This window comes from Chryseobacterium sp. R2A-55, from assembly GCF_021401085.1.
GTDB lineage: Bacteria > Bacteroidota > Bacteroidia > Flavobacteriales > Weeksellaceae > Kaistella.
The window spans coordinates 1-107708 of sequence record NZ_JACBFP010000010.1; the positions used below are offsets into that span (position 1 = coordinate 1).

At 39.5% G+C, this 107708-nt stretch carries 88 protein-coding genes, 1 other RNA gene and 1 pseudogene; 44 read left to right on the forward strand and 46 right to left on the reverse strand.

Annotated features, from left to right (window positions below):
• Window positions 1-145 precede the first annotated feature (145 nt).
• Complete coding sequence (locus L0951_RS10920) at window positions 146-709, forward strand: hypothetical protein (RefSeq protein WP_234111304.1); 564 nt, start codon at window positions 146-148, stop codon at window positions 707-709.
• A 339-nt stretch (window positions 710-1048) separates the two neighbouring features.
• On the forward strand, window positions 1049-1714 hold the full coding sequence (locus L0951_RS10925) for a hypothetical protein (protein ID WP_234111305.1): 666 nt from the start codon (window positions 1049-1051) through the stop codon (window positions 1712-1714).
• 454 nt (window positions 1715-2168) lie between these two features.
• Here L0951_RS10925 and L0951_RS10930 read toward each other — a convergent pair whose 3' ends face one another.
• The 3 genes from L0951_RS10930 to L0951_RS10940 form a co-directional block, all read right to left on the reverse strand.
• Entirely contained in the window at window positions 2169-4391 is a 2223-nt protein-coding gene (locus L0951_RS10930; RefSeq protein ID WP_234111306.1) for a M20/M25/M40 family metallo-hydrolase, read from the reverse strand.
• A gap of 86 nt (window positions 4392-4477) precedes the next feature.
• Window positions 4478-5179, reverse strand: coding sequence for a hypothetical protein (locus L0951_RS10935; protein ID WP_234111307.1), 702 nt, complete (start codon window positions 5177-5179; stop codon window positions 4478-4480).
• A 104-nt stretch (window positions 5180-5283) separates the two neighbouring features.
• Window positions 5284-7860 (reverse strand): BamA/TamA family outer membrane protein, encoded by a 2577-nt coding sequence (locus L0951_RS10940; protein ID WP_234111308.1) that lies wholly within the window; start codon window positions 7858-7860, stop codon window positions 5284-5286.
• Here L0951_RS10940 and L0951_RS10945 point away from each other — a divergent pair.
• Window positions 7846-8577, forward strand: coding sequence for an RNA methyltransferase (locus tag L0951_RS10945; protein WP_234111309.1), 732 nt, complete (start codon window positions 7846-7848; stop codon window positions 8575-8577). The genes L0951_RS10940 and L0951_RS10945 overlap by 15 nt on opposite strands.
• On the opposite strand, the gene L0951_RS10950 is transcribed toward L0951_RS10945, so the two are convergent.
• Window positions 8574-8810, reverse strand: a complete 237-nt coding sequence (locus tag L0951_RS10950) for a hypothetical protein (RefSeq protein ID WP_234111310.1) — start codon at window positions 8808-8810, stop codon at window positions 8574-8576. The genes L0951_RS10945 and L0951_RS10950 overlap by 4 nt on opposite strands.
• A 37-nt stretch (window positions 8811-8847) precedes the next feature.
• On the reverse strand, window positions 8848-11292 hold the full coding sequence (locus L0951_RS10955; RefSeq protein WP_234111311.1) for a DUF5686 family protein: 2445 nt from the start codon (window positions 11290-11292) through the stop codon (window positions 8848-8850).
• Window positions 11293-11407: 115 nt separating this feature from the next.
• On the opposite strand from L0951_RS10955, the gene L0951_RS10960 reads away from it, so the two are divergent.
• A complete protein-coding gene (locus L0951_RS10960) occupies window positions 11408-12115 on the forward strand; it encodes a hypothetical protein (protein WP_234111312.1) in 708 nt (235 codons plus the stop codon).
• A gap of 43 nt (window positions 12116-12158) precedes the next feature.
• On the opposite strand, the gene recG is transcribed toward L0951_RS10960, so the two are convergent.
• From recG to L0951_RS10990, 6 genes are all read right to left on the reverse strand, one after another.
• The gene (gene recG, locus L0951_RS10965; RefSeq protein ID WP_234111313.1) at window positions 12159-14249 is read right to left on the reverse strand and encodes an ATP-dependent DNA helicase RecG; all 2091 of its coding nucleotides are present in this window, start codon (window positions 14247-14249) and stop codon (window positions 12159-12161) included.
• A 101-nt stretch (window positions 14250-14350) separates the two neighbouring features.
• A complete protein-coding gene (locus L0951_RS10970; RefSeq protein ID WP_234111314.1) occupies window positions 14351-14881 on the reverse strand; it encodes a thioredoxin family protein in 531 nt (176 codons plus the stop codon).
• Window positions 14882-14952: 71 nt separating this feature from the next.
• Window positions 14953-16488: a peptide MFS transporter gene (locus tag L0951_RS10975; protein WP_234111315.1), complete on the reverse strand. Its 1536-nt coding sequence runs from the start codon at window positions 16486-16488 to the stop codon at window positions 14953-14955.
• Window positions 16489-16624: 136 nt separating this feature from the next.
• Window positions 16625-18121 carry a peptide MFS transporter gene (locus L0951_RS10980; protein ID WP_234111316.1) on the reverse strand — a complete coding sequence of 499 codons (1497 nt, stop codon included), beginning with the start codon at window positions 18119-18121 and terminating at the stop codon, window positions 16625-16627.
• A 118-nt stretch (window positions 18122-18239) separates the two neighbouring features.
• Window positions 18240-19919, reverse strand: a complete 1680-nt coding sequence (locus L0951_RS10985; RefSeq protein ID WP_234111317.1) for a peptide MFS transporter — start codon at window positions 19917-19919, stop codon at window positions 18240-18242.
• Between the two features lie 119 nt (window positions 19920-20038).
• On the reverse strand, window positions 20039-22165 hold the full coding sequence (locus L0951_RS10990) for a S9 family peptidase (protein WP_234111318.1): 2127 nt from the start codon (window positions 22163-22165) through the stop codon (window positions 20039-20041).
• A gap of 120 nt (window positions 22166-22285) precedes the next feature.
• On the opposite strand from L0951_RS10990, the gene L0951_RS10995 reads away from it, so the two are divergent.
• Both L0951_RS10995 and L0951_RS11000 read left to right on the forward strand, forming a co-directional pair.
• Entirely contained in the window at window positions 22286-22756 is a 471-nt protein-coding gene (locus tag L0951_RS10995; protein ID WP_234111319.1) for a hypothetical protein, read from the forward strand.
• A gap of 17 nt (window positions 22757-22773) precedes the next feature.
• Window positions 22774-22962 (forward strand): DUF6496 domain-containing protein, encoded by a 189-nt coding sequence (locus L0951_RS11000; RefSeq protein WP_234111320.1) that lies wholly within the window; start codon window positions 22774-22776, stop codon window positions 22960-22962.
• Window positions 22963-22977: 15 nt separating this feature from the next.
• Here the strand turns inward: L0951_RS11000 and L0951_RS11005 are convergent, their stop codons facing one another.
• The 3 genes from L0951_RS11005 to L0951_RS11015 all read right to left on the reverse strand — a co-directional run bounded on the left by L0951_RS11005 (window position 22978) and on the right by L0951_RS11015 (window position 26186).
• Window positions 22978-24321, reverse strand: a complete 1344-nt coding sequence (locus tag L0951_RS11005; protein WP_234111321.1) for an AAA family ATPase — start codon at window positions 24319-24321, stop codon at window positions 22978-22980.
• 125 nt (window positions 24322-24446) lie between these two features.
• Complete coding sequence (locus L0951_RS11010) at window positions 24447-24959, reverse strand: helix-turn-helix domain-containing protein (protein ID WP_234111322.1); 513 nt, start codon at window positions 24957-24959, stop codon at window positions 24447-24449.
• 135 nt (window positions 24960-25094) lie between these two features.
• Entirely contained in the window at window positions 25095-26186 is a 1092-nt protein-coding gene (locus L0951_RS11015; protein WP_234111323.1) for a TerC/Alx family metal homeostasis membrane protein, read from the reverse strand.
• Window positions 26187-26535: 349 nt separating this feature from the next.
• On the opposite strand from L0951_RS11015, the gene L0951_RS11020 reads away from it, so the two are divergent.
• Complete coding sequence (locus L0951_RS11020) at window positions 26536-27642, forward strand: M14 family zinc carboxypeptidase (RefSeq protein ID WP_234111388.1); 1107 nt, start codon at window positions 26536-26538, stop codon at window positions 27640-27642.
• 97 nt (window positions 27643-27739) lie between these two features.
• Here L0951_RS11020 and L0951_RS11025 read toward each other — a convergent pair whose 3' ends face one another.
• Window positions 27740-28246, reverse strand: a complete 507-nt coding sequence (locus tag L0951_RS11025) for a DUF4920 domain-containing protein (protein WP_234111324.1) — start codon at window positions 28244-28246, stop codon at window positions 27740-27742.
• 163 nt (window positions 28247-28409) lie between these two features.
• Between L0951_RS11025 and L0951_RS11030 the strand changes: the two genes are divergently transcribed.
• From L0951_RS11030 to L0951_RS11050, 5 genes are all read left to right on the forward strand, one after another.
• On the forward strand, window positions 28410-29819 hold the full coding sequence (locus L0951_RS11030) for an APC family permease (RefSeq protein WP_234111325.1): 1410 nt from the start codon (window positions 28410-28412) through the stop codon (window positions 29817-29819).
• 188 nt (window positions 29820-30007) lie between these two features.
• A complete protein-coding gene (locus L0951_RS11035) occupies window positions 30008-30241 on the forward strand; it encodes a putative signal transducing protein (RefSeq protein ID WP_234111326.1) in 234 nt (77 codons plus the stop codon).
• 109 nt (window positions 30242-30350) lie between these two features.
• The gene (locus L0951_RS11040; RefSeq protein ID WP_234111327.1) at window positions 30351-31187 is read left to right on the forward strand and encodes a 1,4-dihydroxy-2-naphthoyl-CoA synthase; all 837 of its coding nucleotides are present in this window, start codon (window positions 30351-30353) and stop codon (window positions 31185-31187) included.
• An 84-nt stretch (window positions 31188-31271) separates the two neighbouring features.
• Entirely contained in the window at window positions 31272-32198 is a 927-nt protein-coding gene (gene menA, locus L0951_RS11045) for a 1,4-dihydroxy-2-naphthoate octaprenyltransferase (RefSeq protein WP_234111328.1), read from the forward strand.
• A gap of 102 nt (window positions 32199-32300) precedes the next feature.
• Complete coding sequence (locus L0951_RS11050; RefSeq protein ID WP_234111329.1) at window positions 32301-32981, forward strand: metal-dependent hydrolase; 681 nt, start codon at window positions 32301-32303, stop codon at window positions 32979-32981.
• A gap of 60 nt (window positions 32982-33041) precedes the next feature.
• Here L0951_RS11050 and ffs read toward each other — a convergent pair.
• Window positions 33042-33139: signal recognition particle sRNA small type (ffs, locus tag L0951_RS11055), an RNA gene on the reverse strand.
• Between the two features lie 62 nt (window positions 33140-33201).
• On the opposite strand from ffs, the gene L0951_RS11060 reads away from it, so the two are divergent.
• From L0951_RS11060 to L0951_RS11095, 8 genes are all read left to right on the forward strand, one after another.
• Entirely contained in the window at window positions 33202-33783 is a 582-nt protein-coding gene (locus tag L0951_RS11060; RefSeq protein ID WP_234111330.1) for a DUF4199 family protein, read from the forward strand.
• A 71-nt stretch (window positions 33784-33854) separates the two neighbouring features.
• Window positions 33855-34811: a glycosyltransferase family 2 protein gene (locus L0951_RS11065; protein WP_234111331.1), complete on the forward strand. Its 957-nt coding sequence runs from the start codon at window positions 33855-33857 to the stop codon at window positions 34809-34811.
• Window positions 34812-34826: 15 nt separating this feature from the next.
• Entirely contained in the window at window positions 34827-35543 is a 717-nt protein-coding gene (locus tag L0951_RS11070; RefSeq protein WP_234111332.1) for a GIN domain-containing protein, read from the forward strand.
• Window positions 35544-35580: 37 nt separating this feature from the next.
• Window positions 35581-37299 (forward strand): phospho-sugar mutase, encoded by a 1719-nt coding sequence (locus L0951_RS11075; RefSeq protein WP_234111333.1) that lies wholly within the window; start codon window positions 35581-35583, stop codon window positions 37297-37299.
• An 88-nt stretch (window positions 37300-37387) separates the two neighbouring features.
• Window positions 37388-38641 (forward strand): pyridoxal phosphate-dependent aminotransferase, encoded by a 1254-nt coding sequence (locus L0951_RS11080; protein ID WP_234111334.1) that lies wholly within the window; start codon window positions 37388-37390, stop codon window positions 38639-38641.
• A 536-nt stretch (window positions 38642-39177) separates the two neighbouring features.
• Complete coding sequence (gene kdsB / locus L0951_RS11085; RefSeq protein WP_234111335.1) at window positions 39178-39915, forward strand: 3-deoxy-manno-octulosonate cytidylyltransferase; 738 nt, start codon at window positions 39178-39180, stop codon at window positions 39913-39915.
• A 76-nt stretch (window positions 39916-39991) separates the two neighbouring features.
• Complete coding sequence (locus tag L0951_RS11090; RefSeq protein WP_234111336.1) at window positions 39992-40654, forward strand: outer membrane lipoprotein-sorting protein; 663 nt, start codon at window positions 39992-39994, stop codon at window positions 40652-40654.
• A gap of 128 nt (window positions 40655-40782) precedes the next feature.
• Complete coding sequence (locus L0951_RS11095) at window positions 40783-41352, forward strand: glutathione peroxidase (protein WP_234111337.1); 570 nt, start codon at window positions 40783-40785, stop codon at window positions 41350-41352.
• Window positions 41353-41410: 58 nt separating this feature from the next.
• Here the strand turns inward: L0951_RS11095 and L0951_RS11100 are convergent, their stop codons facing one another.
• The 3 genes from L0951_RS11100 to L0951_RS11110 all read right to left on the reverse strand — a co-directional run bounded on the left by L0951_RS11100 (window position 41411) and on the right by L0951_RS11110 (window position 46089).
• On the reverse strand, window positions 41411-42865 hold the full coding sequence (locus L0951_RS11100; RefSeq protein ID WP_234111338.1) for an LptF/LptG family permease: 1455 nt from the start codon (window positions 42863-42865) through the stop codon (window positions 41411-41413).
• 68 nt (window positions 42866-42933) lie between these two features.
• Complete coding sequence (locus L0951_RS11105) at window positions 42934-43581, reverse strand: LolA family protein (RefSeq protein ID WP_234111339.1); 648 nt, start codon at window positions 43579-43581, stop codon at window positions 42934-42936.
• A 63-nt stretch (window positions 43582-43644) separates the two neighbouring features.
• The gene (locus L0951_RS11110; protein ID WP_234111340.1) at window positions 43645-46089 is read right to left on the reverse strand and encodes an FtsK/SpoIIIE family DNA translocase; all 2445 of its coding nucleotides are present in this window, start codon (window positions 46087-46089) and stop codon (window positions 43645-43647) included.
• 141 nt (window positions 46090-46230) lie between these two features.
• Here L0951_RS11110 and L0951_RS11115 point away from each other — a divergent pair, with 141 nt between their 5' ends.
• The 4 genes and pseudogenes from L0951_RS11115 to L0951_RS11130 all read left to right on the forward strand — a co-directional run bounded on the left by L0951_RS11115 (window position 46231) and on the right by L0951_RS11130 (window position 49824).
• Window positions 46231-48219 (forward strand): urocanate hydratase, encoded by a 1989-nt coding sequence (locus tag L0951_RS11115; protein ID WP_234111341.1) that lies wholly within the window; start codon window positions 46231-46233, stop codon window positions 48217-48219.
• Window positions 48220-48260: 41 nt separating this feature from the next.
• Window positions 48261-48588: pseudogene (locus L0951_RS11120) on the forward strand (DUF2200 domain-containing protein).
• Between the two features lie 166 nt (window positions 48589-48754).
• Window positions 48755-48907: a hypothetical protein gene (locus L0951_RS11125; protein WP_234111342.1), complete on the forward strand. Its 153-nt coding sequence runs from the start codon at window positions 48755-48757 to the stop codon at window positions 48905-48907.
• Window positions 48908-49098: 191 nt separating this feature from the next.
• On the forward strand, window positions 49099-49824 hold the full coding sequence (locus tag L0951_RS11130) for a nitroreductase family protein (RefSeq protein ID WP_234111343.1): 726 nt from the start codon (window positions 49099-49101) through the stop codon (window positions 49822-49824).
• Here the strand turns inward: L0951_RS11130 and L0951_RS11135 are convergent.
• Both L0951_RS11135 and pncA read right to left on the reverse strand, forming a co-directional pair.
• On the reverse strand, window positions 49821-51380 hold the full coding sequence (locus L0951_RS11135) for a S41 family peptidase (protein WP_234111344.1): 1560 nt from the start codon (window positions 51378-51380) through the stop codon (window positions 49821-49823). The genes L0951_RS11130 and L0951_RS11135 overlap by 4 nt on opposite strands.
• A 174-nt stretch (window positions 51381-51554) precedes the next feature.
• A complete protein-coding gene (gene pncA / locus L0951_RS11140) occupies window positions 51555-52160 on the reverse strand; it encodes a bifunctional nicotinamidase/pyrazinamidase (protein WP_234111345.1) in 606 nt (201 codons plus the stop codon).
• Window positions 52161-52285: 125 nt separating this feature from the next.
• Between pncA and L0951_RS11145 the strand changes: the two genes are divergently transcribed.
• Genes L0951_RS11145 through L0951_RS11155 form a run of 3 tightly spaced genes read left to right on the forward strand, consistent with a single transcriptional unit; the run spans window position 52286 to window position 53861 of the window.
• Window positions 52286-52822 (forward strand): YfiT family bacillithiol transferase, encoded by a 537-nt coding sequence (locus L0951_RS11145; RefSeq protein WP_234111346.1) that lies wholly within the window; start codon window positions 52286-52288, stop codon window positions 52820-52822.
• A gap of 58 nt (window positions 52823-52880) precedes the next feature.
• Window positions 52881-53255, forward strand: coding sequence for a bacillithiol system redox-active protein YtxJ (gene ytxJ / locus L0951_RS11150; RefSeq protein WP_234111347.1), 375 nt, complete (start codon window positions 52881-52883; stop codon window positions 53253-53255).
• Between the two features lie 6 nt (window positions 53256-53261).
• A complete protein-coding gene (locus L0951_RS11155) occupies window positions 53262-53861 on the forward strand; it encodes a Crp/Fnr family transcriptional regulator (RefSeq protein WP_234111348.1) in 600 nt (199 codons plus the stop codon).
• A gap of 49 nt (window positions 53862-53910) precedes the next feature.
• Here L0951_RS11155 and L0951_RS11160 read toward each other — a convergent pair whose 3' ends face one another.
• Window positions 53911-54777, reverse strand: a complete 867-nt coding sequence (locus tag L0951_RS11160; protein WP_039344711.1) for an RNA polymerase sigma factor RpoD/SigA — start codon at window positions 54775-54777, stop codon at window positions 53911-53913.
• Window positions 54778-55085: 308 nt separating this feature from the next.
• Window positions 55086-56540: a T9SS type A sorting domain-containing protein gene (locus L0951_RS11165; protein WP_234111349.1), complete on the reverse strand. Its 1455-nt coding sequence runs from the start codon at window positions 56538-56540 to the stop codon at window positions 55086-55088.
• 106 nt (window positions 56541-56646) lie between these two features.
• Here L0951_RS11165 and L0951_RS11170 point away from each other — a divergent pair, with 106 nt between their 5' ends.
• Both L0951_RS11170 and L0951_RS11175 read left to right on the forward strand, forming a co-directional pair.
• A complete protein-coding gene (locus L0951_RS11170) occupies window positions 56647-57510 on the forward strand; it encodes an aldo/keto reductase family oxidoreductase (protein WP_234111350.1) in 864 nt (287 codons plus the stop codon).
• A 139-nt stretch (window positions 57511-57649) separates the two neighbouring features.
• Complete coding sequence (locus L0951_RS11175) at window positions 57650-58009, forward strand: RNA recognition motif domain-containing protein (RefSeq protein ID WP_234111389.1); 360 nt, start codon at window positions 57650-57652, stop codon at window positions 58007-58009.
• Between the two features lie 122 nt (window positions 58010-58131).
• Here the strand turns inward: L0951_RS11175 and L0951_RS11180 are convergent, their stop codons facing one another.
• From L0951_RS11180 to L0951_RS11190, 3 genes are all read right to left on the reverse strand, one after another.
• Window positions 58132-59910 (reverse strand): DUF4153 domain-containing protein, encoded by a 1779-nt coding sequence (locus L0951_RS11180; protein WP_234111351.1) that lies wholly within the window; start codon window positions 59908-59910, stop codon window positions 58132-58134.
• Window positions 59911-60009: 99 nt separating this feature from the next.
• Window positions 60010-60483 (reverse strand): BlaI/MecI/CopY family transcriptional regulator, encoded by a 474-nt coding sequence (locus tag L0951_RS11185; protein WP_234111352.1) that lies wholly within the window; start codon window positions 60481-60483, stop codon window positions 60010-60012.
• A 30-nt stretch (window positions 60484-60513) separates the two neighbouring features.
• Window positions 60514-61116 (reverse strand): phosphatase PAP2 family protein, encoded by a 603-nt coding sequence (locus L0951_RS11190; RefSeq protein ID WP_234111353.1) that lies wholly within the window; start codon window positions 61114-61116, stop codon window positions 60514-60516.
• Between the two features lie 118 nt (window positions 61117-61234).
• Here L0951_RS11190 and pdhA point away from each other — a divergent pair, with 118 nt between their 5' ends.
• From pdhA to L0951_RS11240, 10 genes are all read left to right on the forward strand, one after another.
• The gene (gene pdhA, locus L0951_RS11195) at window positions 61235-62236 is read left to right on the forward strand and encodes a pyruvate dehydrogenase (acetyl-transferring) E1 component subunit alpha (RefSeq protein ID WP_234111354.1); all 1002 of its coding nucleotides are present in this window, start codon (window positions 61235-61237) and stop codon (window positions 62234-62236) included.
• A gap of 158 nt (window positions 62237-62394) precedes the next feature.
• On the forward strand, window positions 62395-64005 hold the full coding sequence (locus tag L0951_RS11200; protein WP_234111355.1) for a pyruvate dehydrogenase complex dihydrolipoamide acetyltransferase: 1611 nt from the start codon (window positions 62395-62397) through the stop codon (window positions 64003-64005).
• 127 nt (window positions 64006-64132) lie between these two features.
• Window positions 64133-64798: an ABC transporter ATP-binding protein gene (locus L0951_RS11205; RefSeq protein ID WP_234111390.1), complete on the forward strand. Its 666-nt coding sequence runs from the start codon at window positions 64133-64135 to the stop codon at window positions 64796-64798.
• Window positions 64799-64854: 56 nt separating this feature from the next.
• Window positions 64855-65532, forward strand: coding sequence for a RadC family protein (radC, locus tag L0951_RS11210; RefSeq protein WP_234111356.1), 678 nt, complete (start codon window positions 64855-64857; stop codon window positions 65530-65532).
• Window positions 65529-66404: a hypothetical protein gene (locus tag L0951_RS11215; RefSeq protein WP_234111357.1), complete on the forward strand. Its 876-nt coding sequence runs from the start codon at window positions 65529-65531 to the stop codon at window positions 66402-66404. Before radC ends, L0951_RS11215 begins: the two co-directional genes overlap by 4 nt.
• Window positions 66405-66443: 39 nt before the next feature.
• On the forward strand, window positions 66444-66953 hold the full coding sequence (locus L0951_RS11220) for a hypothetical protein (RefSeq protein ID WP_234111358.1): 510 nt from the start codon (window positions 66444-66446) through the stop codon (window positions 66951-66953).
• A 9-nt stretch (window positions 66954-66962) separates the two neighbouring features.
• On the forward strand, window positions 66963-67574 hold the full coding sequence (locus L0951_RS11225) for an inorganic pyrophosphatase (RefSeq protein ID WP_234111359.1): 612 nt from the start codon (window positions 66963-66965) through the stop codon (window positions 67572-67574).
• 143 nt (window positions 67575-67717) lie between these two features.
• The gene (locus tag L0951_RS11230; RefSeq protein ID WP_234111360.1) at window positions 67718-70459 is read left to right on the forward strand and encodes a sodium-translocating pyrophosphatase; all 2742 of its coding nucleotides are present in this window, start codon (window positions 67718-67720) and stop codon (window positions 70457-70459) included.
• Window positions 70460-70727: 268 nt separating this feature from the next.
• On the forward strand, window positions 70728-71114 hold the full coding sequence (locus L0951_RS11235) for a rhodanese-like domain-containing protein (protein ID WP_234111361.1): 387 nt from the start codon (window positions 70728-70730) through the stop codon (window positions 71112-71114).
• 215 nt (window positions 71115-71329) lie between these two features.
• Window positions 71330-71602: a DUF4242 domain-containing protein gene (locus tag L0951_RS11240; RefSeq protein WP_234111362.1), complete on the forward strand. Its 273-nt coding sequence runs from the start codon at window positions 71330-71332 to the stop codon at window positions 71600-71602.
• A 116-nt stretch (window positions 71603-71718) separates the two neighbouring features.
• Here the strand turns inward: L0951_RS11240 and ligA are convergent, their stop codons facing one another.
• The 9 genes from ligA to rsmG form a co-directional block, all read right to left on the reverse strand.
• Window positions 71719-73722, reverse strand: coding sequence for an NAD-dependent DNA ligase LigA (gene ligA, locus L0951_RS11245; RefSeq protein WP_234111363.1), 2004 nt, complete (start codon window positions 73720-73722; stop codon window positions 71719-71721).
• A 126-nt stretch (window positions 73723-73848) separates the two neighbouring features.
• Window positions 73849-75921 (reverse strand): thiamine pyrophosphate-dependent enzyme, encoded by a 2073-nt coding sequence (locus L0951_RS11250; protein WP_234111364.1) that lies wholly within the window; start codon window positions 75919-75921, stop codon window positions 73849-73851.
• 106 nt (window positions 75922-76027) lie between these two features.
• Window positions 76028-77209, reverse strand: coding sequence for an acyl-CoA dehydrogenase family protein (locus tag L0951_RS11255; RefSeq protein ID WP_234111365.1), 1182 nt, complete (start codon window positions 77207-77209; stop codon window positions 76028-76030).
• A 54-nt stretch (window positions 77210-77263) separates the two neighbouring features.
• Entirely contained in the window at window positions 77264-77989 is a 726-nt protein-coding gene (locus tag L0951_RS11260; RefSeq protein WP_234111366.1) for an NUDIX hydrolase, read from the reverse strand.
• Between the two features lie 150 nt (window positions 77990-78139).
• Window positions 78140-78649, reverse strand: coding sequence for a hypothetical protein (locus L0951_RS11265; RefSeq protein WP_234111367.1), 510 nt, complete (start codon window positions 78647-78649; stop codon window positions 78140-78142).
• A gap of 712 nt (window positions 78650-79361) precedes the next feature.
• Window positions 79362-84035, reverse strand: a complete 4674-nt coding sequence (gene dnaE / locus L0951_RS11270) for a DNA polymerase III subunit alpha (RefSeq protein WP_234111368.1) — start codon at window positions 84033-84035, stop codon at window positions 79362-79364.
• Window positions 84036-84188: 153 nt separating this feature from the next.
• Window positions 84189-86921, reverse strand: a complete 2733-nt coding sequence (locus tag L0951_RS11275) for a PD-(D/E)XK nuclease family protein (RefSeq protein WP_234111369.1) — start codon at window positions 86919-86921, stop codon at window positions 84189-84191.
• 99 nt (window positions 86922-87020) lie between these two features.
• Window positions 87021-87437 carry a hypothetical protein gene (locus L0951_RS11280; protein WP_234111370.1) on the reverse strand — a complete coding sequence of 139 codons (417 nt, stop codon included), beginning with the start codon at window positions 87435-87437 and terminating at the stop codon, window positions 87021-87023.
• A 50-nt stretch (window positions 87438-87487) separates the two neighbouring features.
• Window positions 87488-88123, reverse strand: a complete 636-nt coding sequence (gene rsmG / locus L0951_RS11285; protein ID WP_234111371.1) for a 16S rRNA (guanine(527)-N(7))-methyltransferase RsmG — start codon at window positions 88121-88123, stop codon at window positions 87488-87490.
• 98 nt (window positions 88124-88221) lie between these two features.
• On the opposite strand from rsmG, the gene L0951_RS11290 reads away from it, so the two are divergent.
• Entirely contained in the window at window positions 88222-89421 is a 1200-nt protein-coding gene (locus tag L0951_RS11290) for a pyridoxal phosphate-dependent aminotransferase (RefSeq protein WP_234111372.1), read from the forward strand.
• A gap of 35 nt (window positions 89422-89456) precedes the next feature.
• On the opposite strand, the gene L0951_RS11295 is transcribed toward L0951_RS11290, so the two are convergent.
• The 11 genes from L0951_RS11295 to L0951_RS11345 form a co-directional block, all read right to left on the reverse strand.
• Window positions 89457-92057 carry a DNA gyrase/topoisomerase IV subunit A gene (locus L0951_RS11295; RefSeq protein WP_234111373.1) on the reverse strand — a complete coding sequence of 867 codons (2601 nt, stop codon included), beginning with the start codon at window positions 92055-92057 and terminating at the stop codon, window positions 89457-89459.
• Window positions 92057-92539 carry a hypothetical protein gene (locus L0951_RS11300; protein ID WP_234111374.1) on the reverse strand — a complete coding sequence of 161 codons (483 nt, stop codon included), beginning with the start codon at window positions 92537-92539 and terminating at the stop codon, window positions 92057-92059. The genes L0951_RS11295 and L0951_RS11300 overlap by 1 nt, the downstream gene beginning before the upstream one ends.
• Window positions 92540-92553: 14 nt before the next feature.
• A complete protein-coding gene (locus L0951_RS11305; RefSeq protein ID WP_234111375.1) occupies window positions 92554-94431 on the reverse strand; it encodes a DNA topoisomerase IV subunit B in 1878 nt (625 codons plus the stop codon).
• Between the two features lie 159 nt (window positions 94432-94590).
• The gene (locus L0951_RS11310) at window positions 94591-95754 is read right to left on the reverse strand and encodes a M20 aminoacylase family protein (protein WP_234111376.1); all 1164 of its coding nucleotides are present in this window, start codon (window positions 95752-95754) and stop codon (window positions 94591-94593) included.
• Between the two features lie 102 nt (window positions 95755-95856).
• Window positions 95857-97317: an MFS transporter gene (locus L0951_RS11315; RefSeq protein ID WP_234111377.1), complete on the reverse strand. Its 1461-nt coding sequence runs from the start codon at window positions 97315-97317 to the stop codon at window positions 95857-95859.
• Between the two features lie 243 nt (window positions 97318-97560).
• On the reverse strand, window positions 97561-98217 hold the full coding sequence (locus L0951_RS11320) for a hypothetical protein (RefSeq protein WP_234111378.1): 657 nt from the start codon (window positions 98215-98217) through the stop codon (window positions 97561-97563).
• 581 nt (window positions 98218-98798) lie between these two features.
• Window positions 98799-98957, reverse strand: coding sequence for a hypothetical protein (locus tag L0951_RS11325; protein WP_234111379.1), 159 nt, complete (start codon window positions 98955-98957; stop codon window positions 98799-98801).
• 275 nt (window positions 98958-99232) lie between these two features.
• On the reverse strand, window positions 99233-99679 hold the full coding sequence (locus L0951_RS11330) for an NADPH-dependent FMN reductase (RefSeq protein WP_234111380.1): 447 nt from the start codon (window positions 99677-99679) through the stop codon (window positions 99233-99235).
• Between the two features lie 100 nt (window positions 99680-99779).
• Window positions 99780-100535 carry an SDR family NAD(P)-dependent oxidoreductase gene (locus L0951_RS11335; RefSeq protein WP_234111381.1) on the reverse strand — a complete coding sequence of 252 codons (756 nt, stop codon included), beginning with the start codon at window positions 100533-100535 and terminating at the stop codon, window positions 99780-99782.
• Window positions 100536-100736: 201 nt separating this feature from the next.
• Complete coding sequence (ychF, locus tag L0951_RS11340) at window positions 100737-101828, reverse strand: redox-regulated ATPase YchF (RefSeq protein ID WP_234111382.1); 1092 nt, start codon at window positions 101826-101828, stop codon at window positions 100737-100739.
• Window positions 101829-101978: 150 nt separating this feature from the next.
• On the reverse strand, window positions 101979-102530 hold the full coding sequence (locus L0951_RS11345; protein ID WP_234111383.1) for a ferritin: 552 nt from the start codon (window positions 102528-102530) through the stop codon (window positions 101979-101981).
• Between the two features lie 228 nt (window positions 102531-102758).
• Here L0951_RS11345 and L0951_RS11350 point away from each other — a divergent pair, with 228 nt between their 5' ends.
• From L0951_RS11350 to typA, 4 genes are all read left to right on the forward strand, one after another.
• On the forward strand, window positions 102759-103121 hold the full coding sequence (locus L0951_RS11350) for a BlaI/MecI/CopY family transcriptional regulator (protein WP_234111384.1): 363 nt from the start codon (window positions 102759-102761) through the stop codon (window positions 103119-103121).
• A 211-nt stretch (window positions 103122-103332) separates the two neighbouring features.
• Window positions 103333-105192 carry a M56 family metallopeptidase gene (locus L0951_RS11355; RefSeq protein ID WP_234111385.1) on the forward strand — a complete coding sequence of 620 codons (1860 nt, stop codon included), beginning with the start codon at window positions 103333-103335 and terminating at the stop codon, window positions 105190-105192.
• A gap of 112 nt (window positions 105193-105304) precedes the next feature.
• On the forward strand, window positions 105305-105541 hold the full coding sequence (locus tag L0951_RS11360; RefSeq protein ID WP_234111386.1) for a YdcH family protein: 237 nt from the start codon (window positions 105305-105307) through the stop codon (window positions 105539-105541).
• Between the two features lie 211 nt (window positions 105542-105752).
• Entirely contained in the window at window positions 105753-107561 is a 1809-nt protein-coding gene (typA, locus tag L0951_RS11365) for a translational GTPase TypA (RefSeq protein ID WP_234111387.1), read from the forward strand.
• The last annotated feature ends 147 nt before the right edge of the window (window positions 107562-107708 follow it).

A 107708-nucleotide genomic window follows, 5' to 3' on the forward strand; every position in this document is an offset into this window, starting at 1 on the left:
AAACGGAGTTGTTTTTAGCCGCTAACGAAGAAATTTTTACTATTTTGGATAATCAAATAGTTAAAAAATGAAAACATATAACTGTTTGATTATCAATATTTAAATTTAACGTTAGTCAGAATCTTACCCAAAAACACCGCCAACAATGGATTTAACAATAAAATTATTAACAAAATCAAAAGAAGATAAATCGTTTTTAAGTATTTGGACTTATAACGATGATGAAAAATTTTGGTTTGGAAAAATTTTAGATTTTAACGATGAATTAGTCATAATCCAACACTATACAAAATATGGAAAAAAGGACGGAATTATTGTGACAAAAATTTCAGAAATTATAAGTATTGATTTGGAAGATGATTATTCAAAAGCAATGAGTTATATAATTGAAAATTCAGAAGAATTAGCAAATGAAACCGAATTTAATTTCAACTATTTTGATAATGGAAATTGGAAAACCATCTTATTAAACCAACTAAATAATAGAAAAGATATTATTACAAGCATTGAGATAAATGACGACTATTTTTCTGGCTTCATAATAGAAGTAGATAGTGAGAGCTTCATAATAAAATGCATTGGTTCACTCGGAGAAGATGAAGGAAATGCACTCTATAAAATAGAAGATTTAACAGGTTTCAAAATTAATGATATTGATAACAGAAAAAGACTGATGTTATTTAATTGGAGAAAAAAAGACTGCAGATAATAACTAAGTTTTCGTCTTGTCCGCAGGACACGAAATGAAAGCCCGTTGAACGGAAGCTCCGGTGGCTTTTCTCCCATATTGGTTCTTCTAAGGAATGGTAAAAAGAATTCAAAAACAAAGCACTAAATTTGCATTGATTGACAGGGATATTGAAATCACAAAATTTTGATTATCAATAAGAAAATTTGACATTAGTCAGAATTCCCCTACTCGAAAACGGAGTTGATTTTAGCCGCTAACGAAGAAATTTTTACTATTTTGGATAATCAAATAGTCAAAAAATGAAAACATATTACTATTTGATTATCAATATTTAAATTTAACGTTAGTCAGAAGTTTATGAAAACAGCACCTCTAATAATTTTATTTTTATTTTTAGTCCCTTTTTTAGGGTTTTCACAGAATAAATCTGAAGATGATAGTTTAGTTATAAAGATGTGTAATGAATTTAAAAACACGGCTAAACTTTCAGATTCTGCACGGGTAGAAAATATGTACTCAAAATTTCTTTATCCATATCTCGAAAAAATTCAACCTGCAAAAATTGACTCAACTGGAAATGCAATTTACTTTAGACTGCAAAGAGAATGCGAAGATTTTAGAAAATTTTTATTAGATAGAAATAAATCTGAAAATTGGACAATTGTTGATGAAATGCCAAAAATTGAATTTACCAAAGATCAAAAAAATGATTTTAACAAACTTTCTCAATTTTATTATTTCGAAGGAGAAACAAATAAAATTACAAACGTTGAAATTAAAAATGGTTTTTGGATTGATGAATTTCATGACAAAACATATTCTAAGAATAGCTTTACCTGGGAAAACGATCATAAATTTGTCCTAGAATATATCGAAAGCAATAATCAAGGAAGAAGGGGTTTCAGTCGAAAAGGTGATAAATACTATTACTCTATAGTCAATAAAAAGGCTAATTACTATTTGATTGCTGCTCAAATTCCAAATCAAAAAGAAATTTTACTCTTCAAATTGTATAAAAAATAAAACACCTTCTGCTAATAACTAAGCTTTCGTTTTGTCTGCAAGACAAGAAATGAAAGCCTGTTGAACGGAAGCTCGGGTGGCTTTTCTCTAATATTGGTTCTTCTATGGAGATTTCGTTTTTAGAATTTTGAACTACAAAGCGGTTTTTCAGAAGGACTGCTTTTTTTTGTGGCGTTGGGATGTAATAACGAAAGACCGCACAGCGCACTGCAATACCTCTCGCCAAGGAACTTTTTGTTGATATATGGAAAAATCAGCCAAACCAATCCCGCAGATTTTTCCACATTCCAATAAAGTTTTCCGACACCAACAATAGAAATGTTAACTAGTAAACTCTACTTTTGACTGCTAATGTGAATGGGAAGATTACAATGCATTTCAGTCCTGTGATAAAGTGGAAATACAACACCAAAAAAAACTGCCGGAATTTCAGGCAGTTTTTTTAGTACCGGTCTCAGAATTTCACCATCACCGTCAGTTCCTTGCCATCCCGCAAAACCGTCACCGGAAGTTGGTCACCGGAATTGATTTTCGCCAGACATTCCATGTAGGAATAAACTTCCTTCACTTCGCAGGTGCCGATCTTGGTCAGAATGTCGCCCGCTTTTATTCCGGCGATGGATGCAGGGCGGTTGTCTGTAACACCGTCTATATGGAGTCCGTCTTTGGTATCCGCATAACTTGGCATCACGCCCAGACTGACTTTATATTTCGGAACAGCCTTGCTCTGAGACATTTTGGTTTTGGTAAATGGAAGGTCATCGGTTTCGGAAATGGCGTTTGCCAAATTGAAAACATAATTGGTAATCGTGGTCATCGCCTCGAAATTGATTTTTTCGGTGTCGTCGCTCGGTTTGTGGTAATCGCTGTGAGTTCCCGTAAACAGGAATAAAACCGGAATATCCTTCAGATAAAACGAAGTATGGTCACTTGGTCCGACTCCTGAACTGTCGATGGCTAAATTGAATCCCGCTGGTTGGTAGCGTTTTACCATTTCGCCAAAGACAGGCGAGGTTCCAATTCCACCGATGGTCAAATCTTTATCTTTGTTTAACCTGCCAATCATATCGAGGTTGATCATGGTTTTGAATTTTTGGTTTTTCGGAAGGTTTTCGGCCATGAACTTGGAACCCATCAAACCGTCTTCTTCACCGGCAAAAAGGGCAAAAATATAGTTGACTTTTTCCTTGGTTTTGTTTTGCGAAAACATTCTCGCCAGTTCCAGAACTGCGGAAACTCCTGATGCGTTGTCATCAGCTCCGTTGTGGATTTGTCCTGCAGAATTCATCAGTGTGGAATTATGGTGTTCATTCAAACCGAGGTGGTCGTAATGTGCTCCGATGATGATGGTTTTGTCTGCCTTATTGTCTAAAAATCCAATCACGTTTTTCCCTTTCACATTCACGGAAGAACTTTCTTCATATGGATTGAGCTTCACCGAATAGTCGAAATTCTGATAATAATCTTTGCCCGAAAGTGGTTTTAATTTTAGTTTTTTAAATTCTTTGGAAATAAAATCTGCTGCCTTCTCTGCACCCTGACTTCCGGTCAACCGTCCTTGAAGTTCATCAGAAGCGAGATAGGTCACGGTTTTTCTTAAATTCTTTTCAGAAACGATTTCATGGGCATCGCCATCGATCCAGTCAGCGATGAACACGTTGGTTTCATGGGGTTTTCCGCCATTTCTATTGCTGCTGAAAACCAATTTCTTCCCATCGGGAGAAAACATCGGAAATGCGTTGAACTCGCTTTCATAGGTAATTTGTCGAAGGTTTTTTCCATCCAAATCAATCGAGTAAATCTGGAAATCGTAACCTCTTGTAGAATGGTGGTTGGAAGAAAACAGGATCTTTTTGTCCGACGGATGGAAATAAGGAGACCAGTTTGCTTTTCCCAGATGCGTAACCTGCTTCAAATCCGTTCCGTCGATATTCATGGTATAAATCTCCATATTGGTTGGAGCGACGAGGTTTTCCGCCAAAAGTTCTTTGTATTCCTTAACGTCTTTTTCCGAAGTCGGACGGGAAGACCGGAACACCAATTTTTTGGAATCATGGGAGAAGAAAGCGCCTCCGTCATAACCCAATCCAAAAGTCAGCTGTTTAAGGTTCTTTCCATCGATATCCATTCGCCATAATTCCAAATCGCCGCTTCTGGTGGAGGTGAAAACAATGTATTTCCCGTCGGGTGAAACCACTGCTTCTGCATCGTAGCCGGGAGAATCGGTCAGTTTTTTTACCATCTTCCCATTCAGATCCGCCACGTAAATATCAAATTCCGCATAAATTGGCCAAAGGTATTTTCCATCTGCACGGGGAGCGGGTTTTGGCGGACATTCCTTATTTGCTTCATGAGTGGAAGCGTAGAGAATGTGCTTTCCATCGGGCATGAAAAAAGAACAGGTCGTTCTTCCATTTCCGGTGGAAATTAACTTCAGGTCTTTTGTCCCTGGGTTTTGATGGTTTAAATCCAATAAATAAATTTGGTCGCAATGTGCGCCGATTTCGGGATTGGTGACCTGCAAAGTCAGCTTTTTGCTATCGGGGGAAAAATAGGCTTCCGCATTATCACCACCGAAGGTGAGTTTTTTGATGTTTTTCAGGTTGCTTTCCTGAGAAAATACGAATGTTGAAAAACTTAGTAATGTAAGTTTTAAAAGGGATTTAGATAAAGCCATATGAATTATTTATTGAGAACGATTTCAAAGATACAAATAAAAAACCGCAGGAATACCACGGTTTATTCATCAAAATTTCTGGGGTTTCAGTTAATGATATTCGTTGATATTAAGCGGGTTTCCAGAAATCCTTTACCGTAAATTTCATGGCAGATTTCCCGAACTTTTCCCAATCCGCCTGCGTAGGAAATTTCCTGGGTTTTCGGAAGCAGATAAGGCATCGCAGGAACCGGCGTGAATTTTCCTTCATAGGGTGATGCAGCATATTGAGCCCCTTCCACAGAAATAGTCTTATTTTTCTCGAGTTTATAGAACAGATTCCCGACCGTCTCCGGTCCCATTTTCACTTCGCTGGAATAGCTGTATTCGAAATCTTTTCCTGGATGCAGCACATGTCCGCCAGTCTCTGTCACAGTCACATTTTCAAGCGTAGGATAACAGACCAAATGCCCTTTGGAATTCACCCGAACGTAATTATAAATAACCTGTCCGTTCATATTGGAATTGGGATAGGTTATTTTTGTCCTTTCTTTTGCAAATGTTAGTCCCTGCACGGTTACTGTGCCTACAATACTGACCGAATCAATTCTTCCTATGTAAGCGTAGGGATTGTTTGGAGCAGTAAAGTCTGAATTATAATACGTCTTGTACACCCAGTTGCTTCCCACTTTAAGGTTGAAAAACTGATCTTCTGAATTGTTGGATGGAGCAACTGGGTCTTCGGTTCTCTGACAGGAAATTGCGGTAACCAGCAATCCTGCAATAAACAAATGAATAATACTTTTCATGGAGCTATTTTTTAAAAGAACGACAAAAAATAGACAAATATTGTATGAATTTAATAAACGAAAAGGTATTATCCAGATGAAATGCGATATAGTTTTAGTAATTCTTAGAACGGATATCCAAAAGCAACATTTAAAACAGGTTTAAGCGGTTGCCAGTTTTGGATCACCCATCGGTCGCCAACAGGTTGATTTGGATCATAAACTCGGTAGGCGGCATCAATCCTCACCGTGACATAAGCAATATTGATTCTTAATCCTAATCCGGTTCCAACTCCCATTTGCGAAATAAATTGGTTAAACTTGAACTGATCGCCGAAATCATTTTCCTTCAGGCTCCAGATATTTCCGGCATCAATGAAGAACGCTCCTTCAAACATTGGTGTCATGGGAACCCGGTATTCAAAATTGGTCGTCAGTTTCAGGTTGTCCATCACGTAGGCTCGAACCCTTTCATCTAACTGCGAATCGGCAGGACCCAATCCCCCGAAAACCCGCCAAGCTCTGATGTCATTGGATCCGCCATTAAAATAAGAACGGACAAAAGGCATCGTGCTGGAATTTCCATATGGAATGCCAATCCCGATTAACTGCCTCAAAGCAATCGTGTGATTTCCAAAAACGGTGAAGTATTTCCGCACATCGAAATCAAATTTCACAAATTGGGAATAGGGGATGTCAAATATTTTTCTGGAATCGCCCGATACAAGACCTGAATTGTTGGACTTATTGTTAAATAAGGAAAAGATATTCCCGGCAAGTTCCACCTTTCCATTAAAATAAAATGGATTCGGCCGATCTTTTTTTCCGATTTCATTGTAAGTGAAATTATAAATCATCGACGAAATCACTACATCCTGCGTCTGACGGTCTTTATTGAGCAGCGACTGCCGGAAAGTATAAAAAGTTGAAAGTCCGCTTCCACTGAGTGAATTCTGAAAACCGGCGTCTTCCATAATCATGGCAGAAGCGGCGTCTGTGGTGATTTGCCCGGCTTGAAACTGATCCCAAAGATTTAAACCGCCACCAATCGGGTACAGTTGAAACATTTCCTTCCTGATCGCGGCGTCTCCCGGGAAGAAATCGTAATACCTGTCCTTGTTTTGGGTGAAACTGAGCTGGGTATTGAACAGTGATAAACGGTGAGAAACGACGTCATTTACATTGGCAAAATAATTCAGACCAGCGTTGAAACCAATTCTTCCCAAACCGATATTATCCTGAACGGAAGTCCCCAAAATAATGGATGAGGTAGGCGAATATTTTTTCGGAATGAGTTTCCAGGTTTTGAAAGGCAGGAGCAGTCGCGGAAAATTAAGTGCTGCCTGTGCAGAAATTTCATATGCCAAAACTCTTTTATCCAAATCTTTTGAACTGATCACGGAGCCAAAAGTCCCGGAAAGACTGGTGGAAAGGTTTTCTGCGCCACCAAATAAATTTCGGGTGGTTAAATCAACAGATGGTGAGATGCCCAGATTCAAAATCTGCGAATAACTTACGTCGGTGGCAATCTTGAAGTCATATTTAGGAAGTGGAGCAAGGTAGTATCGAACATCTAGAATACTGTCATTTCCTGCCCGCAAAGTCTCTTTGTAGCTCAAAATGCTGAAGTTGTTCAACGCTGAGAAATTTCTCTTGGTCAGGTCCAGGTTTTTTTGGTTGTAGATATCCCCGGTTTTTAGAATGATCGGTCTCCAAAGAGCCATTGTTTTGTATTCTTCATCGTGCTTGTAGATGTTTATTCCCCGCACCGAATCTCTTTTCGCAGTGAGTGTATCGGCAAGTTTTTCCACAAGGTGAACGTTGATCTCGCCAATGGTGGTCAGTTTGTAGGGCGAATCAACTGAATCTTTGTGGATATCCATAGTCAGTGGTACATTCTTCCTGCTCTGCAAAGTATCCGCGGTGAAATAGATTTCTTCCACAGAGTTATTGAAACGGTAATAGCCATGTTCTTTCATCAAGTCACCAATTCGCTTTACTTCTTTTTCCAGCAAAGTCTGATCCAGGATTTGCTTTCCTTTCACCAAACTTTTAGATAAATCCTGTTCGTAAATCGCTTTGATGGCGGGATCAGGAATATTGTAATAATAGTCACTGATGATCGTGGGATCTTTGTGGTTAATGAGGTAATTGACCTGCGCTTTTTTAGCCGCGGAATCCAAATGGTGGGTGAATTTTACATCGGCGTCCCAATATCCTTTATACACCAGGAATTTTCGAATAGAAGTGGCACTGATTTCTGTTTTTTGCTGGTCTAAAATGACGGGCGGTTTTCCCAAAGTCTGCATAAATCTTTCGAAAAAGAGACTTTTTCCTTTCCATTCAGGATGTTTAAACTTGATGAAAAGGGAATCCCGCAGGTTTTGGTCCCTCATTTCCGAAGGATAAGTCATGTATTCGCTGAGGATGGAGTCATATTTTGGATTGGTGGTATTATACATCCACAATCCGAACGGAAAAAGATAAAGCGCTTTCTTGTTTGGTTTCTGACTTACATGGTTTGGGATTTCGTCACTCAGGATTTTATGGTCCTCATATTTAAAATTATTTTTTGTAAGCAAATATTCCCCGCTGGGAACTTTTCGGGTACTGCTGCAGGCATACAGAAACAAGATCGTAATTGCGGGTAAGAAAAATAAATAATACTTTTGAAAATATTTTAAAAAATGCTTACAGCTCATAAAATAAAGGTTTTTCAATCCCTCGATAAAAAGAAGTTCAGACAAAAATACAATTTGTTTTTGGTTGAAGGCAATAAAACCATCAAAGAAATCCCGAGTTCACCATTTAAAATCAGGGAAATTTTTTCGATTGATCCAACTGAGATTTTCACCGGCGAATTTGACACTACAAAAATCACGCCTCAAGATTTGAAGAAAATCAGTTTTCTGCAACATCCCAAAGATTCAGTGGCGGTGTGCGAGATTCGCGAGGAGAAGTTTCTGGAAAATGTTTCGATCCAAATTGTTTTGGACGGAATCCAGGATCCGGGAAATCTGGGAACAATCATTCGGCTTGCAGATTGGTTCGGAATCCGGCAAATCATCTGCAGCCATGATACTGCCGATCTTTATAACCCAAAAGTGATCCAGGCATCGATGGGTTCATTTCTAAGGGTAAATGTGGTTTACACAGATGTAGAGGAATATTTAAAGAATTCGAATTCAGAAAATATCGGTACCGATATGGATGGGAAAAATCTCTATCACTTTCCATTTCCTGAAAAGTTCAACCTGATTTTAGGCAACGAAGGAAACGGAATGCGACCGGAAACCGAAAAACTTCTTACTGAAAAAATCACCATTCCGCGTTTCGGGAAATCCACCGAAAGCCTGAATGTTTCCATGGCGGCCGGAATTATCTTAGGTCAGATTTTCTCCGCCAGGAATCAATCTTAATTTAATCCGGAAAGCTTCTCCTGGTATTCCGCCGCGAATTTCTTACGGTCTTCCTCCAGTTTTTCCAGATTATCGGGCAGGATGTAATTGAACAGAATGTTTTCGTCATCATCCAAAAAGATGATCCGTTTTTCCTCACCATCGACCATTTGCGCAAAAATCTCCCACATGGAAGTATCTCTATCTTTTAAAAGCTCAAAAAACTGTGTAGCGTTTACCTGTATATTTTTCATTTTTGAAGAGGAACTATTTGTTTTGTAATTTTAATTTTTAAAATCCTAGAAAACTCAATTTTAACTGGATGGCAAAATTTTCACTGAACTTCGGAGTCGAGTAGTAGCCGATGCGGTAGAAAAACCCGAGATTAAATTGGGAACCCAGAAAATTATTCCATTCCATGCCCACTTCCTGATAGAGATGATTGAGTTTCTGGAATTCAAACTGGTGGAATCCCGGATTTTTCATATCCCCGATAATTCCTTTGTAAGCCAGGTCAAAACTGGAGGTGTTTTTTCCCACGGTCCTGAAATACCACGGAATTCTGTGGGTGAAATAGTACCCAAAAAATTTGTCGTCATAATATTTTCCGCCTTCCATCGTAGCAAAACCCAAATAGGAAGTGAAGTTGAAGTTCAAGTCTTTTTCCAGATTGCCCAATCCGCTGATCGCGAAATGGTGCCAAATGGGAGCTTCGCCCAACGTAATTCCGGCATAAGTTCGAACTCCGGTTACGCCGATTTTGGTCTTAAACTGATGTTGGGTCAGAAAATCCAGTCTGCTATATTTCAAATCGCCACCAAATGCCTTCAATCCCTGCTCAAAGTTCAGGAAATATTCGGGATAGTTTTGTTCATAAACATATTTTCCGTTCGGGGTCATAATGTTTTTAGATTTTGGCGAATACTTCAAGGTGAGTTGTCCCGCAAAATTGTCAAACGATTTTCCAAGATCCTTAAAACCATAATCAAAAAGCGCATCCTCTTTGTCGTATTTAAAGGAAGAAATCAGGGTCAATGGATTTCCTATATCTCTTTGGTAGGAAAGCTTGAAGCCTTGGTATCCATAGAATTTGTCATTATTTAGATCCACACCGGCGTTCATGGTAATCATCTTGAAGTTCCACAAAGTCTCGTTGAATCTTCCTGATGCCATCACATCGTGATAATGTTCAAACCTGAAAAATGAGTTTCTTTCCAAAGTGGTGCGCACATCAATTCCTGCGGTATATTTCCAGGCTTTGTCTTTTAATCCATAAGCAAAACGAAAGTCCGGCGAAATGTATTTGCTGAATTTGGCATTCAATTTCACAGCTAATCCCAGTCTGAATCCTTCATATCCGTTATAATTCAGGATTTCCAGTGCATCAAAATCAAACATGCCGAAACGGAAATAACCGCTCATCAAACCGGTAATGGTACTGAGTTTTTGGTCCAACTTATATTTTTTTCCCACGCTGTCTATTTTTACATAGGTTGATTGCTCTCTGGTGGTCAATGAATCTGTTCTGAATTTGTGGATCAAAGAACCGTCGAAGTTTTTCACCGACATGGAATAGCCTTCGAAATCACGTTTTTTTTCCTCAATCGGTGATTTGAAATCGAAATAGTCCGTGGTCATGAAAATGTAGTTTCCAAATCTTTCCCGGTTTTTATTTTCGATTTTTTCGCCTGTTTTCTCGTCTTTCTGATATTTTTCATCCAGATAGGTCATTCCCATGCGAACCTTGAAGTTTTCTTTGTCCAGAAACCATTTTCCGTTAAATAGCTTCCAATTGCTGGTGATGCTTCCTTCGTTTTTCTTATTGCTGCTGCTTTCAATTTTTCTTAAGGCGTAGTTTTCTGCATCCACATAGATGTATCCGTTGAATTTCCGCCTTTTGGGCATCACTTTATTATTAATCATCCGGAATCTGATCACATAGTTTTCGCGTCCGTCAATTTGGATGCTGTCCGTCAGATAATACCGGTAAAGCGAATGGTTTTCTTCCCTGATTTCGCGTGGGATTCTGTTTCGGTTGCTCCTTAAAGCAAGCATCTCATAAACCGGCTGCTGCAATCCCGAAACCCGGTTATCCAAAATATTCACCTTTTCACCAAATTTCTTAGCATACAAAAATTCCGAAGCTCTTTCCCAAAGGAAAAGTTTGCTTTTGGCTGCGATTTTCATCAAATTCACGTCTTCCAGGGAATCCTTTTTCTTTTTCTCGGACTGCTTTCTTTCCGGGAGCTTTTTCAGCGAATCCAGTTTCAGGTTCAAAGCCGATTCGTAAAGCTGGATGCTGTCTTGGTCAAAGTCAACCGAGATTTTCTCATACGATTTGAACGAGTAGGAATCCAGACTTTGGGGAGAATTTTCCTTATAGTTCTCATTGACTTTCCTGATGATTGCCAAAGCTTTGGGATCGCTTTTGTCATTAATGATGACTGCTTCAATCGATTTTGTTTTGGGATCTTCTTTGGTAAGGGAAATCGTCATGGAAGGTTCCACCGTGATTTCTTCCTCATAAAAACCAGTCGCCATTACCTCTACAATTTTACACTTGGTGCTAAATTCCAAAAATCCCTTTTGATCGGTTTTTCCAATGATTTTCCCTTTACATGAAACGGAAGCACCAGAAATCGGGGTATGGGTTTCGGATTGAATGACCGTGATTTTGGACTGCCCGAAGACCTGGATGAGCATTGAGAAGAAGAGTAGGACGTAGATTTTTTTCATATGGGCAAAAATATTCAAAAAAAAATTGATGGCATTAAGCAGATCTTAGTTTTGAGAATTTAACTAATTATGAAAATATCTTTGATAATCCGCAAATAAATAATAATTTGGCACTATGAAAAAAACGACTATTCTCATTACACTTTTGCTTAATACCTTGGTTATTTCGCAGACAAAAGCCGTAACAGAAAATGGAAAAGAAGTAGTGCTATTTGAAAACGGTACGTGGAAATTTGTTAATGAAAGTGATGTAAAATCATTAGAAACCATCATTACTAATGAAACAATATTCGAAAAGAGCAGGGATGCCACATTTTTGATTAAAAGTAAGAAAATAGATGCCGGTCTGTATTTTAATCCCATTAAATGGAAAATTGCAACCAATACAAATAAGGCACTTCCATATTCGGAATACATTTTCACACATCAGAATAATCTGAACAATGTGATGGCTTTGATGTCGACTGAAAACATTCCTATTTCTACCTTTAGAAATCTAAAGGAACTGATCCTTTCAAATATTCAAAAAAATGCAGATTATTTTAGGTTGAAAGACTCTGAATACCGCACCGTGAATGGATTGAAGGTACTTTACTTGCGGTATGCGCTGAATACTAAGGGAATCGATTTCGAGTATGCAGGATATTATTATATGAATGATGAAGGATATACCGGTGTTATCGGATTCACTTCTCAAAGAGATTTTGAAAAATATTTGCCGGAAATTTTAAAGCTAATTAATGGTATTTCGAAGGCGGAAAGACAAGAGGGTAACGAATCTTTACAATATACTTCTCCGCCTCCGCCAATGAGGGGAAAATAGAGACGAGCCAAACATTAATTAGTTGAAATTTTTCAGAAACTAATTATGAAATCCGGCCCCACTTATTTTTCCCTTTATATTGCTTCACGTAATAATTCCTCAATGAAAAATATTCCGGATTCTGAAGATGCGGATCATCTTGGATCAGTTCTTCTACGGTAATTTTTGCGAGTTTGATGAGGTTTCCATCTGCGACCAGATCCAGCTTCTTGAAATCCACAACGCCGCTTTGCTGGGTTCCCAAAATATCTCCCGGTCCGCGAAGCTGCATATCAACCTCGGAAATCTTGAAGCCATCGTTGGTTTCGGTCATGGTTTTGATTCTTGTTCGGCTTTCTTTTGATAGTTTATCGGAGGTAAGTAAAATACAATAACTCTGTTCCGCACCCCGACCAACTCTTCCGCGCAACTGGTGAAGCTGAGAAAGACCGAATCTTTCGGCACTTTCAATAATCATCACAGAAGCATTCGGAACATTTACGCCCACTTCAATTACAGTAGTTGCCACCATAATCTGTGCTTTTCCGGATGCGAAATATTTCATATTGGTTTCCTTCTCGTCGGGTCGCATTCTGCCGTGAAGCATGGTGACATTATATTCCGAAAAAAACTCCAAAATATGGTCGAAGTTTTCCATCAGATTCTTGTAGTCCAAAGTTTCAGATTCCTCGATCAATGGATAAACGAAATAGATCTGTCTTCCTTTTTCAATTTCCTCTTTCGCAAATCGGAAAACGGTCAATCGGTCTTTTTCCCTTCGATGTGCGGTGATGATCGGTTTTCTTCCAACCGGCATTTCATCAATTACAGAAACGTCCAGATCGGAGTAGAAACTCATTGCCAAAGTTCTGGGAATCGGAGTTGCCGTCATTACCAAAATATGCGGAGGAATCTTGTTCTTGGCCCAAAGTTTTGCCCGTTGTGCAACACCGAAACGATGTTGTTCGTCGATAATGGCTAAACCTAAATTTTTGAACTGAACCACGTCTTCCAAGACTGCGTGAGTTCCCACCAATATTGAAAGTTCGCCATTCAATAATTCTTTGTGGATGATTTTTCTTTCTGAAGTTTTGGTGGAACCGGTCAATAACCGAACCTTAATGTCCGTATTTTCCAACAGTTCGGAAATCCCGTTAAAATGTTGCTGTGCGAGAATTTCTGTCGGTGCCATCATGCAGCTTTGAAATTCGTTGTCCATCGCAATCAACATGGAAAGCAGTGCGACCATCGTTTTTCCGGAACCCACATCACCCTGCAAAAGCCGGTTCATCTGAACCGGTTTTTTCAGGTCTGTCCGGATTTCTTTCAAAACCCGTTTTTGTGCATTGGTCAATTCAAACGGCAAAAAATGATCGTAGAAATCGTTAAAATTTTTGCCAACCACCGGAAAGGGATTTCCTGCGACCGAAGTTTTCCGGTGCTGCTTTTTCAAACCGTATCCGAGTTGGAAAAAGAATGCTTCTTCAAACTTAATTCTTCGATTGGCATGTTCGAAATGTGCCAGATTTTTTGGAAAATGAATGTTATAAAATGCAGGAATTCTGCCCATTAACTTTAATTTCTGCATCAGTGAATCGGGGAGGTTTTCTTCGATTAATGATGGAAGATTTCTCAAAATTTCGGTGACAGTAGTTTGGAAAAATTTATTATTGATCCCGCGTTTTGAGAGTTTTTCACTTCCTGGATAAACAGGAAGAAGTGTTCCCGAAAGCGCCTTTTTTTCATCGATTTCCATTTCAGGATGCGGCATGGAAAAATTTCCGTTGAAGAGGTTTAGCTTTCCGAAAACAAAGATTTCCCTGTTTATTGGAATCTGGTCCTTCATCCAATTGGAGTAGCGGAACCACACCAATTCTATGGTCCCGGATTCATCCCGGAATTTTGCCACCAAGCGCTTTTTCCCTTTGCCATACACTAATTCCTGGATTTCTGTGATTTTTCCCTTCAACTGGATTTCTGCATCGGGTTCTTCTGTCAAATCGCCGATTTTATGGATTTTGCTCTTGTCGATATATCTTAACGGATAAAAGGTCAGAACATCTTCCACAGTGGAAATTCCCAGTACATTCTTGATGAATTTGGCTCTTTCAGGACCGATTCCTTTTAAAAATTCTATGGAAGTATCTAAAGTCAATTTGAAGTTTGAAATTTCGGGAAAATAAAAACGACTTCCAAAAAAAATAATGAAAGTCGATTTTGAAATCGAGGCAAGGTTTTTTACTTCGTACCTTGTCCCTATTTAATGTTAGATTTCATTTTTCTTAGCGAGTTTTCCCATTCTGCACGGGATTTGAATTTTTTATAGTCATTGGTGGCAATAATCCGAAGATAAGGATCAATTTCTTTCGCGGTTAAATTGCCATTGATAATGGTGATCGGCATGTTTTGTTCATCCAGAAAAACTACTGATGGCACTGCATTTACATTCATGAACTTGCTGAAATCGTGCATCGGGTTTTTTCTTTTTCCTGTCACGAAATCCGGATTGGAAAAAATTCGTCCATAAACCGTAAAAACCTGATTTCCTTCTGCGTTGAATTTTACAGGATAGTAATTTTCATTGAGATAAATGGCAATCTGGGGATGATTGTAGGTGTTTTTTTCCATAGTTTTGCACGGTTCGCACCAGTCCGCATAAAAGTAGATGAGGATTTTCTTCGGTTTGGTTTCCTGTGCCTTCAGTGCATCATCCACGGTCATCCATTTCACCTGCGAAAAGAAAAGCGAGGACATCAGTACCGGTATTATAAGAAAAATTTTATACATGTATTTTTAGGGCTAGATTCCGTTGCTTGTTCAATTAATTCTGATCCCAACTGACGCAGTTTTTTTTTTGTTTACCGCACTTCCTGCATCAGTTTTTTAACCATTGGTGAGACCATGATTAAAACAATTCCTGCAATTACGGCATACAGACCGAGTTGTTTGTAACCATCGGTATATGCGATTAATGCATCCATATTCGATGAGCCTTCCTTTGCGGTTGCCATGTTTGCCCCAATGATTCCTGCAACGTATTGTCCGTACGCAGAAGCCAAAAACCAAAGACCCATCATCATTCCCTGCAAATTTTTGGTGGAAAGTTTCGTCATAATCGAAAGTCCAATCGGGGAGAGGCACATTTCCCCAAGTGTGATAACGAAAAGGGCGATGGTGAAAATTCTCAATGAAGTTATCCCCTCTAAATTGGCGAAAAATCTGGTGCAATAAATTACATAAAATCCCAATCCTAAAAATAAGAATCCCAATCCAAATTTAATTATAGTATTGGGTTCCAATTTTTTATTACTCAACCAAATCCAAAGCAAGCCGATGGGAATAGCCAAAAGTAGGATGAAGAAAGCACCCCCTGAATTATTCACGCCATTTGGATTCAAACCAAACAGATCACGATTCAGGTTCTTTGCCGCAAAAATGCTTAATGAACCACCACTTTGTTCGTAAATGCCCCAGAAGATAATCGAGAATAGGATGAAAACCAATGCTGCCCAAAGTTTTTTGCGCTCCGCAGCGGTTACTTTCGACATTTCGTAGAAAAGATAAATGAGCGTCAATGGTCCAATCGTCCACATGAAATAATCGGTGTACTGCGTTTTTGAAACCATGACCATAATTATGGGAATAATGACCAAAGTTCCCACATAAACAGCGTATTCATGCCATTTGACGATTTTCTTTTCCGGATTGTCAGAAAGCGGATCGCCCGGTTGCAGACCAATTGGACCCAACTGTTTTTTGGTAAAGTGGAAATTAACCAATGAAATCACCATCACTACTGCGGCTAATCCAAACGCAACATTCCATCGGTGTTCCGGATCGATATAAGAATTGAACAAATCTCCCTGGCCAATGGCAACGCATAAATATCCGCCGAGAAGCGCACCTAAATTAATTCCCGCATAAAAAAGCGTAAAACCCGCATCCGTTCTGCCATCACCGGATTTGTACAGTTTTCCGACCATGGTGGAAATATTGGGTTTAAAGAATCCGGTTCCAATTATGGTAAACGCAATCCCTAAAAAGAAATTTCGGTAGGTAATTCCTGGAACGAAACTAAATGCGTTGGTTGCCAAAATCAAACTTCCAAGAATCATCATGAGGCCGCCCCAAAACAGTGATTTTCGGAATCCCAAAATTTTGTCTGCGAAAAGTCCACCTACAAAAGTGAATGCATAAACAAACGCTTGAGTTGCGCCGTACTGCAGATTGGCTTCCTGTGCGTCTAATTTCAATTGGGAAATCATAAAGACAACCAACATTCCACGCATTCCGTAGAAACAGAATCGTTCCCACATTTCTGAGAAAAAGAGTGACCAGATTTGTCTCGGGTATTTTCCCTTGAAATCCTGTATTTGTCCTAGGGTTAGGTTCATAATTTGAAGATAATTTTGTTTTAAGTTTCGGTAGCACTTCAAGCGTTGACAACGCTTTTTCGCTAAACCGCCCTACGAAAATAGAAAAAACCACCGAATATTCAGTGGTTTTTGTGATATTAATATCGTGATCCAATTAATGTATTCCTTTCATAAACTTATTAAGGAGTGGTGACAAGAGAAGAAGTGAAACCCCTGAAGCCAGCATCAACCACGTGATGAATGGATACAAATCGAAATTGTAAGTCTGTAGAATTTGCTCCAAAGTAGCTGCGAAATAGTTACCCAATGCAAAGGAAGCCATCCAAACACCCATCATAATCGAAGTGATTTTTCCCGGTGAAAGTTTGGTAACCATTGATAACCCGATTGGTGAAAGCATTAATTCACCCACCGTCAAAAGAACATAAACAACAACGAGCCATAAAGGAGAAACCAGATTTCCATCCTGAGCACTGTTGTTCGCTTGCGTCATGATGAAGAAAGCTAGTGCTCCGATGAACATTGCCAATGCAAATTTAACGGGCGTTCTTGGATTCATTTTGCGAGCGGATAATTTAACCCAAAGAATTGAGAACAGTGGTGCCAAAGTTACAATGGCAATTGGGTTAATATTTTGAAACCAAGTGGTAGGTATTTCAAATCCGCCAACAACGCGGTTCGTGTTTTCCTGCGCGAAAAGATTAAACGTACCTCCTGCTTGCTCAAATCCTGCCCAGAAAACAATGTTGAAAAATGCCAAGATCAGAATTACAAAAACTCTTGTCCATTCTGTAGATCCACTGGTTCCCTTAAATATCGATGAGCCTATAAACAAGGCACCGGCAATACCCAATACCCATACCATGACGGTGTGAACGGTATCTGAAGTATTATTCCAGATCAACATTACTATAAATACAAATGCTACATTTGCAATGACATAAAGCAGCACATCCCTCCAATCTTTTGATAACAGATGAGCAATGCCTTTTTCTTTATATCCTGGAGGTAAGCCTTTGTCTTCCAAAGTATTTCTTCTGGCATAGAACCAAAGTACCCCTATCAACATACCAATACCTGCTGCGAAATACCCATATGGCCAACCTACTTTCTCCCCCAAAGTTCCTGCTACAAAAGGGGAAAGGAAAGCCCCAATATTAATCCCCATATAGAAAATGGTGAAAGCACCGTCTTTTCTTGGATCATCGTTATCATATAGGTCGCCTACAATGGTTGAAATATTCGGTTTGAAGAATCCGTTACCAAGGATCAGAACCCCTAAACCAAGGTAAAAGAAATGTTTTCTTGCTTCAATATCTCCAAGTAAATCGGGTGCAGCACTAGCAGCAAGCATAAACTGCCCGATAGCCATGACCAATCCACCGATCAATATGGATTTTCTTTGGCCTAAAATTTTATCTGCAAACCATCCTCCCAAAATTGGGGTAAGATATACCAGAGCGGTAAAAACACCGTAAATTTTAAGCGATTCTGCTCTGTCGAGACCGAAACCGCCCGTTGCCAATTCAGCCGTTAAGAAAATTGTTAATAGGGCTCTCATCCCATAATAGGAGAAACGCTCCCACATCTCTGTGAAAAACAGCGAGTACAGTCCTTTTGGGTGCCCAGTTGTTGGTTTTACCGTATCCATATTTTTTTGTTATTTTTTGTTAAGACTAGCAAATATAGTTTTTTTATGAGTTATTTCCTTAATTCCATAAAAAAAATCGCGGAGCGGATCCGCGATTTCCTTGTTATTAATAGAGAAATTAACTAACCCCTTTTTCTTTTAAAATTCTGTTGAGGTATTTTAAAATAGACAAGCCAAGAAGTGTTGCCAATAACAACAGTCCGAAATTCACCCAGAAAAAATTGGCCTTATCTTCGTAACCGTACCACAAACTGGCCAGAATTCCCGAAAGTTTGTTTCCAATAGAAGTGGAAAGAAAGAATCCACCCATCATCAATGCCGTGATTCTTGGCGGAGAAAGTTTTGAAACCAGTGAAAGTCCCATCGGCGAGAGGCATAATTCACCAACCGTCACTACGCCGTAAGTTCCAATCAGCCACCATGGCGAGACTTTCTCCAGGTTGCCACCACCGGCATAAACGGCACCAATCATTACCAAACAGGAAAGCGCGGAAATAAATAATCCGAGAACGATCTTGGAAGCAGTGGTCGGTTCTTTTCCTCTTCGCCGCAACATCAGGAAAAATCCCACGATCAGCGGAGTGAGCACGATGACCCAAAACGGATTGATGGATTGGAAGAGTTCGGTGTTGTATAAATAAACTGGTGCACCTTGATTTGCTTCCAGTTCTGCTTTTGCTGCAGGGGAGAGGTTTCTGAAATAAATATCTTTCCCCGTTTCTTTTAAAGCATTTCCAGATTCGTCTTTCTGTGCTCGGAACTGCTCGTCGTAAACAGGGACTTCTTTATCTTTGAAATCCTTGGTTTCTACAAGATAAAGGGTTTCCAAAGGTTTTTCAATTGAAGGTGCAGCGGTTCGGACCGTGTAATACTTTGCCCAGTTGGTCAAAGCTGTTCCATTTTGTTTAAAAACGGCCCAGAACATCATACTTACTGCAAAGATCGCCAACAATGCTCCGATGGGTTTCTTGTCTTCCGAATTGGCCCTTAAATAAAGGTTTACATAAAAGAAAATCACAGGAATACACGCGAAAATAAAAGCGTCTGTACTTTCACTGCCGAAAATATCGTGTCCGAAAATGGCACCAGGCAAGAACCATCCGATTCCACCGGCGATAAGTGCAGGAACGAAAACTTTAATTAAAATGGAAGAAATCTTGGTGTCGCCTTCTTGAACAGGTTTCAAAACGTTTGCTTCCCGAATATGTTTCATGCCGAGTGAGAAAATCACCAAGCCAATCAACATTCCGACTCCTGCGGTCATAAATGCAGGTCCCCATCCGTACTTGTTTCGCATATATGCAGCCACGAAATTACAAACCAATGCACCGATGTTGATTCCCATATAAAAAATGTTGTAACCCGCATCTTTATTGGCTTTATAAGGTTCTTCGGAATAAAGGTTCCCTAAAAGTGTGGAGATACTCGGCTTGAAAAATCCGTTCCCGATAATTACCAATCCCAAAGATGCGTAAAACATAGGCAATTGCTGGAAAAGTCCTACGCCAATATAACCAAGTGCCATCAGGAAACCACCGATATAGATAGCTTTCACATATCCTAAAACGCGGTCTGCAAGGAATCCACCCAAAAATGGTGTTAAGTAAGTAAGCGCAATATAGGTTCCGAAAATATCATAGGCGGTCTTGTCCAGAAAAGCCAATCCGCCGGTATCTTTCGGGTCGATCATGTAGAGCACAAAGATTCCCAATATCAAATAATAGCCGAAACGTTCCCACATTTCGGTAAAGAATAAATAAGGCAGTCCTTTCGGATGTTTCGCTGTTGTTTTTTCCATAAGTCATAATTGAATTTCCCAAAAATAGGACTTTTATTTTAAACAAAAATCCACTCAAAGTCTTGAGCGGATTTTTCCCAGTTTCTTATTTTGTCCGGTAAAATTTCGGGATTGGAATGCTATAGGTTTTGCAAAATAAAATCCGTCATCAGTTGATACAGTTGCGGACGGGTATTTCCTCCATAGATTCCGTGATTTTTGTCTGGATAAGCCATGAATTCGAATTGCTTTTTGTTTTGGATCAATGCTTCCGCAAATTCCATCGAATTCTGGAAATGTACATTGTCATCTGCAGTTCCATGAATCAAAAGGAATTTGCCTTTCATTAGTTTTGCAAATTCAGTAGGCGAGTTGTCATCGTAGCCATTTGCATTTTCCTGCGGCGTCCTCATGAATCGCTCGGTGTAAACGGAGTCATAGTACCTCCAGTTCGTTACCGGCGCAACCGCGATTCCCGCTTTAAAAACATCGGCACCTTTTGTCATGGCCAAGCTGGACATATATCCACCGAAACTCCAACCGAAAATTCCAATTCTGGAGGCATCAATATAGGATTGTTTTCCAAACCATTTCGCTGCGGTAATTTGGTCTTCGATTTCGTATTTGCCTAATTGCATGTAGGTTACCTTCTTGAATTTTGTTCCTTTGTAGCCAGTTCCACGTCCGTCAACACACGCCACGATGTATCCTTTTTGAACCAAATGGTTGAACCATAAACCGTTTCCGGTGTCAAAAGTATTGGCAACGCTTTGTGATCCCGGTCCAGAATATTGGAACATGAACAGCGGATATTTTTTGTTGGGGTCGAAATTTTTCGGCTTCATGATCCAAGCGTTCATTTGATCCCCCGCTTCATTCGGAATGGTGAAAAATTCTCTGGTCACAAAATTGTCCTGCTGCAATTTTTTAAGCTGTTCATCATTGTTTTGAAGCTCTCTTACCGCTTTTCCGTTTCCATCTTTTAGGACGTAAGTATAAGGTTTTGTGGCAGAGGAGGAGGTTTCTATGAAATACTGGTAGTTGTTGCTAAAATTAGCACTGTTATTTCCATCAGGATTGGAAATCAAGGTTGATTTTCCGTTTTCAATATTGATTTTTGAAACCACTTTATTGATGCTTCCGTTTTGGGTGGTTCTGACCAGGACTTCTTTTGTTTTTGGGTTAAAACCGTAGTAGTCGGTTACTTCCCAGTTTCCTTTGGTGATCTGTTTCTTTAATTTTCCATTTGGGTCATACCAGTAAAGATGATGGTTTCCGTCTCGTTCGCTTCCCCAGATAAATGAATTGTCATCCAGAAACTCCATTGTCACATTATCGGTTTCGATCCATTTGTCGTCCGTTTCTGTGAATAATTTGGTGATCGTTCCGGTTTTAGTATTCACTTTCAAAATGTCCGAAGCATTCTGAATCCGATCAGAAGTAATTAAAACGATTTCGTCCGCTTTTTTGGTTCGGATGACATTTGGAATATAATAATTTCTAAACCCAGTCAAGTTCAAAGAGCTATTTTTCCCAGAGTCCAGCCGGTACAATTGCGCAGAAACCACCGAATTTTTCTCTCCAGCCTTTGGATACTTAAAACGCATTTCGGAAGGGTAGAGCTGCTTTCCGTAAATAGGGATAAGCATTTCCGGAACCTGCGATTCATCTGATTTCACGTAAACAATCGCATCAGAATTCTTTGTCCATTCATACTGTCTCGCATGGCCAAATTCTTCTTCGTAAACCCAATCAGCAAGACCGTTCAGAATTGAATTTTTCTTTCCGTCGTTCGTGATCTGAGTTATTTTTTCGGTGTTTAGGTCTTGGAAATAAAGATTGTTGTCCACAATGAAGGCAACTTTGGTTCCGTCAGGAGAAAACGTAGGTTCCTGAACAAAATTTCCATTATTTAGGCTTAATGTTTTATTGGATTTCAGGTCTTTCACGTCAAACTTGCCAAGAAAGGAATGTCTGTAAATTGGCTGGCTGTCCTTTAACAATAAGATTTTTGATTCATCGTCATTGAACTGATAAGACTGGAAATCTCCATCAACGATATTTCCTTCTTTTTGTGAAGTCTTATAAGAATATTTGGCGATTCCGCCACGTTCGATGACGGCATAGTTTTCACCATTTTTTAAGGTAGCAATTCCTGCGATGTTTTTTCCGCGATAATAGCCGGAATAAATTTTATCCAGGGTAATTTCCTGCGAAAATGCCGAGAGAGTAGCCAGAATCGCTAATGATAGAACTAGTTTTTTCATGTGAATTTTTTGATAAGATTTCAAAGATAGTCATTTTCCTAAAAATAGTTAAAGGCCATTCTTTTTAAAGGAGTGGCAGAATTATTGCTGATTTTATCGTAACCATAAATATCTTTAGTGATGGAAACCAGTGCACAACATGAAAAACTAATTAAATATACTTTAGATAACCAAGTTATTTATACGGGATTTGCGAGTTACCAAGATGCTGAAATTTTTGCAAATTCTAAGAATGGCAAAATCGTGGAAGTGGGATTCAAAGATGGAAATGATAATCCGCAGATTACTGATGAAGCGGGTTTGCTGGAAAAGAAACTGCATTTTTTTGTAGAAGCAGGTCCGGAATACAGATTCATCCATTCCACGGATGCAGGATTTAGGGATTACGCAGACGAGCTGATGAAAATTAAATCGAAATTAGTAGGGTACAGCCCAGAAGAAAAATATATTTCTAATGCGGAGATTGAGATTTCTGAAGATCCGATCATTGTGATCAAGAATGGTGCATTTGAATCAGTGACCTCTCGTGAGCGATCCAAATACCTAAAACACGCGAAAGTTTATGAAATAGGTGTATCAGTCTCAAAATAATCTCTAAAAATTTTATCATGACCAAAAAGAGCTATTCCAAAAAAGCCCAGGAAAAAATTGGTGACGTAATGCACAGATTCAAGGAAGGTAAGCTGAAATTATCCTCCGGAAAAAAAGTCACCGACAGAAAACAGGCGATTGCGATCGGTATCTCTGAAGCGAAAGACGCCGGTCTAAAAGTGCCGAAACCAGAAAAAAAACCGTAAAAAACTCAGCACTTTTTACTGTTCGTCGTTGTGTTTGAAACCAATAGATTTTAATGGTGCTTCGACCACCTTATAGTTTTCAAGCTCTTTTTTCAAGGCTTCAATTCTTTGTGAAAATTCGTCATAATTGTTCATTGATGCATCCTGAATAAACTGATCGATTTGATTTAAGTACTCTTCGGTAAGTTTGGCCGATGTGTCCCGCAAAGCTGCTTCAAGAAGATGAGCATCAATCATAATGTCTTCGGAATGGTCGTTCAGATAAATATTCCTTATCCTTTTCTTTAGACTTTGCGTGAAGTCAATGATCATGGTATTGGAAAATGTTTTCATTTTAGAAGAAATATCATTCCAAAACGGCAGGTGGTCTGCTTGATTTTTTGCAAGAATCTTCCTCAGAACAGAATCCTCATTCAATTGCTCCATCATGTGGAAGAGAATCATCTCACAGCGTTCCCGGAAATTGGGCGGAAAAATGGGAATCAGCACATCAAAGCGTCCTGGAGCCAAAACTTCTCTGTCAATTTCAGTAATGGAGTTTGCAGAACCTACCATCACCAGGTCTTCGGCCTCGAAATGCCCAATGTAGTGCAGAATGATGTCTTTTGTTTCTTCGTCACATTCAGATGCCGACTGTTCGTCGTGGGGGATTCCCATGATCGAGTCAAAATCTTCCATGAAAAGAAGAATTTTTTCTTCTTTGAGCATGTTGACCAGGAATTCATTGAATTTGTTCTTATTACCGTCCACAAAAGAACTTCCCAGGTAGTGTTTTTTAACTTCTTTAAACTGATAACCAATGATCTCTGCAATTTTTTTTGCCCAAAAAATCTTACCGCTTCCCGGTGGACCATATAAAATAATTCCTGCCGGACGGTGCAATCCCCATTCGCTGAGGTGTGCACTGTTCATAAACGGCTGTAATTCCTGTGAAATATAGAAAAACAAATCCCGGTATCCGATGAAATCTCTCTCTTTTAAACTGGTCTTCTTGCCAAAATAATCATAGACAAACTGATAATTGCCACCAAGTTTATAGTCAATCCCGAAACTGGAGACAGAGGATTTATAAAGCCCATTATCAAACAATTTTGGTTTTTCATTCTTGATGATTTCTACAATCTTTTCCGCTGGTTGGTGTATATTTTCGGCGATGTCTTCTACTGATTTATCCGCCTTTAAATCCTGTTCATATTTTTGGAGGAAGGCTTTGTTTTCTCTTGCGAACCTTACGAAATCATCCTTCACATCAAAATTGGTCGTGATACATTCGGAAAGCTCCAGATCGAAATCGGTAATGAATTTGATAAAACTTTCAGTTGAAATTTCAAGTTCCTTAGCTAAATCGGCTAGTTTCATACTGTTGAAATTTTTGGCTATGTTCAAATTTACAAAAACTGTGCGAAACTTTTCCTTGAGTGGAAATAATTGAAAATTCAGGATGGCAGAAAAGCCGGTCAAAAAATTATTTCAATATGACAGAATTAAGGTTCAAAACTTTCGAATTTGCCATCGTCAAAAAACAAAACGATCCTTTTGACTTTACTTGCTTGATTATCAGTATTTTGTATCGAACTGGATTTTTCTTCGGCTTCTAATCGCTGAGAATCGAATATTTTTTCACTCGTTTGACTTGGCAGCGGAATTTTAGATTCTCGCGGGGGTTCGCTGATGATTCGGTCTTCACTTTCTGTAATTCCAAAATTATCGTCAGCAATTAATGAGAACAAATCTGGGAGTGAAGTAGGTTTGGGTTTTTCAACCAAAGGAGTTTCAAGTTCTTTTCGAATCATTTCACCTTTGCCATAGATCAGCCAATCCCATTCTAATTCGGGGAAGCGGTCCTTTATCTTAATGAGAAAATCCAGAGAAGGTTTATTTCTACCGGAAGTGATATGGGAAATATTGGAGCGCTGCACATCAATCTCATCTGCAAATTCAGAGGGAGACAATTTAGAATACTCCAAAACTTTTGTAATCCTTTCGTTCAGTTCCATGATTACAAATGTAAATAATTAATTCACAAAAATAAAATACAAATGTAAAGCAAATTAAGAAAAAGTTATTTACAGAAGTAAAATAAAAGTCTATAATACTGATTAACAATACATCAATCAATTTACATGATTAAATTAATGTCTGGTATTGTCTTCATTTTCCGGATCAAACTTCAATTTTCTGTCCTTTTTATTTTCTGGGAAAATCAGTGAGAAGAAGATACTTGTTCCCAAAATACCAATGATGATCAATAGAGAATCCGTGGTAGTAAAGCCAAATTCATCCAGATAAACGTGAAACAGCATCTTGAGTCCGATAAACGTAAGTAATGCAGCCAAGCCAATTTTCAGGAACCTGAATTTGTCTATAATTCCGGCTAAAAGAAAGAACATGGAACGCAGACCGATAATGGCAAAGATGTTTGAAAAGAATACTATATATGGGTCTTTAGTGACCGAAAAAATGGCTGGAATACTGTCCACTGCGAAGATTAGATCCGTTGCTTCAATGATAAGGAGGACTAAGAATAACGGGGTCATTTTTCGGATTCCATCAATTGTTACGAAAAATTTATTGCCCACAAAATGGTTATGAACCTTAAAATACCTGTTGGCAAACTTCACTACGGGGTGAGTTTGAGGGTCGATCTTTTCTTCTTTGCCTTTATCAAGAAACATCTTGACTCCGGTGAACACCAAGAAAGCGCCAAAAACATACATAATCCAGTCAAACTTCTCTATCAGTGCAGCGCCCACAAAAATGAAGATAAATCTCATCACTATGGCGCCCAGAATACCCCAAAACAATACCCGGTGGTAATTTTTCGGAGCAACACCGAATCCAGTAAATACCAATACAATGACGAAAATATTGTCCACAGAAAGGGCGTATTCCACCACATAACCAGTAAGGTATTCCAGACCTAAATTTTGGTTGTAAAGCTGAATGCTGTGTTCCAAATCGCCTGCAATAATGTGCACCGGATGATGATGGCGAGAAATCACATGCTGCAATTTGTCCAAACTGTCAATTCCATGCAAATAATGTCCATAATTAATAAGCACAAAGTAGAAGCACACCGAAAGTGCCACTACAAAGAAACTCATCAAACCAGCCTGCTTCATAGAGACTGCAGATGATTTTTTCCCAAATAACCCTAAATCGAGTGCAAGAATAAAGAAGATAAATAATAAGAAAAATATAAGAAAAATGTTTTCGCTTGTCATAGAAAAATATATATGCAAATATAAGGAAATAATGATTTTTCAATGAAATTACAAATGTAAATAGAGCGGGAATCAATATAAATTTAGATTCTGATCCTGTTTATTAAAGTTTCCTTCAAATGGGGTTTTCAACAATGTTTTCCACTTAAAGTACATTTGAAAATTTAATTTAAATAAATTAAATAAAACACTCATTATTAGATTAATATAAATTTTAATTAAAAATAATGCAATCCACAAAATAATCCACAGACAAACTGACACGGATAAGCGTTTAATGAATTTACAAAAGTTAATTTCGTGATTCCCTCAAAAAAAATTAAATTTGAAAAATGTAAAATTTGTATTGATGACCGAAGAATTGAATTACCGACAAAACCCCAATTTCCCAAACCGCTATATTTCCCCGCAAAAATTATTTTCTTTCCTACAGGCGAATTACAGCAATTTCATTTCGGAGGTTGGACGATCCTATTTGGACAAACCGATTTACAAGATGAGTTTGGGAAATGGAAAAACCAGGGTTTTGGCGTGGTCGCAGATGCATGGTAATGAATCCAATGCCACTCATGCGATGCTGGATTTGTTGGAGATTTTCAAATATCAACCGGCTTTAGCAAAACAATTGTTTGCGGAAATTACACTTGATTTTATTTTTATGCTGAATCCTGATGGTTCTGAGAAATGGATCCGCAGAAATGCACTGGATATTGATATGAACCGCGATTTCCTGAAACTCGCCAGTAAAGAGTTTCCGATTTTGAAAAGCATCGCCGAAAATGGAAAGTATGAATATGGGCTTAATCTTCATGAGCAACGGACTATTTTTACTTCAGATGGCGAAAATCCCGCAACACTTTCATTTTTAGCACCTTCCGAAAATTTTACAAGAGACGTTACGGAAACCAGAAAAAAGTCCATGGCGGTCATTGCTCAGATTTTTGCAAACCTAAAAACACTGATTCCTAATCAGATCGCCAGATATTCTGATGAGTTTTATCCTACTTCTACCGGAGATAATTTGATTAAAATGGGAATTGCTTCTATACTATATGAAGGTGGACATTTTCCGAATGATTACAAAAGAACAGGAACCCGTAAATATTACACTATTGCGTTGTATGAAGGGTTAAAAGCGATTTCCGAACTCAAGGGTTCCACAGAAGGTTGGGAAAAGTATTTAGAAATTCAAGAAAATATAGAAAGTCACTATGATATCATCTACCGGAATGTGGAATTGAATACTGATTTTCCGTGTGTTTTGGATGTGGCGGTGCAGTTTCGGGAAGAAATCAAAGAAGGTGATGATGAGATCTCCTTGGTACCAATTGTCGTAGAAGTGGGTGATGTAGGCAAAAAAAAAGGCTGGAAAGAAATTGACTGCACCGGAAAAAAGTTCATTTCTGAGAAAAAATTTCCAAAACTGGATGAAATCCAAAACTTTACCATCGAATAAAAAAATTAGCGAAATCGAAAGATTTCGCTATTTTGCTATGGGTAAACTTCGGATTTTCAACCTTTGAAAAATACTTTCCTCTGGCTTCAAGTCCCTTTTAGTTCACTACTTTTATTCCGCTCGCCAGAAACCGAATTTCTTCCTGTGGTTTTGTGATCGCGTCGATTTCGGCTTGTGATTTTTTCGCGTCTTCCGCATAATGTTTTTGCTCATCCACAGAAATCACTTTCGTTTCGGCATTTCCTTCCAGAACCACATTCTTCCCTTTCAGCGCCACCGGAACAAAGAATCCGTAATCCTTCATTTTCACAAAGAATTTTTCATTGTTTTCAGTTTCCACGGTAAGCCAACAACCTTTTTTGTCGCAAACGTCGGTCACTTTTCCTTTCATTGCCACGTTTTCAACCTTCTTTGCTTTTTTAAGCTTTTTTTCCAGTTGGGTGGCAGTGATGGCTTTTTTCTCAGTTTTTGCCGATACATTTCCTCCATAGAAGTCTCCCACTAAAGCATTTCCTTCAGGTGGACCTGCTTTTTTTGCTGCAGTTTCCTGTGAGAATCCCATCGAGGAAATGGCAATCGTAAAAATCAGTACTAATTTTTTCATTGTTTTCAATTTCTACAAAAATAGCAATTTTTCCAAATTCCATAGGTTTTTTAAAATTTTGATGAAGAGCTACTGTCAATTTAACAATAATTACCAAAAATTTATATATTTACGTCTTTCAACGATGGAGGAATAACCTTCACATCTGAACCAAAAACTATTTATGCAGAAAAAACTCAAACTTTGGGACGCCACGATGCTTGTGATGGGCTCCATGATCGGAAGTGGAATCTTTATCGTAAGTTCCGATATGATGCGGAATCTGGGTTCCGGTTACTGGCTGATTGCCGTTTGGATCATCACCGGGATCATGACCATAGCTGCCGCAATTTCCTATGGCGAGCTGTCCTCGATTTTTCCAAAAGCCGGCGGACAATACACCTATATCACAGAAATTTTTGGAAAGATGCCCGGTTTTCTGTACGGATGGGGTTTATTCACAGTGATTCAAACAGGGACAATTGCTGCAGTAGCAATGGCTTTTGGGAAATTTACAGCCTACCTGATTCCGGCGCTCAACAATTCTGCACCCATATTTCAAAGCGGAAGCTTTCGGATTACCTGGGTTCAAATATTGGCAATTGTAGTAATTATTTTCCTCACCTTTGTAAATACCAAAGGTTTAAAGAATGGAAAAATATTGCAGGATGTGTTCACTTCCTCAAAAATTCTGGCACTTTTAGGCATCATCATTTTTGGATTTCTTTTGATCAAAGACGCTCAATGGGCACAAAACATGAGTTTCGGCTGGAACGGATTCCAGAATTTTGGTAGGGAAGTAGGCAACGATCTTCTCCCCACAGAATGGAAGCCAATCGGCGGCGTCACACTTTTGGGCGGAATTGCAGCGGCTTTGGTGGGTTCCATTTTCAGTTCCGTAGCTTGGGAAAACGTCACCTTCATGTCCGGCGAAATAGAAGATCCAAAGAAAAATGTAGTGAAATCAATGGTTTTCGGAACAGTAATCGTCATGATTCTCTACCTTCTGGTGAATTTCGTTTACCTGAACGCGCTCGATCGCGATGGAATCGCATTTGCAGATAAAAACCGTCCTGCAGTAGCCGCTTCCGAAGTCATATTCGGCAGTTTAGGTACGGTTATTATGGCCATTTTGGTGATGATTTCCACCTTCGGATGTATCAACGGATTGGTTTTGGCGGGAGCAAGGGTTTATCAATCCATGGCGAAAGACGGACTTTTCTTCAAATCCGCCATCGAAAACAACGAACACAACGTTCCCGGGAAATCCCTCTGGATGCAGGGAATTTGGGCATCGGTTCTGGCACTCAGCGGACAATACGGTGATTTGCTCGACATGATTTCCTTCGTCATCGTGCTGTTTTACATGATTACCGTTTTTGGCGTAATCTACCTCAGAATCAAAAAACCAAACCTGGAAAGACCCTATAAAACATGGCTTTATCCCATCACACCGATTATTTACCTCATCATTGGAACCGCATTTTGCATCCTCCTTATCTGGTTTAAACCCCAATACACTTGGCCGGGATTTATCCTTATCTTGCTTGGATTACCCGTATATTTCTTCATTAATCGAAAGAAAGTGAATTAGGAGCAGGCAGATTTTCGTTTTTTACCAAGACCCGTCCCGCTTTCCGCACTCGCTTTTTTCTTTTTCGGAAAAAAAGAAAAAGAGCTCAAACAAATGCTCCAATCGGTGCTATTAACTTCTGTCGTTCCTTTTTCCAGGTCTTTTTCGGGATCATGTTCAAAAATTTGTTAACTTTAGAAAAAGAAATCATGTCAGAATTAGTTACCCTATTACGTTCCTCCTATTTATATGAGGTAGAGATTGCCAAATCGAAACTCGCATCCCGGGACATTCCCAGTTATGTGAAAAATGAATTTGTCAATAATGTGGCTGTTTTCCCGATGTCTCAGAATTACGTCCTCCTCATCAGCGAAAACGATTTAGAGGAAGCCAGAAAAATCCTGGAAGAAGATGACACGCTGGATGAAACCGAAATGCTTTAACATGATTGATGCAGGATAGTCCATCAATTTCACAATTCACAATTCGTATTTCGCCCTTCGTATTTCGCCCAACTTTTCCCTATCTTTACCCCTTAAATTTTCTACTAAAATGACCGATTGGAAAACCGTAAGGGAATACGAAGATATTACCTATAAAAAATGTGGGGGAGTCGCCAGAATTGCGATTAACAGACCTGAAGTTCGCAACGCATTCCGCCCGAAAACCACCTCAGAATTGTATGACGCTTTTTATCACGTTTCCGAAGATCCTTCGGTGGGAGTGGTCTTATTGACCGGCGAAGGACCAAGTCCGAAAGACGGTGGCCATGCTTTCTGCAGCGGTGGCGACCAAAAAGCGAGAGGACATCAAGGTTACGTCGGCGAGGACGGAAGACACCGCTTAAATATTTTGGAAGTGCAGCGTTTGATTCGTTTCATGCCGAAAGTAGTAATCGCCGTGGTAAACGGTTGGGCAGTTGGAGGTGGTCATTCGCTCCACGTGGTTTGCGATTTGACTTTGGCAAGTGAAGAACATGCGATTTTCAAACAAACCGACGCAGATGTAACCAGCTTTGATGGAGGTTATGGTTCCGCATATCTGGCTAAAATGGTGGGGCAGAAGAAAGCTCGTGAAATTTTCTTTCTCGGAAGAAATTATTCCGCCAAAGAAGCCGAAGCAATGGGAATGGTCAATGCCGTAATTCCTCATGCCGAACTGGAAGATACTGCTTATCAGTGGGCTCAGGAAATTTTAGGAAAATCGCCTATGTCCATCAGAATGTTGAAATTCGCCATGAATTTGACGGACGATGGAATGGTCGGTCAGCAGGTTTTTGCAGGCGAAGCCACAAGACTGGCGTATATGACCGAAGAAGCCAAAGAAGGACGAAACGCATTTCTGGAAAAACGGAAACCGGATTTTGGTGAAAATAAGTGGATATCTTAAATGGAAATTGGAGATCAAAAGTATGGAGCTGTGAGATTTTGTGTCATAGTAACGGTCTTAAAGTCTCATGTCTAAAAAATATATATGAAGGATTGGATTAACGCCGCACGGTTACGGACTTTGCCGCTTTCAATGAGTGGAATTATTATGGGATCGTTTATCGCGAGATGGCGGATTTTGAACAATGGTGGAACTTGGGACTGGCAAATTTTCGCAATGGCGATACTGGTAACTTTATTGTACCAAATCCTGTCTAATTTCGCCAATGATTACGGCGACGGAATTAAGGGAACTGATAAACTGAGAGTCAACGAGGCTGAACAGAGAGCAGTAGCTTCCGGAAAAATTACAGCAGCTCAGATGAGGAATGCCATGGTTTTGTTTTCAATACTTTCTTTGATTGCTACCGTGGCGCTTCTGTATCTCGCATTTTATCCAAACCACATCAGGGAATTCTGGATTTTCGTGGGATTGGGAATTGCCTGTATTTTGGCGGCGATTAGTTACACGGTTGGTAAAAAACCTTATGGATATTTGGGATTGGGAGATATTTTCGTGTTTATCTTTTTCGGGTTGGTGTCTGTCTGCGGAAGCTATTTCCTCTTTACCAAAACTTTTGATTGGGATATTCTGATTCCGGCAACTTCCATCGGAATGATGAGCACCGCCGTTCTGAATCTGAACAATATGCGTGATATTGAAAGTGATGCTTTAAGTGGAAAAAAAACTTTGGCCTTAAGGCTGGGTTTCAAATATGCGATGATTTACGAAGTTATTTTGCTGATGCTGCCCTTGATCTTAATTCTGGTTTTCCTGGGTGTCAATGGTTTCATCAAGGAAGGAAAATATTACCCGTTCATTGTGATGATCCTGCTTTTCCCGATGACGGCATTAAGAAGAAAAATAATGACGGTAAACGAACCTAAAGAACTCGACCCATTTTTGAAGCAGGTTGGAATTTTAACCTTGATGATGGCGGTTTTGCTGGCTTTAGGACTCAATTATTTTTAAATATTTGCCGGCAAAATTCCCGCCGAATGATCTGGTTTTCGTGCATCTAAACAACTAAATTTGAATCGGGAACCGAGTTAAAATTAAAAACAAAATAAGATTATGAAAATAAAATTCCTCGGACAAAACTGCTTTTTGTTCACTTATAACGGGAAAAATATATTAAGTGACCCTTTTTACAATTTCCAGAAAGAGAAATCCGGGTTTGATATTTCGGCGCAACCGATTGATTATGTTTTGATTACTCATGCTCATGGCGACCATGTTGCGGATGTGAAGGAAGTTTTGGAAAAACATCCCAATGCGACTTTAATTGGTCAACCGGAAATTTGCGGCTATTTCAAGCATGCCCATTCCCTTGACATTAATTTCGGAGGTTCTGCAAAAATTGATGACCTGAAAATCTCGATGGTTCCGGCTTCACACACTTCAAGTTTCCCGGATGGGATCTACGGTGGCGAACCTTGTGGATATGTTTTCAGGTTCCAGGGAAGGAATATTTATTTCGCCGGCGATACTGGAATTATGGCGGATATGGAAATTTTTCCCAGATTGTTCGGAAACATCGATTTGGCGATACTTCCAGTCGGCTCACATTATACGATGTGTGCAAGAAAGGCTAGTTTTGCTGCAGCAGAATTGCTGAATACCAAAAAGGTGATCGGTTGTCATTTCGATACTTTTCCACCGATCAGAATTAATCATGAGGAAGCAAAAAGTTTTTTCGAAGACCGAAACATCGATTTCTCATTGCCAGAACTTGGACAGGAATTCCAGGTTTAAGAAAAAAATAAAGAGATTAAGAAAATACTTTTCCCTAATCTCTTTACCTATAGAAATAAAAAATGGCAAGCTACCTACATCACACCGCTACAACCGATTACCTTTGCTGCGTTCCCACCCTGGAGGATTTTCAGGAGCTGGTTGTGTAGGACTTGCCGGTGCAAAGATACGGCTTTAATTGAAAAAGCAAAATTCAAAATTCAAGAAAATATAGATTTTTATGACAAAAAATGTTTATGCAGTTGGTTTCCTGCTTTTTATAGCAACTATGACCGTGTTTTTTTTAATGTATTTTTTTGGGATGAACACCCAGTATTATCATAATTCAATCCTAATTAACGCGTTCCTTCTACCGGCGATTTATTTGGCAGGTGCATTTATCTCGGTAAATAGTCTCAGAAAAACCGGAGTCCGCATGGGATTTCGGGAGATTTTCGGAAGGGCTTTTGTTCCGATGTTTTTTGGCGGGTTGCTTTCGGTTTTCAGTATTTTCTTTTTTTTCAATAAAGTGGATGAAAAGGCGAAAGACTTGCTGAGTTACCAATACATCGAAAGCTACCGTACTTCTCTGGAAGAAGATTACAGCAGTTCTACCCAAATTCTTAAACCGGGAAGCGAAGAGTGGAACGCGGTGAAAGACAAATACGAAGAGGCAAAAATGCGTATCGCAGCAAAGGAAAGCAAGAAAGAGGACATGTTTTCGGCTAGAAATTTCAGTTACGTTTTTGCTGGATATTGTGCCTATTTCCTTATCTTATCGACATTCTTGGCTACTTTTTTCAGAAGTAGAACAGAGCAATAACATCGTGTTGGTTCATTTATTATTTGGACAAACATTCGTAAATTTGAACAATAAAATCAAATCTAAAACCTTTGAATCCTAACCTATCCATTATCATTCCGCTTCTGAATGAAGAAGAGTCACTTGAAGAACTATTTACAAGGATTGACCAAGTATGCAAATCGAACGAACTTTCCTACGAAATCTGGTTTGTGGACGATGGAAGCACCGATTCCTCTTGGAACACCATTGAAAACCTAAAGTCCAGCAATCCGCAAATTCATGGAATTAAGTTTTCCAGAAATTATGGAAAATCTCAAGCGCTCCATGCCGCATTTGAAAAGGCAAACGGAGCGGTGGTGATCACCATGGATGCAGATCTTCAGGACTTTCCAGAAGAAATTCCGGAATTATATGCCATGGTCAAGAATGAAAATTACGACATCGTTTCCGGATGGAAAAAGAAGCGTTATGACAATGTGATGACCAAGAATCTTCCTTCAAAACTCTTTAATTCCGCGGCCAGAAAACTTTCCGGAGTTGAGCTGCATGATTTCAATTGCGGATTGAAGGCCTACAAAAAACAGGTCGTGAAATCCATTGATGTGTATGGCGATATGCACCGATACATTCCGGTTTTGGCGGCGAATGCGGGTTTCAGAAGAATTACCGAAAAGCCGGTTCAACATCAGGCAAGACCTTATGGAAGTTCAAAATTCGGTACCGAAAGATTTATCCGAGGTTTTCTGGACTTGGTTACTTTATGGTTTGTAAGCCGTTTCGGAGGAAGGCCAATGCATTTTTTCGGTGCGGCCGGAACTTTGATGTTCATTATCGGGTTTTTATCGGCGCTTTGGTTGGGGATTTCCAAACTCATCGATGTTTCGCATGGAATTTATGGGCATTTAATTACGAACAACCCGTGGTTTTTCATCGCATTGACGATGATGATTTTGGGAACCCTGCTTTTCATCGCCGGATTTTTGGGCGAAATGATTATTCGGACAACCAGGGAGAGCAAGAATTATCATATTGAGGAAGTGATTTAATTTGAAAATTAGAAAATGAAAAGAAACTGCAATATTTCTAATATTCTTCTCATCAGCCTTTTCTTCATCATTTCCTGCGGAAAAATCACCCCGAAAGGAAAAATAGAAAGCAGGGATTTTCCCGTGGAAGACTTCACAGAGGTCAATCTCCAAGGGAAGTTCCGGGTTTTTTATGTGAACGGTGACAAAAGCTTTGTCAATGTGGAAACCTATTCGAACATTATCGAAAATCTTAATTTAAAGGTTAAAGATAAAACTTTAAACATCACTGAAAACCGAGAAACCCAAGGTGTGGATTTCTACAATATCACCATCTACTCCAAATATAGTCCCGAAAAAATGGTGCTTTCGGATTCTTTGGAGATGAATATCTCGAGCGAAATAAAAACTGATCATTTTCGGCTAAAAATGAAAAATAATGCTAAATTTATTGGATCAGTTAATTCCAGAAAGGCAGAAATTGAGATGAAAAATGCGAGCCGTGCAAATTTCTTGGGAAAGACCAGGGATGCGGTAATCAAAATTTCTGACACGGCAAATATCATCGCGCCTTACTGGATGATTACCAATTTGGATATCGACTCCAGAAACGGAAATTATGCGGAGCTTAATGTGAAAGATACTTTGAAGGGAAATATCAGGAATACGGCAAAATTTGTTTATTACAACGACCCAATTCGGGTATTAAAAATCGATAAAACAGCAAACGTTCAAAACAAAGTTATAGAATAACAAACGAACTTTGTAACTCAATTTGAAACATAAAAATATGACTACATTAGAAAAAGCAAAACTTTGGCTTACCGACCCATTTGACTTAGAAACCCAAAAAACAATTCAGCACTGGATTGATACCGATTCGGATGAACTGGAGGATTCGTTTTACCGTGAACTGGAATTCGGAACCGGCGGAATGCGCGGAATAATGGGAGTGGGGACAAACCGCCTCAATAAATATACGCTGGGACAGGCAACGCAAGGTTTGGCAAACTATCTGAAAGAACAATTCCCCAATCAGGAGATCAAAGTAGCGATTGCTTACGACGTGCGAAACAATTCCAGAGAATTCGGAAAAATGTGTGCTGATGTTTTGACGGCAAACGGAATTAAGGTTTTGCTCTTCAAAAACCACCGACCAACCCCGGAACTTTCTTTTACCGTTCGGGATAAAAATTGCAACGCCGGAATTGTGTTGACCGCTTCCCACAATCCACCGGAATACAATGGGTACAAGGTTTATTGGAATGATGGGGCGCAAATTGTTCCGCCAAATGACGAAAATATAATCAGGGAAGTTTATTCGGTGAAGTTTGAGGAGATCAAATTCAATGGAAATGATGATCTAATCGAATGGATTGGTGAGGAACAGGACGAGGTCTATATCGATGTTTGCATGGAAAATTCCTTATACCAAACGCATAAGACAGGTTATGACAATTTGAATATCGTGTTCACTTCGATTCATGGAACCACTTACACCACCATTCCAAAGGCATTGAAGAAAGCAGGTTTCAAGAAAATTGATTTAGTGACCGAGCAAATGATTCCGAGCGGAAATTTCCCTACGGTGGAATCCCCAAATCCGGAAGAGCCGAAAGCGCTGGAAATGGCGCTCGATTTGGCGAAAATCGTAAATGCGGATATCGTCATCGGAACAGATCCAGACGGAGACCGCCTCGGAATTGCGGTGAGAAATCTGGATGGAGCAATGCAGCTTTTGAACGGAAACCAAACCAACACAATTTTGACTTATTATATTTTGGACCAGTGGAAAAAGTTGGGGAAAATCACCGGAAAAGAGTTTATTGGTTCCACAATTGTGACATCGGATATATTCTACGATATCGCGAAAAAGTTCGGAGTGGACTGCAAAGTTGGTTTAACGGGATTCAAGTGGATCGGAAAAATGATTCGCGATGTGGAAGGAAAAGAAAAATTCGTTTGCGGCGGTGAGGAATCTTTCGGATTTATGACCGGAGATTTTGTTCGGGACAAGGATTCTTGCGGCTCGATTCTTTTGGCTTGCGAAATTGCGGCTTGGTGCAAAGCAAACGGAAGTTCGATGTTCCAGTATATGATCGATATTTACAAAGATTTGGGAATGTACTATGAAGGACTGATCAACGTGGTGAGAAAGGGAAGAACCGGCGCGGAGGAAATCCAGCAGATGATGCGGGATTTCCGGGAGAATCCGCCCAGAGAAATCGCAGGATCAAAAGTAGTTGAACTGAAAGATTTCCAGGAACAGACCTCACTTCATATTCCGGAAAACAAAAAATCGGTGATGGACAATATTCCAAAATCCAATGTGTTGATTTACTACACCGAAGATGGAACCAAAGTCTGCGTGCGTCCCTCTGGAACCGAACCGAAGATTAAGTTTTATGTTTCGGTGAAGGATTCTATTCATTCTGAAAATGATTTTAAGAATAAATTGATTACACTTTCGGAAAAAATTGAAAATGTAAAAAAAGATTTGAATCTGTAACAAGCATTTCAAATTCTTTTAGAATTGGTGGATGAGGAAAACATGTTGTGGTTCTCGAAAAAGAAATCTAATAGCATAAAAATTAAGCATGAAATTATCTAAACTCGCCGAAAACCTGATCGGTTCAGAAATTGTAAAAATCGGGAATGAAGTTAATGATTTGAAGGCTAAAGGAGCCGACATCGCTAATCTTACCATCGGAGATTTAAACTCCAATATCTATCCAATTCCGGCACGATTAAAAGAGGAAATCAATAAGGCCTATCAAAATAATCTCACGAATTATCCACCTGCAAACGGACTTTTGTCTTTGAGAAAAGCAGTTTCAAAAGATCTGAAGACCAGATGGGATTTGGATTATTCGCCAGATGAAATTTTAATCACGGGCGGTTCCCGACCATTAATTTACGGCACCTACGAAATTATCGTTGATAAAGACGACAAAGTCATTTATCCTATTCCTTCATGGAATAATAACCATTACGCTTACCTGACCAATGCGCAGAAAATTGAGGTCGAGACCTCGCAATCAAATAATTTCCTGCCTACCGCAGAGGATTTGAGACCACATTTGAAAGGAGCGGTTTTGCTGGCACTTTGTTCGCCGCTGAATCCCACTGGAACTATGTTCAGCAAAGAGCAGCTCTCTGAGATCTGTGAATTGGTTATACAGGAAAACAAATCTCGGGGCGAAAATGAGAAGCCCCTCTACATCATGTATGACCAGATTTATGCGATGCTGACTTTCGGTGAAGAACATTTTAATCCGGTCTCGCTTTTCCCTGAATTAAAAGAGTACACGATTTTCATCGACGGTACTTCTAAATGTTTTGCTGCGACGGGTGTGAGAGTAGGATGGAGTTTTGGACCGAAACTGATCATCGATAAAATGAAATCGTTGCTGACTCACGTAGGAGCATGGGCACCAAAACCAGAACAGGAAGCGGTTTCCGTTTTTTTGGGTGAAACGGAAAATGTGGAAGCGTTTGTGGATGATTTTAAAGGCAAAATTTCGGACAGCCTTACTTTTTTGCACTCCGCAGTTCAGGATATGAAATCTAAGGGATTTGCCGTGGAAAGCATCAAACCGATGGGAGCCATGTATCTTACCATTCAACTTGATTATATCGGAAAAACAAAATCCAATGGTGAATTGATTGCCTGTTCTTCAGACCTGGTGTTTTATCTGATTAATGAGGCGGGAGTAGCTTTGGTTCCGTTTTCTGCGTTTGGAGCTTCCCCGGAAATGCCTTGGTTTAGGGCTTCTGCAGGCGGATTATCATTAGATGAAATCAAGGCAATGCTTCCGAGACTGCAAAGCGCCTTGGCACAGTTGCGTTAAGGAAAAGTTAAGTGGAAAAAATTCTACATTAATGGTGGAAATTTTTGTGATGAGCACAATAAAATAAGAAAAAGATCCTCAAAAAAGAGAAACAGCAGTAGTTTCACAGACAGCCATTGCTAATGAAGCCAGCTATTACACGATGTTCATGAGGAAAATAATTGGTCTTTGGTAAAAAACAAAATAATCAATAGGTACTGATGATTTCTACATTTTTGCGGATTCCCTTAAAATCCCCGAAACGTTTTGGCAGGGTAGAAGGTTATACTCAATTAAAAATGTTCGCTGATCGGTTCGTCCATTAAAAAAATGCACAATCACTTTCGTTAAATGGTTTTGATGGAAGGTGGAACATTTATGGTCACTGACTTTATAAGGTTCTGAAAACCCAGCTTCCGCTTTGCCAGATAACTATAAAGTTATTTTCAACACCACCCATTCCGAATTCCATAAGATGAAACTGATTGATGTTCTTGATTATGAACCGGATGAGAGACAAGAAAGAATCTTAAGAAAATATAAGTCAAAATAGAGTTATGAAAATCATTGCCGTAATTCCCGCAAGATATGAAGCGAGCAGATTTCCCGGAAAACTGATGCAGATTTTGGGAGAGAAAACCGTGATTGCGACCACTTATCAGAATGTGGCCGAAACCGGTTTGTTCGATGAAGTATTTGTGGCGACAGACTCTGAAATTATTTTTAAAGAAGTGCAACAGATCGGAGGAAACGCCGTGATGACCGGTCAACACGAAACAGGTAGCGACCGGATTGCAGAAGCGGTTCATGATCTCGATTGCGATATTGTAATTAATGTTCAGGGAGATGAACCTTTTCTCAAGAAAGAGCCTCTGAAGCAGTTGATTGAAGTTTTCCAAGATGACGGAAATCGGGAAATAGCTTTGGCTTCACTGAAAATCAGACTGCACGAAACAGAGGAAATACAAAGTCCGAATAACGTGAAAGTCGTCACAGATCAGCAGGGATTTGCGTTGTATTTTAGCCGTTCTATTATTCCATTTCATCGGGAAAAGTCGATCGATGCTGAATATTTTAAACATATCGGTGTCTATGCCTTCCGAAAAGAAGCACTATTAAAATTTGCCAACTTAGAGCTGACACCGCTTGAAAAATTAGAGAAAATAGAATGTCTTAGGTATCTGGAGAACGGTATGAAAATCAAAATGATAGAAACTGATTTTGTGGGAGTGGGTATTGATGTGCCTGAAGATTTGGAAAAAGCGAGAGGCATTTTAAATACTTATAAATCATAGTAAATTTTGGGAATGTGAATAAAGTCATCTCCGATTCCTTTCAAAAATTTTATCTTTGAACCTTTAAAATCAATTAATGAAGAACTTTGTTTTAATCATCGCGCTTTTAATTTCACCGATTATTTTCGGGCAGACTGCGAAAGAAATCATAGACAAAAACATTGAAGTTTCGGGTGGTTTGACGAACTGGAAGCTGTTGAATTCGGTGATATTATACGGAAATGTGACTTTGGGAATAAATGACGAATATCCTATTAAAATTTATCAGCAAAGACCCAATCTGACCAAAACGGTAATCACGATCAACAAGAAGGAAACAGCAATTGAAGGTTTTGATGGGAAAAAAGGCTACGCGATGAATTATGCAGCCAATAAATTACAGGAATATCCGAATTATGTTGCAGAAAACTTTGACAATGACTTTATCGACTGGGAAAACAAAGGATTCGAAGCGAAATATTTAGGCAAAGAAAAAATCGGCGACATTTATTGCCACAAAGTAGAGCTGACGAAAAATGTAAACAAGACGGTTTACTATTTCGATGTGAAAAATTACATGCTTTTGCGCGAAATTAAAAAGGATGAAACCTTAAACTATTCTGATTATAAGCAGGTTGGTTCACTATTGATGCCGTTCAGAATCGAGTCCACTTCACCCAAGAAAGATAGCGATTACGTGATTTCCCTATATAAAATAGACACCAATAAGGTTTTTCCCGGAAATACATTTAAATTCTAAATTTTTCAATTTTAGCCATGTATTTCATGATTAAAGAATTTTCTGTTTTTGCTGATAGATAATATCAAACAGAAGTTTTCTGATTTTTTCCGTACCTTTCGTGGAGCGAAAATTTCATATTTATCCCCATGAAAAAAATATTCATTTTCCTTTTATCAATCGGTGCTTTTCTGCAAAACTGCAGCAATCAGAAAAAGGAAATATCACTCGAAAAAAATCAAAAAATGAAAACGATTTACGACTACCAAGTTGAGAGTCTTGACGGGAAACAGATCAATTTTGCCGATTTCAAAGGCAAGAAAATTTTGATTGTCAATACCGCTTCAGAATGTGGATTCACACCGCAATATGCAGATTTGGAGAAAGTTTATTCAGAGTACAAAAACAAATTAGTTGTAGTGGGCTTTCCAGCAAATAATTTTGGGGGACAGGAGCCGGGAACCAATGCTGAAATTGGGGCTTTCTGCCAAAAAAATTACGGAGTTACTTTTCCCATGGCGGCAAAAGTTTCGGTGAAAGGTGACGATACCGCGCCAATCTTTAAATATTTAACAGAGAAACAATTGAACGGAGTGAAAAACACCACGATTCTTTGGAACTTTACCAAGTTTCTTCTGGATGAAAACGGAAAACTGATCGATAGCTTTATCAGCACCACCAAACCCACTGATCAGGCGATTACGAAATATTTGAAATAAAATATACAAATTGAGACACAAAAAAGTCTGCCGAATTACAGGGCAGACTTTCTTGTTTTCAGCGGTATCTTTGGTGTTCCTTATTTTTGGAAAACCTTTGGATAATCGGTTTGAAATATGCTTTATATTTTTCAATATCAAATACTTGGGAATCGGTGAGTGCTTTGTAGGTTAACCAAGCGCCAAAAGGAAACAGCACCATATTCGGCAACCAGGAAGCCAGGTAAGGATCCATTTGTCCCGCCCACGCTAAATTCTCGACCGAAAGATTCAAAACATAAAAAATGATGAAGACAAATATGGCAATAACTACCGGAAGTCCCAATCCACCTTTTCTGATAATTGACCCCAAACTCGCCCCGATCAAAAAGAAAATCAAACAGGTTACAGAATAGGCAATAATTCTTTGCTGATAAAGAACCACTCTGGAAAAATAGGCGTGTAAATCTTTTAGTTGTTGATTTTTGGCGATGGTGGCCTGTTTTGCGATATCAATTTTGTTGTAGGCATTGTAAATTATCTCCAGTTTTTTGTCAGATTTGGCGGTATCTATTTTTGGGGGAGCCAATGGAGCGGAATTTTTTTTAGACTGATCAATATAGGTCACATAACCATTGGTTTGGCTGATCAGTTCTGAGTTCATATTTACCAGAATGTTGTTGTTTTCCTTTTTCGTTTTCACGATCGTGGAGTTTAGCTCAACATAGTTTTGAAAAGAATAGTCATCGCTGATTCTTTCCTCTTCTATAGCTTTATTGATGATTTCTGAGATGTTGAAATGGGAAACCAAAGTGTCAAACTTTATCGCTTGGTCGGGTTGTTTCAGCCTTTGGTTGTAGTCCAGATTGGCGAGATTATCTTCAAAAATATGGCCGTCAAAAAGAACCAGTTTCAGATAACTTGGATTGGCAGCGGGAACAAATTTCCCTTTTTTGGCAACAATAGATTGTTGATCATCAAATGAATTCGCCATTCGGTGAATGAAAACTCCTTCCAGATTTTCACCATTCTCACCTGAAATTTTGTCGAATTTCACGCTGTATCCCGGGATCTGCTGAATAAACTGTCCCGGTGTAAAATTAAGTGCGGGTCGACTTGCCGCAATGTTGTAGAGCATGTTTTTTGCCTTCCGCTGAAAATCAGGAATGATATTATTGGAAAAGAAAAAGAGAAAAATTGAAAATATCACCGTGACGGTAAAAAGAGGCATCATGATTCTGGTCAAGGAAATTCCGGCAGCTTTCATCGCGGCAAGTTCATATCTTTCCCCAAAATCTCCAAATGTCATAATCGCCGAAAGCAAAATCGTGAGCGGCAACACGAACTGAACCACAATCGCAGAAAGATAGGAGAGCAGTTTCAGAATTTCCCAGTAACTCAGACCTTTTCCGGTGAACTGTGCCAAACGGATCCAGATAATGTTCACCACAAAGATGAAAAACAGCACGCTGAAAATAAAAAGGAACGGACCGAAAAAAGTCTTGATGACGTATCCGTCGAGTTTTTTAATCATTGGGCAAATTTAACAAAAAAGTCGCAAAGCGATTTCTTTAGCGACTTCATCATAAAAGTAATTTCAAATTACAGTTCAGTGACAAAATAATTCTGATAATCCGCTTTGTTGAAGGTGAACATATTTTTGTTCAAAGTCTGGTTTTCCTTATAGTCACTGATCGCAATCACAGAAATGGAGTTGTCTGTTGAGAATTGCTCCAGTTTCACCAATTGTTTTTTCACAGAATTCACAAAGAGTTTTACTTCTTTGATTCCATTATTTTTGGTAGGAGTCAATCGGATGTAATCGGAATTCACACCATTTACTTTCACTTTTCCCATATAACTCACATTGTAACCTTTCTTGTATTCTTCAATATAGTTCAAAGGTGAAAACATTTGATCGTTTCCGGTCGGCTTTGCAATCGTGACTTCCTGGTCTTCTCCGGAAATATTATATACCTTATTTCCGTCATAGATCTGTTCTGTGTCCATGATTTTCAACTTGTACTTGTCTTTTGCGGAATAGAAGATCCCCGGTTGGGTTTTGGTCACATTACTTCCGGTTCCAGTACCATAAACGAATTTGAAGTAAACATTATCTTTCGCCTTATAATTTGCGGACACTTGATCCAAAATAGTTTTAGCTTTCGGATCCACTTTCTGGGCAGAAAAACTGCTCGCAGTGGCGATTGCAAATATTCCGAGTGTAAATTTTTTCAATAGACTTTTCATTTTTTCCTTTTTGTTTTGATCAATGATTTCCAGAAAAGTTAAACTTCTGTTTAAAATTTTGGTTTACTTCCGCAATTCTTCCAAAAACTGTTCCAAAGAATTCAAGTCACTGATCAGTACTTCGCGTGCTTTCGCCCCATTGAAACCACCCACGATTCCGCTTGCTTCGAGCTGATCCATGATTCGCCCAGCTCTGTTATATCCCAGTTTCAATTGTCTTTGAAGCATGGAAGTGGAACCTTGTTGCGTGGAAACGATAATTCTGGCGGCATCTTCAAAGAGGGCATCTTTTTCATTGGGGTCAAAAGTTCCGGCACTTGATGCAGTTTCTTCGCTGCTGTACTCGGGAAGCATAAATGCTGTAGCGTAACCTTTCTGTTCTCCGATGAATTCGGCAATTTTCTCTACTTCCGGGGTATCTACAAATGCACATTGAAGCCTTAGAATTTCATTTCCATTGAAGTAGAGCATATCTCCTTTTCCGATGAGCTGATCTGCTCCGGTTGCATCCAGAATCGTTCTGGAATCCACATTAGAAATTACCCGGAAAGCTGCTCTAGCCGGGAAATTCGCTTTAATCATACCGGTAATCACATTGACGGACGGACGCTGGGTCGCCACAATCAAATGGATTCCTACCGCTCTTGCTAATTGGGCCAATCTCGCAATTGGAAGTTCAACCTCTTTTCCGGCAGTCATAATCAAATCCGCAAATTCGTCCACCACCAAAACGATATAAGGCAAAAATCGGTGTCCATTTTCCGGATTCAGTTTTCGTTCAGAGAATTTTTTGTTGTATTCTTTTAAATTCTTACAAAAGGCATTTTTCAGCAAATCATAACGCGTATCCATTTCCACGCAAAGTGAGTTCAACGTGTTGATCACTTTGTGGGTGTCTGTAATGATTGCGTCATCACCATCTGGAAGTTTGGCGAGGTAGTGTCTTTCGATTTTTGAATAAAGGGAAAGTTCCACCTTTTTGGGGTCCACCATCACGAACTTCAGTTCGCTTGGATGTTTTTTGTAGAGTAGCGAAGTCAAAATCGCGTTGATTCCGACAGATTTTCCCTGCCCGGTTGCACCCGCCATCAGTAAGTGTGGCATTTTTGCCAAATCTGCCATGAAAATTTCGTTGGAGATGGTCTTCCCAAAAACTACTGGCAAATCCATATCAGAATTTTGGAATTTTTGGGAGGCGATCACACTTCTCATGGAAACCATCGATGGATTTTTCCTTGGAACTTCAATTCCAATGGTTCCTTTTCCCGGCATTGGTGCAATGATTCTGATTCCCAAAGCGGAGAGATTTAAAGCAATGTCGTCTTGTAATTTTTTGATGGAAGCCACTCTGATTCCCGCTTCGGGAACGATTTCATACAAAGTGACCGTTGGTCCGATGGTGGCCTTGATTTCGGCAATCCCTACATTGAAGTTTTTCAGCAACCCTACGATTTTGTTTTTGTTTTCCTCCAGTTCGTCTTTATTAATAGAGATTTCTTCGTTTCCATAATCCTTCAATAAATCGATGGGCGGCATTTGGAAGTTGGCCAAATCCAGTTTGTGATCATAAAGTCCGTGTTTCTCAACCAACTCCTTTGATTTATCGTCAATATCGTCATCGATGGTTTGCGCCACTTCTACCTTGAAATCAATACCGTCGGTTTTCGTTTCAGTTTCAGATTTAAATGGAGTTGAAGGACTCAAGTTGACGGCATTTCCTCCAACTTCTGATACGGTGATTTTCTCCAGACTTCCTTCAAAAGAAGTTTGGTTCGGTGTTTTTATGGTTTCAAAATCTTCCGCGAAAGCTGCTTTCCGGGTTGACTCGTCTTCACTTTCTTCTGGATTTTTTTCTTCAGCTTCCAATTCATCATCCGCTTCAAAGTTTTCTGAAGAATTCGGCATCATTGATTTCACTTTTCCGAGGGTATTTTCATTCAGCTCATTCAGCTTCGATTTCACGTTACTTGCTCGAAGATTGAACTCTAGAATGAAATACAGCGCGATGCTCGAAACGATTGCTAACCAAAGTCCGGCAGTTCCGATTACCAATTTCAAGAAATCCATGATTTGGAATCCGTAAACACCACCCAAAACGCCTTCACCATTGGTAATAGCTCCCATAAAAATCGGAAGCCAACAGATAAAGAACAGCGAATGCCCGAGTGTTTTCCAGGGTTTAAAATAGTTTTTCTTAAGGATCAGAGTACCCAAAACAAAACAAAGAAAAGCCACGACAAATGCAGCAATTCCAATGCTTTCAAAGATGAAAATATTTCCCAGCCAGTCACCCACACCGCCAAACAGATTGGATGATTGGGTTGTTTTGTCCAGCATTGCCCCGGCTCTGCTCTGATCAGACTTCCAGTTCAGCAAATAAGACAGGAAAGAAAAGGTCATCACCACCGAAATAATGACAAAGAGAATTCCGAAAAATATACGTGGTTTTGAAAGGATTTTATTTGATTCCGAGGTTGTTTCCGCAGTTTTTTTAGTGTTTTTTTCCATAATATCAGTGAGGACAAATTTAATAATAAATCTTAATAAATTTCTGCTTTTCTCAACTTCATTTGCACCATATTTTTTAAATTGAATATCTTTAAAGCTTCAAAATTGCTTTGAACATTAAACCTTGAATTTTAAACTGAAATGACCTTCCAAGAACAAATCCAACAGGGAATTCCCCGGGAACTTCCAGAGCAAAAACCGTATGATCCGCAAATCAACCATGCACCTAAACGCAAAGAAATCTTGAATGACGAAGAAAGAAAACTGGCACTGAAAAATGCTTTGCGCTATTTTGACCCCAAATTTCATGCAGAACTTTTGCCCGAATTTAAAAAAGAATTGGAAGATTATGGAAGGATTTATATGTACCGTTTCCGTCCGGATTACAAGTTGAAAGCAAGACCAATTTCAGAATATCCTGGAAAATCCGAGCAAGCAAAAGCGATTATGCTCATGATTCAAAATAATCTGGATGATGCAGTGGCGCAGCATCCGCACGAACTCATTACCTACGGCGGAAATGGAGCGGTTTTCCAAAATTGGGCACAATATCTTTTGACCATGAAATATTTGTCGGAAATGAATGATGAACAGACTTTGGTGATGTATTCCGGTCATCCGATGGGACTTTTTCCAAGCCATAAAGAGGCGCCGAGAGTGGTGGTAACCAACGGAATGGTGATCCCAAATTATTCAAAACCAGATGATTGGGAAAAATTCAATGCATTGGGTGTTTCTCAGTATGGACAGATGACTGCTGGAAGCTATATGTATATCGGCCCGCAAGGAATTGTGCACGGAACCACGATCACGGTTTTAAATGCCTTCAGAAAAATCAATAAAAATCCAAAAGGCGGTTTGTTCGTCACTTCAGGTTTAGGAGGAATGTCGGGAGCACAGCCAAAAGCTGGAAATATTGCGGGCTGCATTACTGTTTGCGCTGAAGTAAATCCAAAAATCACAAAAATCCGGCACGAGCAAAAATGGATCGATGAAATCCACGAAAACCTTGATGAACTGGTTGAAAGAGTGAAAAAAGCCAAACAAAATCATGAGACGGTTTCATTGGCATATCTTGGAAATGTGGTAGAAGTCTGGGAAAAATTCGCGCAAGAAGACCTGAAAATCGATATAGGCTCTGATCAGACTTCGCTGCACAATCCGTGGGCAGGAGGATATTACCCGGTTGGACAATCTTTCGAAGAATCCAATAAAATGATGGCGGAAAATCCGGAATTGTTTAAAGAAAAAGTTCAGGAAAGTTTAAGAAAACACGCCGATGCAATAAATAAGCATACTTCAAAAGGAACTTATTTTTTCGATTATGGAAATGCGTTTTTGCTTGAAGCGAGTAGAGCAGGGGCGGATGTGATGGCAGAAAATCCAACTTTAGGAAGGGAATTCAAATATCCAAGTTATGTTCAGGATATTATGGGTCCGATGTGTTTTGATTTTGGTTTTGGACCGTTTAGATGGGTTTGCACCAGTGGAAGCCCTGAAGATTTAAAGAAAACCGACGATATCGCCTGTGAAATTTTAGAAGAAATGAAGAGAAATTCTCCGCAAGAAATTCAGCAACAAATGGCGGATAATATTCAGTGGATCAAAGGTGCTCAGGAAAATAAACTGGTGGTTGGAAGTCAGGCGAGAATACTTTACGCAGATGCGGAAGGAAGGATGAAAATCGCTGAAGCATTCAACAAAGCGATAAAAAATGGAGCCATCGGACCGGTTGTTTTGGGTCGAGATCATCACGATGTTTCGGGAACAGATTCGCCTTACCGCGAAACTTCCAATATTTATGACGGTTCCAGATTTACTGCAGATATGGCGATTCATAATGTGATTGGCGACAGTTTCCGTGGTGCGACCTGGGTATCCATCCACAATGGCGGCGGAGTTGGATGGGGCGAAGTCATCAACGGCGGTTTTGGAATGTTACTGGATGGAAGTGATGATGCGGATCGCAGGCTGAAATCGATGCTGTTTTGGGATGTGAACAATGGAATTTCCAGAAGAAGTTGGGCGAGAAATGAAGGCGCTATTTTCGCGATAAAGCGGGCGATGAAAGCGGAACCGAATTTGAAAGTGACGCTGCCGAATTTGGTGGATGAGGATTTGTTAAGGTGATGATCTGCTAATTTGACCTTGAAGACGAAGGTGTTTAAAGAATGAGTTTTGTGGCAGTTTATCCGCATTACTTGGCGAAAGTGGAGAAAAAAAGGAAGAACGATTGCGGGACTTCACAAGGTGATTTTTTGGTTGATTGGCTATGATGAAAACCAACTTCAATAAATCCTTTCCGGCAAAACCGATTTTCAAAATTTTCTCAGTGAGGAGACGAATTTGAATCCGAATGCCTCGAAAATTACAGGGGTGATCTGTAGTTATGGATTTGAAGATACTGAGCATCCCTTGATGCAGAAAATCCGCTATCCCGATAAACTGGTGGATGAACTGGCGAAAGGAAACAGGGTAGAAAAGATTTTCAGAGACTGAGGTTTTCCCTATATAAAATAGTATTTCCGCAAAGTTTTTTTGCGGATTTTTTTATTTTAGTGATAAAAAATTTCCACTATTCAAATCAAATATTTATTTCAATTTATTACTCACGAAGAATGGGTTCAAAGAAGAGAGGAACGGTTGAAAAAAAATATGCAGCAATATGGAGCTTATCATAACTGATGAAGCGCAAAATGATTTATGGCACATCGAAGATTATTCATTAAATAATTGTTCGATGCAGGTTTTGATGATTTCAATCAGAATTATGATGAAGCGGTTGAATTCATCTGCAACGTTCCTGTACAATTTATGAAAAATGTAGACACTACCTATCATAGGTATTTGCTCAACAAACACAATTCTATCATCTATAAAATCGAGTCCAATAGAATGCTAATCATCAAAATGCTCCAAAATTTCCAAGATCCCGAGAAAACCTTGAAGACATTTCACAACTTTAATTAAAGTAAAATACAATTCTGTTCGTCATTTCAAAAAAAACCTATGTCTTTAGAGGAAATCCTACAACATCGCCGCTCGGTTCGCCACTATGACCCAACCAAAGAAATCGATTCGGAATGGGTGAAAGAGTGCATTCAAATGGCTACTTTAGCGCCGAATTCTTCCAATATGCAATTGTGGGAATTTTATCATATTACCGATCATGAAACCCTGAAAAAACTTTCCCGTGCATGTCTGGACCAGGAATCTGCAACTACCGCCAAGCAAATGGTGGTCTTCGTGACAAGGCAGGATTTGCACAGAAAACACGCCAGGAAAATGATGGAGTTGGAAGTACAAAATGTGCTGAAAAATAGTCCAAATGAAAAGCATGAGAAACGTTCCAGTCGGTGGAAACTCTATTATGGAACGGTGATGCCGTTTCTATATACAAGGTTTTTTGGAATAGCGGGATTTCTAAGGAAAATTTTTGCCTATGTGGTGAATGTTTTCAGGCCAATGATTCTGGAAGTCTCGGAAAATGACGCGAGAGTAGTGGTCCACAAAACCTGCGCTTTGGCTGCACAAACTTTTATGCTTGCCATGTCCGAGAAAGGTTATGACACCTGTCCGATGGAAGGTTTTGACAGCAGAAGAGTGAAACGGATTTTAAACCTGCCGATGGGTGCAGAAATCAATATGGTGGTTTCTTGCGGAATCCGCATGGAAAAAGGAGTTTGGGGTGATCGGATGAGATTGCCATTCGAAGAGGTTTACCGAAGGGTTTAGTGGCTGTGATCGGATTTTTCGGATTGTTCCTTTTTAATTTTCTGCATCACCCAATCCAGCTGAACATCCTTTTTCTGTAAGACTTCCGCCAAAGTCGGAATGATTTCCTTATCTGGAATTACACCTTTTTTGGTGTTGGTGAATTCTATGTTTGGCTGAATCAGCATTAATCCGATCGGGAGAGTGAGTCGTGAATTCTTCAGTTTTTGGGTGGAGTACCTTCCGGCAACGGTTCCATCATTGGCACCACCAGTTTCTTCGCCCACTAAAAAAGCACGCTGGTCGCCTTTCAATTTTGAAGAAATAAGCGATGATGCAGAAAAGCTGCTGCCATTAATTAGCACGAAAATTTTGCCGTTGAAATGGTTTTTCTTTGGATTCTTAATGGCAAAAATACCGTTATTCTTTAGGTAAAACTGATCTTCTCTTTTCTTTACGGAAAGTGCCGTTCCCATCGCATAAAGCGGATAACCGAGAACAGCAAGCGGTTTGGTAATGGTGGAAAATTCCGAAAAATAATCAGCGTGAAACATTGATGAACGAGAGGTAACCTCAATATCTTCAATGAATTTGAATTTTTCAGACACCAGATAGGAATACAGATTGTTGATTTCATAAAGCGAACCACCCAAATTATCGCGGATATCCAGAACCAGATATTTTGCCGGAGATTTTCTGATTTTGGCGAAACTTTGCTTGTAAAACCTTCGGGAATAGGTCCCGGAGAAAGTTTTGATTTTCATATAGGCAACTGTGGAATCTTTCGTGGGGAACTGCAAATCGCGGTTATAGCTTTTGGTAAGGATGTTGTAATCTTTGGTTTTTCCGGTTTCGCTTTTGGTCAATTTTTTATTTTCCTGCTCTTCTTTTTTCTTTTCTTGCTTCGTCATTTTCTCGCGATTGAGATAGAAAGTTTTGATTTGATTGTTCAGTTTGGTTTCTAATTTCACTGAATCCAAAATGCCATATTCTGCAGTAAAAAAAGCGGGCCACCTTCTCGCCATTGAGTATTTTTGAAAAGTTTTGTTGAATCCATCACTGTTGACGAATGGTTTGTATTTTTCCAAAAGTTCTTTCGCCGGAATATCCTTTATTTTCAGGATTTCGGTTCCCACCTCCATATTGGCTATTTTTTCGGCATTGTCCGAAACAAAAATACGGTAATCATCAACCACGAAATTAAACCTGCTCAGTAATCCTTTTTGGTTCTTCAGAAATTTGATTTCCTGCTTGGTCAGTCGCTTTTCCATCGGATAAAGCCGGAGGTGACCTTCTTTTACTTTTGCAATAACCGGCGCCAGTTTTTGGAAAAAATCATTGGGTTTTAAAGGTGTTTTAATGGAGCTTTTCAAACTGTCGAATTGATAATCCAACGAATCTTGGGAAATATACCAGTTGAGTTTCGGATGCAGTTGTTTCAATTTATGGTAAATAAAATCTACATCGCTTCGCAGTTTTTCCGGAGCAATCGGGGTTTCCCGCCTTTCGTTGTGTTTTTTTACGGAGATGCAGGAAGTCAGAAAGGCGAGAAGTATAATGAAAATGATCTTATTCAAAAGGAAAATTTTCGCTAAAAATAAAGAATTTCAAATGAAAAAACTTCCCAAAAATTGAGAAGTTTCAGATGATTTAAGATTTTGCGAACTTTTGTACAGTAACGCTCGCAGCCAACTTTAGTGCAAATATTTGGTGTTCATTAAAATTTTTTCTTCAAATTTTTGGAATTTTTCTTATCCCAAAACCGTTACCGTATTCTGCAGCATTTCAAAGACCGCATCTTTTGCATTTTCCGGTTTCAGGTTTACAGCGCGGGTTCCGTTGAAATGCAGACAGGTTACATAACCCAATCTTGCTGCATCCAAGCAGGTATATTTAACGCAATAATCCAAAGCTAAACCAACAATCTCAACCAATTGGATGTCGTGGAATTTTAAAAAATCATCAAGTCCGGTTTTCACGATTTGGTTGTTGTCCTGAAATCCACTATAACTGTCCACATCGGGGTTTTTTCCTTTCTGCACGATATGAGTGACTTTGTCGAGGTTCAAATCTTTATGAAATTCCGCCCCGAAAGTCCCCTGAACACAGTGATCTGGCCACAAAAACTGTGGCAAGCCGTTGAGAATAATTGTTTCACCCACCTTTTTTCCGTTGTTGGATGCGAAACTTTTATGGTTCGCCGGATGCCAATCCTGGGTGAGAACAATTTGGTCATACTGGTTTTCTTCCATCAACAGATTGATATAAGGAATGATCTCATTGGCATTGGGAACAGCGAGTGCGCCACCTTCGCAGAAATCATTTTGCACATCGACAATAATCAGGGCTTTTTTCATTGTATTAAATTTTTTTAAGCGTAAATGCTTTGTACTTTATTTTTGGTAAATTTACTGAAACTAAGACGCAAATCTTCAGCCAAGCCAACAATTTGGACAAAAAGTCAAAAAAACATAAAGATAAAATGGACAACATGGAACAAAAGAAATATCCCATCGGAAAATTCACTGCACCTGAACAAATCTCTGACCAGCAAATCGATCAATATATCAAAGTGTTAAAAGATTTCCCAGGAAAACTAAAATTGCTGATCGAAAACTGGACGGACGACCAGCTCGATACGCAGTACAGGGAAGGCGGTTGGAAGGTGAGACAACTGGTGAATCATCTCGCAGACAGCCATATGAACAGTTATATCCGCTGCAAATTGGCCTTGACGGAAGACAATCCCACTATCAAAACTTATGACGAAGCGAAATGGGCAGAACTGCAAGACAGTTTCAATATGGAGATCAAACCGGCTTTGCAAATACTGAAGGGACTTCACAAACGCTGGGTTTATGAATTGAAATCATTGACCAATAAGGAGTTTGAAAGCACATTTTTTCATCCCGAACAAAACCGTAAAATTACTTTAAGAGAAACACTGGCTTTTTATGCATGGCATTGCGACCACCATTTGGCACATATTGAAAATCTTAAAAAGGAGAAAGGGTGGTAAATCCGGGAAGTTTCTTCCAAAAGATTCCGTAAATTTGGCTTTATAAAAAAGTAGTACAATGGGATTTTTACATAAAATATTCGGCAGCTCCGAAACTGAAAATGCAGAAGTGAAATTCTGGCATGAGATCAAATCTGAAGGTGATTTGGAAGACGCCATCAGGAAGTCATCCGAAAAGAAAGTGGTGATCTTTAAACATTCCACCAGATGCCACATCAGTAAAATGGTTAAAAAGAAATTTGAAAAAGAAGTGGGAAATTCTGATAAAGCTGTGGAATATTACTACCTGGATCTGCTTGCTCACCGAAAGATCTCCAATAAAATTGCAGATGATCTGGGAGTGGAGCACCAAAGTCCGCAACTCATTGTTTTGGAAAACGGAAACGCGGTGAGAAATGCTTCTCATCATTCGATTAACTTGAATATAGTCTGATTCTGGATGGAAACGAATCTGAATATCACCAATTATCTTTCGGAAGTTTTGGAAATCCCCAAAGAAGCAATCTCTAATTGCAGCAATCATTTCAGTGCAAAAAAAGCAGCAAAAAATGAACTTTTGCTTCGCGAAGGTGAAGTGTGTAATCAAACCTTCTTCGTGGAAAAAGGATTACTCAGAATGTATTCCATAGACAGAAACGGAAAAGAGCATATCATTCAGTTTGCGCCCGAAAACTGGCTGATTTCTGACCGAAGTTCCCTTTACTTCCATGAAAAGTCGAAATATTTTATTGAAGCGGTGGAAGAATCAGAAGTCCTTTTGCTGAAAAGCGATTTCTTCACGATCATCAACCAGAATTTTCCGCATACTGCTGAAAATAATGATTTGTTGTTGCAAAAACACATCCGGAACCTGCAAAATAGAGTGAATTCGTTGTTGGGAGATACTGCTGAAGAACGCTACATGGATTTCATCAAAATGTATCCAGATATTCTTCTGCGCGTTCCTCAATGGATGGTGGCATCGTATCTTGGGATTACCCCCGAAAGTTTGAGCCGCGTCAGAAAAGAACTTGCCCGGAAGAATTTTCGAACTTCATAAATGAGCAAAAAAAATCCCTCGCTTTCGGAGAGGGATTTAAAATGAGGAATTATTTTCCGAGGTAAGATTTCAAAATCTTGCTTCTCGTATTGTGTTTCAATCTCTTGATCGCTTTTTCCTTGATTTGTCGCACTCTTTCTCTGGTCAGGTCAAATGTTTCGCCAATTTCTTCCAAAGTCATCGGGTGTTTTCCATTAAGCCCGAAATAGAGTCGAACCAAATCCGCTTCTCTCGGGGTCAAGGTCTGCAATGCTCTTTCGATTTCAATCTGAAGCGATTCCAACATCAAATCCTTATCCGGACTTGGCGATTCGCCAGAACGCAAAACATCATACAAATTGGAATCTTCACCTTCCACCAAAGGAGCATCCATTGATAGGTGACGACCAGAATTTTTCATGGATTCCTTAATGTCGTCTTCACTCATATCAAGAACTTCCGCCAATTCTTCCGGAGAAGGTGGTCTTTCATTTTCCTGCTCCAAATGTGCGTATGCTTTGTTGATTTTATTGATGGATCCAATCTTGTTCAAAGGCAATCTCACGATTCTGGATTGTTCCGCCAAAGCCTGCAAAATCGATTGGCGAATCCACCAAACCGCATAGGAAATGAATTTAAAACCTCTGGTTTCGTCATATCTTTTCGCGGCTTTCATCAAGCCGAGATTTCCTTCATTAATCAAATCGGGGAGTGATAAACCCTGATTCTGGTATTGTTTAGAAACAGAAACCACGAAACGCAGATTCGCCTTGATCAGTTTTTCGAGTGCAACTCTATCACCGGCACGGATTTTTTGTGCGAGTTCTACCTCTTCATCAGCAGTAATCAGATCCACTTTCCCGATTTCCTGCAAATACTTGTCAAGCGACGCGGTTTCTCTGTTGGTAACCTGTTTTGTAATTTTTAATTGTCTCATTGAATAGATAACAACCCATTTTTTAAGGCTGCAATTATATATACGATAGGAATCCCAAAAAGGTTACAATATTTTGAAAATAAAGCAAAATAGTTTTCTTTGGGCGACTATTTCCGTCTTCCGTTCCCGCTTTTTTTCTTCCTACGCTATGCTCCTCTCCAAGAAAAAAGAGCTCCACTCAAGCCGGGTCGCGGTCTCTGCCACGCTGAAAAAGGGTCACTTGTTCGTCGGATTCCGCCACCATTGAAGGGCAAAAAAAAACTCATCCCGAATTTTCGGAATGAGTTTTTCTGGGTCTGGAGTATCAATTATTTAATAATCAATTTGTTGGAAGACTTTTTGCCTTCAGACTGATAAACCAAAACATAAGTCCCGGGATTTGCTTTCACAGAAACTGTATTTTTTCCCTTGTTGACCAAGCCTGAGAAAATCATTCTTCCGGCCATATCCGAAATAATGATATTCCCTGATTTTTCTGCATCAAAAGTAAATGTTCCATTACTTGGATTTGGGTAAAGGGTGTTTTTTACGATAGCATTTTCAACGGTTGCCAAAGGTTGTGCACACAGATAAGACGAAAAATCCACCAATCCCAAAGACGCATTATCATTCTGGTGAAAAATCACTTCTTCCACCATCGCATCATCAGAAAACTCGTCTTCTCTCCAGCAGTTATTCTTTGCGCTTACTGCATTGGGAGTATTGTTATAGAGCGCATAAATCTGGCCGCCGTTTCCATTGTTCTTGAATACGTTTTGACCAACACTTCCCAAAGTTCCGCCGCCAAGATCTGCAGTAGTGGTACTTACCAAGGTAATTCCCCACAAACTTCCTCTGATCTGGTTTTTCTCAATTTTGAAGGATCCGTTTCCGTAGAGGTTGATTCCGCTTCCACCATTTGCAGGAACTGTTTCTACATTATTATTGGTCAAAATATTATTTGAAATCGTTCCGGAACAATTGTTTCCGGTGATGGTGATTCCGTAGCGGTTGTCGGTCACTGTATTTCCATCAATCAAAACCGTATTGGTTACTCCCAAAAGTGAAGAAACTGAAATTCCGCCCACTTTGTCATTAAGTCTGTCTCCGTTAATGGTATTATTCAAAATCTTGGTAGTTCCACCGGTTCCGCTTGCTCCCATATTGATTTGCGGGCGGTTCGAGTTGAGTTTGGTGTTTTTGGAAAGGAAGTTATTCGTGAATTCCAGCGCAACTGAAGAGTTCGCTCCGGAAGCAACTGCCGGTAAATCATTTTCAATAAACTGCGAATTTTTTACTACCGGATTTCCTGTAGAGAAATTTACGGCGGCTCCGGTTGACTGTCCGGCTTTGTTATACCTCACGATGCAGTTATCCATCATAAAATTTCCGGTAAGTGCCTGAATTCCACCACCATATTCAATCGTGGTGTTTTTGAAGGTGACATTTGCCGTGGATTCCAAACGCATGCCTTTCCACACGTTGGCCGGATCGGTTGCGGTTATTTTAAAATTAGTGGCAGTAGTATTATAGGTTCCAGCAATGGTAAGCAGAATTCCCGGATTGATTTTCAAGGTGGTATTTTCATCCATATTCAGGATGTCTCCTGCAGAAATAATCACATTCGCAGTCATGGTGTAATCGGTTCCATTATTTACTACAACTGCAGGTGCTGCCGCCGAAAGCGAAGCCAGATTATAGGTGATACCAGTACCGGGTGAGGTAAACTGGGAAAAAATCCATGTTGAAATTAAGGATAAAAGAAATAAAGAAAGTTTTTTCATTGCTTAAAATTTTTGTCAAAGATAAAATTATTATGTTAATAAAAAAACCCGTCAGATACTAAGAATTTCAGTTGCAATTGATTATTTTTGAGCAAAATCAAGCAAAATGAAGTTTTCACCGATCATTGTCGGAACCATGAGGTGGGGAATTTGGGGCGCAAATCTTTCCGGAAGAGAAGTCCAACGTTTAATTGAAACATCGTTATATTTAGGACTTTCCACATTTGACCATGCCGATATTTACGGAAATTATACCACAGAAAAACTTTTTGGCGATGCATTTTCCGAAATGAAAATCAATAGGGAAGAAGTGCAGCTGATTTCCAAGTGTGGAATTGAAATGCCATGTGAAAATCGAGATTTCAAAGTGAAGTCGTACAACTATTCAAAGGAACATATCTTAAGTTCGGTGGATAAAAGCCTGGAAAACTTAAGAACCGATTATCTTGATCTGCTTTTGATTCATCGGCCATCACCATTGATGAATCCGGAGGAAATTGCTGAGGCATTCGGTATTCTAAGAGAAAGACATAAAGTCAGACATTTCGGCGTCTCTAATTTTTCTGCTTCTCAGTTTGATTTGATTGATGACGCTTTCCCTTTAGTCACCAATCAAATCGAAATCTCCATCAATCATACCGATGCTTTTTACGACGGTACTTTAGACCAAATGATGCTCAGAAAGCTTCAACCAATGGCATGGTCCGTCATGGGAAATTTTTTCACCGAAAATTCTGTTCAAAATTTTAGAATCAGGAAAGTGTTGGATGAACTTTGCCCAAAATATGGTGCAGAAGAAAGCCATATTCTTTTAGCGTTCATTTTGAAACATCCGGCAAGAATTCTCCCAATCATTGGTACCTCGAAATCAGAAAACATCCGTAAATTCAGGGATTTTTTGAGCCTAAATCTGGAAAGAGAGGACTGGTTCAGACTTTTGGAAGCCTCTGTGGGAAAGGAAGTTAAATAATCTTGTGACGAAAAAAGTTGCATTTCTAATTAATAGTTGTATCTTGCACCCGTTTTTATATCCGAAATCAATATTTGTTCATCCATTGTTGAGTTTCATTTATAATTTCAGCATGTATTAATTTTTAATTATTTTTATGATGAACATTTTTGTTTCAAACATCAACTATGCAACCAAAGAAGAGACGTTGCATGATTTATTTTCAGAATTTGGCGAAGTAACTTCTGCCAAAATCATTACCGACAGAGAAACTGGAAGATCCAGAGGATTTGGATTCGTGGAAATGGCTGACGAGGAAGGAAAAGCTTCCATCGAGGCATTGAACGGGAAAGAATTGGACGGCAAAGAACTTAACGTTTCCGAGGCTAAACCAAAAGAACAGAAACCAAGAAGAAGTTTCGACAACAACCGTAGCGGAGGTTACGGTGGCGGAAACCGAGGTGGAGGTTACGGAGGTGGAAGCAGAGGCGGTTACGACCGAGGAGGTTCCAACTGGTAACATTTTCAGAAAAATATGGAAGCGGCTTTTGAGCCGCTTTTTTTGTGGAAATTTTCTTCACCAGAATGCCGAATCGCATACTTCAGATTCTGGGAAAATAAAATATCAAAAGATGGACTTTTCTATTTTTGTCTGATCAAAATATATGCTTCATTATAGAATATCTGCTCCTTTTGGTATTTTTCGCGGATGAGATTATCGAAAACCATCTTCAAATGGTAGTTTCCGAGGTCGCTTTCGAAAGATATCTCCGGAACAGTAATTTGCCCGGATTGATTTTTATACTGATTTAAATATTGAAGGATCAAAGGTGATACATCCCAATATTCTCTCCCGTTTAAAGTGACAGCTAATATTTTTCCGGTATTTTCCTGCCGGGAAACCGTAAAAATATCACCATTAAATCTCAAATCTCCCATCTTGTACTTTGCGGCAGAAGCAACGTATTCGTAACCGGCGATGGAATGGAACTTATTTTCTGAAACGATTTCTAATCGGTTTTCCTGATGGGACTTCTCCGTGGTTTGTATCTGGGTAAAATGGTTCTGGATCATGTTGTGGATTTCCCAATAATCCCTTTTGCTGATTGATTTTGCTAAAATTTTCTGGTCATCAGAATTCAAAAATGTAAACAAAAATTCCTGTTCGTTTCTCTTGGCCAAAAAGTTGAATTTGCTGGAGATCTCGTCTGCAGCCAAATCCGAAACTTTCTTATTAAAATTGATTTTTCCATCTTCCAATAAATTATTTTGGGTCAAGATATTTTTCAGTTCCGTTTTCTGGCTTCCCTTCGCCACTGAAAAGGTGTTGAGATAAGGCATCATTAATGAGAAAACTCCGAAAGCAAACAAACTGACTGGAATAAATTTAATGGTAGTTTTTCTGAAAAAAACAAAATACAGCACCACAAAAGTCAACCATATCGCGAGAATTAAAACAAAATATCTCGGTTCGGTGTAGCCATATGCCAAGATTCTGGTGAAAATTGCCGTGAATAAAAGAACGATGAGCGGAATTAAGGTGTAAAAGAAGATCCTCGGGAAAACCTTTACCCAAGATTTTTCTGAATCCTGTTTCAAAGGATAAACGAGAAGAAAAGCCAAAATTCCCACTATGGAATACGCCAAAACCAGATAGGAAACCCAGCCTCTCGGAAGTTCCCAATGGATAAGAATTTTTGCGGAATAGAAATACAGGATTACCGAATAGATAATCAACAGCGGGATCAAAATATACTGTGTAAAAAACTTCAGGATAATCGGGTAACGATCTACTCGCTCAAGAAACTTCAAGCCTTTTTCATTAAATAGAAGGAATATGAAGCAACTGCCGAAAATACCCAGAAACTGAAAAGTCTGGAAATAATATTTCCCTTTAAAATTAAAGTCGAAAAGTTGATCAACCGCCAAAATTGCCAAGAGAACTCCGCCTGTTAAAACTCCCGTGAAAACAGCAGTCAGAAAAGTGTTGATGAATAAACTCTTATTATACTGCCAAAAATTAAGTTCGCGTTTTTGTCCGAAAAATGGAATAAACGATACCAAAAGGTGCGACAGAATAAAAGTCGGAATCAGCAGAAATGCATCAACTTCGGTGAAATCCTTCTCGGAATCAGGGAGCAATAGATAAAGGAAAACCAACAAAACAACAGCGAAAAACTCCATAATCAAACCCATTCCAATCCTTTGCGAAAGCATATTCAGCGCAAACATCAATGAAATCCCCAAACAGCAAACCAGGGCGAATTTCACGAAAATAAAATTGGTAGCAACTGCATCGAAGTTCTTTTCGGCAAAGCAAATTAAAGAAACTGCCGCCAAAAAGGCCATCAGCAGAACCATGGGATATTTCCGGATCACGTTGCCGGATATTCCGAAGATTTGTTGGATTTTATGAAGCATAAATGTTGAATTCTTTTTGTGGGCAACTATATTTGGAATCGACGTAGATATAAGGGAAAAATAGCCATAAGCGAAATGATCAGGTACTTTTCTCGAATCCTATTTTTTCTTTTTCTTTTTTGTCTTCTTTTTCTTTTTTTCCGCCTTCAGTTCCTCTACAAACTCGGATATTGCGTCGCTTGTCACTACTTCAGGAGCTTCCTTCACCGGAACCACTGTGGCCTTAATTTCAAAATGCTGGTTAAAGTCCGATGGCTTTAGGTGTTTTTCATCGAGCATCATTTTCAGGAGTTCATTTGCGGAACCTGCAAAATAATGGTCAAGAAAGTTCCTCAGCTGAAATTTTTTATAATCATCAAAAGGGACGGCAACGGTGTATCTAAAAATCCGACCTTCTTTTTCGGTGGTCAAAAATTCTTTTTCCACCAAGATTTTTAGAAATGTGGAAATCGTGTTTTGGTGCGGTTTCGGTTCCGGATAATGCTCTATGATTTCCCGTAGATAGCCGGAATTCAGTTTCCAGAAGATGTTCATCAGTTGTTCTTCGGAAGGAGTGAGGTGGTTTATTTTCATAAAAGATTGCGTATTACTGATTACTCAACGCTAATTGCTGATCATTATATTGGCATAAAGGTAAATAAAAGAAACGGAAAGAGCGATTATCGCTCCAGAAATCACTTCTTTGACGGTATGCCTTTTCAAAATTATCCTGGTGTAACCTACAAGAATTGCGATTCCGAACCACAGGATTCCCAACTTTATATTTAATGCAAAAAATAATGCCGCCACATAAACATTGAAAGCAGTGTGCATCGAACTTTTAATAAAATAATTGCTGAGCTGCATCAGTAAGAGCAAAACCATTAGAAAGCTGACTACCAAATCGATTCGATCAAACCTAAAGTATTCATAAACCAAATAAACGGCAATCGCTGCAGCAATAAAAGAATACAGGCTTTTCCGCTGATTTCTGTTTGAAACATCCATATTCGAATAATTCCCCCGCTTCACGTTCCAGAAAATCCAAACTGTAATCGGCAAAATCATGATCAAAATAATAGGAAGGAACTTCTGCAACGCTTCCTGCGCACTCATCCGCACAGAGCTGAAATAAGCCAGATAAAGAACCAGCGAGGTCATTGGATTAAAAAAATTCGAGAAGAATTTGGAAAAAGCGATCACCGTCCGATTGTTTCTTTTCAGCATAAGATTATTTATCTTTCAAAAATAATGTTTTCGTAGTAATAATATGAAAAAAATCTGTTTTTCCATTATCGGAAAACACGAATATAATTCGTATTTTTGCATCATATTTTCAATAAGCATGAAAGAATTTTCAAAAGAAGTGTACCTTAAGTGGTATGAAGAAATGACGATGTGGAGAAGGTTTGAAGACAAATGCCGTTCTCTTTACCTAAAACAAAAAATCAGAGGATTTTTACATTTATACAACGGTCAGGAAGCGATTCCCGCAGGTTTCGTCCATGCAATGGATATGACCAAGGATAGCATGATCACTGCTTACCGGTGCCACATCCATCCAATGGCGATGGGAGTGGACCCGAAAAGAATCCTCGCTGAACTTTGTGGAAAAGCTACTGGGACCTCCGGCGGAATGGGTGGTTCTATGCACATTTTCAGCAAGGAAAAAAGATTTTATGGTGGTCACGGAATCGTGGGTGGCCAAATTCCTTTGGGAGCTGGGATCGCGTTTGCAGACAAATATTTCGAAACAGGCGGCGTGAACATCTGCTTCTTCGGAGATGGTGCTTCCCGTCAAGGTTCACTTCACGAAACGTTCAACATGGCGATGAACTGGAAACTTCCGGTGGTATTCGTGGTTGAAAACAACCAGTATGCAATGGGAACTTCTGTGAAAAGGACCGCAAACCACGAAGACATCTACAAACTAGGTTTGGGATACGAGATGCCTTGTTTACCTGTAGATGCAATGGATCCCGAAAAGGTTGCTGAAGCCGCATACGAAGCGATTGAGAGAGCAAGAAGAGGAGACGGACCCACTTTTATTGAAGCCAGAACTTACCGATATAGAGGTCACTCCATGTCCGATGCGGAACCATACCGTACTAAAGACGAAGTTTCAGAATATAAGAAAGGAGATCCGATCGAAATCGTGAAAAGGAGGATTCTGGAAAATAACTGGGCTACTGAGGATGAGTTGAACGCAATTGACGAGAAATCAAGAGATTTCGTGGAAGAATGTGTGGATTTCATGGAAAACTCACCATATCCGGATCCTGAAAAAGTTTACGAATATGTTTATGCACAGGAAGATTACCCATTCCTGGACAAATTGGAAAACTAATAATTTGATAATGAGATGATTTGAAAATTTGAAAATTGTTAGATTTTCGTTTTTTCAATTAATTTCTATTTTAACTACTAATAAAGAATAAATTGAAATTTTGAAATAGCATTATTATTTTCAAATTTTCAAATTGAATAAATTTTCAAATTTAGATTATGGCAGAAGTTATTACAATGCCCCGTCTTTCCGATACAATGACGGAAGGTAAAGTGTCCAAATGGCACAAAAAAGTGGGAGATTCCGTAAAAGAAGGCGATGTTTTAGCAGAAATAGAAACCGATAAAGCCGTTCAGGATTTCGAATCCGAAGTGAACGGAACTCTTTTGTATATTGGAACTGAAGAAGGTGGATCCTCACCGGTAGATTCTGTTCTGGCAATTATTGGCGAAGCAGGCGAGGATATTTCAGCATTAAAAGGCGGAAATGCAAATGCGGGTGTTGCCGGAAAACCGGAAGAAAAGAAAACCGAAGACAAACCAACTAGCGTGGAGCAAGCCAATGCGGAAATTCCTGCGGGAGTGGAAGTAATTACCATGCCGAGATTATCTGATACAATGACCGAAGGCAAAGTTGCGAAATGGCATAAAAATATTGGGGATGCGGTGAAAGAAGGCGATATCTTGGCGGAAATTGAAACGGATAAAGCAGTTCAGGATTTTGAAGCAGAAGTAAAAGGAATCTTGCTTTATCAAAGTGTAGAGGAAGGCGGCTCGAGTCCGGTGGACACCATTTTGGCGATTATCGGTCCGGAAGGAACAGATGTTTCAGGAATCGTAGCAGGTGGTGGAAAAAAACCATCCACAGCCAGCAATCAGCAAACGGCGGAAAAACCAACGGAGACCAAAACAGTTGACCAACCGAAAGCATCTGCCTCTTCTGGAGACCGCATTGCAATTTCTCCTTTGGCAAGAAAAATAGCCGAAGAAAAGGGAATTAATGTGCACGATGTGAAGGGATCCGGCGAAAATGGACGAATCGTAAAAAAAGATATCGAAGGATTTACTCCAAACACTGCACAAGTTGCGGAAAAATCTACAGCAGCACCGGTTGAAGCCACCATAGCACCGGCAATGAATTTTGTTCAAGGAGAAGATTCCGAGACGACGAATTCACAGGTAAGAAACATCATCGCTAAACGACTTGCAGAAAGCAAATTCTCTGCTCCCCACTATTATCTGATGGTGGAAATCAATATGGATAAAGCGATTGAAGCAAGAAAAGAAATCAATTCTTTGCCAGATACCAAAATTTCTTTTAATGATATGGTAATCAAGGCCACCGCAATGGCACTGAGAAAACATCCTCAGGTGAATTCATCATGGGCAGGAGATAAAATCATCCACCACGGAAATATCAACGTGGGAGTTGCAGTCGCAATTCCTGATGGATTGGTGGTTCCTGTACTGAAAAATGCGGATCAGATGAACTACAACCAAATCGCTTCATCGGTAAAAGATATGGCAGGAAGAGCAAAATCAAAAGGTTTGAAAGCCAATGAAATGGAAGGATCAACATTCTCTGTTTCGAACCTGGGAATGTTCGGAATTGAAACCTTTACTTCCATTATCAACCAACCGAATTCCGCAATTCTTTCTGTAGGCGCGATTATTGAAAAACCCATCGTGAAAAATGGACAGATCGTGGTAGGAAACACCATGAAACTTTCATTGGCTTGCGATCACAGAGTAGTAGACGGAGCAACCGGAGCACAATTCCTTCAGACCTTGAGAACCTATTTGGAGCAGCCCTTAACTTTGCTGCTGTAATAAAAAGCGTTAACAACGCTGAAAATATTCAAAACCCTTTCAATATTTCGAATAATGAAAGGGTTTTTTATTAAAACCCGAACCATTAATAAAATAGTTTCAATCAAATTCACTATTTTTGAACCTTATGATCAGAGCGAAAAATATACATAAATCCTATGGGGATTTGGAAGTTTTGAAAGGAGTGGATCTCCATATTCTGGAAGGAGAGGTGGTGTCCATCGTGGGTGAATCCGGTGCTGGAAAATCCACACTGCTGCAAATTCTGGGTACCCTCGATTCACCGACTGATCCAAAAGCTTTCGGAACTCAGATTGCTTTAGCCGGAAATTCCTTTATTGAAATGAATGACCGCCAACTCTCAAAATTCAGAAATGAAAATATTGGATTCGTTTTTCAGTTTCACCAACTATTACCGGAGTTTACCGCATTGGAGAACGTACTCCTTCCCACGAAGATTTCTGGAAAAAACGAAAGGGAATCTTTAGAAAAGGCCTATTCGCTATTTGAGGATCTGAATATTGTACACAGACTTCACCACAAACCTAGTGAAATGTCTGGAGGAGAAGCTCAGCGAACTGCCGTTGCAAGAGCTTTGATCAATTCCCCGAAAATCATTTTTGCTGATGAACCCACAGGAAACCTGGATTCAAAAAACGCCGATGATCTGCACCATCTTTTCTTCAATTTAAGGGATAAGTACAACCAAACCTTCGTCATCGTCACCCATAACACGCACCTTGCAGAAACCACTGACAGGAAGTTGGTGATGAAGGACGGACTTATTATTTAAGTAGTAGAGTAGTTTAGTATTTTAGAATTCAATTAAAAAAAACCAAGCGGAGTAGAATGTCGATAAAATTCCTGGCAGAAGATGACCGACCCAGAGAGAAGTTCCTGCTGAAAGGCAAGAACGCACTTTCTGATGCGGAGCTTTTGGCAATCATCATCAAGATGGGACATCAGGACGAATCGGCGATTGAATTGGCACGAAGGATTTTGAAATCAGTGGACCATAACTGGAATGAGTTAGCGAAATTATCTGTAAAAGATCTGACCAAATTCAAAGGAATCGGACCGGTAAAGGCTATAGAGATTTTAACCGCTGTAGAAATAGGGAGAAGAAGGGCAGTTCAGGAAGTTCCGGAAAAAATGCCAATCAGCAATAGTGAGGATACTTTCAGGATCTTGCAGCCTTTCTTGGGGGATTTGCAAACGGAAGAATTTTGGGCAATTTTCCTGAACCAAAGCAATAAGGTGTTGCTCAAATCCCGGTTGACTTCCGGCGGAATCAACCAATCTGTGGTAGATGTGAGGATTTTGTTCAAAACCGCACTCGAAAATTTCGCAACCGGAATCATCGTGGCTCATAATCATCCATCCGGAAATTTGAAGCCAAGTCAGAATGACCTGAATATTACCAAACAAATTTCGCAGGCTGGAAAAATACTGAACATCCAGCTGATAGATCACCTGATTATCACCCAAAATTCGTGGTTCAGTTTTGCAGAAGAAGGATTAGTATGATCAGTAAACTGAAATATCACGAGATAGATTTCCAGAAATATTCGCACTGCATTGAAAATTCTGTCCAGAAAAATTTCCACGCACAAAAAGAAATCCTGGATGAGCTTTGCGAAAATTGGGAACTTTTGGTTTTTGAAGATTATCGTTTCGTGATGCCTGTTCCGATCCGGAAAAAATTCGGATTCCGCTTTGTGGTAATGCCACTCTTTTGTCAGCAATTGGGAGTATTCGGTCCGGAGAAAAACCCAAATATGGAGCAGGAATTTTTGAATTTTTTTCAATCACATTACCGAATTTTGACCTATTCCTTTAATTTTCAAAATTCTTTTCAATCAACATTAAAAACCAAAAAAAATTATTGGATCGGACCCACTGAATATGCGATTTTGAGAAAAGATTATTTCAAAGGCCGAAAATCCACAGTGAAAACTGCGCAGTACCTGGAGTTTAAAGAGTTTTCACTTAAGGAAAACCTACGCTTCATTAAAAATAACTTTAAAGGTCTGGATAAGAAAAACGACCAGGAAAAATTCTTTAGATTCCTTCACTTTCTTGATGAAAAAAACAGGCTGCGAATATTTGGATCCTGCAAAGATCAGGATTTGACAAACTTAGCGATCCTGATTGAAGATGGAGATGGCTTTTCGTTATTGGGACTGATCAATGACGAACAATTCCGTAATGATAATGGTGCGTCATTTCTCATTGACCGCATTTTGAAAGAGAATATTTCCGAAAAACCCTTCAGTTTTATGGGCGGAAGCATACGCGGAATAGAGGTTTTCTTTAAAAGTTTCGGATCGGAACTGCAAGAATACGCTATTATCGAAAATTCTGTAAAGGATTTGATGACTGACTTCTTCAAAAAGTAGCAAATAATTAGTAATTTTGCACCCTTAAAGAAACTTTGGATGATTCTTTCACCTTATTTGCCTTATGCATTCGCTCTGCTTATTGCGGTGCCATTTCTGATTCTGTTCAGACATTTTGTGTTTAGCTTTATCAAACTGAAAAATCAGGAACTAAAAATGATCACAGTGAAGGGGGCTTCAGGACAAAGGATTCATGCTTACGAAAGATTGACGCTGTATCTGGAGCGTTTGAAACCAGCGAATCTCGTGACGAAATTCGATCCTAATTTGGCGGTTTACGAATTCCTTTTCCTTACGGAGAAAACCATTAACGAAGAGTTTGACTACAATGCGTCGCAGCAACTTTATCTGCCCAAAAATACGTGGTCAAATATTGTAACCAGTAAAAATAATGTAATTCACCTTCTGCATAAAACTTACGACAGCATTAGTAATGATGCAACTTTGCAGGATTTTAAGACCGTATTTTTAATGAATTACGTGAATGGGGAGGATTATATTTCGCAAACCCTAGAAGACTTAAGAAGAGAAAACCTGATTATAAATTAAATAGAAGTAATGATACCAAATTTTAAAGCCCATCCATGGCATGGAATCACAGCAGGAGAGGATGTACCGAATGTAGTGAATGTTTTTATTGAAATAGTTCCGTCCGATACCATCAAATATGAAGTGGATAAGTCTAGTGGATATCTGAAAGTGGACCGACCACAACAGTTTTCGAATATTATTCCGGCCCTTTATGGATTTATTCCAAGAACGTATTGCCACGACGAAGTAAGAGATCTTGCCATTGAAAGTGGAGCAAATGACGTCACTTCCGGGGACTTGGACCCTCTAGACATCTGTGTGTTGAGTTCACACAACATCCATTCCGGTGGAATGTTAATGGAAGCGATCCCCATCGGCGGTTTCAAGATGATTGACAAAGGAGAGGCGGATGACAAAATCGTAGCGGTGATGAAGGGAGATCATGCCTTCGGACATTTCCGCGATATTTCAGAGCTTCCGCAAGCAGAAGTGAAAAGATTGATGCATTACTTCCTGACCTATAAGAATTTGCCGGATGAACCCGCAAAGTGCAGAATCCAGGAGGTTTACGGATCTGAAGCAGCCAAAGAGGTCATCTTGGCTTCGATGCGAGATTACGCAAATAAATTCGGAGGATAAGCAATAACCCGAAATTACGATTAATAAAGGCAGATGTTATTTTCTGCCTTTATTTTTTTATGGAAATTCATTGAAAATTTAAAATAATTGTGTATTTTCGGAAAATCTTTTCGTTAACAAAATTTAACATTAAATAATAATCTATGGATCTATTCATTTTAGTACCGATTTTCGGTATTATTGCGCTGATTTACACATTCATACAAAGTTCTTGGGTGAGGAAGCAAAACCCCGGAAACGAGAGAATGCAGGAGATTAGCGGTCACATCGCCGATGGAGCAATGGCTTTCTTAAAAGCAGAATACAAAATCATGCTGTATTTTGTTGCCATTGTAGCGATTCTGCTAGGTGTGATGGGTGCTTCCAATGCCAATTCCCATTGGTCGATTGGTATTGCCTTTGTTTTCGGAGCGATTCTTTCAGCAACCGCAGGATTTATCGGTATGAAAATCGCCACAAAATCAAACGTCCGAACAGCAGAAGCCGCCAAAACCTCTTTAGCAAAGGCTTTGAAAGTTTCCTTTACCGGAGGTTCCGTGATGGGAATGGGGGTAGCCGGATTGGCGGTTCTTGGTTTAGGAACGATCTTTATCGTCATCAGACAAATTTTTGCACCAGGTTCAGGCGTTGATACCCTTGAAATGGAAAGGACCATTGAAATCATTACTGGTTTTTCACTGGGAGCTGAATCCATCGCACTTTTCGCAAGAGTGGGCGGCGGAATCTATACCAAAGCGGCCGATGTGGGCGCCGATTTGGTAGGAAAAGTGGAAGCCGGAATTCCCGAAGATGATCCAAGAAACCCAGCAACCATCGCCGATAATGTGGGAGATAACGTGGGAGATGTTGCCGGGATGGGAGCCGACCTTTTCGGTTCTTATGTGGCAACAGTTTTAGCGACCATGGTTTTGGGTAGAGAAACCCTTTCAAATGATATGTTTGGTGGTTTTGCACCTATCCTTTTACCGATGTTGATTGCTGGAACCGGAATCGTGTTCTCCATCATCGGAACTTTATTTGTGAAAATCAGTGAACAAACCGAATTGGACACCGCCCCTGTTCAAAACGCTTTGAACTTTGGAAACTGGGGAAGTATCATTTTAACTGCTATTTCATCTTATTTCCTGGTTAATTACCTGATGCCGGAAACCATGTCTTTAAGAGGACACGAATTCACGAAGATGGGAGTTTTCGGCGCAATCATCGTGGGGTTAATTGTAGGTACTTTGATGAGCATTATCACGGAATACTATACGGCAATGGGAAAACGCCCAGTGAAAAGTATTGTGAGACAATCTTCCACAGGTCACGCTACCAATATCATCGGTGGGCTTTCTGTAGGAATGGAATCCACACTTTTGCCAATCATTGTTTTGGCGGGTGGAATTTATGGTTCTTACCTTTGTGCAGGACTTTACGGAGTTGCAATTGCTGCGGCCGGAATGATGGCTACAACAGCAATGCAGTTGGCAATCGATGCATTCGGACCCATTGCTGACAACGCCGGAGGGATTGCTGAAATGAGCGAATTGCCAAAAGAAGTTCGTGAGAAAACAGATATTTTAGACGCGGTTGGAAACACTACCGCTGCAACCGGAAAAGGTTTTGCAATTGCTTCTGCTGCTTTGACGGCTTTAGCGCTTTTTGCGGCATTCGTAGGAATTGCAGGAATTGATGGAATTGATATTTACAGAGCTGATGTTTTGGCCGGATTATTTATCGGTGGGATGATTCCTTTCATTTTCTCCTCCTTAGCGATTACTGCTGTAGGAAAAGCCGCGATGGCAATGGTGGAAGAGGTTCGTCGCCAATTCCGTGAAATCCCTGGAATTCTAGAAGGGAAAGCCGTTCCAGAATATGAAAAATGCGTGGCGATTTCTACCGATGCCTCCATTAAGAAAATGCTTTTGCCGGGTGCAATTGCTATTGTTTCTCCACTTTTGGTTGGATTTATTTTCGGACCTGAAGTTTTGGGAGGTTTTCTTGCTGGAGCAACTGTTTCCGGAGTCTTAATGGGAATGTTCCAAAACAATGCCGGAGGAGCTTGGGATAATGCAAAGAAATCTTTTGAGAAAGGAGTCGATATAAACGGGAAAACGTATTTCAAAGGTTCGGATCCACACAAAGCTTCCGTAACCGGCGACACTGTGGGAGATCCGTTTAAAGATACCTCCGGACCATCAATGAATATTTTGATCAAACTGATGTCCATCGTATCGCTGGTCATTGCACCTACTTTGGCAGTGCTTCACAAAGACCAGATTGACCAGAACAGAAAAGCGAAGTTGGAAACCCTGCAAAAAGCAGTTACGGGAAGCTCATCTCATGAAACTTCTGCTGCTGTGGAAGATTCAGCAGGATATGATCTGGCAAAACCAACCGGAACTTTAAATGAAACCGGAGATTATGTTTATAATGTGGGAAATCCAACAGTGATCAAACTTCCGAACGGTGATGTTCTGAATATTGGTGAAGCAAGCCAGATAGCATCATTAGCAAATGGAATCGATAAAAAGGACCCCACTTTATTGAACCAAGAAAAGTGGTTTACCATTGAAAATCTTTATTTCCAGACCGGTAGCGAAAAATTGAAGATGGGTTCTGAAGCTCAATTGGATAATATCGCGAAATTGCTTACCGCTTATCCGAATTTGAAATTGAAACTCGGTGGTTACACAGACAATACCGGAAATTCAGAAAGTAACAAAACATTGTCAAATCTCCGTGCACAAAGTGCGAAACTGTATCTGATGAACTTAGGAATTGCAGCCGACCGCATTGAAGCAGAAGGTTATGGTTCACAGTTCCCAGTTTGTGCGGCAAACGACACGGACGAATGTAAAGCACAAAACAGAAGAATTGATGTTCGAGTTTTGAGCTTCTAAAAAAAAATTAAATAACACAAATCCCGGCCGAAAAGTCGGGATTTTTTGGTTGAATAGTAGATTGATTTCTTTGCTCAGCCCATTAATCATTTTTCATTGATAGATTTCCTTAATTCAAATTAATAATTTTTTGTAATTTAGACGTATGCAAAAATATTTCGAAATATTCGCTTTTTGTTGAATTATCATTTGCAAAAAGTCCATGTCTTAGTGAAATTTTAGTTTAGATCCAAAAAAAGACAAATTTTAACCATAAAAATTAGTAACCATGAAACAAAAAACCGCAACCGATTTGGTGAATGAAGCAAAACAGAAAATCGAAAATCTGACTCCGCTTCAAGTACAACAGGAATTGGAAAAAACCGGAACAGTGCTCATTGACATTAGAGAAACGGAAGAATTAGAAAAAAATGGAAAAATCCCAGGTTCGGTACATGCTCCGAGAGGAATGATTGAATTTTATGCAGATCCATCACTTCCATATCATAAACCTGAATTTGACAAAGAAAAAAGGATTATACTCCAATGTGCATCTGGTGGCAGATCTGCATTGGCAACCCAAACCCTTAAACAAATGGGATATTTAAATATAGCCCACCTTGACGGAGGATTAAACGCTTGGAAGGAAGCGGGATTACCAACTGTTAAGGAATAATTAAAGAGTTTAATTCTTCTGAGGGGGACATTTTATACGGTTCGCTTAAGATGGGTTTTACCAGATTTTTTTTAATAATTTAGATTTAAAGTTGAAGTCCGTCCTTGAATTTCATGTCCGGTTAAAAAAGTTAAAAAGTGGAGTCCAGCGACCACTATAAAAACGGGGCGTAACCCGAAAAGCCATATGAGTAGGAATAAAATAAATTAATAACAATGCCAAAGTATGTAATTGAAAGGGAAATTCCCGGCGCAGGAAAATTAACTGCCGAACAACTGAAAGGAATCTCACAAACTTCCTGTGGAGTGCTCAGTAAAATGGGACCGCAAATTCAATGGGTACACAGCTATGTGACCGGTGACAAAATCTACTGTGTCTATATCGCTCCAAATGAAGAAATGGTTCGTGAACATGCTAAACAAGGCGGATTCCCTGCGAATTCGGTAAGTGAAGTTGTAAACATTATTGACCCGACCACTGCTGAATAACAACTAAAGTTACAATCAGTAAATTATAATGGGCAGGAAACTGCCCATTGTAAAAAAAAATTGAAAATGGATGGCTCAATGAGTTCTACCTAAATTCACGACGAAGCAAATGACATTCAACCATTGATTAAATCCAAAAACTGCTGTTCATCCAAAATAGTGACGGTTCCCAGTTCCTGTGCTTTTTTCAGTTTGCTTCCGGCTTTTTCGCCGACCACCAGATAATTCAGATTTTTGGAAACCGCAGAGATATTTTTACCACCGTGTTTTTCCACCATTTCTTCCGCGGATTCTCTGGTGAAAAGGGATAGCTTTCCGGTGAAGAGGAAGGTTTTGTTTTCCAAAGTGTTACTTAGGACTTCGGTGGCATTTTCTCCTTTTTCCAGTTGAACTCCGTAAGATTTCAGCCTTTCGATCATCACGATATTCTCTGGATTTTTAAAGAAATCTACAATGCTTTCCGCGATTTTTTCACCGATGTCTTCCACTTGTATCAGTTCCTCTACGGACGCATTTTTTAACGCATCAATCGATTCAAAATTCTTCGCTAATTTCTTGGCAACCGTTTCTCCAACGTGTTTGATCCCAATTCCGAACAGGACTTTTTCGTAAGGAATCGCTTTTGACTTTTCAATGCCGTCCAAAATATTTTGTGCAGATTTTTCAGCCATTCTTTCTAAAGGCAGTAGCTGCTCTTTAGTCAAGGTGTATAAATCCGCAGGATTTTCTATCAGTTTTTCACGGTTCAGTTGAGCGATGGTTTCCTGTCCCAAACTTTCTATGTTCAGCGCTTTTCTGGATACGAAGTGAATCATTCTGCCGATCACTTGTGGCGGACAATGCATTTCATTCGGACAAAAATGAATCGCCTGATCTTCAATTTTTATCAGTTCGGTGCCACATTCCGGACAGTTTTTGATGTATTGGATTTCGGGATTTGCAGGATTTCTTTTGCCCAAATTGATGCCCACGATTTTGGGAATAATCTCGCCGCCTTTTTCCACATACACGAAATCACGCTCGTGCAAGCCGAGTTTTTTAATGATATCCTCATTATGCAAACTTGCCCTTTTCACGATGGTTCCGGCTAACAAAACAGGTTTCAGATTGGCGACCGGAGTAATTGCACCTGTTCTTCCGACTTGGTAGGTGACTTTTTCCAGTTCGGTTTCCACCATTTCGGCTTTGAATTTATACGCTATTGCCCAACGCGGGGATTTCGCGGTGTATCCTAGCTGTTGTTGCTGTTTTAATGAATTAACTTTCAAAACAATTCCGTCAATTTCAAACGGCAGCTGATGTCGCTTTTCATCCCAATAATTAATGAAATCTTTAACCTCGTTCAGATTGGAGCACAATTTCGCGTTCTCGGAAATCTTGAATCCCCAAGTTTTGGCACTTTGCAAAAGTTCCCAGTGCGTTTGCGCCGGAATGTCATTAGCAATAAATTGGTACAAGACTGCTGATAAACATCTTTTTCTCACTTCCCCGGAATCCTGGATTTTCAAACTTCCAGCGGCGGTATTTCTTGGGTTCATAAAAAGGTCCAGTCCTTCTTCTTCGCGTCTCGCATTAATTTTGTCGAAGTTTTTTCGGGTCAGATAGATTTCTCCACGCATGAAAAACCACTCCGGGAAATCTCCCTTTAAAACCAGTGGAATATCTGAAATGGTTCTTACATTCGCGGTGATTTCATCTCCCTGGAATCCATCACCTCGTGTTACAGCCTCCTTCATCTTTCCGTTTTCGTAAAGGATGGAAATGGAAGCACCGTCAAATTTCAGCTCAGCTACAAATTCCACCGGATCACTGATCGTCTTGATGATGCGGTTTTCCCAATCTTCCAAATCATTGAAATCATAGGAATTATCCAGAGAATACATTCTGAACTGGTGCTGAACGGTTGGGAAATTCTTGGTGATTTCGCCACCCACACGAAGAGTGGGGGAGTTGGGATCGAAAAATTCCGGATGGAGATTTTCCAACTCCTGAAGTTCTTTCAGTTTGGCATCAAATTCAAAATCCGAAATCGTAGGTTCATCGAGAACGTAATAGTAATAATTATGCTGATGAAGCTCCTCGCGAAGCTCAATTATTTTCTGTTGGATATTTTCAGACATTTTTGGATAAAAGTTTTAATTTAAATTTCCACAGACGGGTTTATGGAACCTTTAGTCTAGGCAAAATTAGTTAATGCCTTTGATTTTAGGAACAGCTGTGCAAATACAGGAAATGGGTGGGCGAAATTACAGGATAAAAATTTCCGTGATTTTCTCCCTCAATTTTTCGGCATTCGGCAACATTTCTTTTTCTAGAACCAGGTTGATTGGGATGGCAGGCAAATTCAGCGATCCTACTGTTTCCACTGGCAAGTCGAGATGTTGGAAACAGTTTTTAGAAATCCTATGTGCAAAAGCTTCCGCAAAGGAGTTCTGGATTTGTTCCTCAGTCAAAACGATACATTTTCCATGAAGTTTTACTCTTTCAAAAACGAGTTTTTCATCCAAAGGAATCAGGGTCCGCAAATCGATGATTTCAACTCTTCCTTCAAAAGATTTCGCCGCTTCTTTCGCCCAGTAAACCCCCATTCCATAAGTGACGATCACCAAAGTTCGGCCTTTTTCAATTTCAGCTGGATCGGCTTCCAAAATAATGTTCGCTTTGCCGAAAGGCAAGATATAGTCTTCATCCGGCTCGATAGTTTTTGCTTCTTCAGTTCCCGGTACTTTGCTCCAGTATAATCCTTTATGTTCCAGCATGATGACCGGATTCGGATCGTAGTATGCGGCTTTTAACAACCCTTTAAAATCTGCAGCATTACTTGGATAGGCGATTTTGATTCCTTTAATATTTGCCAGAATACTTTCCACGCTTCCGCTGTGATAAGGACCGCCTCCTCCGTAAGCGCCGGTTGGAACACGGATGATGTTCGAAACTGGAAATTTTCCTCCACTTAAATACGAAGATTTTGAAATTTCTGTAATCAATTGGTTGATTCCGGGATAAATGTAATCCGCAAACTGAACTTCCACGATTGGTTTTAAACCCACTGCACTCATTCCCACAGTGGAACCGATGATATATGCTTCTTGAATCGCAGTGTTAAAAACCCGTTTGTTTCCAAATTTTTGACCTAAAGTCACGGTTTCCCGGAAAACCCCACCAATTCTTTCTCCCACATCCTGTCCATAAAGCAACGCTTCCGGATGTTTCCACATCAGTTCCTGAATGGCATGAATGGCTGCATCCACCATCACGATTTTTTCGGTGGCTTGATCCGGAACTCTGATCCCTTTTTCTTCAGTAACCGGAGTAGGTGCGAAAACAAAATTTTCAACTGTTTCCGGTTTTGGATCTTCCGCTTCGATCGCTTTTTGAAAGGCTTGTTCAGCTTCCAATCTGGCTTTTTTCTCAATTTGTTTTAAAAGATCTTCATCAACTCCGTCTTCCAATAATCTTTTTCTGAGGATATTTCCCGGATCTTTCGCCCGGTGTTTTTCCAAATCCGCTTCATCTCTATAAAATTCCCTTCTCACGCCGGATGTATGATGCCCGATCAAAACGGTTTTTGCACACACCACCATAGGTTTTCTTTCGGTTCGAACGAAATCGACTGCGTTTTTCATCGCCTCGAAACTTTCCACAAAATCGGTTCCATCAACTCTCATTCTGTTCATTCCGGTAAAACCTGCCACAAAATCGTATGCATCGGCAGTTCTTGCTTCCTCTTTGGTTACCGAAATTCCCCATTCGTTGTCCTGAACCAAGAAAATAATCGGCAACTGGTGAAGTGCGGCAAATTGAAACGCTTCCGAAACTTCGCCTTCAGTCACCGAATTATCGCCAAGTGAGCAAACAACCACAGGATTGTTCTCAAACTGCTGCAGATTGAATTCCTGGATGTATTTGATTCCTTGCGCAACTCCGGTCGTAGGAATAGTTTGCATTCCGGTTGCCGAACTTTGATGGATGATTTTCGGTTTATCTTCTTCAAGGCTTGAAGGATGTGAATAATAGGAACGCCCGCCAGAAAAAGGATCGTGAGCTTTTGCCAATAGTTGCAGCATTAATCGGTAGGGTTCAAAACCGATCCCCAAAAGCAGACTTTCATCGCGGTAATATGGGGAAACCCAATCGTCTTTGGTTAATTGATAGGCTGTTGCCAGCTGAATCGCTTCGTGTCCACGGGAAGTGGAGTGCACGTATTTTGTGATATTTCTGTTTTCTTCATAAATGTCTGCCATTGCTTTGGCGAGCATCATGTGGTTGAAAGCTTTGAGCAAGATTTCCTGAGAGATGTTTTCCTTAGTCAATTCCATATTTAACAAAGATAATGATTTTGGTGAAATGTTGAGGCTGCTTGTCAGATATAAAAAAACCTTGAAGTGTAAATTTTCAAGGTTTTGATATTTAATGATTTAGGGTTTATCCAAAGGCGCTAATTCCGGTAATATCCAGTCCTGTAATCAGGAGGTGAATGTCGTGTGTTCCTTCATAAGTAATTACGGATTCCAGGTTTGCAGCGTGGCGCATCATTGGGAATTCACCCATGATTCCCATTCCGCCCAGGATTTGCCGAGATTCTCTCGCAATGTCAATCGCCATTTTCACGTTATTTCTTTTCGCCATTGAAATATGAGCCGGACTCGCTTTGTACGCATTTTTGAGATTTCCTAACTGAAGGCACAGCAATTGCGCCTTGGTGATTTCGGTTAAGAATTCAGCCAGTTTTTTCTGTTGGAGTTGGAATGAAGCAATGGGTTTTCCGAACTGTTTTCTCTCTTTGGAATATTGTACCGCGGTGCAGTAACAGTCAATCGCAGCACCAATCACTCCCCAGGAAATTCCGTATCGGGCAGAGTTTAGGCAGGATAAAGGTCCTTTTAATCCAATGACATTTGGCAAAAGGTTTTCTTTCGGAACTTTCACATTATGGAAAACCAGCTCGCCGGTTTTCGATGCTCGAAGACTCCATTTATTGTGGGTTTCGGGAGTGGTAAATCCTTCGAAACTTCTTTCTACAATCATTCCCTGAATTTTTCCATCCTCATTTTTTGCCCAAACCACAGCGATGTCGCAAAGTGGAGCATTGGTAATCCACATTTTCGCGCCATTTAATAAATAGTGGTCGCCTTTGTCCTCAAAATGGGTTTCCATGGAACCAGGATCTGATCCGTGATTAGGCTCCGTTAAACCAAATGCGCCAATCATTTCGCCAGAGGCCAATTTGGGGAGGTATTTCATTTTTTGTTCTTCTGAACCAAACTCGTTGATTGGAAACATGACCAAAGAACTTTGAACGGATGCCGCTGAACGAACGGCAGAATCGCCTCTTTCAAGTTCTTGCATGATGATTCCGTAAGAGATTTGATCTAATCCAGAACCACCGTATTCAACCGGAATATATGGGCCGAGTGCGCCAATTTTACCCAGTTCCTGCATTAAATTTGGAATATCGTGATGATTTTGTGCGGCTTCATCGATTTTTGGCATCACAAAACTTTCAACCCAATCACGTACCGATTGCCGGATTAATTTGTGTTCATCGGTGAGGAGTTCGTCCATTAAATAGTAATCCGGTATCGCTGAAAGTGGGTAATATGACATAATTTTTTTATTTGGCTAAAATTAAGATTTTTTGGGAAGATGATGAAATTTTAACTAATTTAAAAGATTTAATTTTTCATTTTTGAAACGGTAGAGATAGGGTGCTTTGTTCGCGGAACCATCAAAGAGTTTCTCCAAACGCTCCAAAGAATTCATGCCCAGAATTTTACGTTGGAAATTATTTCTCCTAAATTTTTCATCAAGCACGGTTTCATACACGGTTTGCATTTGCTTCATGGTGAATTTTTCGGGAAGAAGATTGCTTGCAACAATTTGAGTATCAATGTTTTTCCGGATGTGTTCCAAACCTTTGGCAATAATTTTCTCGTGATCGAAAGCCATCTTCGGGAGGTTTTTCACCTCAAACCATGCACATTCCTCATTCAATGCACTTGGAAAAGTGTCCGCTACTGAAAAGTCGATCAAGCTGCAGTAGCCAACCGTAATGAAACGCTGAAAAATCCAATGGTCTTTTGGAACTTCGATGCCTTTATTCTTTAACAAAATTCGGTGGACGTTATTTTCAGTTCGGTCCAAATCGCCAAAAGTGTGAAACTGGGAGAGGAAAATATCTTTCAGGAGTGTTCGCTCGTAAAGCACTCTGGTTGCGGCAATGTCTAAATCCTCATTGTTAAAAACGAAACCGCCCGGAAGAGACCACAAATCCAAATCGTGGTATTTCAGGAGCAAAACTTTTAGAATTCCTTCGGAGAATCCAAAAATCGTGCAGTCCACTGAGACGTGCTCCAAAAAGTCTTTGGTGTCGATTAAATCCTGCAAACTTTGCTTGTTTTTCGAATCATCTATCATCATAGGAAACAAAAATAACAATTAATTTCTTTATTGGGACATAAAAAAAATGGGCGAATAATTCTTAAAAAAAGAAGAGCTCTGCTAATTGAGATTCTTCAAATTTTATTTTGTAGTGGGCTACTTCTCCTTCATTTTCTGATCTACTGCGGTGCAATCTTCTTGCTTCAGGATATGACCTTCATATTTGATTTTTGTATAGTTGGCATAAACCTCTTTTTTTCCTTCGGTTTTGTGATCTCCGATTCCTTCAATCAAATTTCCATCTTTTCTCAGGTAGAAGATTTCCCGCTCAGAAGTCATACCTTCGGATTGGAACGTGTAGTTTAACTTGAGGGTATCGCCGTTTTGATTTCCCACAATATCGCCAAAGGAACTGTCTTTTTCAAAATTCTTGTAGCGCAGTTTTCCGGTAAAAGTCCCCAGATTATCGTCCAAAGTCAGAAAAATGGAATCTTTTTCGGTATTTGCCATAAAGCAGGTTTGAAGGGTAGAGGGTTCAACCGGTTCATTTGTTTCGGGCACGGTGAGGGAATCGGATGGTGTAGCGGTCATTTCCGGTTCAGTGGATTTTTTTTCACAGCTCATCACAAAAAGTACCATTGATAAGGACAAAATAAGATTTTTCATAGTCAATAAACAGGGTTTAAAACAAGGCTTGAAGATACTAAAATTTAAGGAATTGAAGCTTAATAATATTATGTTAAATAAAATTGCAGATCATCCATTTTGGCAAAGGCTAAGAATCTGGTTTTCGGAACGCTTAAATCTCGTTTATTGGATATTTGGTTGCGGAAATTTTCCCGGCGTCGTCAACAATAATTTCCAGGTTTTAAAAAAACGTAATCCAGTTGCGAAGAAGTAGTCCTTCAAAGATGGAACTGTATTTATGAATATTGATTGCGCCATATTTATTGCAGGCAAAAATTTTGGTTTAACTGTTTTTTTTTAATTTCAGCGTTCAAAAATTCACCGAGTTTATTTTTTCAAAGGAAAATTAATAGGACGAAGAATCCCTACAAAATTCAGATTGGTGGCAGATTTTGTTCCTTGCTAATCTTTGAGAATGGACTGTATAATTTCTATGGAGGGATTTATGAAATATTTCCGAGAAAATAGGGACAATGTTGAGGGAAGATGTAATTCTGATAATAAATGTAGTTTTAATTACGATTGATAGTTTTTTAAAATGTCCTATAATTTATATTATGTTAAATACATGCAATCGCAGCAACACAAACTAGAAATTTCCTACTTCTATCAATTTTCATACCGAAGCACTCTCCCAGGAGATTTGTCGCCTGCTGAATGGTAAATACTTTAGAATTAATTTAGAGACCTCCTAATTCAAATAAATCTGGAATTTGCTTTCTACATTGAAGATTTGCAGTAAATCGCCGTTGATGTGGATATTGCTTTGGAGAGAACGCAACTCAATATGACTGTTGTCTTCAGGGTTTTTTACATAAAACTGTAATTTTTGCTCACCCTTGCTTTCATTGATCATATTTTTGAAGAAAGTAATGTCATCTTTCCGCAGATCCTGTATATTGACAACCACTGACAGGCTTTTTGCAAATTTGTCAAAAGCTTCTTTTAAATCAATAACATCTGCAACATTCACGAAAACCCGTCCGTCTTTTGATTGGGAAAACTTGATCTTGAAGATGACGAAACGCTGCACATCAATTTTATCGCGCAACCTCATATAATCACGGTCTCCAAGCCGAAATCCGTAACTTCCACTGTAGTCTTCCAAGGTGATAAATGCGACTTTTTCACCGCTGTTTTTGCCATCTCGCACAGTATATTCCGTTACCATTCCTGCAACCATATATTCCGGTGCATTATTTCTGATGGCCTGTTTTTCTTTCCATGACAATTTTTCATCGGAAAACAAATCCGGTTGTTTACCAAAAACCGTTTCTTTGAAAGATTCCACTTCATTTAGATTCAGGAAATTGAAGCTTCCTCTAGCTTCCACAACTTTTGTAGGCTCTTCAATGATGGCGTCTTCTTCATCGGAAATATCTATTGGAACATCTATCAAATCCTCGTCTAGGTCGCTTTGTTCAGAGGCATCAACCGCCAAAATCACTTTTTCCAACTCTTCCAGATTATCCTTCTTGCCTTCCAAAATTTCTTTTTTTGCCAATGCGCCCTGAATGAATTGGTACTGGAATTTGTATTCATCAAGCGGATGTGCCGAAAGATAGAAACCGATAATTTCCTTTTCCTTATTGAGTTTGTTCAGATTCTGCCATTCTGGAGCGGGATTGATTTTTGGTTGCTCAATCTGTACTTCATTCGCAAAATCTGCAAACAGCGAGTTTTCAATCTCGTTTTTGCCTTCCTGAAAGCTTTGGCCATACTTCAAAAGCCTTTCTATATTGGTTCTGCCCGAATTATCGATATCGAAATACTGCGCACGGTGGTATTTGTCCACTTCGTCGAATGCGCCCGCAAAAACCAAACTTTCCGCTACTCTTTTATTGATTTGCGTGCTGGGAACTCTTTCAAAGAAATCATAAATATTTTTGAACCGCTCATGCTTTCTAGCTTGCACGATCGCTTCACTTGGACCTTCTCCAATTCCTTTGATGGCACCCAAACCAAAACGGATTTGTCCTTTTTCGTTGACCGCAAATTCATATTGCGATTCATTCACATCCGGACCCAAAACATCTACTCCCATATTCTGGCAATCCTCCATGAATAGCGTGATCTGCGAGGTATTGTTGATGTTATTACTCATCACACTTGCCATATATTCCGCTGGATAATTTGCCTTGAGATAAGCGGTTTGATAAGCAATCAGCGCATAGCAGGTGGAGTGCGATTTGTTGAACGCATATTCTGCAAAGGCTTCCCAGTCTTTCCAGATTTTGTTGAGTTTTTCTTCATCCAGATTATTGCTTTTTCCGCCTTCGATAAATTTCGGATACATTTTGTCCAGAACCGCTTTTTGCTTTTTACCCATAGCCTTTCTTAAGGTATCCGCCTCACCTTTGGTAAAGTTGGCGAGTTTTTGCGACAGCAGCATAACCTGTTCCTGATAAACCGTAATTCCATAGGTTTCCTGCAGGTATTCTTTGGTTTCTTCTAAATCGTAAACAACCTCCTCCAAACCATGTTTTCGGTTGATGAAATTTGGAATATATTTGATTGGTCCTGGTCTGTATAGTGCGTTCATGGCAATTAAATCGGAGAAATCAGTCGGTTTGAGTTCCCGCATGTATTTCTGCATTCCGGGACTTTCATACTGGAATATTCCTATGGTTCTCCCCTCTTTGAACAGCTGAAAAGTCTTGGCATCGGTGAGTGGAATTTTGTCGATGTCAATCTCTACGCCATGTTTTTGCTTAATGAGGCGAACAGCGTGTTTAATGATGGTTAAAGTCCTTAAACCCAAGAAATCCATTTTTAAAAGTCCTGCACTTTCCGCCACGGAATTGTCGAACTGGGAAACCAAAATATCTGCATCTTTCGCAGCAATCGTTATGGGAACGAGATTCGAAATATCTTCCGGAGTGATGATGACTCCACATGCATGAATTCCGGTATTTCTGATGCAACCTTCCATTTTTTGGGCCGCAGAAAGCACTTTAAAACGTTCGTCTTCTGGATTTGGATGTTCCAGAATATCTTTCATTTCCTGAACCAACATTTTGTCTTCCGGACTTAATTTTTCAAATTTTGATAAAGCTTTCGCGATGTTCATTCCCGGTGTTGACGGGATTAATTTTGCGATATTATTGGTTTCTGGAATGGAAACATCCAAAACCCTTCCTGCATCTTTGATCGCAGATTTTCCACCCAGCACGGAGTAGGTTATAATTTGGGCCACATTGGTTTTTCCGTATTTATCGACCACCCATTTGATGATCTTGTCCCGGCCTTCGTCATCAAAATCGATGTCGATATCGGGCATGGAAATCCTTTCCGGATTCAGGAATCTCTCAAAAAGGAGGTCATATTCAATGGGATCCACGTTGGTAATTCCAATACAGTAAGCAACTGCAGAACCTGCTGCAGAACCACGACCTGGACCCACCCAGACTCCCATTTCTCTCGCCTGTTTGCAAAAATCCTGCACGATGAGAAAATAACCTGGGTAGCCGGTATTTGCGATTACATCTAATTCAAAATCTAATCTTTCCTTAATGGTGTCGCTCAGTTCGCCATATCTTTTTTTTGCACCTTCGTAAGTCAAATCCCTTAAATAGGCATTTTCTCCCCTTTTCCCGTGGTCGATTTTATCCTCCTCAGAACGGAATTTTTCTGGAATATCAAATTCTGGAAGCAGAACGTCCCTTTTCAAACGGTAAGGTTCAAATTTCGCCAAAAACTCTGTATAGGCTTCAAAAGCATCCGGAAAGGCCCGGAATGTCTGCTTTAATTCTGCCTCATCCTTCATGTAAAATTCAGTGGTTGGAAGTCCTCTCCTCTTACCAAAACCTTTTCCAATTGGGGATGAAAGTTTCTCACCATCTTTGATGCAACACAAAATATCCTGAATATGGGCATCCTCTTTTTCGGTGTAGAAGGTTTCATTTTGGGCAAGAATTTTCACTTGGTATTTGTCTGCCAATTCCAGTAAAACCTCGTTCAAATGGTCTTCTTCTTCTACTTCATGGTTCTGAATCTGAACATAGAAATCATCCCCAAAAGTCTCCTTCCACCATTTGAAAACCTCCTCCCCTTTTTGTTCGCCATATTCTAAAATGGTGTCTGGAACATCGCCATTAATTCCTGCTGTCAACGCAATGAGGTCTTCCTTATATTCGGCGATCATCGCTTTTGAAATTCTGGGAACACCAAAATAGAAACCGTTTACATAACCTAAACTCGATAGTTTGGTGAGATTTTTATAGCCATTGAAATTTTTGGCCAGCAGCACCACATTGGTTCTTCGGTCCGGATCGTCCTTGGTAAACTGTTTTTGTTCAGGTCGGTCGGAAATATAGAATTCTGAACCCACAATGGGCACGAAATCATATTTTTGACCCAAAAATTTAGCCTTATTTTTTTGAAACTGCTTTTCTTCCTCCTCATCACGGGGTTTGTCTTTTTCGGTATCGTAGGTTACATTGAACTTTTTGCACTCAGAATTCCAGTTTTCAATTTCTGCAATGAACTTAAAGGCGCCCATCATATTTCCTAAATCCACAATTCCAATGGCCGGAAAATTATTCTTTTTGGCTTTTTCCAAAAGATCTGAAATATCCGTGGAAGCCTGCAATGAGGAATAAATACTGTGATTGTGGAAATTGAAATAATCACCCAAATCCACTTCATCGGTATCGCCGAAATCGACTGTCTTTTTCTTTTTCGAGGCTGCAACCTGTCTTCGAATAATGATAGGAAATGGCTTGAACGGATTCGGATGAGATTTAATGAAATGCTGTAATTGGTCCTCCGAAATTTTCAGGTGTGAGGCGGGAAAAAGCCCGATTCTCATCATTTCGAAGAAAATCTGTGCGGTGGCGTTCACATCTGCAGCGGCATTGTGCGCTTCATCAAACTCTTCATCGAACAATATTTTGAAAAGTTCCTGGAGTTTCGGGGATTTGAATTTTCCACTTTTTCCACCCGGAAGCCTGCAAAATTCCGTTCCCTGCAACATGGTGTCTGCGGAAGGAATTTCTGACAGGGAATTTTCCAAGTTTTTCCTATAAAATTCGGCTCCCACGATTTTGTAGTCGAAATCAATATTGTGTCCGGCAACAATTTCCGCTTTCTTCAACACTTGTTGAAATTCTTCCAAAACCTCCTTTAAATCACGCCCTTCCTCATTGGCCAGTTTGGTGGAAATTCCATGAATTCGAGATGCTTTAAAGGGAATGTCAAAACCTTCCGGCTTGATGATATAATCCTGATTTTCAAGCAGATTTCCGTCTTTGTCATGAAGTTGCCAAGCAATCTGCACCATTCTGGGCCAATTCTCGGAATCGGTCAGTGGAGCATTGAAATTTTTAGGTAAACCGGTGGTTTCGGTGTCGAATATTAAATACATAAATTATGATGCAAGAACCCAATAAATGAACCAATTTAAAGCTCATCATTTGTGCTAATAATTGGTAAAAGTAGCGGAAAAAAGACTGAAAAAAAAATCGGGTTTTCCACATTTTGATTTGAAAATTCAGTTCAAAATGAGAAAGGCAAATGCTTAAGCATTCCACGTTTGTTTTTCAGTCTCCACAAAATTTTCATCAGGATTAAGAATTTTCAAAATCACATTTTTTACCGATTCCATCGGAGTTTCAAGGTTTGATTTGGTGATTTCGGTTTCCCCGAAAATCGCCAGATTTTGTACGCCTTTATTCACTTCTGCAAAACTCCAGATTCCGCATTGTACCGCATGATCCACTGTTTCTTTCTTATTTAATACCGAGTAAGCATAAATGGAAAGCTGCATCGCCTGTTTGTAATCGTCGCGCAGGAAAAGCTGATGCAACTTCTCTTTCTCTTCTTCATTTTTTGCGGCTTTGATGGAAAGGTTTTTGGTTTTTGCGGTTTTAAAATCGATGATCCGTATATTTCCGTTTAAGCGGTCGATTCGGTCAATGAATCCGTAAAAATTTACTTCATCGGTCTTTTCCTCATTAAGGTAAAACTGAATTTGATCAAAATTTCCTTCCACATCGATAATTTCCAGGGAATTTCCCGATTCTATAAGTTTTTTGTCAAAGTCCAAAATGCTTCGCACCACTCTTTCTGCAATGGATTTGTGGATATAGTTCATTCCCCTTTCATAAAACTCAGGTTGATGTTTCAGTTCCAAAATCGCTTTATCCATAGCATTATTAATCGCTTCATTTGAAAGTTGTAAATCATTAACAGTCAGTTTTTTACCTATCAGTTCTTTATAGATAAACTGCAAAGTAAAATGCACCAAACTTCCATAATTTCTCTGTGAAAGTTCTTCTTCGATTTCGACACTTTCTTTGGTTTTCAAAATTTTGGTCAAATAGAAATCAATCGGATTATAGATGAAGGAATTAAGATGTGAAGCAGAAACTCTGGATTTCCATTCCTGCAATTTTTCAAGTACTGCAGGTGTTTTTTCAATGGTCATCGGTTCTTGGTTGATCGGTTCGGAACTGTTTTCGATCACCACTTTTTTAAGCTCATGGAAATGATCCTCAATTTCCAACTGCGTGATGAAACGGCTTTGTTCACCAATGTTTACACCGGAACTCAATGCGTTAAAAAGCAGATATACTTTTTTGGAATCCTGAATTAAACGGTAAAAATGATAGGCATAAATGCTGTCGTTTTCCAGGAAAGTATGCAGCCCAAAATGTTGCCGCACATCAAACGGAATATAGGTATTCTGGGAGTTACCGAGCGGAAGTTTTCCCTCATTGACCGACAACAAAATGATATTTTCAAAATTCAAAAGCCGCGATTCCAATAGTCCCATCACCTGCAAACCACGAAGCGGTTCGCCTTGAAAATCAATAGTTTCCGAATTGACCAATTGATTGATCAAAACCTCCAAAGTTTCCATCTTTATGGCGAAAGAATAGGGAGTGATCTGGTTTTTGATGATCTTGAAACTTTTTTCAAAATGGGCGATATTTTCATATAAAATATCGTATATTTCACTGAATTTTAAGATGTTGCAAAAAGAAATCAACTCATTCAAAAACGAATTCGAAGACTCTGCTTTTACCAGAAGATTAAAATAGGAAACCCTGGAAAGCAGCTCGCCAAAGAGTTTCTTTGAAATATATACGATATTTCTTTCCTCAATGACCGCTTTGAAATTGGCAATTATTTCAGCATCGCTTTCATTATTTGGGATCTCCTCTAAAATCGAGAGAACATCTTTGTAATAATAAGAGGAATCCTTTTTCTCTAACTGTTTCTGAAGGTAGAACAGGTTTTTCATCGCATTGCTGAAACTTAAGTTCTTCAGCGGAAAACCCATGGTAATGTTCAACTGTGGAACGGTGCTCAATGCGTCTAAGCTTGCAGGCAAAAGGTTTTCATCTAAAAGAATTACTGCAGTTTTGGATAAATCCTGGTCGGAAAACTGGCTTAAGATTTTAGGTAAGACTTTGGTTTGGGTGATATTTCCCGAAACTTCGTAGATTTTGATTTCCTTCGGTTGCAAGAAATCGTTTTCAATCCAGTGGAAATCCCTGCTGTAATTGAATTCCTTCCAAGTTTTGAGTGCTCTCAGGAATTTCCCGGCTTCTTGTCTTTCGTCATTGACATAATATTCATCTGCCTGGAAAAAACATTGCGCTTTGTCTTGCTGAAGCAGGTTTCGGACTAGTTTTTCTTCTACAGGAGTTAAGGCGTTGAATCCACAAAAAACAAATTTCCGATGGGTTTCAGCGGCGAAATTTGAAATCTTATGTTTTGCCGATTCGTGGATCATTCCCGAAGTGGCGATATTTTCTGACTGTAATCCGGACTTTAGCAAAGGCAAAAACAATTTCATTTTCTGCCAAAAATTGAGGAATTTTTTTCTTGCGGAATCTTCGGAATCACCAAGATTTTCAGACCAGTTTTTGATTCTTTCCTCATCAAACATGTATTCCAAAACAGCATTGTCGTTTTCCGAAAATTTCAGCATATCGTCCCAATCTTTGGCGATGGTGGGAAACCATTTCAAGAAGCCGGCAAAATCTTCGGAGGGCTGTATTCCGCGATAGATATCGAAGGCGAACAACCACAATCCGATTCCCTGCAGAAGCTGTTTTCCAGAGATTTCCTGAATGAGATCTTCAATAGTGAAAAAGTTTGGCAAAAATCCCTGATATTGTTTTTCTTTCAAAATTTCTTTGATGAATACAATCGGTCGCTTTCCGGGAAGAACGAAATCGAAAGTGGACAAGTCCTTGTTTTCGGACAGGAGTTCGGTAATAATCTTGCTGAGGAATTTCATAGCTATTTAAAAACTGAAAAATACGGATTTTAAGGCAAAAAAAACATTAGGAACCAAAATTTCCTAATGTCTTTAATGGTAATTTCGTGCTAAACTGAACTAGTAAACCTTAATGTTTTTCTGGATCCAAACGTTTTGTCCGCCAGAATCTTTTCCGTTCCAGAATTTAAACGTGTAGTTGCCTACTTTTTGCGGTTGAAATCTAATTTCCTGATAACGAGTTACTTGTTCACCACATGATGCATCCGTCTTAAATTTGTAGGAAGTCACATTTCGGGTAAACTCATCCACGTGGATGTAGTCATAACCGTAAAAACCTTCACATTTTGACTGTAGATTGGAATAAGTCCAAATTTTCATGATCGAAGTAACCTCCATGGAATCTTTGGGAATATTCACGCTGTCGATTTTTACCGGATCGATACTTTTTACTTCGTCTCCCATTCGGTCATCTTTGCAGCTGGTCAGAGAAAGTGCTGCGAGAAGTGGAATAGCAAATAAAGTTGTCTTTTTCATTGATTCAAATTTTTATTTAAACGTAAAAAAATAATCAGTTATTGTAAGGTTTACGAATTGAAATTACCTTTAGATAAATATACTACTTTTTTGGTTTCAAAAAAAGCTCCTTCAAAAATATTTTTAAGGTTGAAGATCTCTACTTTTAATCCCGCCAATTCCTCCGCCAAATCGCCACCTTTCAAATATAGAACTCCATTGTGTTTTGGGTTGAACTGCTCTTTTTCGAATTTGCCCTTTAACCACCGAAGGAAAACCGGCATTTGAGTGACGGCTCTGCTCACCACGAAATGAAATTTCTCCTTCAGACTTTCAGCCCTTCCATGAACTGCGACGACATTCTTTAAGCCCAATTCTTCAGCAACCGCTTTTACCACAGTTATTTTTTTGCCAATTGAATCAACCAGCGTGAACTGGACTTCCGGAAAAAGAATCGCCAGAGGAATTCCCGGAAAACCGCCCCCAGTTCCTATATCCAAAACTTTTGTTCCGGGTGCGAATTCCATTACCTTTGCTATTCCGAGCGAATGTAGCACGTGCTTTTCATAGAGTGAATCCATGTCTTTTCTGGAAATGACGTTGATTTTTTCATTCCATTCCGAATACAATTTTCCCAATTTCTGAAACTGGTTTTTCTGTTCTTCGGAAAGGTCCGGGAAATATTTTTTTACGAGTTGATCAGGCATTTCTATGGATTTCTGGCAAAATTAAATAAATGAAACTATATTTTATGGTTTTGAAAACTTAAAAAAAGAATTTACCTTTGGAAACATTTAAAAATCTTATGGAAAAATATTCGCAACGGTTGCAAAGGATGAGTTTTTCACAAACCTTCGTGATGAGCAACAAGGTGAGAGAAATGAAAGCAAAAGGAATCGATGTGATCAGTTTGACATTGGGGGAACCCGATTTCGACGTGCCGGAAAACATTAAAAAGGCCGCTTTTGACGCCATTGATAATAATTTCAGTCATTACTCCCCTGTCCCGGGATTTTTGGATTTGAGGGAAGCAGTGTGCGAAAAACTGAAGCGCGACAACAACCTGGATTATCTCCCAAAACAAATCTGTGTTTCAAACGGTGCCAAACAATCCATTCTGAACGTTTTGGCTTCGATCATTGATGACGGCGACGAAGTGATTCTTCCGGCTCCGTACTGGGTGAGTTATGATGAAATGGTAAAAATGATGGGCGGAACCTCCGTTTTTGTGGAAACCTCTATCGAAAACGATTTTAAGATGACGGCGGAACAACTTGAAAAAGCAATCACGCCAAAAACAAAGGCACTCCTCTATTCTTCACCGTGCAATCCTTCGGGAAGTTTCTACACTTATGAGGAACTTGAAAAAATAGCGAATGTAATTGCGAAATATCCGCAGATCACAATCATTTCCGATGAAATTTATGAACGGATCAATTATGACGGAAAACATACTTCAATTGCGGAATTTCCGCAGGTTTATGAGCAAACCGCAGTAATCAACGGAATGTCTAAAGCTTATGCCATGACCGGTTGGAGAATCGGTTATTCAGCGTGTCCAAACTGGTTGGCTCAAGCCTGCGAAAAAATCCAGGGACAGATGACTTCCGGACCGAACACGGTGGCTCAAAAAGCGTCTGTAAAGGCTTTGAAAACCGATCCTTCGGAATATGATTATATGATTAAGGAATTCGGGAAACGCCGGGAAATCGTTTACGAATTGCTGAAGGAGGTTCCCCATTTTAAGATTAATTATCCGAAAGCGGCATTTTACTTTTTCCCTGATATTTCCTATTATTGCGGCAAAACGTTGAATGGGACCTACATCAAAGATGCCGATGATTTTGCGATGTTCCTTTTGGATGAAGCGCATGTGGGAACAGTGGGCGGAGTTTCATTTGGAAATCCACATTGTATCCGTTTTTCTTATGCCACTTCAGAGGAAAATCTGCGCGAAGCAATGAGAAGACTGAAGGAGTGTCTGGAAAATGTGCAGATTGGGTAATTAAAGCATTGTTAGCGCTTGAAGCGCTAACAAAGTTATTCCTCATCAAACAAGCTTCCAATTGTGCCTTCTTCCGGGAAATCCTCGTTGTTCAAGTCGTGGTTTCCAGTTGCAAGATGACCTTCGGTGGATTCCGCCTCATTGAAAACTGAATTGATTTCCGGTTCCGGAATGGTGATGTTGATTGCTTTTACCTTTTCTTTAATGAATTGGTTGCCAATCGCCTTAATTCCTTTTATTCCAATGAATTCGTCAATATTGATGATTTCTGGTTCCTTCTCTTTTCCTTTGTCTTTGGCGAAAACGATTTCAGCAGTGGAATTATTTGCCACGATCACATTTTCGATGAACGATTTGGAGTGTTCAGACGGCATGAAGTTTTGAATATTGGTGGTGTTTTCCAATAAAAACCGCTTGATGAAATAGATTCCTTTTTCGCCATCGAAATAGATGCAGGTAATCGGCTGTTCCGGATTCCATTTTTGCAAAATCAGATATTCATCGTCAAATCGGTTGCTCAAATCGAAGGTGACTAATTTGGCTTCACCTTGCGAATTGATGGTCAGTATTTTATCGTCGCCCTTAAATGTTCCCAGTAAAGTTCCCCGGGAATCGGCATTCAACCTTCGAACTGTATCATCAAACCAGATTTTCCTTGGTGCCAAAGTAGAAAGTCCCTCTTCTTTCAAATCTACTTTTTTCACGGCATATTTGGTCACCAGATTTCCTTTGGAATCTCTGCCCTTGATTGCCAATTCACTGAAATCGATATCGATTTTGTTCTTTCGGATTCTGGCGTTCGGTTTAAGGAGTACTGTCACCAATTCCGCTTCGCCATTTGGATTTGCTGAGAAATACAGCATTTCAGACCCTTTTTTGTCTGAAGCTAATTTATAGTCCGTGTTTCTGGTGACGCCGGTTACCGAAAAACGCTTCATGTAGCAAGGTCCGTCTCTTCCTTCGCGGTAAATCATGTTGTAAACAGTGCGTTTGTCATTTTTCTTCCACACAGCCACATGTTCTATATTTTTTCCGATAAAGGTTTTGGCTTCAACTTTCACCACTTTCATGGTTCCATCTTTTTGAAAGGTGATGATGTCGTCAATATCTGAGCAGTCAAAAAGAAACTCATCTTTTTTCAGTGAAGTTCCAATGAATCCTTCTTCCCGGTTTACATAGAATTTTTCGTTGGCTACCGCTACTTTGGTGGCATCGATGGTGTCGAAAATTCTCAATTCGGTTTTTCGCTCTTTTCCTTTTCCGTATTTCTTTAAAATATTGGTGTAGTAATCAATGGCGTAAGCAATTAAATTGGCGAGATGATGTTTCACCTGCTCTATTTTTCCTTCCAAAGCCAAAATGTTTTCCTTGAATTTGTCCAGATCAAAACGGGAAATTCGCTTAATTCGGATTTCGGTTAATCGGGTAATGTCTTCTTCTGTAACCGCCCTCAGCAAATGTTTGGTGTGCGGTTTCAATCCATTTTCGATGGTTTTGATGACTTCTTCCCAGGATTTCACTTCTTCAATATCGTGATAAATTCTGTTCTCGATGAAGATTCTTTCCAGTGAAGAAAAATGCCAGTTTTCCTGGAGTTCGTGGAGTTCGATTTCCAGTTCCTTTTTAAGCAAAGAAACGGTGTGATCGGTATTTCGCCTTAAAATCTCCGAAACGGAAAGGAATTCCGGTTTATCGCCCACAATGACACAGGCATTGGGTGAGATCGGGATTTCACAATCGGTAAACGCATACAGTGCATCAATCGTCTTATCCGGTGACACGTCATTATTCAGCAGGATGTTGATTTCGACCTGGTCAGAAGTGTTGTCCTCGATTTTTTTGATTTTGATTTTCCCCTTTTCATTAGCTTTAATGATGGAATCGATCAAATCGCCAGTATTTTTTCCGAAAGGAAGCTCATTTATGCAAAGGGTGTGCTTGTCCTTTTGGATGATTCGGGCTCTAGCACGGATTTTTCCTCCTCGCTCTCCGTCGTTGTAATTGGAGACATCCAACATTCCGCCGGTTTGAAAATCCGGGAACAGTTCAAACTTCTTTCCCTTTAGATAAGAAATCGAAGCATTGACCAACTCGATGAAATTGTGGGGCATGATTTTGGTCGAAAGTCCGACTCCGATTCCTTCCACTCCCTGTGCTAAAAGCAATGGAAACTTTACGGGAAGGTCTATTGGCTCGTTGTTTCTCCCGTCATAAGACTTTACCCATGCCGTTGTTTTTGGGTTGAAAACCACTTCCAAAGCGAAAGGAGTAAGTCTTGCCTCGATATATCGGGCTGCAGCGGCTGAATCCCCGGTGTATATATTTCCCCAGTTTCCCTGCGTGTCGATCAAAAGTTCCTTTTGCCCAATCTGCACCATGGCGTCGGTAATGGAAGCATCTCCGTGCGGATGGTACTTCATGGTATTCCCCACAATGTTTGCCACTTTGTTGTATCGGCCATCTTCCAGTTCGCGCATGGAATGCATAATTCTGCGCTGTACGGGTTTGAAACCGTCAAAAATGGAGGGAATCGCACGATCCAAAATTACGTATGATGCGTAGTCTAAAAACCAGTCCCTGTATAGACCGGAAACTTTTTTCAGTGATTCTCCTTGCGGATTTTCTTGTTCTTCCATCAACTATTTTTCTCTCTTTCTTTATTGGTTTTAATGACTTTACTTAATGAAATTTTCAAATCCGTCAATTCTTTTCGGGACAGATAAGAAACATCATATTTGAGTATGATTAAGTTGTTTTTTTTGCTTGAAATGGTAATGTATAATCGTTTAAATAACAAAGCATTAACAAATTCAAATTTTAAAAGTTTATATTTCGGAAACTCGTCGCGAAGCGGCTTGTTCAAAAAGTTTAATATATTTCTATTTCTGAAATTCAAAGCTTCACCATCACTATCATATTCAAAAATCTGCCTTCCGCGGATCAGAAGCACCAAAACAAATAAAACAGGAACTGAGATCAGCAATATGCTTTCCCATCCAAAAAGGTGAATTTGGTAATGTTTAAAAACAAAGAAAGCGATCCCCAAATACAAAATCAGCAGCACGACCGAATTCAATACATATAAAAAACCTGCCTTTTTATTGTTGTTTAACCTCATTTCTCGGTCTTTTTTTAAGCTTCCTCTGATGCCTTTTTTTTGTCGATATCTGGATCTTCAACGACCAGGTTTTCTAAAATAAAAGTTTGTCTGTCTGGCGTGTTTTTACCCATGTAGAACTCCAAGAGCTGATCAATGGTCTGATCTTTACCTAAAACGACGGGTTCCAGCCGGATATCTTTTCCGATAAAGACTTTGAACTCGCCCGGATCAATTTCTCCCAAACCTTTGAACCGGGTAATTTCCGGATTTTTCCCAAGTTCTTCAAGTGCGAGTACCCTTTCCGCTTCATTGTAGCAATATCTGGTTTCTTTCTTATTTCTCACCCTAAATAAAGGTGTTTGCAGAATGTACAGATGTCCGTTTCTGATCAAATCGGGAAAAAACTGCAGGAAAAAAGTAATCATCAAAAGCCGGATGTGCATTCCGTCCACATCTGCGTCAGTAGCGATGATGACGTGGTTATAACGCAAATCTTCCAATGAATCTTCAATATTTAAAGCTGCCTGAAGCAGGTTGAATTCGTCATTTTCATAAACAACCCTTTTCGTCAACCCATAACAATTCAGTGGTTTCCCTTTCAGAGAAAATACGGCCTGCGTTTCTACATCGCGGGTCTTGGTGATGGAACCTGAGGCGGAATCCCCTTCCGTAATGAAAATCATGGTTTCCGCTTTTCTGTCGGCTTTTTGGTCGTTGTAATGTTGTCTGCAATCACGCAGTTTTTTGTTGTGCAGCGATACTTTCTTTGCCTTTTCTCGGGCCAATTTCTGAATTCCTGAGAGCTCTTTTCTTTCCCGTTCAGAAATGATGATTTTTTTAAGGATGGCTTCCGCAATTTCGGGATTTTTATGGAGAAAATTATCGAGTTTATTCTTCAGGAAATTGGTAATGAAACTTCTTACGGTTTCTTTACCAGGTTCCATTTCATTGGAACCCAGTTTTGTTTTGGTCTGTGATTCGAAAACGGGTTCTATCACCTTCACTGCGATTGCGGCAATGATAGATTTCCGAATATCTGCCGCCTCAAAATTTTTATTGAAGAATTCCCGGATTGTTTTCACATAAGCTTCACGAAAGGCATTCAGGTGGGTTCCTCCTTGTGTAGTGTATTGTCCGTTAACGAAAGAAAAATACGTTTCAGACTGCGATTTGTCTGAATGTGTGATGGCAACCTCAATGTCTTCATCAGTCAGGTGAACGATTGGATAAAGGATCTCGCCTTCAAGCTCCTCTTCCAGCAAATCTTTTAACCCATTTTCGGAAAAATAGGTTTCGCCATTAAAAACTATTTTCAATCCCGGATTGAGATAGCAATAGTTTTTAAGCATTTTTTCAATGTATTCCTTTCTGAACTTGAAATGGGTGAAAATTGTGGAATCCGGGACAAAGGTGATCTCGGTTCCGTTTCGGTCCGTGGAATCCACTTCTTCGTAATCTTCGGTAATGATTCCTTTGGAGAATTCTGCCATTTTCATTTTTCCGTCTCTCACAGATTTTACCTTGAAATAATCTGAAAGTGCATTCACAGCTTTGGTTCCCACTCCATTCAGACCGACCGATTTCTTGAACGCCTTCGAATCGTATTTTCCTCCGGTGTTCATTTTTGACACCGCGTCCACGACTTTTCCCAGCGGAATTCCCCGCCCGAAATCACGGATGGTTGCTTTGCCTTCATCGATTTTGATTTCGATTTTTTTTCCTGCTTTCATCACGAATTCATCGATGGAATTGTCAATGATTTCTTTGAGCAAGATATAGATGCCATCGTCAGCAGATGATCCATCCCCAAGTTTTCCGATATACATTCCTGGGCGAAGACGGATGTGCTCCTGCCAGTCAAGGGTTCTGATGTTATCGTCAGTATAGTTTACAGTATTGTTTTCGCTCATATTAGGATGTTCCGCTGAATAGGCGGATCTCTGTTTTCTTTCAGTAACCCACAAAAATAGCGAAAGGAAAATTATATTTAAAATATTGTGGAAAAGTTTTACAAACTTTAAAAAGAAAAGCCGCACTTTCGCACGGCTCCGTTCTGCTTCTGGATTTCGTTACTGCAGATAATTTTCTACCAGTGCCACCCAATATGTTGCTCCCACCGGCAAGAGTTCCTGATTGAAAACGTATTTCGGGTGATGTACCATGAAAGTGTCGCCATTACCTACCATGCAGTAATTTCCCTTCTTTTTTTCCAGCATAAAGGCAAAATCCTCGCTTCCCATATACGGATGTGCATCAGTGAAAACGTGATCTGCACCAAAAGTTTCTTTGGCTACATTTGCAGCCCAATGTGTTTCTTCGTCTGTGTTTACCAGGACCGTTCCCGGAATTCCTTCGCGGATTTGCACCTCGCAATTAAAGGATTCTGCCTGTGCTTTAGTGATCTTACGCACTTTATCGAGGACCATTTTTCGGTCATCGGGGTCCATATTTCTAATGCTTAACCGAAGAATCGCTTTTTGCGGAACAGCATTTCCGGCAATTCCGGATTGGAAAGAGCCCACATTGACCACTGAATTATGCCACGGCGAGAGATTTCTGGAAACTATAGTCTGCAGCGCCATTACCAGTGAGGATCCACAAACAATGGGGTCGATTCCCAGTTCGGGCATTGATCCGTGTGAACCCTTTCCGGTGATTTCAATTTCCCAATTATCAACTGCAGCCATAAATTTTCCTGTGTTGAAATAGAATTTTCCTAATTCAAGTCCTGGCATATTGTGCATACCGAAAACGGAATCCACCGGAAATCTTTCAAAAAGTCCGTCTGCAATCATTGCAGGTGCTCCTTCCATGGTTTCTTCGCCAGGTTGGAAAAATAGACGAACGGTTCCATTGAATTTTTTGGTTTCAGCCAAATATTTTGCAGCACCTAAAAGCATGGTAGTATGGGCATCATGACCACAAAGGTGTGCTTTTCCTTCTGCTTTGCTTTTGTATGGCAGATCGTTGTCTTCCACAATAGGGAGCGCGTCAAAATCTGCCCTTAAGCCGATCGATTTGTCACTGTCTCCAACTGTCATTGAAGCTACAATTCCGGTTTTTCCCACACCTTCCACAATTTCCCATGTACCGATTTCCCGTAGGCGTTGCACAATGAATTTTGCGGTTTCTGTTTCACTCATGGCCAGTTCCGGCATCTGGTGCATGTGTTCCATCCAGGATTTTAGGATATTATTTTCCGATGTGATTTTTTCTAAAACTTCTGTACTCATTTTATTTACATTTTTTTTAGGGTTTGATTTTTAAAAGATGCAAAGTCAAAGAAATATTGATCTCTTATTTCTTTGAAATGGCAGTTTTTTGTATAATATGATTTATTCTGCTTTTTTGCCTTTTGGTACTGTTTTCATAATGGAAATAATGGCTAAAACAACCATTGCAAGGTTGAGCCCCAATGCAATCATTGCGGCCTGCCTTATTACCACATTATCCTGCCGACCCACATAATCTACCATTCCGTTTAACCAGTCGATAGGACTTCCAATTCCGCTTACAGCGGTGAAAATACTTGCTGAAACTGCAACTCCAAGCGCAGCACCCAAAGATGAAGCCATTTTGTAGATACCGGCTCCTGATCCAGACTGGTCTGCAGGTAAATTAGATAATGCCGCATCCGTGGAAGGGGTTGCATAAAATGCCAATCCTAAACCAAAAAGGGTGTAAGCCACCACTGCCAGAATTTCATAGGTACCAATCATCGTATTGGTGAACATCAACAGAATAATGGATAGACCTACAATAAGTGAACCCCAAATCATGGGTTTTCGAGCGCCAAATTTCTGCAACAGTTTCTCACCCACTCTAATGAAAGCTACAATGGCAATGGCATAACCCAAAGTCAGCAGTCCCGCAGCTTGTGAAGTTAAGTTACCGCCTAGCTGCACCAATCCAAGGGAAACGATCAAAATACCTGCTGTGGCATTCAGCAAAAAGTTGGAAATAGTGCAACCGGTAAAAATCGGGTTTTTGAAGAGTTTGAAATCTACAAAAGCATTGACGTTTTTTGATTCCAGCCTATAAAAAATGTAGCCAAATATTACAAATACTGCTAAAAGTCCTAATGTAGTAACGCTCGTCCAGCCAAATGTGCTTCCCTTCGTCAAAAACAACATTAAACCAATAATGGAAAACATAAATGAAATTACGCCGACCAAATCAAATTTATAATCTGATTTTACTTCGCCTTTGCTTTCAGGAGTGCCTTTCACCATCAAAAATCCGATGATAGAAACGACTACAGTTGCCCAGAAAATATATCGCCAACCAAAATTTGATGCGACCAGACCGCCGAAAAGTGCACAGAAACCTGAACCTCCCCATGAACCTATAGACCATAAACTGATGGCTCTCTGCCTTCCTGCTCCTTCCCAATAGGCCTTTACCAATGCTAAAGAAGCGGGCATTAATGATGCTCCGGAAAGCCCCTGAAAAATCCTACCCGTCATCAAAACTGGAGTAGCCAAGGTACCAGACGGCGTTAAGGCTACCAACGCAGAACCTATAATACTGAAAACGAAACCGATAAGCACCATTTTCACGCGGCCCACTCTATCGGCAAGCCCACCAAGAACAACGATAAAAATGCCGGAAAAAAGTGATGTAATTGAAACAGCAATATTCATCATATTCTGTTCCATTCCTAAATCTTTCGCCATTCCCACATTGATATTCAAAGTGGTTTGCGCGAATAACCAAAATGCCAAGACCCCTAAAATGATTCCATACAGAAGGCGGTCATTGCCTTTGTAAACTTGTGTTGCTACTGTTGTTTGCATATTGTAATTAATTATATTTTTTTATTATTGAGTTGTTTTACCGTAATTTTTTTGGTATTGATTTGTGAAATTTGGCAGTAACCCATGCGAAAACACAGACTAAAGTTAGAGTCAGATTTCCTGTGGGAGCAATATTCATCATCGAATTGGCAAATAACCAGAAAGTAAGCACTACGAGGATTAATCCAGTCAGGATCCTTTTGTTGCCCGGGGTCGAAAGTCTATTTTCCATGATGTTTTTTTTTATTTCAAGGGAAGGATCACAGTACAGCCTGCAATAAAGTGCTGTGTTTTTGCGCTTGGGTTATGTGCCACCTTCACAAAAATTGGGAAGGGCAAACTATCACTGATTGCGAAATTATATTGTGCCTTAGCTTCCAGATTAATAATTCCAGCTTCTTGGGCATAAAGTCCTTTCCAAGGTGTTCCGCCCACATATCCGTCAAACTGCCACTTATTGACCTTGAAACCCGAGGAAATTTCCGCATAGCTAGAAAAATTACGTTTTCCGTTTTCATTAGGATCTTTACCCAAAACTATGGATGCCCATTTCAGCTGAATCGGCACACCTTTAAAACGGTAAACCATATAATAATCGACAAAATGTTTAGAGGTAATAATGTCGAAATCCAAAGGTTTTGAGTTCCAAAAATTGGTTCCCGGTGAGAACATATCCTGCAGCGCCACAGAAAACTCGGGTGTAACTTTGTAGATCACAAACGGCATCACCGTTTTGTAAATATTGTCAAGAGAGGCACCTGCAAATATTCCGAAGGTCCAGCGGTTTTTCATCATGGTGATTTGCGTTTCGAAAGAAGGTGCTTTCCCAAAAAGTCCACCTCTTCCGATTCCTCGCCAATAATGCTGTGTAACGTAAGTGACGCTTAAACTGATTTTCATCGGGTTAGCAATTATCGGGGCAAGGTTTTTCAGCGTGTCCTGTTGGGAAAAAGTAAAAATACCCGACAATAGCAATATTAAAGTTAATACTTTTTTCATCATGAAATTTGCATTATTAAAAATAATTAATTTTCTAAAAACTTTTAGTAAAATTTTCAGCAGACATTTGTTCTTATATCATAAAATTGAGTTATTAAAATAGCTGGGCGCTAAACTGAACTCTCGTTATTTTTTGAGACGGATTCCTGTGCATTGACATTATTCAAATAAATAATAAAATCAGCAGAAAAGGACAAAATTTCATTTTTTTGGAGGTCTCTCTTTCGAAAGCCTGGTGCAAATTTATGATCGTAATCATATTTTCGCTGAATATTTTGTTATGAGATATCTCATTAAGTGTCTAAATATGAGAAACATCATGATTTTAAAATAAAGAAATACGCTTCTAAAATCCTGAAAATTTTAATGGTTTTTCTCTATTTTTCGCCTTAAAATAAAGACCACAAGGATTAATCTATAGTGACAAAAAACCGACTCCCAAAAAGAGCCGGTTTTCAAACTAAACTATTAAAAAACTAAACTTAATCCCAAGTATTTTTTGTGGATGCCGCATATTTTCCACCACCTGTGAAAAACAAAGCCACGGCAGCGAAGAAGAACAATGCCTGAACTTCCAATGACCAGGCACCAACTTCCGTCAGAGTGCCTATTTTGTCCATTGCAGCGGTAATGACTACCACAACATCAATATTCCTATTGCCACACGCAAAATCATTAAACCGAAGTCGCTATTTTTCTTCACCCCTGAATATTTTCAGCAAAATTAGGTTTAAAATGAATTCCAGAAGTTGATCTACATCAAGAAAAAATCTGCAAAGGAAATGTGCAGATTCTTTTAAGTTATTTGAAAAGACAATTAAAATTGATGCACCCAGTTTTCATAAGAATCGATGAATTTCTTAAGTATCTTCTCGGTTTCTGCCACGAAAGTCTTGCCATCCTCTTGGAAGATTTCCTACACATTTCCGATATAGGCTTCAGGTTGCTGCATCAAAGGAACGTTCACGAAAACAAACGCTTGCCGGATGTGGTGATTTGCCGCCAATCCGCCCAATGAACTCATTGAAGAAGTAACCACAGCGCCCGGTTTTCCATCCCACACATTTTTTCCGTAGGGTCTTGAGCCAACATCAATCGCATTTTTCAAAACTCCGGGTATGGTTCTGTTGTATTCCGGTGAAACGATTAAAATACCATCTTTGGATTTAATTTTTTCGCGGAAATCGACCCATTCCTTCGGCGGATTTTCGTCCAGATCCTGGTTATAAAGTTGCAGATTTCCGATTTCTATAATTTCCATTTCAAGACGATCAGAAGCCAACCGGATCAACTCTTTAGTAATTTTTCGGTTAAATGAATCCTTTCTTAAACTTCCAATGATTACCCCTATTTTTTTTGCCATTTTATTATTTTTTAATTTAATACTCAATTATGAATTTTCGTAAATATTTCTTTAACCTCGGTCGATCGTGATGATCTGCCCTGAATAATATCCGTTTAGATTATACTGCCAAATATCCGCCATCAACGGGATAATATGAGCCGGTAACAAAGGAGGCATCGTCGGACGCTAGAAAAAGGATCAGATTGGCGACTTCCCGTGCTTCACCAAGTCTGCCGAAAGCATGTTTGGTTTCCAAATAATTTAGGGCTTCTTTGCCCATCGCCTCTTCGTTGACCAATCCAGTATAAATAAACCCGGGACCCACCGCATTCACACGGACTTTTTCAGGAGCATATTCCCATGCTGCGGATTTGGTGAGTCCCACCACACCGTGTTTTGCGGCAACATATCCGGCGGAATTCGCGAAACCGACCTGCCCCAGAATGGATGCAATATTGATGATGCTTCCGCTGCCATTTTTCACCATTTCAGGTATTTGGTATTTCACCCCATAAAAAACTCCAGAAAGATTGATGTCAATTACTTTTTTCCAACCTTCCACTGACATATCGCCCACTTTATTGACTTCACCACCTATCCCTGCGTTATTTACGGCAATATCCAATTTCCCGAAAGTTTTCACGGTTTCTTTTACAAGATTTTTGTGGTCTTCCGGGCTGGATGAATCAGCTCTTATGAAAAGTGCTTCGCCACCACTGTTTTTGATTTCATCCACCACAGCGTTTCCATGGGCTTCATTAATGTCACTCACCACTACTTTTGCGCCTTCTTTGGCGAACAATAATGCGGTTTCTTTTCCGATTCCGGAGCCAGCTCCCGTGATAATCGCCACTTTGTTTTCTAACTTTTTCATATGATTTATTTTTATAAGGTATTCATTGAGAAATCTAGCCCAATAAGCTATAAAGAACTTTATGTAAAGTTAAGGACTTAAATTCTGACACCATTTGATGTATGTTAATTTAACGCACTTTTATCATTTAATTAAGAAAAAATTGACACAAAAAAAGCGAACATTTCTGTTCACTCTCAGTATCATTGATTGTCTCTTTTTCTAAACATTAAACCTAAAATGCATCACATCTCCGTCCTGCACAATGTATTCTTTTCCTTCAACACCCATTTTTCCTGCCTCTTTCACTTTTGCCTCGGTACCATACTTCACAAAATCTTCATATTTAATGACTTCTGCGCGGATAAATCCTTTCTCGAAATCGGTATGAATAACTCCCGCCGCTTGTGGTGCGGTCCATCCTTTTCCGATGGTCCATGCGCGAACTTCCTTCACTCCTGCTGTGAAATAAGTCTGAAGATGCAGCAATTCATAGGCTTTTCGGATGAGTCGGTTTACTCCCGGTTCTTCCAAGCCCAGTTCTTCCAGGAACATTTGTCTTTCCTCGAAAGTCTCCAATTCGTTGATGTCGGCTTCAATTTGTGCTGCAAGAACTACCACTTCTGCTCCTTCATTTTTCGCCATTTCCTCAATTTTTGGAATCCATTCGTTTCCGTTTTTGATGGAGTTTTCATCCACATTGCAAACATAAAGAACGGGTTTTTTAGTGAGCAAATGCACTTCATCAATCACCGATTGTGCAAAATCATCCGCCGGAAATTCTCTTGCGTTTTTGCCGTCCTCCACAAATTTTTGAAGATTTTGCAAGGTTTCATAAGTCAAAACATCTTCTTTTTTTCCCGATTTGATGAACTTTTTAGCTTTGTCCACCGCTTTTCCTAAAGTTTCCAGATCTTTCAACTGAAGTTCGATATCGATGATTTCTTTATCGCGAATGGGATCCACGGAACCTTCTACGTGAATAATGTTTCCGTTGTCAAAACATCTCAAAACATGAATAATTGCTTCACATTCGCGGATGTTTGCCAGGAATTGATTTCCCAAACCTTCTCCTTTGGAGGCGCCTTTCACTAAACCTGCGATGTCCACAATTTCCACCACTGCAGGCAAAACTCTTTCGGGATTGACCAGTTTTTCAAGTTCAAAAAGTCGGGGATCCGGCACAGAAACCGTTCCCAGATTGGGTTCAATCGTACAAAACGGATAATTTGCCGATTGCGCCTTGGCGTTGCTCAAACAATTAAAAAGGGTTGATTTTCCTACATTGGGAAGACCTACGATTCCACACTTCATACTGGTGATTCTTTTGGCAGTTGCTCCCGGAAATGATCGGAAAGTTCTCTGCAGTTAAAATTAAAGTGTGCAAAGATAGTATTTTAAGTGCAGTTTTTAAAAACAAAAATCTGCTTTTGATGGCAGATTTTATACAAAACCGAATACTATTTATGGATTTTCGGCGGTGGCATTTCGTGCATCATCTGCATCATCTGGTGCACTTTGCAGCGTTTTGTCCAGATTGAACAGTGATTCGTCCGATGCTTTTTCGCCACCTGCAATTTGGAGCTGGTCGATGAGGTTCATTGCTAAAGTTTCTTCCTCAATCTGCTCTTTTACAAACCATTGAAGGAAATTCCAGGTTGCCCAATCTTTTTCTTCTAATGCCAAATCCACCAATTGGTAGATTGCCGTGGTATTTTCAACTTCGTGCTTGAAGACTTTGTTGAAGCAATCTGTCAAATTTTTCGGGTCTGCTCCAGGTTTTGGAATGGCGCCGATGGTTGGTTTTCCGCCACGGTCCAAAATATACCGCATAAATTTAATTGCATGATTTCTTTCTTCCTGCGCATGCCGGAAAAGAAAACTTCCAATTCCCTGATATCCTTTGTCTGTGGCCCAAATTCCGTAAGAAAGATAAACATGGGACTGTAAATCTTCCACATTCATTTGATCGCTCAACGCTTTTTCCATCGCTGCTGATAGTCTTTTGGTATTCATAATTTTCTTTTTTGTGATTGATTCTTCATCAACAATAATAATTCCGTTGTGTGGGAAATGAACAATTTTAGCAGTTTTTTAACAATTAAATTTTAGGGAAAATTAAATTTTAGATGAAGTTTTGATGTGGATTATCAATACTTTAATTTTAAAAACTTGTTATCCCTAAAAAAATAGTTGTAAGTTGAGAATTAATTGCTACATTTGTATCACTAAATAGATAGTGATATGAGGATTCCACAACTGACAAAAGCCGAAGAGCAAGTCATGCAATATTTATGGGATTTGGAGAAAGCCTTTCTTAAAGATATTCTGGACAAATTCCCAGAACCAAAACCGCACACGAATACCGTTTCCACGATTCTCAAGGTGTTGAAGGACAAAGAATTCGTGGATTATAAAGTTTACGGGAGACAGCATGAGTATTTTCCTGTGATCTCCAAGGAAAAATACAGTGGGAAATCCATGAAAAGCTTGGTGAAAAACTACTTTGAAGGTTCCTACAAAAACGCGGTTTCTTTCCTTGTAGAGAAAAATGAAATGAGCGTGGAAGATTTGGAAATGCTCTTGAATGAATTAAAAGGAAAATAGAGAAAAGAAGAAAAAACCTAGACTTCCTGTTCGACGATAATCAAAGGCAATTCAGAAAGTCTATTCCTGATGTTTTTTCTGGAAGCTCTAAATCGTAAAAGAAAATATTGAACTTGAAAAAAGGTTGCTAAAAACTATAGAAGTCATTCACTGACCAGAATGTAAGTCTATTCTCTATGCTCTTTTCCCTTTAAAATAAAAAATAAAAAAAATGGAAACCCTTCTTTATTTCGGCAAAGTTATTTTATCCTCCGGTGTAATGTTTTTGTACTATCGGTTGTTTCTTAAAGACAAGACTTTCCATCACTACAACCGGTTTTATTTGTTGTCGGTTTTGTTGGTGAGTTTGCTTTTGCCTTTACTTAAAGTGAGCTATTTTTCACTTGAGGTAAACAAAGATATTTATCTGTTAATTAATAAAATACAAAGTTTTAATACTGAAAATAATTCAAGCCATGATTTCATTTATTTTAAATTTGCTGCTCTCTTTTTTGGATTGGTTTCTGTCTTTTTTCTAGCGAAACTATTTTATGGTTTAGTCAAAATTCAACAGTTCAAAAAGCAGTTTTCTAAAGAAAGTTTCGAGGGCATTAACTTTTACCAAACCAACTTGCAGGAAGCTCCCTTTTCCTTTTTCCGAAATCTTTTTTGGCGGGATTCCATTCACCTTCAATCTGATTTGGGACGCCAGATCTTAAAGCATGAAATGGTCCACATCGAGCAAAAACATTCCTGGGACAAGATTTTTACAGAAATCGCCACTTCTCTGTTTTGGTTCAACCCATTTTTCCACTTCATCAAGAAAGAAATCAACCTGATTCACGAATATCTCGCCGATAAAAAGGCGGTACAAAACTCGGACACGAAGGCATTTGCGCAGATGCTTTTGGCAAGTCACTTTTCCGGAAAACAGTTTCCTGCAACGAGTCCGTTCTTAAGTTCCAATCTTAAAAAACGATTAACAATGCTAAAAAAGTCAAAAACAAAATTCAGTTATGCGCGCAGAATTTTTGCGTTGCCACTTATGTTTATTCTTGGATTTATCTATATGGTAAATGCGAAAAATAAAGAGATTAAAGAAACCAATAAAGAAATTGAAAAGCTGGTTTCTGACCTGAAAATTGAAAATTCAAGTAAAGCCACAAAGCATGATACGATTTCGCCGAAAAAAGTAGAAATAACCTCAAATCCAAAAATTGCAGAAGGAAATCAAATTATCATTTTGGATTCTATCAACGGAAAAATCGGTTATGGAAAAGACGGAACCGCTTTATACAGCAAACACCCCGAACTTTTCATCAATAGCGAAAATGATTTAGAAAACCTGAGAAAACAGATTGAGGAAAAACAAAAAGAAATTGAGCCGCTCACGAATTTCCAGCAGTTGAAAGGCGAGGAAGCCAGAAAAATTGGCGAGGAACTCCGCAAAAAAGGTGAAGAATTTCGTAAACTTTTAAAAAGCAAAAATTTCGACGATCCAAAATTAAAGAGAGTCGAAAAACAGATGGATGAACTGGGCAGAAAAATGGAAGGAATCTTTAATTCGGATGCTTTTCTGAAAAACCAAAAATTGCTGGATGGAAAGTTTCTTGATTTGGATAAATTAAATTCCAGTCTGGAAAAATTTTACAACAGCAATGAATTTAAGATGAAAATGAGAAATCTGGGTTTGACGTTCAATGGGGATGGTTTTGAAAATTCTGAACAGTTTAAAGAGATGATGAAAAACTCTGAAATTGCCGCAAAAAATGCCGAACGGATTGCGAATGGTGCAGAGAAAGCAGCGAAGGAAGCGGAAAAATTGGTCAATTCCAAAGAATTCAAAAAGCAGATTGAGCAGGCCCAAAAAGCGGCGGAAGTTACTGAAAAGAATTTTTCAAAATCAAATATGATTTTCCTGAACAGTTCCAGCGGAAACGACAATGAAATGAAAATCTATATCGACGGAAAACCTGTAACCAAGGAGGAAATGGAGAAACTTCCACCGGAAAACATCTCGAAAATGGAAGTCAACAAGAAAGGTTTTCATGGAAACAGTAATTCGGAAATCCGCATTTACACTAAAAAATAATATGTGGAATTCCCGGTTTTTGAGCCGCCAATCGGTTACTGACAATTTTCATATTGACCAAAACCACAATTTTTCCTAACTTTATTCCATTAAACCAACAAATTTTAAGGTCATGGAAAATCATACTTTAACCCACGAATTCCCAAAATATGAAGCCAAAATCAGGAATCTGAAAACCGAGGATGAAAAATTTAGAAACCTGTATGTGAATTACGAGGAAGTAAATGCGCTCATCACCCATTACGAAGAAGGCGGCGAAAACCACACCACAGACGAACATTTGACGGAATTGCGGAAAAAGCGGGTTCATTTGAAGGATGAGATTTATGCTTTTTTAAATCAACAGTAGAAACACTTTTAAATCAATATAAAGCGGCTAAAAAGCCGTTTTTTTATTTGAAACGCTTCTGCATTTTGCCGTAACATTTCGTATCTCTTTATTCGTAATTCTCACTTTGATTTAACTTTCTTTAATTTTTCATCTTAAATATTATTAAATCTTTACGCATTAATGTGTATTCCGTCAAAAAACACTACTTTTGCACCGTCAAAAAATGATTATGCAAAACATTAGAAATATTGCGATTATCGCACACGTTGACCACGGAAAAACTACATTGGTCGACAAAATTATTCACGCAACCCACATCTTCAGAGACAATCAGGAATCCGGAGATTTAATCATGGACAACAATGATTTGGAGCGTGAAAGAGGAATTACCATCCTTTCAAAAAACATTTCGGTGACCTATAAAGACACGAAAATTAATGTGATCGACACTCCGGGTCACGCCGATTTTGGTGGTGAAGTGGAAAGAGTCTTGAAAATGGCAGACGGTGTAATCCTTTTGGTGGACGCATTTGAAGGACCGATGCCGCAGACAAGATTCGTTTTGCATAAAGCATTGGAGTTAGGTTTGAAGCCAATCGTGGTCATCAATAAAGTGGATAAGCCAAACTGCAGACCGGAAGAAGTTCATGACCAGGTTTTCGACTTATTCTTCAACCTTGACGCAACTGAAGAGCAATTGGATTTCCCGACGTTTTATGGATCATCAAAACAAGGTTGGTTCAATACCAGTTTAGAACCTGCAGATTCTATTTTGCCTTTGTTGGACGGTATTTTAAAGTATGTTCCGGAACCAAAAACGGAGGAAGGAAACCTTCAAATGCAGATTACTTCTTTGGATTATTCCTCATTTTTAGGTAGAATCGCGATCGGAAAAGTGGCGAGAGGTTCCGTGAAAGAATCTCAATGGATCGGTTTGGCGCAGGAAGGCGGAAAAATCGTGAAAGGAAAGGTAAAGGAACTGTATGTTTTTGAAGGACTGGGCAAGAAAAAAGTGCAGGAAGTTCATGCGGGAGATATTTGCGCAATCGTAGGTTTTGACGCGTTCCAAATCGGCGATACTTTCGTGGATATGGAAAATCCGGAACCATTGCCAAGAATCGCAATTGACGAACCGACTTTGAACATGACCTTTTCCATCAACAACTCCCCTTTCTTCGGGAAAGATGGGAAATATGTAACTTCCAACCACCTGAAAGAAAGACTGGAAAAAGAGTTGGAAAAAAACCTTGCTCTAAGAGTGGAACAAACCGAAGATGCGAACACATTCCTGGTTTTCGGACGTGGAATTTTGCACCTTTCGGTTTTGATTGAAACCATGAGAAGAGAAGGTTACGAAATGACAATTGGTCAGCCGCAAGTTATTCTAAGAGAAATTGACGGTGAAAAATGTGAACCTTACGAATCAATGGTAGTGGATGTTCCGGAAGAATTTGCTTCCAGAGTAATCGATTTGGCGACCCAGAGAAAAGGTGATTTGTACATCATGGAGACCAAAGGTGAAATGCAGCATTTGGAATTTGAAATCCCATCCAGAGGATTGATCGGACTGCGTTCTCAAATGCTGACAGCAACCGCAGGAGAAGCGATTATGGCGCACCGTTTTGTGGATTACAAACCCTTCAAAGGAGCCATTCCGGGAAGAAGCAATGGTGTTTTGATTTCAAAAATTCAAGGACCCTGTACGGAATATTCAATCAATAAATTACAGGACAGAGGACGGTTTTTTGTTGATCCGGGTGAAGAAGTTTATGCAGGAATGATCGTGGGCGAGCAAAACAAACCGGGCGATTTGGTGGTAAACATCGTGGAAGGAAAACAGTTGAACAACATGCGTGCATCCGGAAAAGACAAAGACACCGGAGTTGCCCCAAAAATCCTTTTCTCTTTGGAAGAGTGCATGGAATACATCCAAGCCGACGAAGCGATTGAAGTGACCCCGAATTTCATCAGAATGAGAAAGAAAATCTTGTCTGAGGAAGAGAGAAAACGTGCAGAGAGAATGACGAAGGCGGAGTAATCCTGTGGAAAACATAAGAAAAATAGAAGAATCCGTCTCACAACAAAAATTGAGGCGGATTTTTTATTGCAGTACCAATCTTCATTGTTTTGGAAAAAGAAAAAGTTGTCCTCTTTAGGCAACTTTCTTTCTTAGATTGTGTGCTAA

What these genes read in the sequence shown, in the direction of transcription:
- L0951_RS11010 (WP_234111322.1), bottom strand. Translation starts at nt 24,959, where the DNA reads ATGGAACTGAACGAAAGGATTACAAAAGTTTTGGAGTATTCTAAATTG.
- L0951_RS11290 (WP_234111372.1), top strand. Translation starts at nt 88,222, where the DNA reads ATGGAAAAATATTCGCAACGGTTGCAAAGGATGAGTTTTTCACAAACC.
- L0951_RS11075 (WP_234111333.1), top strand. Translation starts at nt 35,581, where the DNA reads ATGACTACATTAGAAAAAGCAAAACTTTGGCTTACCGACCCATTTGAC.
- L0951_RS10930 (WP_234111306.1), bottom strand. Translation starts at nt 4,391, where the DNA reads ATGGCTTTATCTAAATCCCTTTTAAAACTTACATTACTAAGTTTTTCA.
- L0951_RS10950 (WP_234111310.1), bottom strand. Translation starts at nt 8,810, where the DNA reads ATGAAAAATATACAGGTAAACGCTACACAGTTTTTTGAGCTTTTAAAA.
- L0951_RS11215 (WP_234111357.1), top strand. Translation starts at nt 65,529, where the DNA reads ATGATCAGTAAACTGAAATATCACGAGATAGATTTCCAGAAATATTCG.
- L0951_RS11080 (WP_234111334.1), top strand. Translation starts at nt 37,388, where the DNA reads ATGAAATTATCTAAACTCGCCGAAAACCTGATCGGTTCAGAAATTGTA.
- L0951_RS11345 (WP_234111383.1), bottom strand. Translation starts at nt 102,530, where the DNA reads ATGAATACCAAAAGACTATCAGCAGCGATGGAAAAAGCGTTGAGCGAT.
- L0951_RS11190 (WP_234111353.1), bottom strand. Translation starts at nt 61,116, where the DNA reads ATGCTGAAAAGAAACAATCGGACGGTGATCGCTTTTTCCAAATTCTTC.
- L0951_RS11130 (WP_234111343.1), top strand. Translation starts at nt 49,099, where the DNA reads ATGTCTTTAGAGGAAATCCTACAACATCGCCGCTCGGTTCGCCACTAT.
- L0951_RS11005 (WP_234111321.1), bottom strand. Translation starts at nt 24,321, where the DNA reads ATGAAACTAGCCGATTTAGCTAAGGAACTTGAAATTTCAACTGAAAGT.
- L0951_RS11255 (WP_234111365.1), bottom strand. Translation starts at nt 77,209, where the DNA reads ATGTCATATTACCCACTTTCAGCGATACCGGATTACTATTTAATGGAC.
- L0951_RS11240 (WP_234111362.1), top strand. Translation starts at nt 71,330, where the DNA reads ATGCCAAAGTATGTAATTGAAAGGGAAATTCCCGGCGCAGGAAAATTA.
- L0951_RS11330 (WP_234111380.1), bottom strand. Translation starts at nt 99,679, where the DNA reads ATGGCAAAAAAAATAGGGGTAATCATTGGAAGTTTAAGAAAGGATTCA.
- L0951_RS11170 (WP_234111350.1), top strand. Translation starts at nt 56,647, where the DNA reads ATGAAGTTTTCACCGATCATTGTCGGAACCATGAGGTGGGGAATTTGG.
- radC (WP_234111356.1), top strand. Translation starts at nt 64,855, where the DNA reads ATGTCGATAAAATTCCTGGCAGAAGATGACCGACCCAGAGAGAAGTTC.
- pdhA (WP_234111354.1), top strand. Translation starts at nt 61,235, where the DNA reads ATGAAAGAATTTTCAAAAGAAGTGTACCTTAAGTGGTATGAAGAAATG.
- L0951_RS11020 (WP_234111388.1), top strand. Translation starts at nt 26,536, where the DNA reads ATGACCGAAGAATTGAATTACCGACAAAACCCCAATTTCCCAAACCGC.
- L0951_RS10980 (WP_234111316.1), bottom strand. Translation starts at nt 18,121, where the DNA reads ATGGATACGGTAAAACCAACAACTGGGCACCCAAAAGGACTGTACTCG.
- L0951_RS10985 (WP_234111317.1), bottom strand. Translation starts at nt 19,919, where the DNA reads ATGGAAAAAACAACAGCGAAACATCCGAAAGGACTGCCTTATTTATTC.
- L0951_RS11030 (WP_234111325.1), top strand. Translation starts at nt 28,410, where the DNA reads ATGCAGAAAAAACTCAAACTTTGGGACGCCACGATGCTTGTGATGGGC.
- L0951_RS11175 (WP_234111389.1), top strand. Translation starts at nt 57,650, where the DNA reads ATGAACATTTTTGTTTCAAACATCAACTATGCAACCAAAGAAGAGACG.
- L0951_RS10925 (WP_234111305.1), top strand. Translation starts at nt 1,049, where the DNA reads ATGAAAACAGCACCTCTAATAATTTTATTTTTATTTTTAGTCCCTTTT.
- L0951_RS10940 (WP_234111308.1), bottom strand. Translation starts at nt 7,860, where the DNA reads ATGAGCTGTAAGCATTTTTTAAAATATTTTCAAAAGTATTATTTATTT.
- rsmG (WP_234111371.1), bottom strand. Translation starts at nt 88,123, where the DNA reads ATGCCTGATCAACTCGTAAAAAAATATTTCCCGGACCTTTCCGAAGAA.
- L0951_RS11300 (WP_234111374.1), bottom strand. Translation starts at nt 92,539, where the DNA reads ATGAGGTTAAACAACAATAAAAAGGCAGGTTTTTTATATGTATTGAAT.
- L0951_RS10975 (WP_234111315.1), bottom strand. Translation starts at nt 16,488, where the DNA reads ATGAACCTAACCCTAGGACAAATACAGGATTTCAAGGGAAAATACCCG.
- L0951_RS11095 (WP_234111337.1), top strand. Translation starts at nt 40,783, where the DNA reads ATGAAAAAAATATTCATTTTCCTTTTATCAATCGGTGCTTTTCTGCAA.
- L0951_RS11275 (WP_234111369.1), bottom strand. Translation starts at nt 86,921, where the DNA reads ATGAAATTCCTCAGCAAGATTATTACCGAACTCCTGTCCGAAAACAAG.
- kdsB (WP_234111335.1), top strand. Translation starts at nt 39,178, where the DNA reads ATGAAAATCATTGCCGTAATTCCCGCAAGATATGAAGCGAGCAGATTT.
- menA (WP_234111328.1), top strand. Translation starts at nt 31,272, where the DNA reads ATGAAGGATTGGATTAACGCCGCACGGTTACGGACTTTGCCGCTTTCA.
- L0951_RS11235 (WP_234111361.1), top strand. Translation starts at nt 70,728, where the DNA reads ATGAAACAAAAAACCGCAACCGATTTGGTGAATGAAGCAAAACAGAAA.
- ychF (WP_234111382.1), bottom strand. Translation starts at nt 101,828, where the DNA reads ATGAAGTGTGGAATCGTAGGTCTTCCCAATGTAGGAAAATCAACCCTT.
- L0951_RS10960 (WP_234111312.1), top strand. Translation starts at nt 11,408, where the DNA reads ATGAAAAAAACGACTATTCTCATTACACTTTTGCTTAATACCTTGGTT.
- L0951_RS11355 (WP_234111385.1), top strand. Translation starts at nt 103,333, where the DNA reads ATGGAAACCCTTCTTTATTTCGGCAAAGTTATTTTATCCTCCGGTGTA.
- L0951_RS11350 (WP_234111384.1), top strand. Translation starts at nt 102,759, where the DNA reads ATGAGGATTCCACAACTGACAAAAGCCGAAGAGCAAGTCATGCAATAT.
- L0951_RS10955 (WP_234111311.1), bottom strand. Translation starts at nt 11,292, where the DNA reads ATGAAAAAAATCTACGTCCTACTCTTCTTCTCAATGCTCATCCAGGTC.
- ligA (WP_234111363.1), bottom strand. Translation starts at nt 73,722, where the DNA reads ATGTCTGAAAATATCCAACAGAAAATAATTGAGCTTCGCGAGGAGCTT.
- L0951_RS11160 (WP_039344711.1), bottom strand. Translation starts at nt 54,777, where the DNA reads ATGAGACAATTAAAAATTACAAAACAGGTTACCAACAGAGAAACCGCG.
- L0951_RS11230 (WP_234111360.1), top strand. Translation starts at nt 67,718, where the DNA reads ATGGATCTATTCATTTTAGTACCGATTTTCGGTATTATTGCGCTGATT.
- L0951_RS11220 (WP_234111358.1), top strand. Translation starts at nt 66,444, where the DNA reads ATGATTCTTTCACCTTATTTGCCTTATGCATTCGCTCTGCTTATTGCG.
- L0951_RS11060 (WP_234111330.1), top strand. Translation starts at nt 33,202, where the DNA reads ATGACAAAAAATGTTTATGCAGTTGGTTTCCTGCTTTTTATAGCAACT.
- L0951_RS11110 (WP_234111340.1), bottom strand. Translation starts at nt 46,089, where the DNA reads ATGGAAAAAAACACTAAAAAAACTGCGGAAACAACCTCGGAATCAAAT.
- L0951_RS10935 (WP_234111307.1), bottom strand. Translation starts at nt 5,179, where the DNA reads ATGAAAAGTATTATTCATTTGTTTATTGCAGGATTGCTGGTTACCGCA.
- L0951_RS11315 (WP_234111377.1), bottom strand. Translation starts at nt 97,317, where the DNA reads ATGCAAACAACAGTAGCAACACAAGTTTACAAAGGCAATGACCGCCTT.
- L0951_RS10995 (WP_234111319.1), top strand. Translation starts at nt 22,286, where the DNA reads ATGGAAACCAGTGCACAACATGAAAAACTAATTAAATATACTTTAGAT.
- L0951_RS10970 (WP_234111314.1), bottom strand. Translation starts at nt 14,881, where the DNA reads ATGTATAAAATTTTTCTTATAATACCGGTACTGATGTCCTCGCTTTTC.
- L0951_RS11280 (WP_234111370.1), bottom strand. Translation starts at nt 87,437, where the DNA reads ATGAAAAAGACAACTTTATTTGCTATTCCACTTCTCGCAGCACTTTCT.
- L0951_RS11185 (WP_234111352.1), bottom strand. Translation starts at nt 60,483, where the DNA reads ATGAAAATAAACCACCTCACTCCTTCCGAAGAACAACTGATGAACATC.
- L0951_RS10920 (WP_234111304.1), top strand. Translation starts at nt 146, where the DNA reads ATGGATTTAACAATAAAATTATTAACAAAATCAAAAGAAGATAAATCG.
- L0951_RS11015 (WP_234111323.1), bottom strand. Translation starts at nt 26,186, where the DNA reads ATGACAAGCGAAAACATTTTTCTTATATTTTTCTTATTATTTATCTTC.
- L0951_RS11155 (WP_234111348.1), top strand. Translation starts at nt 53,262, where the DNA reads ATGGAAACGAATCTGAATATCACCAATTATCTTTCGGAAGTTTTGGAA.
- L0951_RS11145 (WP_234111346.1), top strand. Translation starts at nt 52,286, where the DNA reads ATGGACAACATGGAACAAAAGAAATATCCCATCGGAAAATTCACTGCA.
- L0951_RS11125 (WP_234111342.1), top strand. Translation starts at nt 48,755, where the DNA reads ATGGAGCTTATCATAACTGATGAAGCGCAAAATGATTTATGGCACATC.
- L0951_RS11040 (WP_234111327.1), top strand. Translation starts at nt 30,351, where the DNA reads ATGACCGATTGGAAAACCGTAAGGGAATACGAAGATATTACCTATAAA.
- L0951_RS11105 (WP_234111339.1), bottom strand. Translation starts at nt 43,581, where the DNA reads ATGAAAAGTCTATTGAAAAAATTTACACTCGGAATATTTGCAATCGCC.
- L0951_RS11070 (WP_234111332.1), top strand. Translation starts at nt 34,827, where the DNA reads ATGAAAAGAAACTGCAATATTTCTAATATTCTTCTCATCAGCCTTTTC.
- L0951_RS11335 (WP_234111381.1), bottom strand. Translation starts at nt 100,535, where the DNA reads ATGAAAAAGTTAGAAAACAAAGTGGCGATTATCACGGGAGCTGGCTCC.
- L0951_RS10990 (WP_234111318.1), bottom strand. Translation starts at nt 22,165, where the DNA reads ATGAAAAAACTAGTTCTATCATTAGCGATTCTGGCTACTCTCTCGGCA.
- L0951_RS11025 (WP_234111324.1), bottom strand. Translation starts at nt 28,246, where the DNA reads ATGAAAAAATTAGTACTGATTTTTACGATTGCCATTTCCTCGATGGGA.
- pncA (WP_234111345.1), bottom strand. Translation starts at nt 52,160, where the DNA reads ATGAAAAAAGCCCTGATTATTGTCGATGTGCAAAATGATTTCTGCGAA.
- L0951_RS11200 (WP_234111355.1), top strand. Translation starts at nt 62,395, where the DNA reads ATGGCAGAAGTTATTACAATGCCCCGTCTTTCCGATACAATGACGGAA.
- L0951_RS11320 (WP_234111378.1), bottom strand. Translation starts at nt 98,217, where the DNA reads ATGAAAATCAGTTTAAGCGTCACTTACGTTACACAGCATTATTGGCGA.
- L0951_RS11165 (WP_234111349.1), bottom strand. Translation starts at nt 56,540, where the DNA reads ATGAAAAAACTTTCTTTATTTCTTTTATCCTTAATTTCAACATGGATT.
- L0951_RS11305 (WP_234111375.1), bottom strand. Translation starts at nt 94,431, where the DNA reads ATGAGCGAAAACAATACTGTAAACTATACTGACGATAACATCAGAACC.
- ytxJ (WP_234111347.1), top strand. Translation starts at nt 52,881, where the DNA reads ATGGGATTTTTACATAAAATATTCGGCAGCTCCGAAACTGAAAATGCA.
- L0951_RS11090 (WP_234111336.1), top strand. Translation starts at nt 39,992, where the DNA reads ATGAAGAACTTTGTTTTAATCATCGCGCTTTTAATTTCACCGATTATT.
- L0951_RS11050 (WP_234111329.1), top strand. Translation starts at nt 32,301, where the DNA reads ATGAAAATAAAATTCCTCGGACAAAACTGCTTTTTGTTCACTTATAAC.
- L0951_RS11265 (WP_234111367.1), bottom strand. Translation starts at nt 78,649, where the DNA reads ATGAAAAATCTTATTTTGTCCTTATCAATGGTACTTTTTGTGATGAGC.
- L0951_RS11310 (WP_234111376.1), bottom strand. Translation starts at nt 95,754, where the DNA reads ATGAGTACAGAAGTTTTAGAAAAAATCACATCGGAAAATAATATCCTA.
- L0951_RS11225 (WP_234111359.1), top strand. Translation starts at nt 66,963, where the DNA reads ATGATACCAAATTTTAAAGCCCATCCATGGCATGGAATCACAGCAGGA.
- L0951_RS11250 (WP_234111364.1), bottom strand. Translation starts at nt 75,921, where the DNA reads ATGGAATTGACTAAGGAAAACATCTCTCAGGAAATCTTGCTCAAAGCT.
- L0951_RS11180 (WP_234111351.1), bottom strand. Translation starts at nt 59,910, where the DNA reads ATGCTTCATAAAATCCAACAAATCTTCGGAATATCCGGCAACGTGATC.
- L0951_RS11000 (WP_234111320.1), top strand. Translation starts at nt 22,774, where the DNA reads ATGACCAAAAAGAGCTATTCCAAAAAAGCCCAGGAAAAAATTGGTGAC.
- L0951_RS11205 (WP_234111390.1), top strand. Translation starts at nt 64,133, where the DNA reads ATGATCAGAGCGAAAAATATACATAAATCCTATGGGGATTTGGAAGTT.
- L0951_RS11295 (WP_234111373.1), bottom strand. Translation starts at nt 92,057, where the DNA reads ATGGAAGAACAAGAAAATCCGCAAGGAGAATCACTGAAAAAAGTTTCC.
- L0951_RS10945 (WP_234111309.1), top strand. Translation starts at nt 7,846, where the DNA reads ATGCTTACAGCTCATAAAATAAAGGTTTTTCAATCCCTCGATAAAAAG.
- L0951_RS11360 (WP_234111386.1), top strand. Translation starts at nt 105,305, where the DNA reads ATGGAAAATCATACTTTAACCCACGAATTCCCAAAATATGAAGCCAAA.
- L0951_RS11115 (WP_234111341.1), top strand. Translation starts at nt 46,231, where the DNA reads ATGACCTTCCAAGAACAAATCCAACAGGGAATTCCCCGGGAACTTCCA.
- typA (WP_234111387.1), top strand. Translation starts at nt 105,753, where the DNA reads ATGCAAAACATTAGAAATATTGCGATTATCGCACACGTTGACCACGGA.
- dnaE (WP_234111368.1), bottom strand. Translation starts at nt 84,035, where the DNA reads ATGTATTTAATATTCGACACCGAAACCACCGGTTTACCTAAAAATTTC.
- L0951_RS11035 (WP_234111326.1), top strand. Translation starts at nt 30,008, where the DNA reads ATGTCAGAATTAGTTACCCTATTACGTTCCTCCTATTTATATGAGGTA.
- L0951_RS11100 (WP_234111338.1), bottom strand. Translation starts at nt 42,865, where the DNA reads ATGATTAAAAAACTCGACGGATACGTCATCAAGACTTTTTTCGGTCCG.